The 115,343-nt window shown below is 33.2% G+C and carries 109 protein-coding genes, 4 pseudogenes and 1 riboswitch (2 of these 114 only partly in view); of the genes and pseudogenes, 49 read left to right on the plus strand and 64 right to left on the minus strand.

Going from position 1 to position 115,343, the window contains the following annotated elements; translation table 11 throughout:
- The 4 genes from BW731_RS03545 to BW731_RS03560 form a co-directional block, all read left to right on the plus strand.
- Positions 1-25, plus strand: partial view of an IS30 family transposase gene (locus BW731_RS03545; protein WP_079344899.1) — the 3' end only. 935 nt of this gene lie to the left of the window's left edge; only the last 25 of its 960 coding nucleotides appear in the window; its start codon lies beyond the left edge, outside the window; its stop codon occupies positions 23-25.
- Positions 26-59: 34 nt separating this feature from the next.
- Positions 60-365 (plus strand): hypothetical protein, encoded by a 306-nt coding sequence (locus tag BW731_RS03550; RefSeq protein ID WP_079345777.1) that lies wholly within the window; start codon positions 60-62, stop codon positions 363-365.
- A 135-nt stretch (positions 366-500) separates the two neighbouring features.
- Complete coding sequence (locus BW731_RS03555) at positions 501-824, plus strand: DUF1700 domain-containing protein (protein WP_079345779.1); 324 nt, start codon at positions 501-503, stop codon at positions 822-824.
- On the plus strand, positions 821-1,441 hold the full coding sequence (locus BW731_RS03560; protein WP_079345781.1) for an alpha/beta fold hydrolase: 621 nt from the start codon (positions 821-823) through the stop codon (positions 1,439-1,441). Before BW731_RS03555 ends, BW731_RS03560 begins: the two co-directional genes overlap by 4 nt.
- A 37-nt stretch (positions 1,442-1,478) precedes the next feature.
- On the opposite strand, the gene BW731_RS03565 is transcribed toward BW731_RS03560, so the two are convergent.
- Complete coding sequence (locus BW731_RS03565) at positions 1,479-2,237, minus strand: AIM24 family protein (RefSeq protein ID WP_079345783.1); 759 nt, start codon at positions 2,235-2,237, stop codon at positions 1,479-1,481.
- A gap of 103 nt (positions 2,238-2,340) precedes the next feature.
- Here BW731_RS03565 and BW731_RS03570 point away from each other — a divergent pair, with 103 nt between their 5' ends.
- Positions 2,341-2,685 (plus strand): YrvL family regulatory protein, encoded by a 345-nt coding sequence (locus BW731_RS03570; RefSeq protein WP_158080149.1) that lies wholly within the window; start codon positions 2,341-2,343, stop codon positions 2,683-2,685.
- Here the strand turns inward: BW731_RS03570 and BW731_RS03575 are convergent.
- Together BW731_RS03575 and BW731_RS03580 are read right to left on the minus strand one after the other, a co-directional pair.
- A complete protein-coding gene (locus BW731_RS03575) occupies positions 2,682-3,131 on the minus strand; it encodes an HIT family protein (protein WP_079345786.1) in 450 nt (149 codons plus the stop codon). The genes BW731_RS03570 and BW731_RS03575 overlap by 4 nt on opposite strands.
- Positions 3,106-3,540, minus strand: coding sequence for a GFA family protein (locus BW731_RS03580; RefSeq protein ID WP_143592734.1), 435 nt, complete (start codon positions 3,538-3,540; stop codon positions 3,106-3,108). Before BW731_RS03580 ends, BW731_RS03575 begins: the two co-directional genes overlap by 26 nt.
- Positions 3,541-3,617: 77 nt before the next feature.
- Between BW731_RS03580 and BW731_RS03585 the strand changes: the two genes are divergently transcribed.
- Positions 3,618-4,874: a S41 family peptidase gene (locus BW731_RS03585; protein WP_158080150.1), complete on the plus strand. Its 1,257-nt coding sequence runs from the start codon at positions 3,618-3,620 to the stop codon at positions 4,872-4,874.
- Here BW731_RS03585 and BW731_RS03590 read toward each other — a convergent pair.
- From BW731_RS03590 to BW731_RS03600, 3 genes are all read right to left on the minus strand, one after another.
- Positions 4,858-6,114, minus strand: a complete 1,257-nt coding sequence (locus tag BW731_RS03590; protein WP_158080151.1) for a S41 family peptidase — start codon at positions 6,112-6,114, stop codon at positions 4,858-4,860. The two genes, BW731_RS03585 and BW731_RS03590, sit on opposite strands and share 17 nt — an antisense overlap.
- The gene (locus BW731_RS03595) at positions 6,104-7,201 is read right to left on the minus strand and encodes a S66 family peptidase (RefSeq protein ID WP_079345794.1); all 1,098 of its coding nucleotides are present in this window, start codon (positions 7,199-7,201) and stop codon (positions 6,104-6,106) included. Before BW731_RS03595 ends, BW731_RS03590 begins: the two co-directional genes overlap by 11 nt.
- 82 nt (positions 7,202-7,283) lie before the next feature.
- On the minus strand, positions 7,284-7,790 hold the full coding sequence (locus BW731_RS03600) for a DUF2798 domain-containing protein (protein WP_079345796.1): 507 nt from the start codon (positions 7,788-7,790) through the stop codon (positions 7,284-7,286).
- 265 nt (positions 7,791-8,055) lie between these two features.
- Between BW731_RS03600 and BW731_RS03605 the strand changes: the two genes are divergently transcribed.
- Positions 8,056-8,499 (plus strand): hypothetical protein, encoded by a 444-nt coding sequence (locus tag BW731_RS03605; protein WP_079345798.1) that lies wholly within the window; start codon positions 8,056-8,058, stop codon positions 8,497-8,499.
- A gap of 3 nt (positions 8,500-8,502) precedes the next feature.
- Entirely contained in the window at positions 8,503-9,279 is a 777-nt protein-coding gene (locus BW731_RS03610) for a DUF6681 family protein (RefSeq protein ID WP_079345800.1), read from the plus strand.
- A 23-nt stretch (positions 9,280-9,302) separates the two neighbouring features.
- Here the strand turns inward: BW731_RS03610 and BW731_RS03615 are convergent, their stop codons facing one another.
- Positions 9,303-10,019, minus strand: a complete 717-nt coding sequence (locus BW731_RS03615) for a YebC/PmpR family DNA-binding transcriptional regulator (protein ID WP_079345802.1) — start codon at positions 10,017-10,019, stop codon at positions 9,303-9,305.
- 233 nt (positions 10,020-10,252) lie between these two features.
- On the opposite strand from BW731_RS03615, the gene BW731_RS03620 reads away from it, so the two are divergent.
- Positions 10,253-10,771 (plus strand): GNAT family N-acetyltransferase, encoded by a 519-nt coding sequence (locus BW731_RS03620; RefSeq protein ID WP_079345804.1) that lies wholly within the window; start codon positions 10,253-10,255, stop codon positions 10,769-10,771.
- Positions 10,772-10,816: 45 nt separating this feature from the next.
- Here BW731_RS03620 and BW731_RS03625 read toward each other — a convergent pair whose 3' ends face one another.
- The 5 genes from BW731_RS03625 to BW731_RS03645 form a co-directional block, all read right to left on the minus strand.
- Positions 10,817-11,824 (minus strand): hypothetical protein, encoded by a 1,008-nt coding sequence (locus BW731_RS03625; RefSeq protein ID WP_233120429.1) that lies wholly within the window; start codon positions 11,822-11,824, stop codon positions 10,817-10,819.
- A gap of 144 nt (positions 11,825-11,968) precedes the next feature.
- Positions 11,969-12,922: a DHH family phosphoesterase gene (locus tag BW731_RS03630; RefSeq protein ID WP_079345806.1), complete on the minus strand. Its 954-nt coding sequence runs from the start codon at positions 12,920-12,922 to the stop codon at positions 11,969-11,971.
- 10 nt (positions 12,923-12,932) lie between these two features.
- Entirely contained in the window at positions 12,933-14,255 is a 1,323-nt protein-coding gene (locus tag BW731_RS03635) for a DRTGG domain-containing protein (RefSeq protein WP_408645889.1), read from the minus strand.
- 203 nt (positions 14,256-14,458) lie between these two features.
- Positions 14,459-16,132, minus strand: a complete 1,674-nt coding sequence (locus BW731_RS03640; protein WP_079345808.1) for a ribonuclease J — start codon at positions 16,130-16,132, stop codon at positions 14,459-14,461.
- A gap of 237 nt (positions 16,133-16,369) precedes the next feature.
- The gene (locus tag BW731_RS03645) at positions 16,370-17,809 is read right to left on the minus strand and encodes an aminotransferase-like domain-containing protein (protein ID WP_158080152.1); all 1,440 of its coding nucleotides are present in this window, start codon (positions 17,807-17,809) and stop codon (positions 16,370-16,372) included.
- 121 nt (positions 17,810-17,930) lie between these two features.
- Between BW731_RS03645 and thiD the strand changes: the two genes are divergently transcribed.
- Complete coding sequence (gene thiD / locus BW731_RS03650) at positions 17,931-18,758, plus strand: bifunctional hydroxymethylpyrimidine kinase/phosphomethylpyrimidine kinase (protein WP_079345812.1); 828 nt, start codon at positions 17,931-17,933, stop codon at positions 18,756-18,758.
- A gap of 1 nt (position 18,759) precedes the next feature.
- Entirely contained in the window at positions 18,760-19,308 is a 549-nt protein-coding gene (locus BW731_RS03655; protein WP_079345814.1) for an ECF transporter S component, read from the plus strand.
- 14 nt (positions 19,309-19,322) lie between these two features.
- On the opposite strand, the gene nhaC is transcribed toward BW731_RS03655, so the two are convergent.
- The 5 genes from nhaC to rpmG (BW731_RS03680) form a co-directional block, all read right to left on the minus strand.
- Positions 19,323-20,702: a Na+/H+ antiporter NhaC gene (gene nhaC / locus BW731_RS03660; protein ID WP_079345816.1), complete on the minus strand. Its 1,380-nt coding sequence runs from the start codon at positions 20,700-20,702 to the stop codon at positions 19,323-19,325.
- Between the two features lie 351 nt (positions 20,703-21,053).
- Positions 21,054-21,914 (minus strand): alpha/beta fold hydrolase, encoded by an 861-nt coding sequence (locus BW731_RS03665; RefSeq protein ID WP_079345818.1) that lies wholly within the window; start codon positions 21,912-21,914, stop codon positions 21,054-21,056.
- 57 nt (positions 21,915-21,971) lie between these two features.
- Positions 21,972-22,514: a transcription termination/antitermination protein NusG gene (gene nusG, locus BW731_RS03670; RefSeq protein WP_071457482.1), complete on the minus strand. Its 543-nt coding sequence runs from the start codon at positions 22,512-22,514 to the stop codon at positions 21,972-21,974.
- Positions 22,515-22,618: 104 nt separating this feature from the next.
- Positions 22,619-22,795 (minus strand): preprotein translocase subunit SecE, encoded by a 177-nt coding sequence (gene secE / locus BW731_RS03675; RefSeq protein ID WP_079345820.1) that lies wholly within the window; start codon positions 22,793-22,795, stop codon positions 22,619-22,621.
- Between the two features lie 27 nt (positions 22,796-22,822).
- Positions 22,823-22,975 (minus strand): 50S ribosomal protein L33, encoded by a 153-nt coding sequence (gene rpmG / locus BW731_RS03680; RefSeq protein ID WP_071457484.1) that lies wholly within the window; start codon positions 22,973-22,975, stop codon positions 22,823-22,825.
- 161 nt (positions 22,976-23,136) lie between these two features.
- Here rpmG (BW731_RS03680) and cbpA point away from each other — a divergent pair, with 161 nt between their 5' ends.
- Entirely contained in the window at positions 23,137-23,781 is a 645-nt protein-coding gene (gene cbpA, locus BW731_RS03685) for a cyclic di-AMP binding protein CbpA (protein ID WP_071457485.1), read from the plus strand.
- Between the two features lie 143 nt (positions 23,782-23,924).
- Here the strand turns inward: cbpA and BW731_RS03690 are convergent, their stop codons facing one another.
- Positions 23,925-24,446: a QueT transporter family protein gene (locus BW731_RS03690; protein ID WP_071457487.1), complete on the minus strand. Its 522-nt coding sequence runs from the start codon at positions 24,444-24,446 to the stop codon at positions 23,925-23,927.
- Between the two features lie 152 nt (positions 24,447-24,598).
- Here BW731_RS03690 and BW731_RS03695 point away from each other — a divergent pair, with 152 nt between their 5' ends.
- Both BW731_RS03695 and BW731_RS03700 read left to right on the plus strand, forming a co-directional pair.
- Positions 24,599-25,057 (plus strand): GNAT family N-acetyltransferase, encoded by a 459-nt coding sequence (locus BW731_RS03695; RefSeq protein WP_079345822.1) that lies wholly within the window; start codon positions 24,599-24,601, stop codon positions 25,055-25,057.
- A gap of 51 nt (positions 25,058-25,108) precedes the next feature.
- Entirely contained in the window at positions 25,109-26,062 is a 954-nt protein-coding gene (locus BW731_RS03700) for a diacylglycerol/lipid kinase family protein (RefSeq protein WP_079345824.1), read from the plus strand.
- A 30-nt stretch (positions 26,063-26,092) separates the two neighbouring features.
- Here BW731_RS03700 and recD2 read toward each other — a convergent pair whose 3' ends face one another.
- The 4 genes from recD2 to BW731_RS03720 form a co-directional block, all read right to left on the minus strand.
- Positions 26,093-28,606: an SF1B family DNA helicase RecD2 gene (gene recD2 / locus BW731_RS03705; protein WP_079345826.1), complete on the minus strand. Its 2,514-nt coding sequence runs from the start codon at positions 28,604-28,606 to the stop codon at positions 26,093-26,095.
- 26 nt (positions 28,607-28,632) lie between these two features.
- Complete coding sequence (locus BW731_RS03710; protein WP_158080153.1) at positions 28,633-29,250, minus strand: histidine phosphatase family protein; 618 nt, start codon at positions 29,248-29,250, stop codon at positions 28,633-28,635.
- Positions 29,251-29,261: 11 nt separating this feature from the next.
- Positions 29,262-29,765, minus strand: a complete 504-nt coding sequence (gene trmL, locus BW731_RS03715; RefSeq protein ID WP_079345831.1) for a tRNA (uridine(34)/cytosine(34)/5-carboxymethylaminomethyluridine(34)-2'-O)-methyltransferase TrmL — start codon at positions 29,763-29,765, stop codon at positions 29,262-29,264.
- Between the two features lie 196 nt (positions 29,766-29,961).
- Positions 29,962-30,822, minus strand: a complete 861-nt coding sequence (locus BW731_RS03720; protein ID WP_079345833.1) for a putative RNA methyltransferase — start codon at positions 30,820-30,822, stop codon at positions 29,962-29,964.
- A 114-nt stretch (positions 30,823-30,936) separates the two neighbouring features.
- On the opposite strand from BW731_RS03720, the gene BW731_RS03725 reads away from it, so the two are divergent.
- Positions 30,937-31,578 (plus strand): copper homeostasis protein CutC, encoded by a 642-nt coding sequence (locus BW731_RS03725; RefSeq protein WP_079348542.1) that lies wholly within the window; start codon positions 30,937-30,939, stop codon positions 31,576-31,578.
- A 152-nt stretch (positions 31,579-31,730) separates the two neighbouring features.
- On the opposite strand, the gene BW731_RS12970 is transcribed toward BW731_RS03725, so the two are convergent.
- The 6 genes from BW731_RS12970 to BW731_RS03755 all read right to left on the minus strand — a co-directional run bounded on the left by BW731_RS12970 (position 31,731) and on the right by BW731_RS03755 (position 37,911).
- Positions 31,731-32,183 carry a transposase gene (locus tag BW731_RS12970; protein WP_079345835.1) on the minus strand — a complete coding sequence of 151 codons (453 nt, stop codon included), beginning with the start codon at positions 32,181-32,183 and terminating at the stop codon, positions 31,731-31,733.
- A gap of 76 nt (positions 32,184-32,259) precedes the next feature.
- Positions 32,260-33,135 carry an ISL3 family transposase gene (locus BW731_RS12975; protein ID WP_079345837.1) on the minus strand — a complete coding sequence of 292 codons (876 nt, stop codon included), beginning with the start codon at positions 33,133-33,135 and terminating at the stop codon, positions 32,260-32,262.
- 72 nt (positions 33,136-33,207) lie between these two features.
- Complete coding sequence (locus BW731_RS03740) at positions 33,208-34,842, minus strand: IS1182 family transposase (RefSeq protein ID WP_079345839.1); 1,635 nt, start codon at positions 34,840-34,842, stop codon at positions 33,208-33,210.
- Between the two features lie 144 nt (positions 34,843-34,986).
- Complete coding sequence (locus BW731_RS03745; RefSeq protein ID WP_079345841.1) at positions 34,987-35,997, minus strand: branched-chain amino acid aminotransferase; 1,011 nt, start codon at positions 35,995-35,997, stop codon at positions 34,987-34,989.
- 129 nt (positions 35,998-36,126) lie between these two features.
- The gene (locus BW731_RS03750) at positions 36,127-37,293 is read right to left on the minus strand and encodes a CynX/NimT family MFS transporter (protein ID WP_198931925.1); all 1,167 of its coding nucleotides are present in this window, start codon (positions 37,291-37,293) and stop codon (positions 36,127-36,129) included.
- A 63-nt stretch (positions 37,294-37,356) separates the two neighbouring features.
- Positions 37,357-37,911, minus strand: coding sequence for a helix-turn-helix domain-containing protein (locus tag BW731_RS03755; RefSeq protein ID WP_158080154.1), 555 nt, complete (start codon positions 37,909-37,911; stop codon positions 37,357-37,359).
- 191 nt (positions 37,912-38,102) lie between these two features.
- On the opposite strand from BW731_RS03755, the gene BW731_RS03760 reads away from it, so the two are divergent.
- Positions 38,103-39,521, plus strand: a complete 1,419-nt coding sequence (locus BW731_RS03760) for an MFS transporter (protein WP_079345847.1) — start codon at positions 38,103-38,105, stop codon at positions 39,519-39,521.
- A 45-nt stretch (positions 39,522-39,566) separates the two neighbouring features.
- Here the strand turns inward: BW731_RS03760 and truA are convergent, their stop codons facing one another.
- The 12 genes from truA to BW731_RS03825 form a co-directional block, all read right to left on the minus strand.
- Positions 39,567-40,304, minus strand: a complete 738-nt coding sequence (gene truA / locus BW731_RS03765) for a tRNA pseudouridine(38-40) synthase TruA (protein ID WP_079345849.1) — start codon at positions 40,302-40,304, stop codon at positions 39,567-39,569.
- Positions 40,305-40,737: 433 nt separating this feature from the next.
- Positions 40,738-41,730: a LacI family DNA-binding transcriptional regulator gene (locus BW731_RS03775; RefSeq protein WP_079345853.1), complete on the minus strand. Its 993-nt coding sequence runs from the start codon at positions 41,728-41,730 to the stop codon at positions 40,738-40,740.
- Positions 41,731-41,817: 87 nt separating this feature from the next.
- Entirely contained in the window at positions 41,818-42,690 is an 873-nt protein-coding gene (gene scrK, locus BW731_RS03780; protein ID WP_079345855.1) for a fructokinase ScrK, read from the minus strand.
- Positions 42,691-42,702: 12 nt separating this feature from the next.
- Complete coding sequence (locus BW731_RS03785; protein WP_079345857.1) at positions 42,703-44,133, minus strand: glycoside hydrolase family 32 protein; 1,431 nt, start codon at positions 44,131-44,133, stop codon at positions 42,703-42,705.
- Between the two features lie 42 nt (positions 44,134-44,175).
- Positions 44,176-45,453 (minus strand): MFS transporter, encoded by a 1,278-nt coding sequence (locus BW731_RS03790; RefSeq protein WP_079345859.1) that lies wholly within the window; start codon positions 45,451-45,453, stop codon positions 44,176-44,178.
- A 193-nt stretch (positions 45,454-45,646) separates the two neighbouring features.
- On the minus strand, positions 45,647-46,714 hold the full coding sequence (locus BW731_RS03795) for a response regulator (protein WP_079345861.1): 1,068 nt from the start codon (positions 46,712-46,714) through the stop codon (positions 45,647-45,649).
- Positions 46,715-46,730: 16 nt separating this feature from the next.
- On the minus strand, positions 46,731-49,748 hold the full coding sequence (locus BW731_RS03800) for a histidine kinase (RefSeq protein WP_158080155.1): 3,018 nt from the start codon (positions 49,746-49,748) through the stop codon (positions 46,731-46,733).
- A 134-nt stretch (positions 49,749-49,882) separates the two neighbouring features.
- A complete protein-coding gene (locus BW731_RS03805) occupies positions 49,883-50,572 on the minus strand; it encodes a class C sortase (protein ID WP_079345865.1) in 690 nt (229 codons plus the stop codon).
- Entirely contained in the window at positions 50,569-51,411 is an 843-nt protein-coding gene (locus BW731_RS03810) for a class C sortase (RefSeq protein WP_079345867.1), read from the minus strand. The genes BW731_RS03805 and BW731_RS03810 overlap by 4 nt, the downstream gene beginning before the upstream one ends.
- A 340-nt stretch (positions 51,412-51,751) precedes the next feature.
- Positions 51,752-55,654 (minus strand): SpaA isopeptide-forming pilin-related protein, encoded by a 3,903-nt coding sequence (locus BW731_RS03815; protein ID WP_079345869.1) that lies wholly within the window; start codon positions 55,652-55,654, stop codon positions 51,752-51,754.
- 218 nt (positions 55,655-55,872) lie between these two features.
- Positions 55,873-57,690 carry a SpaH/EbpB family LPXTG-anchored major pilin gene (locus BW731_RS03820; protein WP_079345871.1) on the minus strand — a complete coding sequence of 606 codons (1,818 nt, stop codon included), beginning with the start codon at positions 57,688-57,690 and terminating at the stop codon, positions 55,873-55,875.
- A gap of 70 nt (positions 57,691-57,760) precedes the next feature.
- Complete coding sequence (locus BW731_RS03825) at positions 57,761-62,434, minus strand: SpaA isopeptide-forming pilin-related protein (RefSeq protein WP_079345873.1); 4,674 nt, start codon at positions 62,432-62,434, stop codon at positions 57,761-57,763.
- A 228-nt stretch (positions 62,435-62,662) separates the two neighbouring features.
- Between BW731_RS03825 and asnA the strand changes: the two genes are divergently transcribed.
- Positions 62,663-63,670 carry an aspartate--ammonia ligase gene (gene asnA / locus BW731_RS03830; protein ID WP_079345875.1) on the plus strand — a complete coding sequence of 336 codons (1,008 nt, stop codon included), beginning with the start codon at positions 62,663-62,665 and terminating at the stop codon, positions 63,668-63,670.
- A 26-nt stretch (positions 63,671-63,696) separates the two neighbouring features.
- On the opposite strand, the gene BW731_RS03835 is transcribed toward asnA, so the two are convergent.
- On the minus strand, positions 63,697-64,263 hold the full coding sequence (locus BW731_RS03835; RefSeq protein WP_079345877.1) for an LURP-one-related/scramblase family protein: 567 nt from the start codon (positions 64,261-64,263) through the stop codon (positions 63,697-63,699).
- Positions 64,264-64,296: 33 nt separating this feature from the next.
- A complete protein-coding gene (locus BW731_RS03840) occupies positions 64,297-65,166 on the minus strand; it encodes a Cof-type HAD-IIB family hydrolase (protein WP_079345878.1) in 870 nt (289 codons plus the stop codon).
- 103 nt (positions 65,167-65,269) lie between these two features.
- Between BW731_RS03840 and BW731_RS03845 the strand changes: the two genes are divergently transcribed.
- The 4 genes from BW731_RS03845 (at position 65,270) to BW731_RS03860 (ending at position 68,178) form a co-directional block, all read left to right on the plus strand.
- Positions 65,270-65,944, plus strand: coding sequence for a uracil-DNA glycosylase (locus BW731_RS03845; RefSeq protein WP_079345880.1), 675 nt, complete (start codon positions 65,270-65,272; stop codon positions 65,942-65,944).
- Positions 65,945-66,115: 171 nt separating this feature from the next.
- Positions 66,116-67,099 carry a phosphate acetyltransferase gene (pta, locus tag BW731_RS03850; RefSeq protein ID WP_079345882.1) on the plus strand — a complete coding sequence of 328 codons (984 nt, stop codon included), beginning with the start codon at positions 66,116-66,118 and terminating at the stop codon, positions 67,097-67,099.
- Between the two features lie 103 nt (positions 67,100-67,202).
- Positions 67,203-67,664, plus strand: a complete 462-nt coding sequence (gene tsaE / locus BW731_RS03855) for a tRNA (adenosine(37)-N6)-threonylcarbamoyltransferase complex ATPase subunit type 1 TsaE (RefSeq protein ID WP_079345884.1) — start codon at positions 67,203-67,205, stop codon at positions 67,662-67,664.
- Positions 67,657-68,178: a GNAT family N-acetyltransferase gene (locus BW731_RS03860; protein WP_079345886.1), complete on the plus strand. Its 522-nt coding sequence runs from the start codon at positions 67,657-67,659 to the stop codon at positions 68,176-68,178. The genes tsaE and BW731_RS03860 overlap by 8 nt, the downstream gene beginning before the upstream one ends.
- A gap of 37 nt (positions 68,179-68,215) precedes the next feature.
- On the opposite strand, the gene BW731_RS03865 is transcribed toward BW731_RS03860, so the two are convergent.
- Together BW731_RS03865 and BW731_RS03870 are read right to left on the minus strand one after the other, a co-directional pair.
- Complete coding sequence (locus tag BW731_RS03865; protein ID WP_079345888.1) at positions 68,216-69,028, minus strand: flagellar basal body-associated FliL family protein; 813 nt, start codon at positions 69,026-69,028, stop codon at positions 68,216-68,218.
- Between the two features lie 12 nt (positions 69,029-69,040).
- On the minus strand, positions 69,041-69,799 hold the full coding sequence (locus BW731_RS03870) for an exodeoxyribonuclease III (protein WP_079345890.1): 759 nt from the start codon (positions 69,797-69,799) through the stop codon (positions 69,041-69,043).
- Positions 69,800-69,968: 169 nt separating this feature from the next.
- Between BW731_RS03870 and murB the strand changes: the two genes are divergently transcribed.
- Positions 69,969-70,868, plus strand: coding sequence for a UDP-N-acetylmuramate dehydrogenase (murB, locus tag BW731_RS03875; protein ID WP_079345892.1), 900 nt, complete (start codon positions 69,969-69,971; stop codon positions 70,866-70,868).
- A 29-nt stretch (positions 70,869-70,897) separates the two neighbouring features.
- Here murB and BW731_RS03880 read toward each other — a convergent pair whose 3' ends face one another.
- Positions 70,898-72,100: a chloride channel protein gene (locus BW731_RS03880; RefSeq protein ID WP_079345894.1), complete on the minus strand. Its 1,203-nt coding sequence runs from the start codon at positions 72,098-72,100 to the stop codon at positions 70,898-70,900.
- Between the two features lie 46 nt (positions 72,101-72,146).
- Positions 72,147-72,224: riboswitch (Fluoride riboswitch) on the minus strand.
- A 237-nt stretch (positions 72,225-72,461) separates the two neighbouring features.
- Between BW731_RS03880 and BW731_RS03885 the strand changes: the two genes are divergently transcribed.
- Both BW731_RS03885 and BW731_RS03890 read left to right on the plus strand, forming a co-directional pair.
- Positions 72,462-73,748, plus strand: a complete 1,287-nt coding sequence (locus tag BW731_RS03885) for an anaerobic C4-dicarboxylate transporter family protein (protein WP_079345896.1) — start codon at positions 72,462-72,464, stop codon at positions 73,746-73,748.
- A gap of 27 nt (positions 73,749-73,775) precedes the next feature.
- A complete protein-coding gene (locus tag BW731_RS03890; protein ID WP_079345898.1) occupies positions 73,776-75,218 on the plus strand; it encodes a M20 family metallopeptidase in 1,443 nt (480 codons plus the stop codon).
- A 42-nt stretch (positions 75,219-75,260) separates the two neighbouring features.
- Here BW731_RS03890 and BW731_RS03895 read toward each other — a convergent pair whose 3' ends face one another.
- Positions 75,261-76,259, minus strand: coding sequence for a YhdH/YhfP family quinone oxidoreductase (locus BW731_RS03895; protein ID WP_233120430.1), 999 nt, complete (start codon positions 76,257-76,259; stop codon positions 75,261-75,263).
- Between the two features lie 198 nt (positions 76,260-76,457).
- On the opposite strand from BW731_RS03895, the gene BW731_RS03900 reads away from it, so the two are divergent.
- The 12 genes and pseudogenes from BW731_RS03900 (at position 76,458) to BW731_RS03955 (ending at position 88,742) form a co-directional block, all read left to right on the plus strand.
- Positions 76,458-77,000 carry a helix-turn-helix domain-containing protein gene (locus BW731_RS03900; protein ID WP_079348546.1) on the plus strand — a complete coding sequence of 181 codons (543 nt, stop codon included), beginning with the start codon at positions 76,458-76,460 and terminating at the stop codon, positions 76,998-77,000.
- A 15-nt stretch (positions 77,001-77,015) separates the two neighbouring features.
- A complete protein-coding gene (locus BW731_RS03905; RefSeq protein WP_079345900.1) occupies positions 77,016-78,101 on the plus strand; it encodes an ABC transporter ATP-binding protein in 1,086 nt (361 codons plus the stop codon).
- Between the two features lie 13 nt (positions 78,102-78,114).
- Positions 78,115-78,927: an ABC transporter permease gene (locus tag BW731_RS03910; protein ID WP_079345902.1), complete on the plus strand. Its 813-nt coding sequence runs from the start codon at positions 78,115-78,117 to the stop codon at positions 78,925-78,927.
- Positions 78,924-79,756, plus strand: a pseudogene (locus BW731_RS03915) (ABC transporter permease). Before BW731_RS03910 ends, BW731_RS03915 begins: the two are co-directional and overlap by 4 nt.
- A gap of 1 nt (position 79,757) precedes the next feature.
- Positions 79,758-80,828 carry an ABC transporter substrate-binding protein gene (locus tag BW731_RS03920; protein ID WP_079345904.1) on the plus strand — a complete coding sequence of 357 codons (1,071 nt, stop codon included), beginning with the start codon at positions 79,758-79,760 and terminating at the stop codon, positions 80,826-80,828.
- A 132-nt stretch (positions 80,829-80,960) separates the two neighbouring features.
- Positions 80,961-81,818 (plus strand): 4-(cytidine 5'-diphospho)-2-C-methyl-D-erythritol kinase, encoded by an 858-nt coding sequence (gene ispE / locus BW731_RS03925; RefSeq protein ID WP_079345906.1) that lies wholly within the window; start codon positions 80,961-80,963, stop codon positions 81,816-81,818.
- 132 nt (positions 81,819-81,950) lie between these two features.
- Positions 81,951-82,631, plus strand: a complete 681-nt coding sequence (locus BW731_RS03930; RefSeq protein ID WP_079345908.1) for a metal ABC transporter ATP-binding protein — start codon at positions 81,951-81,953, stop codon at positions 82,629-82,631.
- The gene (locus BW731_RS03935; protein ID WP_079345910.1) at positions 82,604-83,428 is read left to right on the plus strand and encodes a metal ABC transporter permease; all 825 of its coding nucleotides are present in this window, start codon (positions 82,604-82,606) and stop codon (positions 83,426-83,428) included. Before BW731_RS03930 ends, BW731_RS03935 begins: the two co-directional genes overlap by 28 nt.
- A gap of 114 nt (positions 83,429-83,542) precedes the next feature.
- Complete coding sequence (purR, locus tag BW731_RS03940; protein ID WP_079345912.1) at positions 83,543-84,385, plus strand: pur operon repressor; 843 nt, start codon at positions 83,543-83,545, stop codon at positions 84,383-84,385.
- 77 nt (positions 84,386-84,462) lie between these two features.
- Positions 84,463-85,836: a bifunctional UDP-N-acetylglucosamine diphosphorylase/glucosamine-1-phosphate N-acetyltransferase GlmU gene (gene glmU / locus BW731_RS03945; protein WP_079345914.1), complete on the plus strand. Its 1,374-nt coding sequence runs from the start codon at positions 84,463-84,465 to the stop codon at positions 85,834-85,836.
- A gap of 92 nt (positions 85,837-85,928) precedes the next feature.
- Complete coding sequence (locus BW731_RS03950; RefSeq protein ID WP_079345916.1) at positions 85,929-86,930, plus strand: ribose-phosphate diphosphokinase; 1,002 nt, start codon at positions 85,929-85,931, stop codon at positions 86,928-86,930.
- Between the two features lie 108 nt (positions 86,931-87,038).
- Positions 87,039-88,742, plus strand: a pseudogene (locus tag BW731_RS03955) (IS1182 family transposase).
- On the opposite strand, the gene mscL reads toward BW731_RS03955, so the two are convergent.
- A complete protein-coding gene (gene mscL, locus BW731_RS03960; RefSeq protein WP_079345918.1) occupies positions 88,708-89,157 on the minus strand; it encodes a large conductance mechanosensitive channel protein MscL in 450 nt (149 codons plus the stop codon). The pseudogene BW731_RS03955 and the gene mscL overlap by 35 nt on opposite strands.
- A 267-nt stretch (positions 89,158-89,424) precedes the next feature.
- On the opposite strand from mscL, the gene yfmF reads away from it, so the two are divergent.
- From yfmF to BW731_RS03990, 6 genes are all read left to right on the plus strand, one after another.
- A complete protein-coding gene (yfmF, locus tag BW731_RS03965) occupies positions 89,425-90,687 on the plus strand; it encodes an EF-P 5-aminopentanol modification-associated protein YfmF (protein ID WP_071456288.1) in 1,263 nt (420 codons plus the stop codon).
- Between the two features lies 1 nt (position 90,688).
- Positions 90,689-91,984, plus strand: coding sequence for an EF-P 5-aminopentanol modification-associated protein YfmH (gene yfmH, locus BW731_RS03970; RefSeq protein WP_079345920.1), 1,296 nt, complete (start codon positions 90,689-90,691; stop codon positions 91,982-91,984).
- Positions 91,985-91,990: 6 nt separating this feature from the next.
- The gene (ymfI, locus tag BW731_RS03975) at positions 91,991-92,716 is read left to right on the plus strand and encodes an elongation factor P 5-aminopentanone reductase (RefSeq protein ID WP_079345922.1); all 726 of its coding nucleotides are present in this window, start codon (positions 91,991-91,993) and stop codon (positions 92,714-92,716) included.
- Positions 92,717-92,747: 31 nt separating this feature from the next.
- Positions 92,748-93,644, plus strand: coding sequence for a helix-turn-helix domain-containing protein (locus BW731_RS03980; RefSeq protein WP_158080156.1), 897 nt, complete (start codon positions 92,748-92,750; stop codon positions 93,642-93,644).
- A 24-nt stretch (positions 93,645-93,668) separates the two neighbouring features.
- On the plus strand, positions 93,669-94,247 hold the full coding sequence (gene pgsA, locus BW731_RS03985) for a CDP-diacylglycerol--glycerol-3-phosphate 3-phosphatidyltransferase (RefSeq protein WP_079345926.1): 579 nt from the start codon (positions 93,669-93,671) through the stop codon (positions 94,245-94,247).
- Between the two features lie 120 nt (positions 94,248-94,367).
- On the plus strand, positions 94,368-94,904 hold the full coding sequence (locus BW731_RS03990) for an HdeD family acid-resistance protein (RefSeq protein WP_079345928.1): 537 nt from the start codon (positions 94,368-94,370) through the stop codon (positions 94,902-94,904).
- Positions 94,905-95,106: 202 nt separating this feature from the next.
- Here BW731_RS03990 and tnpA read toward each other — a convergent pair whose 3' ends face one another.
- The 8 genes and pseudogenes from tnpA to BW731_RS04030 form a co-directional block, all read right to left on the minus strand.
- Entirely contained in the window at positions 95,107-95,562 is a 456-nt protein-coding gene (tnpA, locus tag BW731_RS03995; protein WP_079345029.1) for an IS200/IS605 family transposase, read from the minus strand.
- Positions 95,563-95,712: 150 nt separating this feature from the next.
- Positions 95,713-97,432: pseudogene (locus BW731_RS04000) on the minus strand (IS1182 family transposase).
- A 199-nt stretch (positions 97,433-97,631) separates the two neighbouring features.
- Positions 97,632-97,961, minus strand: a complete 330-nt coding sequence (locus BW731_RS04005; RefSeq protein WP_198931926.1) for a PTS lactose/cellobiose transporter subunit IIA — start codon at positions 97,959-97,961, stop codon at positions 97,632-97,634.
- A gap of 9 nt (positions 97,962-97,970) precedes the next feature.
- Positions 97,971-98,288, minus strand: a complete 318-nt coding sequence (locus BW731_RS04010) for a PTS sugar transporter subunit IIB (protein ID WP_079345930.1) — start codon at positions 98,286-98,288, stop codon at positions 97,971-97,973.
- A 10-nt stretch (positions 98,289-98,298) separates the two neighbouring features.
- Positions 98,299-99,714 (minus strand): glycoside hydrolase family 1 protein, encoded by a 1,416-nt coding sequence (locus BW731_RS04015; RefSeq protein ID WP_079345932.1) that lies wholly within the window; start codon positions 99,712-99,714, stop codon positions 98,299-98,301.
- Positions 99,715-99,749: 35 nt separating this feature from the next.
- The gene (locus BW731_RS04020) at positions 99,750-100,472 is read right to left on the minus strand and encodes a GntR family transcriptional regulator (protein WP_079345934.1); all 723 of its coding nucleotides are present in this window, start codon (positions 100,470-100,472) and stop codon (positions 99,750-99,752) included.
- A gap of 46 nt (positions 100,473-100,518) precedes the next feature.
- The gene (celB, locus tag BW731_RS04025) at positions 100,519-101,778 is read right to left on the minus strand and encodes a PTS cellobiose transporter subunit IIC (RefSeq protein WP_079345936.1); all 1,260 of its coding nucleotides are present in this window, start codon (positions 101,776-101,778) and stop codon (positions 100,519-100,521) included.
- A 298-nt stretch (positions 101,779-102,076) separates the two neighbouring features.
- The gene (locus BW731_RS04030) at positions 102,077-103,129 is read right to left on the minus strand and encodes an AI-2E family transporter (protein ID WP_079345938.1); all 1,053 of its coding nucleotides are present in this window, start codon (positions 103,127-103,129) and stop codon (positions 102,077-102,079) included.
- Between the two features lie 127 nt (positions 103,130-103,256).
- On the opposite strand from BW731_RS04030, the gene BW731_RS04035 reads away from it, so the two are divergent.
- The 6 genes from BW731_RS04035 to lrgB all read left to right on the plus strand — a co-directional run bounded on the left by BW731_RS04035 (position 103,257) and on the right by lrgB (position 108,550).
- On the plus strand, positions 103,257-104,024 hold the full coding sequence (locus tag BW731_RS04035; protein ID WP_079345940.1) for a MerR family transcriptional regulator: 768 nt from the start codon (positions 103,257-103,259) through the stop codon (positions 104,022-104,024).
- Positions 104,025-104,105: 81 nt separating this feature from the next.
- Positions 104,106-104,663, plus strand: coding sequence for a signal peptidase I (lepB, locus tag BW731_RS04040; RefSeq protein WP_079345942.1), 558 nt, complete (start codon positions 104,106-104,108; stop codon positions 104,661-104,663).
- Between the two features lie 104 nt (positions 104,664-104,767).
- Positions 104,768-106,540: a sensor histidine kinase gene (locus BW731_RS04045; RefSeq protein WP_079345944.1), complete on the plus strand. Its 1,773-nt coding sequence runs from the start codon at positions 104,768-104,770 to the stop codon at positions 106,538-106,540.
- Between the two features lie 14 nt (positions 106,541-106,554).
- Entirely contained in the window at positions 106,555-107,283 is a 729-nt protein-coding gene (locus tag BW731_RS04050; RefSeq protein WP_079345946.1) for a LytR/AlgR family response regulator transcription factor, read from the plus strand.
- 152 nt (positions 107,284-107,435) lie between these two features.
- The gene (lrgA, locus tag BW731_RS04055; protein ID WP_079345948.1) at positions 107,436-107,864 is read left to right on the plus strand and encodes an antiholin-like murein hydrolase modulator LrgA; all 429 of its coding nucleotides are present in this window, start codon (positions 107,436-107,438) and stop codon (positions 107,862-107,864) included.
- Entirely contained in the window at positions 107,864-108,550 is a 687-nt protein-coding gene (lrgB, locus tag BW731_RS04060; protein WP_079345950.1) for an antiholin-like protein LrgB, read from the plus strand. The genes lrgA and lrgB overlap by 1 nt, the downstream gene beginning before the upstream one ends.
- A 60-nt stretch (positions 108,551-108,610) precedes the next feature.
- Here lrgB and BW731_RS04065 read toward each other — a convergent pair whose 3' ends face one another.
- On the minus strand, positions 108,611-109,591 hold the full coding sequence (locus tag BW731_RS04065; protein ID WP_079345952.1) for a polyprenyl synthetase family protein: 981 nt from the start codon (positions 109,589-109,591) through the stop codon (positions 108,611-108,613).
- A 128-nt stretch (positions 109,592-109,719) separates the two neighbouring features.
- Here BW731_RS04065 and BW731_RS04070 point away from each other — a divergent pair, with 128 nt between their 5' ends.
- Positions 109,720-110,622, plus strand: a complete 903-nt coding sequence (locus BW731_RS04070; protein WP_079345954.1) for a prenyltransferase — start codon at positions 109,720-109,722, stop codon at positions 110,620-110,622.
- A gap of 241 nt (positions 110,623-110,863) precedes the next feature.
- On the opposite strand, the gene BW731_RS04075 is transcribed toward BW731_RS04070, so the two are convergent.
- The 8 genes and pseudogenes from BW731_RS04075 to BW731_RS04105 form a co-directional block, all read right to left on the minus strand.
- Positions 110,864-111,526 (minus strand): hypothetical protein, encoded by a 663-nt coding sequence (locus BW731_RS04075; protein WP_079345956.1) that lies wholly within the window; start codon positions 111,524-111,526, stop codon positions 110,864-110,866.
- 75 nt (positions 111,527-111,601) lie between these two features.
- Entirely contained in the window at positions 111,602-111,937 is a 336-nt protein-coding gene (locus tag BW731_RS04080; protein WP_079345958.1) for an antibiotic biosynthesis monooxygenase, read from the minus strand.
- A 113-nt stretch (positions 111,938-112,050) separates the two neighbouring features.
- Positions 112,051-112,167: a putative metal homeostasis protein gene (locus BW731_RS12470; protein ID WP_117972397.1), complete on the minus strand. Its 117-nt coding sequence runs from the start codon at positions 112,165-112,167 to the stop codon at positions 112,051-112,053.
- A 3-nt stretch (positions 112,168-112,170) separates the two neighbouring features.
- Positions 112,171-113,142: a CobW family GTP-binding protein gene (locus BW731_RS04085; protein WP_079345960.1), complete on the minus strand. Its 972-nt coding sequence runs from the start codon at positions 113,140-113,142 to the stop codon at positions 112,171-112,173.
- Between the two features lie 150 nt (positions 113,143-113,292).
- Positions 113,293-113,454 (minus strand): annotated as a pseudogene (gene rpmF / locus BW731_RS12715) (50S ribosomal protein L32).
- A gap of 18 nt (positions 113,455-113,472) precedes the next feature.
- Positions 113,473-113,742 carry a 30S ribosomal protein S14 gene (gene rpsN, locus BW731_RS04095; RefSeq protein ID WP_071456270.1) on the minus strand — a complete coding sequence of 90 codons (270 nt, stop codon included), beginning with the start codon at positions 113,740-113,742 and terminating at the stop codon, positions 113,473-113,475.
- 14 nt (positions 113,743-113,756) lie between these two features.
- A complete protein-coding gene (rpmG, locus tag BW731_RS04100; protein ID WP_079345962.1) occupies positions 113,757-113,909 on the minus strand; it encodes a 50S ribosomal protein L33 in 153 nt (50 codons plus the stop codon).
- Positions 113,910-113,923: 14 nt separating this feature from the next.
- Positions 113,924-115,343, minus strand: partial view of a zinc ABC transporter substrate-binding protein AdcA gene (locus tag BW731_RS04105; RefSeq protein WP_079345964.1) — the 3' portion only. It continues 101 nt past the right edge of the window; only the last 1,420 of its 1,521 coding nucleotides appear in the window; its start codon lies off the right edge, out of view; it ends in the stop codon at positions 113,924-113,926.

Genomic DNA, 115,343 nt, shown 5'->3' on the forward strand with positions numbered 1-115,343 from the left:
TGATATTTTGTCTAGCTTAATTTGACAAATGAAACCATATAAAAAGGAGGTGTACTTGTATGTTTTATATTTTAACAGTTTTATCCATGCTATACGGGATTTTAATGGCATTAGCTACAATAAAAATAATGTCATTTTCAGAACATCCTATAATCTTTATTATTAATCTAGTTGGGGCATTATGCCTTATACTTTATGTTAAAGACTATCGCCTATTATATGTGGGTGTTGCCATTCTTTTTATCGCAGCACTTCTCAATGGCATGATTGTTTTAAACCGATTAACCCCCAGCCATATAGTCGTTCGCTTGATAGTTTCCCTTGTATTAATAGGTGCTAACTATCTAATTCATTATTCAAAATAGTCTATAATTAATTGAAGTTTACACAGTAAAACAAACGTATAAATTAACTATCATTTTTAAGTATTAAAAATACTTCTTAGGCCCCATTTATAAAAACTAGTTAATTTGCTAATCTTTATAAAAGGGGTGTTAAAAATGAAAAAGAATTGGTTTGCTTTAATAAGTTTAATTTTTTTTAATTTAGTTGTAGTAATGGGTTTTGCGATAGCACTATATGCTATTATAGCTAGTTTTTGGATAATTACAGGAGCATTTATTATATCTCCTATCCTTTTAGTGATAGCCAATGTGACACAACTTCAAGATTTCGCTATGTTCCAATCTATTTCAAGTATTTTTCTTTGTGCAATAGGGTTAGGACTTTTTCCTTTCATGAAAAAATTTACTCGATTAATTATCACCTACTCTGTAAACTACATTGAATATAATAAAAAAATGATATATAGTGTGACACTATGACAAAATTAGTTATTTTACATGGATTAGGACAAAACGAGGATGACTGGGAAAAAGTTGTGGAACATATTGCTGTAAGTAGTCAGATTATCCCCCTATTTACAGCAATAAACGAAAATTCGGATGTGACTATTGAAACTATCTATCCCAAAATATCAAAAAAGCTTGACGAAATAACAGAACCTTACTATCTATGTGGGTTATCATTAGGAGGTTTACTGGCACTGATGTATACTTGTAAGTCAACTAATTGTTACTTAAAAGGTATTATTATTGCTAGTGCTATATATAAGCCAATTCCTAAGTCAATCAATTTGTTCCAATCATTACTGTTTACGATTCTTCCAAAAAAAAATTTCGAAACGATTGGATTGTCTAAAAAACAAATGATTCAACTCACTTCATCTATTAATATTGACTTAACGGAGTCTTTAAAAAGAATTAATCTTCCTTCACTGATACTGTGTGGAGAAAAAGACACTGTTAATTTGAAGTATGCTAAACAAATTCACGAACTCATTCCATCATCTGATTTAAGTATTGTCCCAAATGGAAAACATGAACTAAATAAAAACTCTTACTTAGAATTATCAAAAGCCATAAACTATTTTATAAATTAAAAAAGAAAGCATCTATTAAGATACTTTCCTTTTTAGTTTATCCAACTGGTGCTAACAATACTTTCCCACTTCCTCGGTAAACATTGACAAGTCCTTCACCTGATACGGCTGACCCCATCAAACTTTTTCCTGAACGCTCAACAGTAAAATCTAATGAGCCACTCCAAGCAATTGCCATATTACCATCTACTTTTAATACATCATCTTGTAATTCAATTTCAATCAATTCTTCATGAGGTGTTGGCGATTCTAAACAAAGAATCCCATCTCCTTTAATGTTTAAATTAAATAGTCCTTCATTCCCTGCAACAGCAGACGAAATATTCGAACGCATGATTGCTTTATGTTTTAATCTTGAGTCACAGGCCAAGAATAAGCCATCATCAAGTACAATTGAATTATCCCACTGCGATACATCAAGTAATATAATATATTTATACGTTGGTTCAAGCACTAATAATCCTTTACCTGTATATTCAGGCTTAATCGCAGATTCTTTCGTTACAGCACCTCTCACAGTTTTGCTGAAAAAGTCGCCTACACCTTTTACACCTGTCGTTGCACTGACATCTCCAACTGTCCACTGCATAGCACCAGCTTGTAATGTAATATCTGTTTGTTCCACGTCACAAATAACTTGGCGTTTTCTGACATTCATCTTACTTGAAAAATAGGCTGTTTGTGCTTCTTGTGGTGTCAAACTCAAATCTTTAACATATTCTATTACTTTAAAAGGCCCTAACTCATTTTTGACTATAACATCATCATTATCCCAAAAATTTGATACTTTAAACATAACAACACCCCTTTTTTTATTGGTGCTTTAATTGTAATATAAGACTATGAAAAAGAATACACTATTTTTAGCAAAAACATAATTTGAGATGGTAGGTGACTTTATGAAAAAATTGATTCTTGCTGTTATCATTCTGCTTCCTTTAATTCTTATTTCTTTGATAGTTTCAGGTGCATTAAAACTACCTGGTGCCACCTATTCACATCCTGGTAACTTAATCTTATTTTTTGTTATTTTTTTAGTCATTGATTTTTTGATAGATAACATGTTTCATCTGGTGCCTAAAAAAGACTCTATCTTGTTGATGTTTTGTCAAAATGTCATCTCTTTAATGATCACTGATTATTTTGTCGCCTCTGTTTCTCTGTCAGTTCAGACGATTGTTTTATTTTCTATTTTTTTAATTCTTTTTGAAAAATCCTTAGATTATATGGAGAAGAATAGTTAGATTTCTTTATCTAAATAGTTTTTTATTTTTGCACGAATTTCTCCATATTTTTCTTCTTGATAGGCTGTGTCTAGGTTACTCCAATTTGATTTATCATACAACCATACAGGCATTTTACGTCTTTCCTCTTCTTCCCAATCGTATCTAGGAAAAATATGAGCATGCAGGTAGTTATCTGTATTACCTAAAATATCGTAGTTTACTCTAGTAGCTCCACACACACTTAACAAGGCATCTCCTACTATCGACATATCTAATAAAAAAGATTCTCTTTCTTCTAATGACAAATCATTTAATGAATTTACTTCTCTTTTTGGTAATAGCACACAATATCCAGGTAAAAACTGAACATCACCAAACACTAAAAAGCCTCCTGTCATTTCTTTTATCAACATTGGATTTGTACCATTTTGCGCAGATTTAATTCGATTTTCTCTCCATGTCATTGTTGATATCTCCTTTTAAATATTTTTTTGTTTCTTTATTGTAATCATAATAACTCGGTTTATCCTGATAGTACCATTCTGACACTAATTTTACTTTTTCTTCAGATAAGTTGTCTACTACTCCTATCGGAATACAATACCCATTACTTTCAAAATGTCGATAATATAGCAATGTACCACATTGATTACAGAATACTCTTTCTGCAATATTTTGAGCATTATAAGTTGATACAAAATCACTTGAAGAAAAATTAGGTTGACAATAGGTATAAAAATATGAAAATCCTGTTCCACCAGTATTTTTTCTACACATTGAACAATGACAAATACTAAAATCTAAATTATCCAGTATCACATTATAGTTAACTTTTCCACATAAACACTGACAATTATATTTCAACTCTTTCAACCATCCTTTTTATTATATACTTACTTTTAATGAATATTTCGGTATACTTATTATATCCTATAAACGAGGTATCTAATATGACCTACGAAAAAATTGCCAATGATATTATTGAACTAGTGAGTAATGACTACTCAGGTTGCAAAGAATTACCACAAGATGAAGCGAAAAATGACTATTTAGAACAAGTCCCTGCAATCACTTCTGATAAAGATTTTTATTATGCCACAATGGACTTTTTAAAAACCTATCAAGATGCTCATCTGACTTTAATTGAACCAACTATTGATATTCTTAGAGTTAATTTTTTAACACGACGATTTAACGATAAACTTTATGTCTCCGATTTATTTTCAAAAAATTGTCCATTAAGCATTGGACAAGAAATTATCAAAATTGATAATAAACCTATTTCTGAAGTTGTAAAAGAAAATGAAAGGATTCTAAATCCTATACCCGAAAGACAAAGTTTTACTTACTTATTAGAAAAATCAGAAACGATTACACTATCAAATGGTGACATTCTTAAAACGCCTAAAGAATCAAACATACCACCTAAAGAGAGCACGTATTCTTTTGAGTTGATTAACGAGCAAACTGGCTACATGGTTTTAAGTGATTTTTATGCAGAACAACCTATTTCAGCATTAATTCAGGAAAACAGACAATCACTCGAAACAATTGACTCTTTAATTATTGATGTTCGTATTAATAATGGTGGCAGTGATATGAGTTATTTCCCTTTATTAGACTATTTGTTTAAACAGACTATAAGCCTTGAAGAACTAAGTAATCCAAACGAATTAATGTATTATAATGTAACCAAGAGAAACGATGAATTACGTCAAAAAGCTTTTCAACCTTATTTAGATTCTGAAGAGATAGATGATGTATCCAGACAGTTCATACAATCTGAATTAGACTTCTTTAAAAAACACATTGAAGGAAATCAAACTGGATTTATCCCCTTTACTGATAGTCCTATTCTTGATTACACCATTCATGGAACAAATTTACCATCATCTATTATTGTATTAACAGATGTTTATTGTGGTTCTAGTGGTGATAGCTTTGTCAATTTAGTAAAAAAATCTGATAAGGTTACCACTCTTGGAAGAAATACATTAGGTATTCTTGATTATGCCAATTGCTGTTTCCAAGAATACCCATTATTTAGTCTCATGTACCCCACATCTAAAACTTCTCTTGTAGATGATGGTCTTGGAATGCTAGGTAAAGGTGTGAAACCGGATGTCTATGTTCCTTGGACGCCTAAACATTTAACAGAAGACGTTGATTTACAACAAGCTCTTGAACTGCTTAATAATCAATGCTAGTTTGTAACGCATAGTTTAGTAAAGAATCAACACCATTTAATTTATCTGATAACATTTCTTCCATCATGATATCTGGCTTAATACCAATATTATGGTGGATTTTTCCATTGGGAATTTTAACTCCTTTTGCTGTCACCATAAACGTACCACCTGTTTCAAGAGCTATTAAAGCTGGCTGACCTGTCGATCTAGCTGAATACGTTCCAATAATTCTTGTTTTAGGTCTTTTATAAAAATTCATCACAAAATTTTCAGCTGAAGAATACGTCTGTCTATTCTGAATAATTATTACAGCTTTATCTGATAACTCCCCTCGATTTTTGGGTACTGTTTCTTGATCAATTCCTTCTAAATAATATTGATGAGATAGCGTTTGAGTAAACTCATTATCATCACTTATGTCTTGCTTGTAATAAAGCTGCGTCCCAGAGGCATAACGTTGTGCATCTAACACTTGGTAAAAAGATAACTCTGTTTCAAAAGCCTCTTTAAAAAAAGCTGAGCAAATATCATTGACTAATCCTGAATTTCCACCCATATTCCCTCTGACATCAAAAATGATGACCTCTGATTTTTTGTACAACTCCATATATTGGTAAAAAATTGTCACGACATCTTGACTCAAAAAATGCTTAATCGTTATCAAGATTTTATTCTTATCTTTTATGATTGTAATAGTATCTGTTTCAACTACTAGTTCCTTTTCTACTTTTTCTTCCATCCAAACAATTGTCTCCTTATTTTGAGAAGATAACTCTAATCTATCATTAGAAAAAAACTCTACGGATAATTGATTGGGCTGAAAAAAAGACAAATAGTTTTGATAATAGTAAAGTGATACTACCTCATTACTAAGCCAAAACTTAGAAGTTATTTCTTTTAAAAAGTCTGAAACGGACAATCCATTTATTCTCTTAATAGGTAAATACAAATAATTTTGATAATCATTAGTTGTCTTCACTATAACTAATTGGTTCTCTATCATATCCAAAGCTATAGGATATACTAAATCTTCTTTAAGCTCCTTTGGTAAATAAATCATCGTATGCCCATCATCTAATCTGGCAGTAAATTGACATAATAGATGATAGAAATCAGTAAGCGAATCACTAGATAATGTTTGTTTTATCGTGTCCAGATAAGCTTGTTTCCATTCTTCTAATTTTTTATTTGTCCAATAAGGAAATAAATTTAAAGCTGAATGATAAATAGTTGAAACATCTGCTAGTCTAGTTTCCATGATTGTCCTCCTCATAAAATGCTGACTCTAACAATCTGATTTCCTGTTTCTCGCTATCAACTTGTACACGAACCCCATATGGCAAAACACATCTTGGCGTAGCATGGCCAAAATTAACATTGCAAACTACTGGCAACTCTTCATTATCAACCACTTTAACTAAAGATTGTTTGTATTCTTCATAAAATACTTCGTCTTGTGGTTTACCAAAAATTACACCATTCACTACATCAAATATGCCTTTGTCTTTCAATACTCCCAACATTTTTTCAACTGTTTCTGGCGACTCTTTCACTTCTGATGTTTCATTAAATAAAATCTTTCCTTGCCAAGTCGTTAAATCTGGAAATATTCCATATCTTTCAATCACTTTTGGTTCATCACTGTGTGTAAATGGTGTTAACATATCATATAAACTATCGATACACCCACCTAACAGCTCTCCTTCAAATACCGACTTACCTTGTAGCCATTCATAGCCTTTTGTCTCAACATGGCTAATGCGTTGTTGCCCTAATGCTTTTTTAGAAAAGTCTAGTCGTTCATCATACCAAACTTCACTTGGCTTTATCACTTCATACAGTGGGCTCTCTTCAAAATAATAACTAAAATAATTTTCAGTATAAGGCAACATGCTATCACTAATTTCACCTAAATCAGGAATAAAAGCCATCCCATAATAAGTTGTTAAACCAAGATGATAAAACATCAAATGATTAATCGTTGAATCAGAAAATCCGGTAAATAATTTCGGTTTAGTTTTGACTAAATCCTTAAACTTATCATTCTCCATCAGATAAGGAAGCGTTCGATAGGTATCATCTCCTCCAATTGCACAAATAATCCCTTTGATAGAGTTATCTTCAAAAGCTTGAATCAAATCCTCTGCCCTTTTTTCTGGATGTCTGTCAACAAAGTCTATCCCTTTTAAAGCATGGGGCATAAACACAACGTCTAACCCACAATCTTCCAATCTCTTTTTCCCTAAAATGAGATTATGTTCAACAAATTCTTCTCCCAGCAATCCTTTTGATAAGCTGACAATCGCAACTTTATCTCCACGTTTTAATCGTCTTGGTTTAATCATGTTACTCCTCCTATCACTCGTCACTAATTTTACAAATTATACCATAAAAAAATAACTTTGATGTTTCCACCAAAGTTACTGCTTAATCATATTCAACATACTCTTCTACTTGTTTTGAGTGCAAGAGCACCATTACTTTACGAGCGATTGGTTGCGCAATTAATAATTCTAATCCCAGTACCACACCAAAATTTCTTGGCCATGACATAACAAAACGGATAAATGTGGAGCTATTGACTACTAAGCCATGTCCAACAACATCACCTATAAATGTCATCAAGAAAGACATCCCTACTACCGTAAATAAAATGGTAAATAATAATGTGGCATTAAAGCTATCTTTAGGGTCACTAAATTTTTTCACCAAGCTATCTGCAAAGTGGCGGACGACAAAATTTTCTAGTAACATTGCAATCACAAAAAATAGTGGCAAACTTTTAGCAAAAGCTATTAACATATCTTGATTGATTGCACCAAATGCTAAATATAAATTATAAAAGCACATACTACTTGCAGTAATCCCACAAATCACTATGCCATATAGTAATCCTTCTTTTTTATTCATTGGTAATCGTTTTTCTTCATGCATCATTTTTCCTCTTTTCTTAAAAATCAGCGAAAAAAAAGTGCAGGAATCATCTTTTCAGATGGTTCCTACACTTAACGTAATCTTCACTGTATTAAAAGTTTACCACATTTTTCAAAAAAATGCCACGGTTGACTTGTATAGTAGCAAAGGGCTTATTAAATTTAGTTTAAAAATAATGAAACTAGTTGTTTTTTTTATTAGAAAAACAGTAAATCTGTTATGATAATAAGAGATTTACATGATTTATTAGAAGGGAGAGTCTTGTATGGCCAAAGATAAAAAAATCGTTGCTCCCTTTTTAAAGCCTATTGCTATTTTTAGTATTGCTTTAGGGATAAGTGCAACAACTGCTGTTGTGGATGGTAGTAATTATAAAACAAAAAAAACCGAAACGTCTACAACTGAAACGATAACTCATTCAACTCAAGACAATACCAATACTACAACCAATTACTCGGATACAACTTATAGCTCAGTCCAACAAACTGAACATGCTGTATCTGAAACACAAGAGAAAACAAAAGACAGTAAACAAAACAAAACAAATCACTCGTCATCAGAAGAAAATACCCCTTCCTCTGAAAATCAACCATCAAGTAACACCCAAAATATGGAAGAAGAAACTGAAGATACGGTAACTCCTGATGCACAAAATGCTGTGGTGACCCCTAAAACAAATGAGAATAAAACTGCTATGGGGGGGGAATAACTAATGGATGCTTTACTAACTTTAATCTTGAGTAATATAACCAAATTTTTAAACTACTTAAATATCAATCCAAGGCTACAAAACAAAATTCTAACTGTTGTTAGTGTTTTTCCAACACTGTATATCTTGCGTATTGTAAAAGGATACTTTCAAAACGGAAATTATCTCAGAATGACACTCTACCTACTGATTTTTATTGTTCTAGCTTACTTTATTGTCTTAAACTTTATTTATTATTTTAAAAATCAGAAAGTAAAATGGGATGTCACCAATTTAATTGAAAATATCGTACCAGAAGATGCAACATTTGATGAAACCGTGCAAACAAATTCAACCACTCCAAAAATTCAAGGAAAACTATTAACACTGACTTTAAATAATGATAGCGATCAAGTAATTGATACGGTTATCCATGAATTATTGGAAAAAAACTATATCACAGCAAAAAAACTAAATGACTATGCTTACGAACTAGATAGCTATACTCTCATTCCTTTCTATAAAATTTCAAAAGGAAAATTACTAATTGGAAGTAGCTACAAAGATTTAACTGAAGTAGCTAGTATCAAAATAAATGATGATGCGGATTCTTTGGTTCCTCTTGGTGTCTTTGTTAATGGTGGATCTTATGAAAAAGACGGAATTATTTATAAAGAACCTTATACCTTAGAACTACGTGTCAAAGATACGGATGAAGCAAAAAACACTGCAGAATCAGAAAGCGAACCTGTAAAAAAAACACGCACACTCGGCAAACGAAAAAAAAGTCAGAAGAATTAAACTTCTGACTTTTTTATTTACTATTAATCCATGTCTACATTATGGAAAATTTGTTGAACATCTTCTAATTCATCTAAAGCATCAATCATTTTTTCAAATTGAGCTAGGTCGTCTTCAGATAATTCGACTTCATTTTGAGCAAGCATTTGAATTTCAGCTACGGAAAATTCTGTAATACCTTTTTCTTTTAATGCTTCTTGAATCGCGTGGAAATCACTTGATTCACCGTAAACGATGATTTGGTCTTCTTCTTCAAATACATCTTTGACTTCGATATCTTTTTCTAATAGATACTCAAAAATGTCATCCACGTCTTCGCCTTTAAAACCAAAAATCGCTGTGTTGTCAAACATGTATGCTACAGCACCTGATACACCCATGTTCCCACCATTTTTACCAAATGCTGCACGAACATCTGCTGCTGTACGGTTAACATTATTTGTTAGTGTATCAACAATCACCATCGAACCATTTGGCCCAAATCCTTCATAGCGTAATTCAGAATAATTTTCATCTCCTGAACCTTTTGCTTTTTCTATAGCGCGATCAATAATATGTTTTGGTACATTGTATGTTTTTGCGCGATCAATAACGAAACGAAGTTTTTGATTAGAGTGCGGATCTGGATCACCTGATTTTGCTGCTGCATAAATTTCAATTCCAAATTTGGCATAAACTTTACTGTTGTTTGCATCTTTAGCTGTTTTCTTAGCTACGATATTAGCCCATTTACGTCCCATTAGTCTCACTTCTCTTTCTTAATGTATTGTTTCAGTTGTAACGCAAAAACGTTCTGTTTTATTATACTTGCTTATCGTCATTTCGCAAAGTTTTTTTTTCATGATTAATACAATTCATTGATTCTAGTCCGTTTTTCATTTTTTTAGCCTTAACACCTTTTAATTAATCTTGATATAAGCTATTCTAAAGTAGTAATAACTGTTCCTTACAGATAGAAAGAGGTTTATATTTTATGAAACATTTTAATACTGTTGATTTTCCATCAATCCATATTCGATTATTAGATGGAGAAAACGAAGCTGATTTAGCCATCTTCAAAGAGTTTTTATTAAGAACAACAGATTACTTCACAGATTATGTTGCTGCTGAACCTACAAAAGAGCAAGTTAAAGAGTTCTTCACGTCACTTCCACCAAAAACATCACCATCACAAAAATACATGTATGGGATTTTTGATCGTGATAGATTGATGGGATTTATTGATTGGGTCGAAGACTTTCCACAAAAAGAAACTGGGATGCTTGGTTATTTTGTATTAGAAAGCGAGTATCGTGGCACAGAACTAGCGAAAGAATTATATACAGCCTTAGAAAAAACTGTCTCAGATACTGGTACGAAAACAATAAGATTAACTTTTATCGACGATGATCAACGTGCGAGTCGTTTCTGGGAAAAACAAGGATACGAAATCATTGATACTCATAATGGCGACTACGGGAAACAATTAATTGCTAAAAAAACAATTGGATAATACAAAAGCGTAAAAATAAAAACATCTTATTTTTACGCTTATTTTTTATTTTAATAAGTCTTTCATGTCTGTTGCCACACTGTCATAATGACTCTTGATTGTATCATCACTTGGTGATACATCCAGTGATTGATCTTTAACAATTTTCTCAGTCAAGTCATCTGATATTTTTTTAAAATCTATGCCAGTTTCTTTTGCGTACGTAATGGAATCATACTTACTTTGGCGATAAAATGGTTTTTCCTCTTTATTTTTAATCTCATCTTCCGTATCTGCAAAGAACTCATTGTACTTAGCCTCAGTTATTTTACCACTTTCTTTATCTTTTATCACTATGAGACGAGCAAACAACCCATCACCTAAATCTTTTGTGACTGCTTGATAAGATAACTTAGAACCATTTTTTATTTCACCATCTATTTTTTCCGCTAAAGGAATAAACCCACGACGGACACTATTCGATGAGCCTTTTACACTCACAAAGTCACCTGTTAAACTATTTTCTTTCATCATTTGATCTTCTAAAATCGTCATACCATTAACAATCGTCACTAACGTTACATTGGTACGATCGTTTTCCGCTTGAAAGTTGGCATAACCAGATGTTCTTTTCGTTTGTCCTGCCCATGTTTCTGAGTAGTAATCATCTGGTCCACGTTCATCAAACTCCACTAATACAAGCTTATCTCCATCTACCACAACATCTGCTGTACCAATATAGCCATCCTCAAAGTCAATGGTATCTGTATAATAATCGCCCTTTACCGTTCCAACTTCTGGACGACCTGACCAATACATTTTTTCTTGTTTTTCATCACCTTTGTATTCCGTTCCCGAATACTCACCCGTTGTCGCTCCTGAAACAGTATCTACTTCATACTTATGACCATTTCGTTCATACACATATTTTTCTTCATTTTCTTTGTTTTCTTTTTGTGCTTGTTCTGTTTTTTCTTTTGTGTCACTACTTTTAGCAGAATCACCTGTCCCACCACATGCTGCTAATAATAGTGCCGTCGATACTAAACAAATACCAAATAAATTCTTTTTCATAAAATCCTCCTTTTTTCGAATCCCCTTTCATAATAAGTGATTTTTATCACAATTTCAACCGTTTTTATCATTTTGTTATAAAATCGTTATAAAAACCTCTCAATATTAAAGGAAATATTCCCAAAATATTAAGAGGCATTATATCTAATATATTTTATATTCAGCTACGATTGTTTTTATTTCTTGGAATATCTCTTCGACTTCATCCATGTCTTTTGCATTTGCTCCACTAGCTAAGGGATGTCCACCACCATGATGTCGCTTAGCAATTCCATTGATGACTGGTCCTTTACTTCTTAAACGTACTCTGAAGAACCCTTCAGGTTGTTCAACAAAAATGGCCCATGATAAAATGCCACGAATTTTACCAGGTAATGGAATAATCGCTGGTGTTTCTGAGTCCACCACATCAAATTCTTTTAACGCATCTTGTGTTAACACAACCATTGCTGCACCATTTTCATCAGATATCATATTCTCATAGACGTAACCTGATAAACGTGAAATTTTCTCATCGACTTCATCCATGTATCGACTTAATTTCGCTGCGTCAAACGAATAACTCAACAAGTGACTAGCAACAAGTAGTGTATGTGACGTTGTCGCAGGATATAAAAATCGGCCTGTATCACCAATAATTCCCGCATAAAGTAGTCTTGCAGCATTGTCTGTCATCACTAAAGAGTCTTTATTTGCTTCATAAAAATCATAAATCATTTCACTTGTACTACTTGCATGGGTATTTACCCATGATAAATCGCCATATGGTTCATCATCTGGATGGTGATCGATTTTAATTAATTTCTGTCCTAAAGCATATTGTTCGCCACTAATTCTTGGAGCGTTTGCTGTATCTGTGACAATAACTAACGCGTCTTTATATAACTCATCACTGACCTCGTCCATCGTCACAAGGTAATCTAAATCGTTGACAGGTCCACCAACTAAATAAATCTTTTTTTCTGGAAAACTTGCCTTTAACATATCTCCTAATCCACCTTGAGATCCTAATGCATCTGGATCTGGACTTTGATGACGATGAATCATAATCGTGTCATATTTTTTTATCTCTTTTAAAATTTCTTGCCCAATAGCCATTTTTTTCCTCCTAAATTGGATCCATTAACTGACAGACAGCAATCGCTTTTGCTGACACGATGTTGTCTTTATAGACACTTACTTCTACTTTACCAGAACGTCGACCCACTTCTATTACTTGTGTTCTAATTTCAATTTCACTATCCATTTGAATCAACTTAAAATAATACAAACTACTTTGTTCAATGATAGAATGAAAATTATATCGAGAGAGCATCGTTGAACGCACAACGCTAGATATGATTTGATTTAATACGCCAAAAGACAACGTCCCTAAATTATTCACCATTTGAGGTGTGACTTCAAATGTAAAAACAGCATCACCATTTTGAGGCATCTCTTTTTCTACAATTTGATTGGTTATATGATCAGTTAATTTATGTGCTGCTTGCGGCTGTTTTTGTGCCATTTGAACTGTCCGCATGACGTCTTGTCTCGATATAATACCGACTAACGTCAAATCATCTTCAACAACTGGTATAATCTCCAAACCATCCCAGATCATTTGATGTCCAATACTTGCAACACTCATATGAGATTTCGCATGTCTCGGGTCTTTGGTCATTGCTTTTTCAATTGATTGTGTTAAAGACTTATCACCCACATCTTTAGCTGTTACCATTCCAACTAATCGTTTAGACTTATTAACCACTGGAAAACGTGTATAACCTGTTTTTTCCACTAGCTTGAAATAATCTTCAACCGTATCTTTTGTCATCATGTAACTTGTCTCACTCTCAGGTGTTTGGATATCTTCAACCAACACAATATCTTTTTTAATCATCTGATCACTAATTGCACGGTTAATCATCGTACCAACTGTAAAAGTATCATGTGCTGTTCTTAATATCGGCATTTCTACTTTATCAGCCAAGTTCATGATGTCTTGACTCACTTCAAATCCACCAGTAAGTAACACAGCAGCCCCATGAGTTAAAGCTAAACGCTGTACCCCTTCCCTATCCCCAACAATCATTAAGGCTCCTGGTGTGATGTAGCGCAACATACTTTTTTCCGTCATAGCACCAATAATAAACTTATCCAAAGGTTTTTTCAGCCCTTTTTTACCTGCCAAAACATCACCTTCAATAATTTTAACAATTTCTTTAAAGGTTAAATTTTTTATGTTTTCTTTTATTTTTTTCTCAATTCTAATGGTTCCAACACGTTGAATCGTTGATACAAGACCAACATTTTCTGCTTCTTTAATTGCTCTGTAAGCTGTTCCTTCACTTACGCCTAACATTTTAGCAATGCCTCGAACAGAAATTTTATCCCCAACAGGCAATGACTCAATATGTGCTAATATTTGATCATGCTTTGTCATGCTCATAGGTTACACCCTTTTACTTTCTCATTGTTATAGTTTGTCGAAAAATCTGTATTAATACAAATTCTTTTGTAATGTTTATATTCTATCATACAACGTGGTAAAAATACATTTGAATGATATAACAGAAAATAAATAACTTGTTTTTCATAAAATTATTTCTATAACAAAAAACACTTCAAACATTTTTGAAGTGCTAAAACTTTTTATTTTCTTTTTTGACTTGATTCCATAATAACTGGCAAAATCACGGGACGACGTTTTGTTTGCTCATATAAATAGCGACTTAACTGGTCTCTTATCTCTTGCTTCAACACACCCCAGTCAAAATCTTGTTTTTCAAGATTTTCTAGGACGACTGTCTCAACAATATCGCCACTTTCTTTCATCAAATTATTACTTGATTTCATGTAAACAAACCCACGTGACGTGATTCTAGCTGGAGAAATAATTTTTTTCTCGCGACGATTAATCGTAATGGCTGCGATAATAATACCATCTTCAGATAAAATTTTTCTATCTCTTAAGACAATATTTCCAATGTCTCCTACACCGAGCCCATCTATCAAGATATTTTCGACTTCAATAGAACCTGTCATTCTCAATCTACCTGTTTCAAATTCTAAAACATCTCCTTTACCTAAGATAAAGATGTTTTTAAATGGAATACCTACTTGATTTGCCAATTCAGCATGTTTAGCTAACACTCTGTATTCCCCTTGAATAGGGATAAAGAACGTTGGTTTCATTAAGTTTAGCATCAATTTTAAATCATTTTGGTTAGCATGACCTGAAACTTTCACTGTATCTGAAATAGTTTGGACTGTTCCACCTGCGCGATAAACCATGTCTTCTGTTTTGGCTACCATTGTTTCAACAGCAGTTGATGGTGTTGTGGTGATGTAGATTAGGTCGCCTTCTGTTATACGGATAAAACGGTGACGTCCACTCGCCATTTTTTGTAATGTGTTTAACGGCTCACCCATACGACCAGTTTCCAAAATAACCAATTCATGTGGTTCTTTATGTTTCATTTGTTTTTCTGTAATAATTAATTCATCATTTGGTAATGTTAGTTTTCCTAGACGAATCGCTGTACGAACAATTTGCTCAACATCTTTTCCAGTTAGCACAACAAATCGCTCACTTAAATAAGCTGCGTCAAATACTTGTTGGATGCGTTGCAAATTACTTGCCACACTAGCCACAATAATGCGACCTTCCCAATATCTAAATGTATCGACTACCTCATCAGCCACTTCATTTTCAGAAGCAGATAATATATTACTCTCAGCGTTAGTTGAGTCACTTAGTAAAGCTAATACACCTTTTTTACCAATCTCTGCTAATCTAGCAAAATCTGTTTGGTACATTGGACTTGCACTTTGATCAAACTTGAAATCCCCTGTATATACGATTTGCCCTTCTCCAGTTGTCAACACAATTCCCATAGAGTCTGGAACAGTATGTGTTGTTCTAAAGAAGCTCACTTCTGATTTGCTGAATTCAATAATTGTGTTTTCATCAATCACGTGGAAATCATCAAAATCTTTTGTGTTAGGATAATTTTTTACATTAATTTTAGCTAGTTCAATTGTTAATTCAGACCCAAATACTGGTACTGAAACTTTTTCTAATAGATAAGGTAAGGCCCCGATAGCGTCTGCATGTCCGTGACTTAGAAATACTCCGGCAATCTTATCTTGACGTTCAACTAAATAAGAAAAATCAGGGATTACCATATCAATTCCTAATTGTTCATTTTCTGGGTATTTCAACCCACAATCTAGTACAAAAATTTCTTCCTCAATTTCTGCTATATAGATACTTTTCCCGTTTTCTCTAACTCCTCCTAAAGGAATTATTTTTACTTCACTCACTAATTCTCCACCTCAATTATGCTATATAATTCTTTATATATAGCTCTTTCATTATTTTTCTTGTTCACGATCTATATTTATCAATAACCTGTTACAAAATAATTGCTTACCTGTCACTCACACGAATTATTTCAACTTGATAAATTTTACACGTCTTAAGTTGATACCATTTTATCATAAAAAACAAAAAATTTCTGTAAGATATACTTTCTCTCTCATTTATTATGAAAATACTAATTACTCTTCAATCTGTTTATTCCATTGAGTGATGATATCTTTAAATTTTATGATAAATAAATCAATTTGTTTTGTCGTTAGTCGCGAGACATTTACTCGACAGCTTTGCATTTCTTTACTCATCACAAATCCTGGTAATACAGCAATAGAGTCGTTAATTAACAAACGCCAATCCTCTTTTGTCAGCGTGCGTTTGGTATAGGTCAACCATATATAATAGCCACCTTTTGGCATCGTGTAATCAAGACTAGAACTTAATTCTTTTTTGATGGCCTCAATAAAATATCTCATTCTCTTTTCTAGAGTCTGACGTAATACCATCAATTTTTCAGAAAACTCTGAATCTGAAATAGCATATGATGCCATGACTTGAGGAAAAATATTTAACTGGGTTTCATATTCATCTCTTAGCTTTGCAACTTCATCCAGCACATAAACAGGTGCTTCAATCCATCCTAATTGCATTCTACTACCTAGTATTTTCGATAACGACCCAATGTAGATAACTAATTGAGGAGATAATTCTTTAAGTAACGGTATTCTACTAGGTGTTTCATAAGCTAACTGGCCAAATACATCATCTTCAATAATTGGAATGCGATATAGCTCACACAATGCTATTAATTTTTTTCGTCTAGTCAAACTCATCGTGGTACCTGTTGGATTTTGAAAGTTCGGATTAGTTAAGACAAGTTGGATACTCTCTTTTTTTATCGCATCCTCCAACTCATTCACACATAAACCATCTTTATCAATCGGTATTCTAACCACTTTAATCGACATGGCATTTAAAACAGAAATGCCATTAAAAAAAGACGGATCTTCCAATGCCACAGTATCTCCTGGTTTTAGTAAAGATTGGATTAGTAATACTAAGCTTTGTTGTCCACCAGCTGTTAACATGATTTCTTCGATTTTTGGTTCATACGAATACATTTTGCCTACCAATGTCGCAATATTTTTTCGAAGTGGCTTATATCCAAGTCTAGACACTTCTACAGATAAAAATGATTGCCAATTTACATTAGGCAAACTGATATTAGGAATTAAATTATAAGGTAACTCACCACTATAAGCATCTAATACACTTGACGTATCCGTTTTTATCATCTCTTCCACTTTTGTCATATAATCATTTTGTTGATAATTTTGATAATTAAACTGAATTCGTTCTCTCAAATGATTAACCGTCTGTGCTTCTGACTGGCCAATAACATACGTTCCACTACTCGCTCTTTTTTCGACAAACCCTTCAGCATTTAACTCATCATAAGCTCTTACAACTGTACTGCGATTGACACCTAGTTGATTAGCTAACTCTCTTTCTGATGGTAGTCTAAAATTTTCGTACAGACTACCTGCATCAATTTGAGAAATCAATTGATTCATAATTTGTCGATACAATGGCGTATTGGTTTCTCTTTCTAATATAATATTCACCATCTCACCTCTTTGTATCAGTATATCATAAATTGGATGGGTCCAATTTTTTTTAATTGGCTCTAGGCTTTTAAAATCAACATGGTACACTTTACTAAAACATCAACAAGGAGTGTTCACTATGGTAAAAAAAATATTAACCGTTGCTGGCTCTGATGCAGGAGGCGGCGCAGGGATTCAAGCAGATTTAAAAACATTTGAAGAATATGGGACATTTGGGATAAGCAGTATCACCAGTATTTTAACCGTTGATCCCAAAACAAAAAAACCATCCATTTACCCAATCCCGATTGATATCGTGGAAAAAGAACTCGATACTGCCTTTTCTGGTGGTGCTCTTGACGCATTAAAAATCGGGCTATTAGGTAGTTTACCAGTCATTGATTTACTCGAACATTATTTAGTCAAAGTAAATCAAAAAAATATCGTTTTAGATCCTGTGATGGCTGTTAAAACAAATAAAGATGTGTTACAACCTGAATTGGTCAATGGCATGATAAAAAAATTGATGCCTTTAGCAGATATTGTGACACCAAACCTTGTCGAAGCCTGTATATTGTCTGATATACCGGCAATCGAAACAGAAGAAGACATGACAAAAGCTGCTAAAAAAATTTTCGACCTTGGACCAAAATCTGTCATCATCAAAGGTGGTGCTCGTTTTAAAGGAGACGTTGCAACAGATTTATTTTATGATGGTAAACAGCTTTTGTTTATCCACGAAGACAAGTTGGATACTGTTACAAACCACGGAGCTGGATGCTCCTTTGCAGCAGCTATTACTGCAGGACTTGCAAAAGGCTTAACCCTTGAATCAAGTGTTAAGTTAGCGAAAAAATATGTAACAAGTGCAATAAAACATGGCCTATATTTAAATGACTTTACAGGATATGTTTGGCATGGTGCCTTTTTAGAGGCAACAAATAGAATGACTTTAGGAGATGATTAGTATGACTAGTACAAGATGGAGTATAAAAGAAACCACATTAATGGGATTATTCGCGGCTTTAACGGTTGTTGGGACAAGTATTCGTGTCCCACTACCAGCCCTTGTAGGAAATCCATTTTTTCACTTTGGCTTACCGATTTTATCGTTAGCAGTGTTAACGCTAGGCTTTTTTAAAGGATCTTTGGCCGGTGGAATTGGTTTTGCTATTTTTGATATTTTAAATGGATTTGCCGCTGAAGCACCTTATTTCGTGTTAGAAAGTTTTGTCGTTGGTGCTGCTCTTAGTTTGGCTTATTCACGACTTCAAAAATATGACGACAACGTTTGGTTTATTCCAACGATTATGTTTTTTGCAGCTATCGCTAAAATCATCATGACTTTTCTAAAAAATTTAGTCATTCAACTCATGATGGGAAATACGTTTGGCGTGTCTGCTTTTGCCAGTTTTTCAACACTTTATATTACTGTTATTAACGCTATTGCCGCCATTATTATTGTGTCATTACTTTATAAGCCGGTAAAAGCTCTTACAAGTAAAATGTTGTACTAAATAAAAAAGTTGCCCTAATCGGCAACTTTTTTTGTGTATCTTACTCCAATTCCTGTTAGGGCACTTACTATAGAAAATACTGGTGACAATAAACTAAAGAAAACAAACGGCATATAACTCATTGTTGGTACGCCAAATGTATTAGCAACAAAACTTCCGGCAATCCCCCAAGGAACTAAGTAATTGATTACCGTTCCTCCATCTTCGAGCGTTCGACTCAACACAACTGGGTCTAAATCCATTTTTTTATAAACATCTTTAAAAGCATTTCCTGGTAAAATTACTGATAACAATTGTTCCCCGATAAAAATATTTACCCCAATACTAGATAACAAACTCACAATAATTAATTGTTTTGGTGAATGAAGTTTTTTCGCTACAGCTTCAATCACTGTTGTCACTAACCCAATTCGCATCAAAATACCACCAAGTGATAAGGTTAAAATAATCAATAACACTGTAAACGTCATGCTGTTAATCCCACCACGCGTTAGTAACATGTCCACTTGTTCATTCCCTGTTTTAGAAACAAACCCATTTTCAATGACACTGGCTAAATTAGCCAAATCAACTGAACCTTGTTGGAAAATAATCATCACAACTGCCACTACCACATTTAATAAAATCGTCATGATCGCTGGAAGTTTTTTCCACGCACAGATTAGCATGAGTAGAATTGGAACAAGCGACCATAAAGATATATGAAAATGGGTTTCCAATACTTGTGTCACTTCTTTAACATGTGTCAATTCTGCTGTCTCATCAGATTTTCCAATCACTGTGAATAAAATCAACGACACTAAAAAGGCTGGAATTGTTGACCACATCATATTTTTTATATGGTCAAATAAATCTGCTTCAACCACAGCTGAAGCTAAATTAGTTGATTCAGACAGTGGCGACATCTTATCACCAAAAATCGCTCCTGAAGCTATTGCTCCAACAATTAAAGGAGGGTTTAACCCCAGTGTCACACCAATTCCAAAAAAAGCAATACCGATAGTCGACATGACGGTAAAGGCACTCCCAACGGCACTCCCGACAATAGCACAAACAAGAAAAACAGATGGAATAAACCACTTCACACTTAATAATTTAAATCCTATTACCATAATGGTTGGGATGATACCAGCTTGTATCCAGACGGCTATAAGTGCGCCAACAAGTAAAAAGATAAAAATTGGAATAATTCCCGGTTTTAAGCCACTTACAATGCCTTCGTTGACCCACTCTAATGGCATTTTTCTCATTACCATGTAGCCAATTGTCAACGCAACCGCAAATAATATCACCACATTAGGTGACAATTTAAACACAATAACGCCTAATGAAATACAACATAAAATAATTAATAACACAACACTTGCTTCTAACAAGCCAATCTTTTTCTTCATGATTTTTCCTCTTTTCATTTAATAAATTAGTTAGTTTATTAAATAAAACGATATCGTATCATTCCACCACAGCTCATCTTCATTCTCCTTTATGCACTAAAAAAGTCACCCGTATGCTATTACACATAAGGGCGACTTTTTCGCGGTACCACCTTAATTTAAAGATAATATATCTATCTTCATCTCTTAATTTATTATTTAATTATCTATCATTTTAAGTGTAATTCGGAAAAATAAGTTGGTTCGATTTTCAGCTACCATCGACTTTCTAAACACAGTTCTTATTCCCTACTGGCAAAAAATGTAAAACTTTTATTCATACTATCGAGTTATTGAATAAAAGTCAACCCTTTAATTTTTATACCATAAAAAATGACTCACTTTTTCATCGACTTCTTTGTTTTCATGTAAGCCACTATGGTCGGCACCTGTAATGATGACATGCTCCACATTATTTCCATTATTCATTAACATCATGTTAACGGACAAGGCACTACTCAACGGGACTACTTTATCACTCAAATCATTTTCAGATAATTTACCAGCAATTAATAACACGTCCACGTCTTTTGGCATACCATCTAACTCATTTTCATAAAGAATAAAACGCTCACTTCTTTGACTAGGTCCTGTTATTAGTAAATCATCTAAACTTTGACTATCAAACGTATCTAAAAACTCATTAAATGGTGAACCTATAGCAACTAATTTATTTACTTTAGGAAGTGTTGTATTTTTACCATCTTGCAATAAATACCTGAATTCACTGATACCACCCATTGAATGACCAACTAGATTGACTGTTTTCACTTGATAGTTTTCTTGGAGAAACACTAAAACGGCTTTTATCCAAGCAGCTTGTTCCCACTCATTATTGCGATTGTCTTCAAATAATACTTGAACCATTGGATTATCTTTTGAAAAATGTCCACCCTTCAATGCTTTGTTCTCACTTACAACACCATCTTTTGACACAGTTAATACTAATGATTTCTGTGCCACTTCTTGATTAGTAAAACGGGTCAACATGCCACCTAAAGAGTGCTTTCCACCGCCAGCACCATGTAGAAATATAGTAGGGACATCAGAGTATGCAACATCTACTTCCTTTTCTTCCGAAGACAAAGGTTTCACTGAATTATTGAGTCGACAACCTGATAATATCAAGATAAGTATACCCATTAACAAAATAAACTGCTTTGAAATACGCAATAGAAAACCTCCTTAAATGACCTATATTAAAAAGAAAAACCGATAAAAATATCGGTTTTACAGTTTATCTACTTGATCAAAGTCCAATTCTGTACTTGTTTCACGACCAAACATGTCAATATTTACTTTTAGTTTTTGTTTTTCTAGATCGATTTCTGTAATTTCTCCTGTTAATCCAGAGAAAGCACCTTCTGTAATCGTCACTGTTTCGCCTAACTCAACGTCTAAGTCAGTTACACGTTTACTCATACCTAATTTACCAAGTATGTGTGTTACCTCTTCTGGTAACAATGGTGCCGGTTTACTTCCTGCTCCGTGTGAGCCGACAAATCCTGTCACTCCCGGTGTATTACGTACAATATACCAAGATTCATCTGTCATAATCATTTCAACTAACACATAACCAGGGAACGTTTTTTTTGCTGTAATTTTTTCTTGCCCATTTTTTATTTCTCTTTCTTCCTCTTCTGGAACAACCACACGAAAAATAAAATCTTCCATTCCCATACTTTGTGCACGAGATTCGATATTTGTCTTTACTTTGTTTTCATATCCTGAATATGTATGTAATACGTACCACTGTCTTTCAAACGATTCCACAGAATTCAACCATCCTTTTCATGATAAAATAAAAAAACCTCAGAGAGCCGAAGTTTTTCTTTCAATTAATTGTAACACTCAAATATGCTTTTTTCTAGTAATTTCTACAGACCTTTAAGACCTATGTAAGAAATTTTCGCTAATAAAAAGTCAACTGCTGCAAAGAATAACGCAAATAAAATAGTTGATTGGATGACAGTAATCACATCTTTAACTAATTTTTTACGTGTGGGCCATGTTACAAGTTTCATCTCTTCAATAACACTTTTTAAGAATTTCATTTTGTCTCCTCCTAAGATAAGTCTTTTTTATTTCGTTTCTTTATGTACTGTATGCTTTTTACAATACTTACAGAATTTCTTCACTTCTAATCGCTCTGTACGTTGTGAATCACTAACTGCTTTTGAGTAATTACGCGAACCACATACGGTACAAGCAAGTGCTGATTTTTTTTGAGCCAAGGGTAGAATCCTCCCACTGTATTAATAACTTTTAAAGTATAACGTTTATTATAATTTTTGTCAAACTTGTTCGTTTACTGAACAGGTTTATTGTTCTTTTATTTAACCGTTTATTTATGGTATTATTAGGTTGTAATTAAAAATGAAGGGAGCTACATATTATGTTAATTGAATCAGTCTGTATCCCAAAAAGATTACTAACAACAGTTAGTGAAACTTGTACGCTAGAAGATGCGTTGAATATCTTAGAAGAGTCTGGTTTCCGTTGCGTCCCTGTACTTGACGAAACAGGAAAATTCTTTAGAGGAAATATCTATAAAATGCATATATATCGTCACAAATCAAATGGTGGAGATATGAGTTTACCTGTCACACATTTGATTAAAAATGCGACAAAATTTATTCATTTGAATTCATCTTTCTTCAAAATCTTTTTTACAATTAAAGAGTTACCATACATCGCTGTTTTAGATGCAAACGATCAATTTTACGGCATTCTAACACACAGTAGTTTATTAGGTATCTTATCTCAGTCATGGAACGTTAAAGAAGGACGCTTCGCATTAACGATTGCTTCTACTGGTCGCAAAGGTGACTTGGCAAACATGACAAAAGTTATTTCGAAATACTCTGATATTGCAAGTTGTATCACACTTGATGTTGGTCGTGACGAGTACATCCGTCGTACAATTATCACACTACCAGCTGACACTGATAAAGAAACATGTGATTTAATCATCAAAGCACTAGAGAAAAAAGATTTCTTTGTTGCTCAAGTTGAAGATTTACAACAGCCTTTAAGCTAAAAAATAAGAGGCTGATCCAAAAGTCTTAAAAATAGAAAAATCCCATGAAATCAGCTTATTAAAATACTGACTTCATGGGATTTATATTTTGTTAGTTTAGTTATTTTCATTTAAAAAGTTACTTTTGGGTCAGCCTCATTTTTTTATTTAAATTTATCAAAGTGAACGACTTTATTAATCCCATACATGATGGGCGCTGAAATACTCATAATGATTAATTCACTCAAAAATAGTGAGCCATATGTTGCCCAGAAAAAGTTTGAGCCAATTGATTGATTAGAAATAATACAAATCATAATGGCAATTAATATCATACTCACTGAAAAAGCAATCGTATTGATAACCATTCGTGTTTTCTCACTCTTAATCCATCTAGCAGAAAATGCTGTGATACTTAGAGCTAGTAATGTCTGACCTCCACCAAACAAGACATCCATCATGCCTCCTTCAGCAAAGAGTAAATTAAAGGTGACCACCCCTAAAAATATACCCCATAATAATTTTTTATTAAATACTACAAGATGATTCAGACTCTCTGAAACCCTAAATTGAATTGGTCCTTGAGCGATTGGTGCAACAACGAGTGTTAATACAACATAAAGTGCTGCAATTAACCCATTGACAACTAATACGGTTGTCTTTGATCGTGATACTGATTTTTCCATTTTTCTTTTCTCCCTTCCTAGTTTTGATATCGCAGGATGGTATGAACGAACTGCGGTTATAAAACATAACGATATTATCCTACTCTTTGTTGCACAAAATGTCAAAATTTTCTGTTATGATAGTAACATAACTAACTAAAAGGAAGAAAAATATGTCACTAATTATCAAAAGAATAAACGCCATTACACCTATACATTTAGTACTTTTGAAAGAAGCAGATCCTGATGAGCATATGATTAATTCTTATATTTCTCGTGCTTTTTTGTTCGAATGCCTTTATAATAATAAAATTGTAGGAATTCTTGCGTTGGGAAAAATAAATCAAGATTCACTAGAAATTTTAAATATATCTGTTAGCGACACGCATCAAAATAAAGGAATTGGTTCTAGCCTTCTTGATTTTACAGATGTGTTTGCTAAAAAGAATCATTATGTCATACTTGAAGTTTGTACAGGTTCTACTAGTATCTGGCAACTTTATTTTTACCAAAAACATGGCTTTCGTATCATCAGTGTGCAGCCTGACTACTTTATCACTCATTATAAAAAACCAATATATGAGCACGGTATTCAGTTAAAAGACCGCCTCCGTCTGCAAAAGAAACTGTGATTGCATTGCCTTGTTTCACTAGAACCCGTCAAAATTTTAAGGAGTTGCTCTATGGAAAAATTAGTACTGCATTTATTAGTCAACCAGCATGCTGGATCTGGTAGAGGTGCTAGACAATATAAAGAAGTAAAAAAACAACTAACAGAAAAAGAGATTCCTTTTGAGTCCTATCTAACTGAGTACGCAGGACATGAAAAAGAAATTGTTGAGACTTTATTACAAACGACGCTTAAACCTTATGTGTCAGGTAAACCGTTTAATCACTTACTTGTTGTATTAGGTGGAGACGGAACACTTCACGAGGTTGTTAATGCCTTAAAAGAGTATCCAGATATTCCAATAGGGTATTTACCAAGTGGCTCTGGAAATGACTTTGCACGTGGTGTTGGGGTTTCTCGTAAGATTAATCAAGCATTAGAACAGCTGCTATCAGTCACCCAACCAACCTCAATCAGTTTGATGCAAGCAATAGATGTCGAAACAAACGACACTCGTCTGATACTAAATAACGTTGGCGTCGGGATTGATGCAAAAATTGTGGCAACAGCGAATCATTCAAAAGCTAAATCTTTACTGAATCAATTAAAACTTGGATCGTTGTCTTATGTAAGTGCAGCATTATCGTCTATTTTTAAACAACCCTCTTTTCCTTTAATTGTTGAAACAAGCACTGAAAAGAAAGAATTTAAAAAAGCTTTTTTATGCACGACAACAAATCACCCCTATTTTGGTGGTGGTGTTGCGATTGATCCCACTGCATCTGCTTATACGGATGATATTCACTTAATCATTGTGGAAAAAATATTTCCCTTATCACTTGCGTGGTTAATTATTAAACTATTTTTCAAACAACATTTGACTTCACCCTACCTTCACCGATTTGTCGATTCAGAACTTACTTTAACTTGTCCTATCGCTCAAGTTGGTCAAGCTGATGGAGAAGAATTAGGAGAGCAAGAGTTTAAACTACGATTTAAAACGACGCACAGACTATTTTGGATGTAGAAAAATAAGCCATGGAATTCCAACCATCGCTTATTTTTTTGTATTAAAATCATAAGGTGAAACATGTTCCATCCCTATCATTGGATCAATTTTTATAAAATTCTCTAGTGTCAAAACATATTTCTTAAGCAATGATATCTCTTTCTCCTGTTCAAAAAGAGAGACTTCTTGCACAGTTTCCTTTTTCGGAATGTTAGCTGTTTTTTCTTCTACCACATGTTTTAAGTTTTCTTTTACCTCTTCTTCTTTTTCAAGTAGGTAATTTTCTTCTTCAACTTTTTGTTTATCAAGTGAGTCTTCACTTCCCATTAAACGTTCTGCTAACGTTGTTTGACGTTCCAATGTTTGACTTTCAATCGCTCGAACAAACGCATCAGGTTCACCAAGTAAAATTAAAAAATCACGACTTCGTGTTACAGCTGTATAGAGTAGTTTTCTTTGTAACATCCGACCATATTGATTCACTAATGGTAAAATAACCATTTGAAACTCACTACCTTGAGCTTTATGAATCGAGCAAGCATATGCTAACGTTATTTTCTGCCACTCATTTCGTTTGTAGACAACTTCTGTTTCATCAAATAAAATCGTCATCTCATCGACTTTATCATCTGTATCTTTTCCATAAGTAATCCCAACAATTTCACCCATATCACCATTAAACACATTAACTTCTGGACTATTCACTAAATGCAGAACCTTATCACCGATTCGATACACTTTATCAAGCCATTTTACTTCTTTTCTCTCACCAGTATCATTATTATTTAATATTTGTTGCATCATGATGTTTAATTGGTCAATGCCCGCTTTTCCACGATACATCGGAGCTAGAACTTGTACTTCTTGATTAGAAAAACCTTTATTTTTTGCTCTGGAAACCACTTGCTCCACCACTGATTCAATTTGATTGACTTGGCATTGAATAAATGATCGGTCTTTTTTATTTTCAGTTAAATCCTTAGGCACCTCACCATTTTTTATATGATGTGCTAATGAGATAATCGACGACCCATCATCTTGTCGGTAAATATCGACTAATTCTTTTTTAGGAATCTCTTCTACTCTTAATAAATCAGTCAAAACTTGCCCAGGCCCTACTGATGGCAACTGATCTTTATCACCCACAAAAATGACTTGCATGTTATTTGGCACGGATTTGAGTAACGTATTAACTAACCAAGTATCCACCATCGATAACTCATCGACAATCAATAAGCCACCTTCTAACTCTCTGGCTTCACCAATCGCTTCTTTTTCTCGACCGGTCAAGCCTAACAAACGATGAATAGTACTAGCCGGTAAACCTGTCATGTCATTCATTCTTTTAGCCGCTCGTCCAGTTGGCGCCGCTAAAAGAATCGGAAACACTTTTTGTGTATAATCTTCTAAGTTTAACGATAAACCATTTAATTCAGCATACAAAGAAACCAAGCCATTAATAACGGTGGTCTTTCCTGTTCCTGGACCACCAGTTAAAATAAAAAAGTGCGACATAATCGCTTCTTTTAAGGCATCTTTCTGACTTTTACCATATTTGATATCAGTTTGTTTTTCTATCATTTCGATGGTTTCATCAATTTCTTTTTTCTTATATGGCAATTTTTTCTTTTTTTCTAACAATCGTTTGATTGAAGCCGCTGTACCGATCTCAGAAAAATATAATGATTTTTCAAATAATCGTGTTCCCTCTTGAATAATCGCACCTTCTTCTGATAAAGCAAGAACTTCTTCTGCCACCAGTTCTGGATTAATTTCAACAGGGCGACTACTCTCTAAAACTTGCAGTGATGCTTCTAATAATTGTTTTGCTTCCATATAGGTATCACCTGCATTTAAACAACCTTGATACAATTCATGAATCAGTGCTGCTCTAATACGTGAGGGAGACGTAGCTGAAATACCTATTCTCTCAGCTAACATATCCGCCTTTTTAAAGCCAACCCCTTCAATATCTTCAACTAATTGATAAGGATTTTCTTCAATTATTTTTAATGTATCACTTTTATAAAATTGATAAATAGAAAATGCCAACTGATTACCAAATCCATAACGATTAAGCCCCACGACAATTTGTTCCATCCCATAATTTTCTCTAAGTGACGTTACTAAAACATCTTTTTTCTTTTGATTTAATCCAGATACTCTATCAAGTAAATCAGGATTTTCTAAAATATCATCAATCGCAGATTCACCTAACAGTTCAACAATCGTCTCTGCCGTTTTTTTCCCAATTCCTGGAAATTTGCTACTAGAAAGATAATTAATCAAGCCTTCAGTAGACGTTGGTTTATCTTGCTCATATCGTTCTACTTTTAATTGTTCGCCGTATTTTGGATGGTTGACTACCTCACCATAAAAACAATATGGTTCACCTTCTTGTATTTGACCAAATGTCCCAGTGACAACAATTTCATCGCCATCATAAGATGTGTTGGTTTCTTTTACTTTAACTAACATGACCTTATAAAAGTTTGTTGCATTTTCAAAAAAGATGGCTTCAACACTTCCCTTTAAAAAAGACATGTCTTCCAAATTATCCATTGTTATCACCTCAACATTTCTTTATTTTATAGAAAATCTGTGTTATTCCATTCATCTAATGTAAATTTATCACCATTATAAGATAACACTGTTACACTGTTGTTATCAATCATGCCTTCTACTTCACGTATTCTTTCTATCGGCACTCCTAAGAGGGTACGCATACAAGCAATCAACATGGCTCCATGTCCCACAAATAATAATGGTCCTTCTTTTGTTTCCTCTATAGCATCCTTTACAACTTTTGTGCTTCTATCTATCATTGATTGGTAATCTTCACCATTAAAAGGAGTCGGATCATACTTATCTGGATGATTTCTAAGATAAAACATTTCATCAGGAAAACGCGTTTTTGCTTCTAAAAACTTTTCACCCTCTAAATCACCAAAACTTAGCTCAACAAAGTCTTCTCTTTCATACATAGGGATTGCTCTATCGAATTGGGAAACAATGCCCTCAGCAGTCTCTTTGGCACGTTGAATTGGACTAGTATATACCGCTTCAAATGGAATATCTTTTAAAGCTAAGCCACATTTTTTCATATCTTCATAACTTTGCGGTAATAAGGGAGAATCTTTTACACCTTGTAACCGGTCATCTAAATTCCACTCTGTTTTTCCATGACGGACAAAATATAATTTCAAATCTTTCACTCCTAACTTAATTTATCATTCTCATAAATATGAACTGTTTCTAAATTGGGAAATCCTTGTTGTCTTAATGCTTCATAAACGACCAAAGCAACAGTGTTAGAAAGATTTAGTGAACGTACATGTTCATCATTCATCGGAATACGAATGCATTTTTCCTCGTTTTTTCTCATAAAACTTTCAGGTAAACCAGTTGTTTCTTTTCCAAAAATAAAATAATGGTCGACTCCATTATCAAAGGACACATCACTATATGTATTTCTAGCAAATTTTGTCACCAAATGCAGTGGAGACTCTCCTATTGATGCTAAAAAGGCTTCTAAATTTTTATGGTACGTAATATTTACATCATGCCAATAATCAAGACCTGCACGTTTCAAGTGTTTGTCATCAGTTGAAAAACCCAAAGGCTCAATCAAATGCAACGGTGAATTGGTTGCAGCACATGTTCTAGCTATATTTCCAGTATTTGCTGGTATTTGTGGTTCAAATAATACGATATGATTCATTTTTGGGTCTCTTCTTTCCTATTTTTTTGCATAAAAAAAACGTATCGTCTCGGTGTCAATCCACTGCGAGTCGCTACGTTGGCGGTTTGCCATCTCACCAACTTTTATCAGAACAGGAATCTGATAAAAACCGCTGAAAATGACTTGATGTTATTGTAGCACTAACAACTAGAAAAAACAACCTTACTTTTGTAAATCATTGTTTTTTCCCAACCAATATTTTCACATCCACTGTTAATTTCTGAAAATAATTATCATGAGCGCGTTGTTTTGCTGTCTCACTTGCTCCCCAATGAATTGGTGACATTTTCAAAACATCTTGAAAATCCTCTTCTTCCACTAAAAAATCATACGTCAAATGTTTTTCCTCAACTAACGTCATGTCTTTTATGAATTTTTGGTAGACTTTTTCATTACTATATTCTTTTTTATCCTCATCATCATAATAGAAAGCCTCACGTAATTGTTTTAGATAATACGATTCAGGAATCACTTTTATGACTAATCCATCTTTTTTTAAGACTCGACTCATTTCTTCATAATGACTTGGTGAAAAAATATTTAACAACACATCGATACTTTCCGATTTAAAAGGCATATTTGTCACGTCCCCAATAAACCAAAATGCTTCTTCTGAAAAATCACTAGATAGTAATACACCATCTTTAGATAAATCAAACCCCATTTTATGGCCTTCCACATGATGACTCGTTGCTAGTCGCTCTAAGATACTTCCTTCACCGGCCCCCATATCAATGATCAGCTCATCTTGGCTTACGCTAAATAACAGTTTAGCAATTTCTGTTTCTAATGGCTCATATAAGCCTTTTTGAATCATTTTACGTCGATGCAATAACATCTCTTTATCATAATCACTATCCATATGATGAAGTGGAAAATGAACGGTTCCTTTTTTTGACACATCAAACTGATGATTATTTTGACAAACTAATCCACTTTGAGATAATTCAAAACTAGTGTGACATTTCGGACACTCCATGGCATTAATTGATTGGCCTAAATGGTCAAACGCATACTCTTTTTTCTTTTTAATCATATATAAACTCCTAAACAAATGTTATGACTATCATACCATAATTTCAGTCCGTAAATGATTGTTTATGCTATACTAAGATTAAACTATTGAATTAAATCGGAGGATTTCTTTGTGATGATAAAAGAATTTTGTGCTGAAAACTTTACAAATATTCCAAACGCGATTGCTTCAGGTGCAACTCGTATTGAATTATGTGATAACCTAGCTGTTGGTGGAACGACAGTAAGTAAAGGAGTTATGGCTGAAACGATGGCCTACTGTAGTGAAAAAGGTGTGCCTGTCATGGCAATTATCAGACCTCGTGGAGGAAATTTTGTTTACACAGACATTGAATTAAAAATCATGGAAGCTGACATTTTAGAAGCAAGACAACTTGGAGTGGATGGTGTTGTTTTTGGTTGCTTAAATGAACAAAATAAAATCGATGTTGAAGCCATATCTATTCTTCTAGAAGCTGCAGAAGGCATGCAAGTGACATTTCATATGGCCTTTGACGAAATGAGCCGCGATGACCAATTTTCTGCCATCGACTGGTTAAGCGAGCACGGAGTAACACGCATACTAACTCATGGTGGCTCAAGTCTTGTTCCGATTGAACAACATCTTGAATACATCAATGATTTGATTTCGTATGCTAATAACCGTATCACTATTTTGCCTGGTGGCGGTATTTCTTATAAAAATATCGATACCGTTACCTCTTTTCTAAAAGTAAAAGAAGTTCACGGAACACAAATTGTGGATTTTCATTTTTAAAAAGAGTTTGACCCAAAAGTCTCTTTACAGAAAACAAGCATTCTGAAATGAAACCTCTCATTTCAGAATGCTTGTTTTTTTCGGCTCTTTGTCAACTACTGTTGGTAAGGATTAATACGTTAGAATTTAAGATCTAGAAAGCATTTAGTTTTCTAGATCTTTTTTGGTGCTGTAAAGGCAGATTCTTTTAAACAAATTGATAGTCGTAGCTTAAAATTATAAAAACTTCTCATGCCATAGGCATTACGCTTAACGACTTTAATGTGGTTATTCATACATTCTAATGGACCGTTTGAATAAGATGTTTCAAAGGTGTTTTTTATTTCTTCTCGATATTTTTTAAATGTTTTGAAAACAGGAATAAACTCTTTAAATCCTGTTTGTTGATTAATTAATTCCAAAAATAAAGAATAATCCTTTGTTTGAATCGCTCTTAAAATTTGTTGATAGGTGTTGTAAGCCTCTGTCAATTTAGAATCATAGGTAAGTAAGCGTTCAAGTAATTCTTTTTCAGAAAGATACGCTTTAAAGGATGGACGCCAATGCTGTTGGATATAATCTAATTTGTCATAGCTTTTTTGAAGTAATTTCCAATACTTTTTAATTCGTCTATAGAGGCTGACCCAAAAGTAACTTTTTAAATGAAAATCACTAAACTAACAAAACAGAAATCCCATGAAATCAGTGTTTTAACAAACTGATTTCATGGGGTTTTTCTATTTTAAAGACTTTTGGGTCAGCCTCTTTACATTTTAATTGAGTCATTATTTTAATCCGTATCCTTTGAAATGCTCTGCCGAGATATTGAACGAGATGAAATTTATCTAAAACGACTTTAGCGTTAGGGAAAACTCGTTTAGTTAAAGTAATGTAAGGTTGATAGATATCTGAAACGACATATTTTACTTGTTTTCTATTAGCTAGAGAGAAGCCATTAAAATAATTCTCAATTTTTGGTAATCTTCGATCAGGTAGAATATCAATTAATTCATTTGTTTCACCGTTCATCATAATAAAACTCATTGAACCAGCTACTTTTTTAACAGATTTAAATTCATCAAAACATAGTACAGACGGAAGTTCATAACTATACTTCTTAATCGGTTCATACCACTCTTTTAATACGCGAGAGACAGTTGAAGTTGAAACGCTCGTTTGTTTTGCGATATCACTCATGGCGTGTTTAGAGGTTAACTGTTTCGCAATAAGACGTTTTAAATTATTAGAAATACAGTTGTTTCTAGAAACAAAAGGGGTATCTAAAACAAAAGTCGTATCACATTTTTTACAAAAGAAACGACGTTTCTTTAATCTAATATAAGTGACATATTCAGAAACACTAGGCATTTTAATTAGGCTAGATGTATATCCCCATTTAATAATATTAGAGTGATTACTTTGACAATGCGGACAGCATGTAGGAGATTCTTCTAAAAAACCATGGAATATCCGAGAGAAAACGCCTTTTATTTTTTCAGTAGATAAACAATTTTCATTAAAAATAATATTTAGGTCTAGTATATTTAAGATATCTTTGATAGCCTGTGAATATGACATGTGGTATCCTCCTTAGTTTGTTTTTTCGCAATTTCATTCTAACGGATATCACATGTTTTTGTGTACAAAAAACTATCGGTAACTTGTGTTACCAACAGTAGAAATTATAGAGCCATTTTTTCGTGATCTCTCACTAATATCCTTCCTATTTTTTCTCAGTTTTCTTAAATTTAGTGCCATTAACACAAATCCCAGCTCCTGTGAAATCTTATCTTTTCCTCTTACAGAGAATCGATTGAATGCCAAATTAGCCTTCAGATTTCCAAAGGCTGGTTCAACATCTATTTTTCTTTGACGGTATATTTCTCCTGTGACATCCTCTTTCAAAAGCTCTATTACGTGAGCCTTAAAATATTCCCAATTCCCATTTTTTTGAATCACTCGATTTTTACTACTCTTTGCACGAGTACATAATGCTCTAACTGGGCAATTTAAACAAGACTCACATTCATACATTTTAAGTTGTCTTTTGAATCCAGATTTATCCGTTCGAGTAGAGTAATTTCTAAATTTGACTTCTCGATTATTCGAGCAAATATAAGTATCTGACAATTCATTATAAATCCAGTTATCTGGAATAAATGGATTTTGTTTGTATTTTTTAATGTGTTCTTTCTGATACATTGTATAGGTAATTAATGGAGTTCTTTCAAAATCATCTAAAATTGCTTGATAGTTTTCTTTACTACCATAACCTGCGTCAGCCACAATGTATTTAGGTAAGTCAAAATAAGATTTCTTGATAGTATCTAAGAAAGGAATCATTGTTTTAAAATCCGTTGGATTTGAAAATGTTTCATATGCTAAAACGTATTGATGATTGGTTGCAATTTGAACGTTATATCCAGGTTTTAACTGACCATTCATCATGTGGTCGTCTTTCATTCTCATAAAAGTGGCATCATGATCTGTTTTAGAGTAGCTATTTCTACCGTTATAAATATCATGTTGTTCTTTATATTTTTGCTTTCTATAGATAAAGTCAGAAAAAGCTTTCAATGCTTTTTTAGGCTCTTTACGCTCAGAACGAAGTTCTTTTCTCTCTTGAACATCTGAAGTATTTTCAATTTTAGTACTTAAATCACTTACTTTCATTTCCAACTCATCAATGATTTGTTTTAAATTTCCTGTGTTTAACTCATCATCTTCTGAACAAATAGATGGGATAATTTGCTCTTCTACAAGTTGTTGATAATAGGACTTTGACTTTTCTCTCAAAGATTCTTCATAACGTTGTGTACTCTTTTTCCAAACGAAGGTATATTTATTTGCGTTGGCTTCTAACTTTGTTCCATCAATAAAAATAGCTTCTTCATCAATTAATTGTTGAGAAACAAGCTGATTTCTAAATTGAATAAAACATTCTTGAAGTATCGGTTGAACCAGTGGGTTCACTCTGAATCGATTAATTGTTCTGAAGTTAGGTGTCTGTGATTGCGTTAACCACATGGCACGAACGCTATCTTTAGACATAGCTTCTATCTTTCTGCCTGAAAAAATAGATTGAGTGTAGCCACACAGAATAAGCTTCAACATCATTTTTGGATGATAAGACGAAGTTCCCATTCGATGCTCAAAAACTGAGAACACATCCACAGGGATACTTTCTACTAATTCATCAATCGCAAAAGCGATATCATTTTCTTCTAAATAAATATCTAAATTCAGTGATAAAGTAACCTGTTTCGTGTTATAATTCTTATACATAAATAGCACTCCTTTTTAGTTGGTTTCGTCACTTTAATTATATAGGATAGTGCTATTTTTTACGTCAAAAAAGGAAGAAAATCGAAAAAAGATTTTCTTCCTTTTAGTTTATTATAGAGACTTTTGGGTCAGCCTCTTTTTTATTTAGATTCTCGTAATCCAACCTTCTGGTGCGTCAATGTCTCCAAATTGGATGCCAACTAATTCATCGTATAATTTTTTAGTTACTGGGCCAACTTCTGTTTCAGAATAAAACACATGGAAGTCATCTCCAACTTGTATACCACCTATTGGTGAAATAACTGCTGCTGTTCCACAAGCTCCTGCTTCTTTAAAGTTATCTAAATCTTTTAGATATACATCTCCCTCACTTGTCTTTAAACCCAATCTTTCTTTTGCAAGATACAATAAAGAATACTTTGTAATACTTGGTAAGATAGATGGAGAGTATGGTGTGACAAACTCATCATCTTTTGTAATACCAAAAAAGTTAGCTGATCCTACTTCTTCGATTTTTGTATGCGTTGCTGGATCAAGATAAATACAATCTGAAAAGTTTCTCTCTTTTGCGATTTTTCCTGGATATAAACTCGCTGCGTAATTACCCCCAACTTTTACTGCCCCTGTCCCTTGAGGTGCTGCTCTATCATAATCAGAGATGATAAAGTTTGTCGGTTTTAGTCCTCCCTTAAAGTAAGGTCCTACTGGCATACAAAATACCGTGAACAAATACTCAGGTGCAGGGCCCACGCCAATATAATCACCTGTCCCAATTAATAATGGTCGCAAATATAGTGTCGCTCCACTATCATATGGTGGACAAAACTCTTCATTAGCCTTCACGACTTTTTTTACAGCATCGATAAACATCTCTTCTGGCACTTCAGGCATCATCAAACGTCTTGCACTAACCTGCATTCGTTTAGCATTCTCATCTACTCTGAATAAATTAATTGAGTTGTCTTTACAACGATAAGCTTTTAATCCTTCAAAACACTGTTGTCCATAATGAAGTGCGGTTGAGCCTTCACTAATATGTAACATATTATCCTCAGTTAACTCTCCCTTAGACCATTCGCCGTCTTTCCAATATGAAATATATCTAAATGGTGTTTTGATATAGTCAAACCCTAATTTATTCCAATCTAATGCCATACAACGCACTCCCCTTCTCATTTTTTTCTAATTTTACCACATCTTACTGACTATCACTATCCTTTTTAAATTTTTTTATATATAAACAATTTTGAAAACCGATTATCAAACATATCAATATAAAACGTATTATTTAATCACTCTATTTTTTGCTGAATTTAGCCCAACAAACAACAACACGACTGTCATGGCTAACAAAATAATGAGAGACGTTTTCCATGTGTTCGTAACATCATGTAAAAAACCAAATAAAAAGGGGCCAGTTGCAGCTAGTAAATAACCGACAGATTGAGCCATGCCTGATAATTCAGCAGCTTGTTTGGCACTCGTTGTTCGTAAATTAAAAAACATCATAGATAAACTAAATGCTATCCCTCCAGCTACACCGATTTCCATAATTGAAAACGTCGTAATTGTCATATTATTTCCCATAAGTCCTACAATACCTGAAGCAAATAATAAAAAGGCTACCCACACAAAACTTTTTTGATTCGGCCTTTTTTCGGCAATAATTGGCACAATAAAGGTGACTGGTAATAGTGTCATTTGTAATAATGACAACATTCCACCAGCTTGTGCAGTTGATAATCCTTTATCTACTAACATTTCTGGCATCCAAGCGACTAATACGTAAAAAATAAATGATTGAATTCCCATAAACAATGTTACTGACCAAGCTAATGATGATGCCCAGATAGATGAATTTTCTTCTAGTTTGATTTCTGTGACGCCTTTATCGTGACGCTTTAATTGGGGAAGCCAAAAAATAAATGCTATAAGTGCTAATACTGACCACAAACCTAAAGCAACGTTCCAATCAAACCCCACTTTTTTTACTAATGGAATACTAATACCAGATGCAATCGCGCCTGTTAAATTCATACTAACTGAATAAATTCCTGTTACTAAGCCACTTTTATCAGGAAACTCTTTTTTAACGAGTCCTGGAATCAATACATTACAAATCGCAATAGCAGCACCAAGTAAAGTTGTTCCTAAAAACAAAAAAAACAATTGAGGAATTGCACGTAGAAACATCCCTACAATCAATACCATCAACGCTCCAAAAATAGTTCGCTCTATCGTCCATTTATTGGCTAATTTTGGTGCTATCGGTGAAATAATAGCAAAAGCCATTAGTGGTATCGTTGTAATCAATCCAGCTTGTCCACCTGATAAGGATAAATTTTCTGAAATAATTCCGACTAAGGGACCGACTGACGTAATAGGTGATCGTAAATTCATCGCCACAACTATTATCCCCAACAACAACACACTATTTATCTTTTTCTCCATCATGATTCTCCTTAAACTTAAAAAGTATATTATAATATATAAAAATATATTATAATATACTTTTTAGTATTTCACAACAATGTTCAGTAATACATCGTCATCTGTGTCATTAATGTATTCATGAATCATACCTGAGCGAAAATTAATCGTATCAAACGCTTCTAAATGATATATTTTCCCTTCAACTTTTATCGAAACTTTTCCTTTCATAACCGTTAACACTTCGATTGAATCTTGTGGTTGATGTTGTGCTGTATTGACTGAATGAGCTTTTAAACATACTCTAAATACTTCGATATTATCTTCTTGAAATAATGGTTGAACTAACCATCCTTTCGTTAAATCACTTATAAAGTATGTGTTGCTATCTTTTGAAACAGAATTCGTTAATGTAGAGTAACCTATCAACTGAGATAGCGTGATATTTAATGCTCGAGATAATTTCCATAAAATAGTAATGGTTGGATTTGTACGTCCGTTTTCAATATTTCCAATTGATAGCACACTGACGCCGGATTTTTTTGATAATTGTTCCATCGTTAAGCCTGACTCTTTTCTCACTTTTCGGATATATCCACCTAATTGATGAACCACTTCTTTTTCATTACCCTCTACCAATAACAATTCCTCCTACTTATATGATCTTACTTTCAGTTTATCATAAACTAAAAAGTTCTGTTTAAATAAAATATTCCCCCAAAAGTAAAAGTTTGTAGTAAAATAGTGAAATGGATAATGAGTGTGTTTATTGTTGTCACAAATTAGTTTAAAAAGAAACGACTATTTTATATTTAACGGAGGAATTATTTATGGATACAACAAATCAAACACTAAATAAAAACAGATGGCTTGTACTAGTTGCTATTGGTTTATTTACCTTTATGTCAACACTAGACGGAAGTATTGTCAATATTGCATTACCTGTCATGTCAAAAGACATGCAAATTCCTATGAATCAAACAGAATGGATTGTCTCGATTTATTTAATGACCGTCTGTGCGTGCCTTCCTTTATTTGGAAAAATCGGAGATAGTATTGGAAAGATTAAAATATTTCGTATTGGAACACTAACTTTTGTTATTGGGTCACTAATGTGTGGTATTACACATACATTTGAAATCTTATTATTTTCTCGTATACTCCAAGCAATCGGAGCAAGTATGACGATGTCAACAAACACTGGTATTATTACAGAAGTATTTCCTATCAACGAACGCGGTCGTGCATTAGGTATGATTGGAGCTTTTGTTTCACTTGGGTCTATTATGGGACCAGGATTAGGTGGGGTCATTTTAGCTAAATTCACCTGGGAATATATTTTTCTAATTAATGTTCCTGTTGGATTTCTTACGATTATTCTTGGACAAAAAGTGCTACCAAAAGACTCAACTAAATCAGGGGCTCCTATCGATTTTATTGGATTCTTACTATTTGCCACAATCATTCTCACCTTATTTGGCGGAATTTTTATTGGGCAAGAACTTGGTTACGTCCATACTCTGCCAATCATTTTAATCATCATCGCACTCATGTCAATGATTCTTTTCTACCGTGTCGAAATAAACAGAGACAACCCTTTAATCCAGTTTTCATTATTCAAAAATAAAGTATTCACTCTGAGTTTACTGACAGCATCGATGATATTTGTCACAAACTTTTTCACTAATGTTGTGATTCCATTTTATTTACAAAATACACGAGGTTATTCTGCAAGTTTCTCAGGGCTACTTATGATGGTTATTCCTTTTACCATGATAGTTGGTTCACCTGTAAGTGGATATATCACGGATAAAGTTGGTGCCAAGTTATTAACCTTTGTTGGACTTATCTTAATCACTATATCGCAAGTCCTTTATTTAGTATTAGGACAACAGACATCGCTTATCTTTTTTGTTTTTGCATCTATCTTTGTCGGATTAGGTAATGCTTTATTCCAAGCACCTAACAATACACTCGTCATGAGTAACGTCGAGAAAAAAGATTTAGGGGTAGCTGGTAGTTTAAACTCACTGGCTAGAAACCTAGGTATGGTTATTGGGATATCTCTTTCCACCACTGTCTTATATGCAGCCATGAGTCATAATTACGGACAAAAAGTCACTACCTATATTTCTGGTCGTCCAGATGTCTTTATTTATGGTATGCATGCTGTTTACATGACCTCTTTTGTAATTTGTTTAATCGCAACCATTTTAACTGGTATTCGCTTTTTCAAAAAAATTAACTAAAAAGACGTATCTATGCTAGTCATAGTTACGCCTTTTTTCATTTATTTAATAAAACACTTCATCTAAGAATAGTCCTTGTGCTGGCACCGTGTCCCCAGCGTTACTTCTGATTTTCGTATCAAATACTTGGTCAATATCCTCTAATGACATTTTTCCTGTTCCCACATCCAGTAACGTGCCCATCATAATACGAACCATCTTATGTAAAAAGCCATCTCCAACAAAGGTAAAATGAAGAATAGCGCCTTCTTGTTTAACAGATAATTCAGTAATCGTGCGTGTCGTTGATTTTTTCGTTTTCTTTAATGCTGAAAAGCCACGGAAATCATGTGTGCCTTTTAATTTCTCACAAGCTAATTCAACTTTTTTCATGTCTAACTTTTCAGGAACATGCATACTATAGTTTTTATAGAAAGCTGACGGAATACGCTGATTCCAAACATAGTAACTATATTGTTTTCCTTTCGCATTATATCTTGAATGAAATCTGTCAGGCATCTCTTCAAGTTGTGTTACAACAATATCTTGAGGCAAATATTGGTGAAAGAAATTTAACATATCATCTAATGATAAATCAGATTCTGTTTTAAAGTTTGCTACCTGCCCTTTTGCGTGTGTCCCAGCATCTGTTCTACCAGACCCGACAATTTCAAGTTTTTCACCGGTCATTTGATGAATAATATTTTCTATTTTCCCTTGAATTGTTTTGTCTGAATCACCTAATCGTTGCCAACCTTGGTATCTTTTTCCATCATACTCTATTGTCATCTTTATATTTCTCATGATTATTTATTAATCTCCTTTATAACTGTCATACCTTGTCTATCATGACACAATTTCACTCATTATAAAAGAGCATTTAATTTAGTTTTATAAGTTTCTATGTCTTCATTTGTTAATTTAAGAGGAAAATCGGATTGTCTTTCCCTCAATAATTTTATAAACCAATCTGTCACTTGTTGAAAATCATAAAGAGACATTTTACATTTCAGTTCATTTAATAGAGTGGTCCAAAAATTTTTTATTACGCTCTGAAGCATGGCTATATATCGTTTTAGGCTCAATTTTTTATCTTGTTTCAACCACAATTGACATTGCCACTTCTCTTATCACACCACCAGTTATTGTGGTCCTTATATTACCTCTAGTCATTATTTCTACTGCATTTTTTACAGCTTTACGCTTTTTAAATGCAAAATAAAAAGACATCCCTCTATTAATGAATGTCTTTTTTTGACGTCTTACCTTCCCATAGCGTAACTGGTAAAATGTATTCATGTTCTGTTTCTTTTTTGTGGATTCGTTTCATTAATATACTTATAGCCATCTCTGCCATCTCATCAATTGGTTGCACAATTGTTGTTAAATCTGGCAAAATACTACGAGTCATAATCGTTCCATCATAACCAACTAATAATAAATCTTCTGGTACACGAATCCCTTTTTCTTTTGCTATTTGTAAAATCAATGCCGCATCCATATCATTTGAAGCAAATATTCCATCAACATCAGGATATGTTTCAAATAATTGATAAAAAATATCTTTTTTCTCTTGATATGGTATATTAAAATCAACTGTTACTGTTTGCGGTGACAATCCATGTGCTGTCATTGTATCCTCATAAGCCTCTCGACGTCTCTTAGCTGGCGTTTCTAACTCAACAGGACCATTAGTATGAATGATATGTTTCGCTCCTTGTTCTATTAAAACTGTGGTTGCTAATTTTCCACCCTGATAATTATCTGACTCAATCACAGGAATATCTTCATTCATCACTCGATCTATCGCAACAATCGGTAAGTTTTGGTATTTGTATTCTTGAATGCCTTGATTATGCGTTCCAACAATCAAGCCATCTACTTGCTCTGATAATAATTGATTCAAATAATCAGATTCTTTTTTGGTATTATTCATTGAATTACCAATCAAGACTTTGTATCCATCTTCATACAACTTTTTCTCAAGTGCTTCGACTAATTCACCAAAGAAGGGGTTAGCGACAGTTGGAAAAACTAGTCCAATAATATTTGTTTTTTTATTATATAGTTGTCTTGCCACCACATTTGGCTGATAATTTAATTCCTCCATAGCCTCGTGCACTCTATCAATGGTTTTCTGACTTAAATACCCTCTATTATTTAACACCCTTGATACAGTAGTTTTTGATACATTTGCTCTTTTGGCTACATCTTCTAACTTTGGTCTCATAAAACTACCCCTCATCATTATTCTCTGTCTAGAATAGCATAAAAAAGGCCTTTATAACAATTCATTATAAAAGCCTTTTTACTAGTATTATTCTTGTAATTGGTTTAATCCTAAAGCAAAGTTACCCAATGTTGCTGAGCCATTATTTTTAATTAATGGTCGAGTGATGTATTTGTCTAGAGGTGGTAATTCAACATAATCATTTAAGAGTTCAGCCACATTTTGACGAACTTTTTCAAGTAATGTTTCATTTGCCACACTTCCGCCAAATACGATTTTATCTGGGCGAATAATCAAGGTTGTTTGAATCACTGCTTGTGCTAGATAGTAAGCCATAATATCCCACACTGGATCAGTCAATGGTACTGTTTCACCTTTTTGACCAAGACGGGCTTCAAATGTCGGGCCAGAAACTAATCCTTCTAAACAGTCACCATGATATGGGCAGATACCTTTAAACTCTAAATCATCCGGATGACGTTTTACAAATGTATGCCCCATCTCTGGATGTCCTGCTTCACCTAGAAGTTCACCATTAATCACTGCACCACCACCAACACCCGTTCCGACAGTGTAATAAACCAACGAATTAATTTTTTCATTTGATAAAGTCGACATAATATATTCACCATATGCTGAACCATTGACATCTGTTGTCCAAGACATTGGCACATCTAATTCTTTCTGTAAATAACCTAGAACATCAACATTTTTCCAACCTGGTTTTGGTGTGGTTGTAATATAACCAGATTTAGGTGAATGTTTTCTGATTTCAATTGGTCCAAAAGATGCTACTCCAAGAGCCTCAATATCAAACTGTTTAAAATACTCCACCGCCTGTTTTAATGTTTCTTCTGGTGTCGTTGTCGGGAACGTTATCTGATCTTTTACTCGGTAATCTTCATCACCTACTGCACAGACAAATTTTGTTCCACCTGCTTCAATACTACCAATTAACACAATAAAACCTCCTTAGTTATAAGAAACTGCATTGTTATCTAGTTGATAAACTGTATAAGAGATAGTTTCTTCTTCACTAACCGTCACATAAACATCTGTTTTTTCTTCTGTATAGAAACGTTCAGTAAACACAAGCTCCCCTTCATTAATGAAGATTTCAATCGAACTTGTATCAATAAACACTCGTAATGACAGCTTATCACATGGTTGAATTGTACCATATCTTAAGTCATCTTTGTCACTACGTTTTAAAATAAACTCATTCGTTGCTTTAGAATAGGTTAATAAAACTAATTCTTCATTAGATGTTTTTAATGAAAAGCTTACTTCTTCTTGATTAGTTCCTGTAAGAGGAATATCTACTAGCACTTCACTAGATGATGCATCTTCTGCTACTAATAATTCTTTAGAAACAACTGCAGAATCATTTGAAACTTCTTTTATTCTTAAGCCTTCTAATTCTTTTACAGGTGTCATATAAAGATGATCATTTTTTAATCTCAATTCACGTGGAATCGTTAAAACTCCTGCCCAGCCATCTTCTTGCTCAGGCATTGGGCTTTCCCACATATCCATCCAAGCGATCACAATTCTTCTACCATCTGGTGCTAATGTTGTTTGTGTCGCATAAAAATCATGTCCTTTATCCAATTCATGGAACTCTCCGCGTGTAAATGTTGCTGTTTTATAGTCATAATCACCAATAAAATAACCTGTTTGGAATAGATTTAAGTAATCTTTCCCTTGAGCATCTATCCCTTGTGGTGATAATAATAAGATGTCTTTTCCATCAAGATTGAAAAAGTCTGGGCATTCCCACATAAAGCCTTCTGTTTTTAATCCATTTGCTTTAGAAATAGGTCCTTCATATTCCCAATCTAATAAATCTTTAGATGAATAAACAATGGCTCTACCTAATCCATCTTCACCTTGACTACCTAAAATCATGTAATAAACGCCATCTTTTTCCCAAACTTTAGGATCTCTAAAGTGATGTGTATTATCTCCAGGTTCTTTAGCAATGATAGGATTGTTTTCATATTTTGTAAAGTGAATACCATCTGTACTGTAAGCCATATTTTGATTTTGCCAAAAATGTTCTTTATCTCCATCACCATAATAATGATGTCCAGTATAGAATAAGTATAATACGCCATCTTTTTCGATTGCACTACCTGAGAAACAGCCATCCTCATCTTCTTTATCACCAGGTGTTAAAGCAATTGGTAGACTTTCCCAATGGACTAAATTTTTACTTCTTGCATGTCCCCAATGCATCGGACCCCATTCAGTACTATATGGGTAATGTTGGTAAAACACATGATAGTATCCATCAAAGTAGCAAAAGCCATTTGGATCATTAATCCAACCAGATGGTGCAGCAACATGATATCCTAAGCGGTAACGTGAGTTAGTTAATTCGATTGGTTTTTGTTTTGTCATAATAAATCTCCTACTTTCTTTTATTTTATAATTATTTTTATATTAAGCTCTAACAAATGGATCTCCTTGCACATCTTGATCATCCTTTTTAATAATGAAGAAAGCATACACACCTGCGATAAGAACAATAAATGAAATAATTCTAAATGTTGATTGATAACCAACTGCATCTCTTAAAATACCAAGTGGTGTAGATAGGATAACTTGTCCAACTTGTGCGGCAATTTGGAAGCCAATCATATAAAGTGTGGCAGATAACTTAGTATCAAAATGTAAGGTGAAGTAGCGGAACATTGGTAAAATAAACATTGGTACTTCTAAAGCATGTAACATTTTAATACAAGAAACAGCAATTGGAGATGTTGTAAAACCACATAATCCAATACGAATACACATAATTGTCACACCACATAATAATGTATTTCTGACACCAATTTTTCTCATGATGATTGGGACAACTCCCAACATAATAGCTTCACAGAATACTTGAACAGCATTTAATGTTCCATACATTTTTTCCCCAGCAGCTGAAGTTGAAAATAAACTAGTATAAAACCCTGGAAACATTTGTTGATCAAATACATTATAAAAAGTCCAAGAAAAAACGATAAAAATAATAATGGCCCATAATTGTGGTAATTTTAATAAACCAAACATTTCTTTTAATGAAGGAACACTACTTGATTCAGCTTGTTTGTCTTCAAATTCTTTATTTGCTACTCTTTCAGCTTTTGGTTTCCAAAGTAATAAATTTAGTAATAATAATACTCCAAAGAATGAACCAGCCCAGAAGTTTAAGTTTGGATTTTGTACAAAAAGGAATCCGGCAAGTAATGCCACAATAGCATATCCAAATGAACCCCATGCTCTGGCTTGACCATATTCAAAATCAAACAAACGGCTAAAACGTTCTGTTACTGCTTCAAAAATACCAACCGATGATAAGAATCCGGCTGATAATACCACTGCTCCAACAATAATACCTAAATTGAAATTATTTTCTAATAATGGTGCGTACACCCAGATAAAGAATGGTCCAACGAGTGAGGCAATAACTGCTGAAAAAATTAGCAATGTTCGTTTGATATATAATTTATCTTGCAATGTTCCATAGATAAACATAAATATCAATGTGACGAGTGAATTGGCTGAAAATATCGTTCCGACAGCGCTACCACTTAATCCCAAACCATTAGATTCAGAAGTCAGCCAGAGCTGGAAGAATGACCACCATACACCCCATGATGCAAAAAATAGTAATAAGGTCAGTGAACTTTGTAAATAAGATGGATTTTTAAATGATTCTTTGAATTTTAACATATTGGTTTCCCCCAATTATAGTATATTCTCCCGGCCCATGACAACCGGTTAACATTTTTATTTTGAAAAGCGCTTTCTATGTTTCAAAGTATAAATGAAATCCGCTTTCATGTCAACCGGATAACATAAATTGTTTTATGAATTTTTTGTAAAACAAAAAAGAAGCCTACAACAGCTTCTTTTTAAACACTTATTAAGATGTTAATCGGTCAATAAAATGGGAATATGGAATATCCAACTCATTTCTCCAATACTCATCTGTTTCCTTTAGAAATTCCATTGCTCGAATATGTTGGTTGTTCTGTTGATAATAATAATAAACAATCTCTACGTAATCCTCTTCTAATAACAAATCTTCTTTAAATTTATAAAGGATTCTTGTCATGATAGATTGGTCGACACAATTCTGCTTAATAGCTTTCATTAAATATTCCAATACTATTTGATGAAAATGTTGACTATACTCTTCTGCCCATAAATAATCACTCATTGCAAAATAGCGTTCCTTATAGATATCAAGAACTTTCATAATATTGTGCAGCGTTATAGGTTCTTTGAGAAGTCCTTTTAATTTATTTAATGGTGTTTCAACAGGATAAGTTAAAATGTATCTACCTTGTTTATATATAATTGGGTTTTGTAACTTATTCTTTTTAAACACTTGGCGAATTTGATAAATCGTTGTGTGCAGCATCATCGTACTTGACTCTTTTACTTGGTCTGGCCATAAGTACTCTACTAATTGTTCTTTATTTAAGCCTCCATCTGAGAAGTGCCATAATATAAAGAGCAGTTCTAATGCTTTTTTAGTTCTAAGTTCTAGTAGTGTATGTTGATTTTTAAATATCTGGCCTTCTGAAAAGATATCAAAAATAAGCGGTCGTTGTTGTTCTACTTTTTCTTCTTTTCTAGATCCGACTTTTTTAATCATTTTTGCAAAGCGATTTTTAGTCACTGGTTTTAGTAAGTAGTCTATGGCATTTACCTCAAATGCCGTCACAGCATATTCTGAATAAGCTGTGACAAAAACAATGTTGACTGTGGGATTAATTCGATTAATTTCTTCGGCTAATTCAATTCCTAACACGTTTCCTATATTGATATCCAGTAATAATAATTCTATGTCCAATTCTTTAACTTTTTCAACAACTTCTTCCCCAATAGTTGTTGTGTAAATCAAGGTTAATCCTTCTTGGGCATTTACATGTTTCTCAAGTAGTTTTAGTGCAGGTATTTCATCATCGACAATCATTGTACGCATACAAATATCCCCTCTACTAATAATCTAAATAAAATGATACATTGGTTCCTTTTCCAACTGTTGACTCAAAAATCAATTCTTCTCCCATGATTTTCTTAAATCGGTAATACGTATTAGTTAAACCAATACCAACTGGCAATTTTTGATACCTCATATGTAGAAAGTCCGACATGGTTTTATCCGTACCATTCCCATCATCTTTAATGACTACTTTTACTTGCGAATCAGTTACTCGCGAAATACAAATAGTCAACGTTCCATTTCCTCTTTGTGGTAAAATACCATGTTTAATAGCATTTTCAACAATCGGTTGGATTGATAATGGAATAATTTCAACTTTCTTCAAGTCAAGTGTGCCATCTACTTGCCAATTTATTTTTAGTTTATCTCCATACCGAGTTTCTTCGATTAATAAATACGATTTAACGAGTCGTATTTCCTCCTCCAAAGTAATCATGCCTTCATTATCATAGTGATATTTACTATGTAATAGAGTCATAAATGCATCAAAGACTTCTTCCATTTTGTCTTCATCTTCACTTGATAAACTAATGATTGTGTTCAACGTATTAAATAAAAAATGCGGCTCTATTTGTGCTTGGAGCCATGATGCTTCAAAATGAATCGCTTGTTCTATATTTTGCTTCATCCCAATTAATATTTTGACTCTCGCAGATAACTCGACAGCATCAATTGGTTTTTCTATATAATCATTTGCTCCTGAACGATAAACTTCATTTAATTCAACTTTATATTTATTCGTAGATACTACCAAAAGGATTGGTAATTGAATGATCGTATGGCTTTTTCGAATGTCCCCAACAAACGAAAATCCCGTTTCATTTTCTAAAATAGTATCTGCTATGACGAGGTCAATATTATATTTTTTTATATAGCCTAATGCGTCTGTCGTATAGTTTGTTACAATAACTAGTGTCTCTCTATTTTCTAACATTGTGCGTATTGCAAGTAGCTGTTTAACATCACTACTCACTACTAATATGGTTCTTTTCTTATCTTGAACTAAGTTTTCATCTAATGTTATAACTTCAAAGCGTTCCTCAGCATAGACATCTAGTTCTGGTGCTTTATCAAAGGTAAACTTCATGTTAATACCATTAGTTATTTGTTCAACTGCTAAACTACCACCTTGAAGTCTTGTCATCGAATGCAACAAGCTCATCTCAACACCATACATACTTTCGAATAGCGTGTCATCTTCCATTAATTCATGTAGTGACATATTCATAATATGAATTTGATTTTTTGAAACAAAACATTCTGTGAATTTAACGTTTAAAACGATTTGTTCCTTTTCATTCATTTCAGTGTAAAAAGTTAACGTCCCTAACGGAATAATTCGTTTGGCAATAAACAATACTTGGAAAATTAATTGCACGAAATGTCTCACATTCCCATAAACTACATCTGTTGAATAATCAATATCCATCACAACTGTTACATCTTGATAGAACTCATTTTTTGTCACGATACTCGTACAGTAATTAATTTTCTTTGTTATCGATAATGGTTCAACAAAATCATTTTTTAAAGAGAACTCACTATTTGATAACTCAACCATATTATTCACCAATACCAAAATGTCTTGATTCGCTTCTTCTAACATAGCCAGGTCTTCTCTAAATACAGCGTCTGTTGTATTTTGAGTTTGTAACATAATCGTACTGATTAAGTTATCTATTTCTTTAATTGGCTTTCTTAGTTTAATGGCAACTCGTGATAGAAAACTATTTTTAGATTCCATCGCATAGATTAAATTAGTATTCATATCTTCCATTTGAATATAAACACCTTGATAATGTTTCAGCCAAGTAATCATCAAACAAAAGACTGATATTAACAAATCAAAAGGATAATAAATATAAACCGCTCCTGTAATAAAAGAACAGAGCCATGAAGAAAGATGCATCATCAAACTACCTAATGATATTAGGAAAAACACTTGAGACGGCACACTTTTCTCTAGCTTTCTATTAGCTGCGATAAACGTTATACTTAATGATAAAATCAAAAATAATATAAAAAGAATGGATGTACTTTGGATGATTTCTATCGGTAAAAAAATACATCCTATTAAACACATCACTTCAATTTTAATTATATATTTTAAAAACTTCTTATATCTTGTTGAGAAGTTTTCTATAACTAGCTTTATAAATAGCAAAGATATTATAATAATAGTTACATTAACTAGCCTCGTATTAATTTGGTATGGGATATCTATCCAATGATGTAATAATTTTTCCCCTAAACCTATCATGAATAATAGTGAAAAATTAACTAAAATTATAACAACATTTAATACTTCAGGTTTTCTATGAACAAATGCATACAGACCTAATAATAAAATCACAGTTAACATTAGAATTGACAAAGTTATTAGCTCTAAACTATTAGAAATGTTCATTTGATTAATTAACACGTTTGAATCACCAAATAAAATTTCCCTAACAATACCGCCGGAACGAGTATCCGTAAAATTAGATACTTGTATAATGATATCAACAACTTCTTTTCCTTCTAATTTGTTAAATAAAAGTGTTTTCGGTGTATTCTTTGGTTCGCTTAGTTTACCAGATGTCCCTACTACACCGGCTTCATACAGTAATTTATTATCAACATAAATTTTACTAGCGCTATGTATACTGACCAAATGTATGGCAAAACGTCTCTCATGCTTTGGAAGATATAATTTCAAATGATATGTACCATAGCCAATTTTACTTTTTTTCTTAAATTGTGTTTTCCAATCACCTGGCACAGATATAATCTGGCTATGATAATCATCAATATTATTTAATGTTAATAATTCATTAGGGTAAAAAGACCATTCACCATTTAGTGAATAAATTTTATCGTCTAATTCATTATTATCAAATGCAACAACTCCTTTATCGCCTTTTATTGGTATACTTCCGAACTGGTTTTCCCAAAAACTACGGCCAAATAATGAAAGAGATACAAAAATTGCTAAAATAAAGTACACCCAAACACGATATGACTTTTTACCCATAATAATCATCTCATTTACCCTTTTTATGTTTCCCTTTCAATTTTATCATTATTTACTGAAAAAAAACTGAACTATTGTATGTAAAATGTTGGTTTATTGTTAAAAAAATTGACGATTTTATAGAAATAGGCCATTTATTTCACTCTTTCTCCTCGAATTAACAGACGTTGTAAATCGGTCGGAAAAGGATGACACGTAATCAATGTTGCTAAGTCTTTTCCTTTTTCTATTTCTAAGATATCAGTATCGTATGGGTAAATAATTGTTTGGGCAAAAATTTCATAGGTTAATGTTTCTTCTAATGTATGGATATAAAAAACATCCCCACTTTTCAATTTATCTGCATGGCGTAACATCTCTTGTGTCCATAATCCACGATGTCCAGCCAATACAGAATGTGTACTTTCACCTCCAACTGGTAGTGAAGATCCTTCAACTAATCCAACCCCATTATTCAAAGCTTCATTACTTGAATTTAGAAAAATAGGAACAATTAAACCTAACTTAGGTATTTCTAACATTGAGAAAATATCATTTTTTTCCATATCAAGACAAGATGCCATTTTATCGACACTTTCTTTATTTGAATTGAATGGATCGGTAATTCCTTCGCCATCTTTTATATTTTCATCATAACAGTGCCTAATTTTTTCTGTTTTTTCCTTTGCCTCATCAGTTTTCATATGCGCCACTTGATTTTTATATGTCTCGTAACTTCGTTTATTTTTTAAATCATAATAAACTCTGACAGTTTTAGGAAAAGTGAGTAGTCCTACTCCAATAAAAAGAAAAAGCAAAATCAAAATCCAACGTTTTTTTTTCATTTTTTACCTCGTTTTCTTTTGTTCGAGTTCTTTTTATAACGATAAATCAAGTACATTATTAATAATAAGAATAAGCTCAATCCTATTCCTGTATAGATATATAATTTTTTCAATCCGTTTGACGCTTCTTTATGTAGCACTTTTGCTGTTTCATCGTAAGGAATACGTTTTCCAGTTACTAACAAACGATGCGTGTTAATCATATAAGGTTCACACGTTAATAAAGTCACTAATTCTTGATCTTCATCTTGTGTTAACCATTCTGTTTCATTTGGTAAAACAATCTTATCTTTAAACACCTCATAAGCATGTGTTTCTCCTAGCACTTCAACAAAAAATACATCGCCATTTTCTAACTTGTCTAAATGCCTAAATAATTTTGCCGTGGGTAGCCCTCTATGTGCTGTCAATACTGAATGCGTTCCTATTCCTCCAATTGGTAAAGCAGAGTTTTCTAAATGTCCAACACCTTTACTCAGAACTTTTTCGTTTGAACCATGATAGATTGGCAACTCTAAATCAAGTTTAGGAATTTTTAATACCGCAATAACTTCACCTAGGTTTAGAGCATCATAATAACTTTTACTCCCAGCTGATTCCGTTCCATTTTCAAACGGGTCAACAAATATCTGCTCTTCTTTTTTGATTTCCTCGTTATGAATTCTGGCACGTTCTTCAGCTGCTTCTTTTTGCTTGTTATCTAATTTTTCCATCATTTCTTCATACCCTTTTACCTTTTGGACATGTCCTGTAGTAGATACCATATTAGCTACGAAAGGATAAGAAAAAATTGCCATTCCGATTAATAAGAAAAAAGTAATAATTGTATTTCTTTTCATTTTTTCTCCTTATACATTAAAAGAATCCTAACCCCTAAAAGATTAGAATTTTTATGTCACTGTTTTTTTATCATAAAAATATACACATAATACCAAATTTGTACTAACTATTTTTATTGTAACAATTAATCAATGAACTTCTAATGAACATATATTGACATAATTTTGTGTATAGGCCCTATTGAATAAGGTAATACTAAATTTTTAATTGTTGCTTCTAAACCATAATGATAACTCCAATAAGAATTAAAAAATTTTAGGTCAGTATTATCATTGAAGCGACCCCTCACTGTTAGACAAAAAAATATAACAGTGAGGGGTCGCTTCAAACTTATTTCTATTATTTAATTTTTCTAACTCTTATAAACGACAAGCCTACTGATATAAACATCAAGCCGATTACACTTGAAAGTAATATACCACTTCCACCTGTTTCTGGTAACTCCCAACCAGTTTTTGTATTTTTTACAGTTAGTATTATATCTGAATTTTTTGATGTAATCTCAAATTCTATTGGTTTTTGTAGAATATTATATCCTTCTGGAGCTTTTACTTCAGTGATTGTATACTTATCATCTAATAAGTCAGAAATATCTGCTAACCCTTTATCATCAGTAGTTAAAGTTGTGATAATCTCATCTTTACTATTTTTCACTTCAAATACTGCACCTGACAATGCTTTACCTGTTACAGAGTCAACCTTTTTAATCGTTAATTTACCTTTTATTTTTTGATTTTCTATTGTAAATTCGTGTTGATATTTATCATTAGTTACCTCAAATTCAAAAGTATCACTTGATAAATTATATCCATCTGGAGCTTTTGTTTCTTTGATTGTATATTTTCCTAAAGGGATATCTTCTAATTTAGCTATTCCTTTATCATCAGATACAATTGTTTTAACGAATGAACCATCTTCATTACTAATTTTAAATTCTGCACCTGATAATGTTTTTTTAGTTTCACTATCAATTTTATTGATAGTTAAGTTTCCAATGTCCTCATTCATATACACACCTACTTGATGTGGTTCTACTGGTTGACCTTGATCTGTTGCTACTGCAAATGAATTCCAAGCTGCTCGCTCAATAGGGTTCGTTGTTTTGTCTAGAATTTTTTTGTTTGTTATCTGATCAACAGAGGGCATTTTCATTTGATAGATAATATCCATATCGACTCCAGGTATCCAATTTGTACCAGGAACTAATTCTATTTTTATAGAAGAAATTTTTGACCAATCTGAGACTGCTGATTCTCCCAACCATTTAGCAGGTTTGAATTCTGGTAAGTTACCCACCATTGGTAATTTATCTTTATCAGTCGTATATCTATACAGTTCATCTCTGGTTGGCTGTGATTCTTCACTATAATAAACAGATACTTTATTCTTCCATTCTGTTGGCAAAGTAACTGGTCCGACTAATGTAGGTCTAAATTGACTACCTCTTGATATATTATCTGTCAATCCAAGATCTCCATTAAAAGGTAGTACATCAATTAATGTCATACTTGAAATGTCTTTTCCTGTTGAATTGGTTAGATATAATCTATAATCAATCACTTCTGACGGTTTTGCTTCTATAAATTTAGACCAACCTGAAGTATTATTTTTTATATACTTTTCTGTTTGTAAATCATACATATTAATCATATGATACACATTACTTGACTTAATTCGAGGACTATCTTTTTTCCCATCTTTGTTTAAATCATCTATATCTGTTTGTAAAATAGTATCTGTCACCGAACTATTATTAACTTTTGGAACATCTAGTTTTTTATTGCCTGAAAAGCCGTACACATCAAAATATAATGAATTTGGAGCTTTAGAACTAATATCTATATCTACTTCTGCTGAGAGTTGTTGAGAAGGTCTAATATATTTTTCGTTCCATTCAAATTTAACTAACTGTCGATTCGTATTATTATAATTTTTATCAATTATCTTGAACATTCCTGGAATAGATTCACCTGAGTTATCAAAATACTTATCATTTTGTTTTTCTGAAATCCTTACTCCTGGCGGGAGTAAAACAACTGATTCTAATTTTTCTGAAATCGAGCTAGTAGATGCAGATGGGCTTGAGTATATAATTTTCATTCTATTTGTTCCAACATCTACTATTCCATTCTCTTGTTTGTCTAATTCTATCGATATATTAGCAATTGGTGATTCTCCACTTTTATTTTTTACTATCTGGGCCGTCCTATCTGCAGCAGGTGCTTTAGCTCCTTCCGGAGCATCAAATTTGTGATTGAATTTAATATTATTACTTGTACTATACGAAGGAGGCTGAGTTTTATGATTGTATGACGATTCTCCAATCATATTAAATTCATTTTTCACTTCTCCAACATAACCTGGTTCTACAGTAAAAAGGTATCGACTCATTTGTTTATTTGCAAACCCCATTGGGACGGGACTATCAAATACATATTTTACTTCTGCTACTCTGTCTCCTTTTTTTAATCCTAAATCTTCCAAACTAAGTTCCACATTTGTTTTAAGATTTTTTAAAGTAATAGTATCCATTTTTCCATTTCTTACGTATGACAATACTACCTTATATGTAGGGTTTTTAGCTAAAGGTAATTCTAATAGTCCATCTTCCTTTGTTCGTCCTAAAAACCATGTATTGTCACTAGGTAATATTAATTTATCTAAATATAAATGTTTATCTATAGTGTAAATAATATCTAATTTGTTTAAATCTTGTCTTGCCCCATAAACAGTCGCTCGAACTCCATGTCGAAATCCTAAATAGGCACTATCATCTACTGTTATATTCGGATTTAGTTCATTATTTGTAGCATATCCACCTTTACTATTCAAAGGTCCATAGTGAGCTGGAACTATTATAGCTCCTTCAGTATTAGCTGTATCACCCATTGATTTATATACAGTAATTGACGATGATGTTTCTGGTTTTGGATCTAAAGGTTTTTCATCAATAAATAGAGTATCTAAACTTGCTTTATTTTCCAGCTCTTTTCCGACTAATTTGTCATTTTTTTCTATCTTAGTATAGACAAGAATTTCTGTTTGAAACAAACTATCTTTACTTGATTTTTGTTCTTCGAAACTTGGTACATCAAAATTCCAAGTTAGTTTGTTTTTTGATATATTAGTCTTTAGCTCTTTACCACCAATTAAAGCTTTGTTAAACTCTAATCCACTTGGCAAAATATCTTGAACAACTATTTTGTCTCCTTCTTTTAAAAACATCTGCCCCGTTTTTTTATAAGGTATACTTACTTTGATTTTCCATGTGATATCAACACCCGGCATAGCAATAGAAGGTTTTCCATTCAATTTTTGTTCAACCACTTCTTTGGTAATAGTTGTGGCATTTGATGCTTTCACAATAATACTACCTTCTTTTGATAAATCAAGAATATCATTATCTAAAAAAGTAAGATTTGCTTGAAGATTTATTTGATCATTATTTTTCATATAACCATTAGTAGTACCTACCTTCACGACTATTTCATAAGTTTGTCCTGATTTTAACTCATCAAAATCATACACTAGTTGATTATTTTCCTCATCATATAGTGGAACAATATTAGCTATGGCTAATTCATCAAGATTTTGTTGAAATCTTGTCCATTTGTTATTAGGTAATTTAATCACCATTCGAACATTTGTATAATTAACCTGCGATCCTGTTGTCTTCAAAATAATTTTATACAAAGCATCATTTCCTGATTCGACTGTGTCAAATACTGGTATAACTGATAAAAATCTCTGTAAGTCAGGAGCGCTTGTTACATTATTACTATTATCATATATTGACTGATCGTCTTGCTCTCTTTCTAGCATTCTTTCATTTAACTGCTTAACATTAACTTGTTGTTTAAATTCATACTTTGCACCACCCACTAATACATTATCTTTGTACACATTAAATGATAATAAACTTTCATTATCTTTAATATTTATTAATTGAATAGGTATAATACTATTAGTGATATCTTTTTTTTCAATAATCAAAGTAGTATGATTTTCTATTTGATATTTCATTCCAAATAAATCATAATTTCCTTCTTTGGGTATTTCTACCTTAACTTCATCATAATCTACCCTGTTTTCCAAAACTAAATTGAATAGCCCATTGCCTACATCTACTTCTTGTATAGAAAAATCATTATTTTTATCTACAGCATAAATTGTTTGAACTGGATATACAAACTGTGTTAATAAAATAATTACTGTCATAAATACTCTTAAATTTTTACTCACAAAAAAATCTCCTTTTATTTAATATTTAATTACAATCAATTTTTATATAAAAATTTAATAAATTCATTTTTAATAAAAAACGATTTCATAAATACAAAAATGCATAGAAAACTAGATATTCTCTTTTTCCGATTACCTCATTATTCATTTTATGTTCATTTATAATTTAAAATGAAGAGCTCTAACCTACTGATCAGAGCTCTTCTTATTAATTTTATTTAAGCAGCTTTTTTATCGCGTTTGAAAATTAATACAAATGCCATAAACATAAAGCTTAAACCACCTAATGTGAATAGTAATGTACCCATTCCACCAGTTGTTGGTAAGTCCCAACCTGATTTTGAGTTTTCTACTGTTACTTCTTTATCATTAACTGTATCTTGAACTACTACCTCTAATGGTTTTGTTAATAGACGATATGGTTTTTCTACACCTTCTTCTGCTTGATAAGTTGGTGCTTTTGTTTCATGTAGGTAATATGTTCCAGGTGTTAATCCTGTGATGCTGATTTGTCCTTCTTTATCAGTTGCAATGTCTTCAAGTTTACCTGTAAACTCTTCACCATTAACTCGAATTGATGTTTCTGTTGCATCAACAACATTTTTTCCTTCTTTATCAGTTGTTAATTTAAATTCTGCTCCTTCTAAGAATAAAGCATGATTATTTTTATCAACTTTTAACACTTTAAGTCCACCGTCTTTTGGACGAACTGTTACGGGTGGTGTTACGGGTGGTTCTTCTGGTGTTGTTGGTGGTAAGTTTGGATCATTTGGATTTTTTGGTTTAGTGTATGATCCTTTATTGTTATCAAAATCAAGTTTAGCCTTATTCGGAATACCTGTTGCCATTTCTTCTGGTTTTAATACAGCATCTTTTTTGATTTTTGATGTAAAAGTTACTTTAACATCTTGACCTGGTGTTAATTTAGATAAGTCTTTTACTTCCCAAACTAATGTTTGACCTTCTTGTGTAAATTCGATGTTATCTTTTGTTGTCCCAGTAACTTCCCAGTTACCTGTATATTCTAAACGATCATCTAATGTATCTGTTACACCTAATAAAGCATATTTATCAATATCATTTGGTGTTTTAATCGTTAAGTTATATTTGTATTCAGCTTCACGGTCTACATCATGATGCTCTTTATCTTCAACATCTTTTTTAATTTCTGGTTTTTTGTAGTTAATTAGTTCTGCTTTATTATCTTTTGCAGATAAGTATTTGTCATCTTCTGTCCATTCAACAACAACTTTTTGTCCTTCAGCATCTTTTTTAACTTCAAATTCTAATTTACTTAAATTAATTGCTAAACCTGGTAATGTTGAAACTTCTCGGAAGAAATATTTACCCGCAGCTAATCCACTTACTGCAACTTTTCCATCAGTTTTTGTTGTTAAATCCGGAAATTCTTTACCTTCTGAATCTTTTGCTTTTGTACCATCAGCATTAAATAAGTTAAACACAACACCTGTTAATAATGTTCCTGTGTCGTCTTTTTTAATTAATTCAACATCTCCACGAACTGTTTCATTCTTTGGATACACATGAACATCATAGTTTAAATCTTTTCCATCTTTAGATGTCATTGGTACATCAACTGTAAATGCTTCTTTATTCAAGATAACATGATCTGGTCCAGCTGTTTCACGAACTTCGTAACGACCTAACTCTAATCCATTATCTTTATTGAATACAGCTAAACCTTCTTCATTTGTTACTGCCGTAATTTCAACTGCATCATCTCCAGATACTTCTGTCCATGTATCTGTCGTTGGATCAAAATGATGTGTCTTTTTAAGTGTAAAAGTTACATCTTTTACTGGTGTTCCCTCAGCATTTTGTCCTGGTAATCCAGTCCCTTCTTCACCAGGTTTTGTCCCTGGTTCTTGTTCTTTTTTTAGAATCGTTAAAGAAGGATTCTCTGGTGAACCTTTAACTGTTGCTGCATTAACAGCCACTACACCTGATAAAAGTGTAGGTAATACTAAAAATAACATTAAAAATAATGTTACTAACTTACTTTTAACTAAATTCATAGTTACTCTCCTTTTTTTATTTTTTATAAAGGAGAAAGGGACAAGGCCCTTTCTCTTTTTTATAACAAATTTATTTAGATTCGCGACGTTTAGATGTTAATAGCATCCATCCGCCACCTAACATAATACTGCCACCTATCGCATAGAAAATTAGTGTTCCTATACCTCCAGTTGATGGTAATGGTGGAGCTTTTTCGAAGTTTTTAATCGTTAATTCTACTAAAGTATTCTTATCATTCACTTCAAAGAATAATGATTTTTGTAATAACGCATAACCATCAGGTGCCGTTATTTCTTTTACTGCATATTTTCCAAATGGTAAATTCTTTAACTCAGCGATTCCATCCTTATTTGATTTTATCGTATGTTTTGTTTTACCATCTTCACTCACTATCTCAAATTCAGCATTAGGTAAAACTTTACCTGTTTTGCCATCTAGTTTTTTGATGATTAAATCACCATCATGTTTTTTACTATTTTTAATCGTTTTCTCTATAGAAAGTTGCGTTGCACTTATCTCAAAACTAATTGGAGTATCCAACAACTGATAACCATAAGGAGCTTTTATTTCTTTAATGGTGTATGTGCCAAAATCAAGATTATCAACTTTTACAACGCCAGTATTATCAGTTTTAACTGTATTAATAATTTTTCCAGTTGAATCAATTATTTGAAACTCAGCATTTTCTAACGTTTTATTAGTATCAGAATCAACTTTTTTGATTACCAAATTCCCTTTTTGACGATCATTTTTAACTGTTTTTTCAATAACTAAATTATTTCCAGTTATTTCAAATGGTATAGCTTCTTTAGATAATTCATAACCAGTAGGAGAAGTAACTTCTTTAATGGTATATTTACCTAAATCTAAGTTTCCTAATTTAGCTATCCCTTGATTATTAGTTGTAATGGTATCAACTAATGTGCCATTCTCTTTTTTTATTTCAAATTTCGCACCCGGTAATATTTTGTTATCCTTTGAATCAACTTTTTTAATCGTTATACTACCCTTTTGTTTACTATTTTTTATAGTTTTCGTTATTTTATAGTTACTATTTGTAATCATCACATCCACAGATTTATCTAGTAACTCATATCCAGATGGTGCTTTTACTTCTTTTAATTCATATTTACCTAAAGGTATTTTATCTAAAGTGGCAACTCCCTTATCATTTGTTGTTAGCGAGTAAGTAAGTGTTCCATCCGATTTCTTTAATTCAAATTTGGCTCCTGATAAAACTTTATTGTTGTCTGCATCAACCTTATTGATGGTTAAACTTCCTATATGTTCATCCATATACACACCAACACGCTCTGGTTCCACAGGTTGCCCCTTATCTGTGGCAACTGCGAATGAATTCCAAGCTGCTCTTTCTTCCTTATTTACTTTAGGATCAAAAATTGCTTTGTTTGATGCCTGTGCTACTGTTGGAGTTGTCATGTTAAAAGTTATATCAATCTTTTGGCCTTTAATCCAAGTGTTACCTGGTAATAGTTCTATTTTAAATGAGTGAATATCAGACCAATTTTTAACATTTGCTTGTGTTTGCCAATTTGGATTTTCTGCTCCTGATGGATTCCCTAATTTAGTAGTTCCTGGAGCGTAATCTGTATGTCTAATTAAATCATCTCGTTTAGGTTTTTTTGAAGTACTATAAAATACATTCACTTTCCCTTTCCAAGCTTCAGGTAGTTTTATAGGTCCTGTTAGTCTAGGAGTAAATTGACTACCTCTAGAAATGTTATCTGTTATCCCTAAATCTCCACCAGATGGTAAAACATCAATCAGTGTCATACTTGATAAATCTTTCCCTGAAACATTATCAAGGTGTAACTTATAGTCAACTTTTCCACCAGGGGTTGTTTTAGTTAATTTCTTCCATGCTGTATCACTAGGTCCTTTTACAAATTTTTCTGTTTTTAAGTCATATTCACCTATTAACGTATATCTATTTCCAGATTTAATACGCGGCCGTGACTTATTACCATCTTTATTTAAATCATCAGTATCATCTTGTTTAATTGTTTTTCTTATGTTATTTGCTTCGCCCGTTGGCACTTTCAGATTATTATTACCTGAAAAGCCATAAACATCAAAATACAAATCTGTGGGTGCTGATTTTCCAATTGTCACATTCAATTCAGCTTCTAATTGTTCTGACGGTCGAATATAATTTTCATTCCAAACTACTTTGATAAGTTGTCTTCCACTATTGTTATAATTGTTATTTAAAACAGTGTAACTGCCTTTAGCATCAGTAGAAACACCCGATTGTTTTGTATATGAAGCGTTTGGATTAGCTCCCAACTTAACATTTGGTGGCAATAGAATAACCGATTCTAATTTACTATTTAAAGTAGTATCAGAACTATTCATATTAATTAATTTTATTAAAACTCTATTCCCACCTTTTTGTACAACTCCACTATTATGATTTTTTAATTCTATAGAAATCCTCGTTGTTGGTGTCCCGTTATTATTTGAAGCGATTATACGTGCGGTCCTATCACCTGACAAATCTGTTTTTCCTTCATATAGTTCTTTAAATTGCTTACGATAATTAAATGGATACTGTACTCCGTTACTATAATTACCTTGTAAACTTGGATTATAAGTTGATTTACCAACCATATTGAAAGTATTTTTTACATTTCCTGTATAGTTTGGCTTAATAGTAAAATCATATAAAAATAATGCATTCGTCATTATTCCCTTAGGTATTACTTTATTAAAGATATACCTAACTTCCTTCACCCGATCAGTAGACTGTAATCCTAAATCAGTTAAACTATATGTTTCTCCTTCTTTCGGTGCCTTGATTGTCCTAGTTAGTTTAGTACCGTTTCTAAAAAACGTTAACTGGATATCATACTTTACAGGTACAGGTAAAGGAATATCTTTTTGTGACTCTGCCACAGTTCTTCCCATTTTCCATTGGTCACTCTCTGGAAGCTTTAGACTTTCTAAAAACAAATTATTATCAATATTATAGATGACTTCCAACTCATCTAAATTATGATTTTTGTTATAATATCCAGGTGCAACTTGGTGCGCAAAACGCAGTTTGCCAGTGTTTTTCACTATTGGATTAGGGTTTTTATTGTCAACATTCCCTATATTCGCACTTCCATTAAGTGGTCCAATATGGATAGGAACAATCACATTCCCAGAAATTTCCCCACTATTTGCATTGTTCGCGAATACTTTTAAACTAGATTTTGCAGTTGAACTAGGTTCTTTAAAATCCATACCTACAAATGCATTTCCTGTTCTAACATTATTAGTAAGTGTTTTTCCAACTAAATTATTATTGTTATTAATTCTGGTCCAGAAAACTAATGTTTGTTCGTATAAATTATTCTTCGCATTTTTTTGTTCGGCTATAGTTGGTGCTTTAAACGTCCAAGTCAAAGTTTGTCCGTTTTGAGCCGCTTTTGGTGTTCCAGTAACTAACTTATTGCCCAAGTATGTCAGTCCACTAGGTAAAATATCTTTTACTACTATGTTACTACCAGGTTTTAAATATAATTGACCTGTATTTTTTTTAGGAACAACTACTTTTACACGCCATTGTACAAATCCATTTGGTGTAGCAATTGCAAGTCGTTCATTTGCATCAGTTATTCTAGTAGATTCTTTTTCAACAGTTATTTCCCCACTTGCTTTAATGGTTACTATCCCTGAATTTTCTTGATCATGTTTGCTATACTCTTTAGGAAATACCATAGAAGCTTTTACTGTAATGTCTCTATTATTTGGAATTTCGCCATTTGTTGTTCCAACTTTAATTACATTTTCATACGTTTGACCAGACTTTAATGTGGCAAATGTATATTCTAATCTCTTTTGGTTTTTATTATATGTTGGTGTTACCCCGGCAATTTTCAACTCTGATAATGCTTGTGTAAAATTTGTTTTATCATAAGTTGGTAACTGTATGTTTAACTTCACATTCTTATATTCGACTTGTGAACCAGTCACTTTTAAAATCATTTTAAAAAGAGCATCATTACCTGCATCTACAGTTTTCGATATTGGTACTATTTTAATATCTCTTTGCAAATTTGGGGCTGTCGGTGCGGCACGATTTGAAATAGCAGCTCTTGGTGCTATTTTATTAGTTTCTAAACTTGGTACTAGACTAAAGGAATCTATACTCTCAGATGTATCGACTTCATTCATATTTTCTTCTATAGTAATTTCTTCAGGAATCATTGCTGATGACTCTTCTATAAAACTTGGTGATGAAGACTCACTTAATATCATCGAGCTAGTATCAATGGACGTATCTGATACAGTGCTACTTTTAATTTCTTTATCTAATTCAAAATCATGCGTATATTTATCAATTTTCTTATTACCCTTATATGAAGTAAAAGTTAATTTATTTTTTTTTTGTTCCAAATTAGATAGTTCTAAAGAAAATTGAGACACTTTTGTTTTTTTAAAAGTCAATTTATTTTCTTTTATATCAAATGATATATCATCTGTTTCAAATTCTTTAAAAAGCTCTTCTTGGTTATAATTTGAATCTTTTGGGATGTTTATATCAAAAGAATCATACTCAACTTGTTTATCGATTTTTATTTTAAAACTTGCTTTATCTTTATTTATTTCTTCAGTATTAACTGTAAAAAAACTTGAATTCTCTTCAGATGCCATTGAGATAATTCCTTGTACAGGAGAAACAAACTGAGTTAGTATAAATAACAATAAAATCGTTATAGTTACTTTCTTTTCCATATCTCTACTCCTTATTTTTCTATATAATGCATTATATCAATCAGCCAATGAACTTCGACTGAACAATTCGTTCGATTACTTTTTATATTGATATTGATATAAATAAAACATGTTAGATTCTTCATAAAATTTTATCCTTTATGTTTAAATAGAAAATAAATTTATTTTTCCATTTATTAAAAAAATATGATAAAATAGTGAGAAATAATTTATTAGGAAGTGACTTGTATGGAAGAAAAAACGATTGTACCAAAAGAGTACCAGTCTTCACTGTCTGTTTATGACACACAAAAAGCGATTGGATTAACCAAACATTGGTTTGAAGAAGCTTTAACAGGAAGTTTAAAACTAAAAAGAGTATCTGCTCCATTATTTGTAGATGCATCATCTGGGTTAAATGATAATTTAAATGGAGTTGAACGTCCTGTTCAGTTTGATGTTCCTGCTCTAGAAACACCTGCTGAAGTTGTTCATTCATTAGCCAAATGGAAGCGTACAGCGTTAAAACAATATGATTTTCATATAGGAAATGGTATTTATACTGATATGAATGCCATCCGCCGTGATGAAGAATTAGATAACCTACATTCTATCTATGTGGATCAATGGGATTGGGAACGGGTTATTTCAAGAGAACAACGTAATCTAGATTACTTAAAACAAACCGTTCAACAAATTGTCAATGCAATCATCGAGACTTCTAGTCGCTTGCATACTAAATACCCTTCTCTATCTATCGAACTTGATAGCAATGTCTCATTTATCACGACACAAGAGTTAGAGAACTTATATCCTGATTTCAATGATAAAGAACGTGAACAAGCTTATGTAAAAGAGCACCCAACAACATTCATTATGCAAATTGGAGATAAATTATTAAGTGGAAAACCTCATGATGGCAGATCACCTGACTATGATGACTGGCAATTAAATGGGGACTTGTTATTTTGGCATGAGCCACTACAAACAGCTGTGGAAATATCTAGTATGGGGATTCGTGTGGATGAAACATCGTTAAAAGAACAGCTAGAAAAAGCCAACGCCACTGACCGATTGAAATATCCCTATCATCAACAAGTTTTAGCAAATGAGTTACCTTTAACAATCGGTGGTGGGATTGGTCAAAGTCGTTTATGTATGTTACTACTTGAAAAAGTACATATCGGTGAAGTACAAGTCTCTTTATGGGATGAAGAAACACTTGATGCATGTCGTGGAAAAATAAACTTACTATAATAGTAGAAAAGAGCACTTCAAGAAAATTATCTTGAAGTACTCTTTATTTTTTCTCTCATTAATTCTATTGACTGATAGGAAGCTTTGGGACTTAAAAAAGAATTCACCTTTTGCCAATTCTTTTCATTATTCTTTGCCCAATAGTCCATCACTGCTCCTATACAGATACAGACTGGTGCTAATGTTTCATTTTTAATTGATAACTTATAGTAATCACCTTGATAAACGGTATGCTTTTCCATGAGCATCAATCGCTCTTTAAGAGAGTAGATACGATACGACTGTTTATTTACGTTAGCCAAAACGAGCCAGTTTAATTGTTTCACTAAATAAATATCACGATTAAACGAGATCAACCGTCCTAATGATCCAATTTTTTCATGTCTATCATACAAATCAAAGTGTGAAGGAAAAGCATAAGTCATTTGTTTCACTGTTGCTAATACTTCCCCGTTCATATTATATACAGATAACACATCACCTTTTACACCCCAACGACCTACTAAAATATACATTGGTTTATCTTGAGCATTTTTTATCACTGTCCGAACATTGGCTGACAGCACATGTTCATTGATGTAATATGTTTCCATCGTTATCAACTTCCTTTAATTAAAATCTTTTATTTAAAGATTTTCTTCAATCGCACGTAGAATAGCTTTTCCTACACCATCGTCAACATTTGTATCTGTTTGATATTTAGCCACTTCTTTTACTTTATCTTCAGCATTCCCCATGGCGAAACTCACGCCAGCAACTTCTAACATTGGTAAATCATTAAAGTTATCACCAATTGTAAAGACCTCATCCAGTGAAATACCACGTTTTTCAGCAATAAATTTCACGGCATGACCTTTTGTTGCATTAGCATGGTTAATCTCTAAATTATTGGCACCTGAAGACGTTACATGGATATCTTTTAATTGATGTAATTTTTCTAAGCTTGACTCAAAGGCCTTAGTTCCTTCTTCATGAAACGCAATGACCTTTAAAATTTCAACTGCTGGATCATCAACTAAAATGTGGTAATCTTTAGTGTATTTAACTGGTAACATTTTTAATTGTGTTGATGCCATAGCAACAGCCATCTTAAAAGTTAGATGAGGAATATTTTCAGATAATAAAATGGCGAATTTTTCAATTCGTTGTGCCTCATTATTTGAATAAACACCTTCTGTGGTCATTAATTCATAATACAAATTATCTTCTTCTAAAATATCCATTGATTGTTTGACAATCTCTTTATCTATGCTAACTGTGTGCAGAACATTATCAAATTCATCAAATATCTGCGCCCCGTTTCCTGTAATCATGCCACAGTGAATACCGGCTTCATTTAATACTGGACGTGCCTCAGAATAGCCTCGTCCTGTTGCTACCATAAACTCGACACCGTTTTCGGCTGCCGTTTTAATCGCTTGTTTATTTAACTCAGAAATATCTAGATGGGATGATAAAAGCGTGCCATCCATATCAGATGCTATCAATTTAATCATAATGTTCCTCCTAGTTCTTTTATTATTATTAGTGTACCATTTTTTTTTGAAAGATACATTTATAATAAAAAAATTATGATAAACTAAAAAAGAGGTGACGATAATGTTAAAAAATTTCATTACAACAGATTGGAAAGATATTTTACAAGAGGAATTTAATCAAGATTATGTAAAAAATTTAGAAAGCTTTTTAGAAGATGAATACAACAATAAAACAATTTTCCCCAAAAAAGAAGAAATATTCAGTGCGTTAAACCACACATCTTTTAACGACACAAAAGTCGTTATTTTAGGACAAGACCCTTATCATGGCGACAATCAAGCTCACGGACTAAGCTTTTCTGTTTTACCTGGCACCAAACTTCCACCGTCATTAGTTAACATTTTTAAAGAGCTTGCTGATGATTGTCAAATAAACATGCCAAATACAGGTGATTTAACTCCTTGGGCAAAACAAGGGGTTTTACTACTAAATACTGTCCTAACTGTCGAAAAATCAAACGCTCATTCACATAAAAACAAAGGATGGGAAAACTTCACAAACGATATAATTAAATCACTAAACAATAAAAAAAATCCTATCATTTTTGTTTTATGGGGAAAACCAGCTCAACAAAAAAGGAAGCTTATTGATCAAGAGAAACATATTATTATTGAAGCACCTCATCCCAGTCCTCTATCAGCTTATCGTGGTTTTTTTGGTTCGAAACCATTTTCTAATATAAATTTATCACTTGAAAAAACAGGACAAACACCAATTGATTGGTCGTTATCTTAATCTGTATTAATTAAACATAAAAACTGTTTTGTTTATATACAAAAAAACGTAAGATAATTATGTAAAGTCTAACTTTTTTATAAAAAACAGAACAAAATACTGTTCTTTTTGTTCAAAAACATGATATGATGAATAGGTGAAAAAAGTATAAGAAAATTGGAGGATGTTTTCGTGGAATTATTTGACCAACTTAAACATAAAATTATTAACAAAAATATACGCATGGTATTCCCTGAACCGACAGATGAACGCGTTTTAGGTGCGGCTGTCCGTTTAAAATCAGACAACTTAATTGAACCAGTTTTAATTGGAAACCCAGATGCTATTAAAGAGTTAGCTGCTTCACGTGGACTAAGCGTTGATAACTTAGAAATTATTGATCCAGAAACCTACGAGAAATTTGACGAAATGGTTGCCGCTTTCATTGAACGTCGTAAAGGAAAAGCAACTGATGACCAAGCTCGTACTATTTTAAAAGATGAAAACTACTTTGGTACTATGTTAGTTTATATGGATTTAGCTGATGGACTTGTAAGTGGCGCTATCCACTCAACAGGTGATACAATTCGTCCTGCATTACAGATTGTTAAAACAAAACCTGGTGTAAGTCGTACAAGTGGGGCATTCTTAATGTTAGGTAACCGTGATTCAGAAAAATATATTTTCTCTGATTGTGCTATTAATATTAATCCTGATGCTCAAGCATTAGCAGAAATCGCTGTTGAAAGTGCTAAAACTGCTCAATTATTTGATATTGATCCTAAAGTTGCTTTATTAAGCTTCTCAACAAAAGGATCTGCTAAATCGGAAGAAGTAACAAAAGTTGCCGAAGCGACACGTATCGCAAAAGAACTAGCTCCAGAAATGGCGATTGATGGTGAGTTACAGTTCGATGCATCATACGTTCCTTCTGTTGCAAAACAAAAAGCACCTGAGTCAGATGTTGCTGGTCAAGCAAACGTCTTTATCTTCCCTGAAATCCAATCAGGAAACATTGGCTACAAAATTGCTCAACGTTTAGGTGGGTTCCAAGCCATTGGACCTATCTTACAAGGTTTAAATAAACCTATCTCTGACTTGTCTCGTGGATGTAATGAAGAAGATGTTTACAAATTATCTATCATTACTGCTGGACAAGCAATCATGAGTAAATAAATGCTATCCACTAAAGGTACGTAAATCTTTTATGATTTGCGTGCTTTTTTATTTTTTTCTAAATGATATACTATGACTAAACAACTGTTAAAGGAGTACGTTTATGACCGTTTATTTAAACAACGATGACCAAACACAGCGATTTGGTGAGCAACTTGCCTCTCTAGCTAAACCAGGAGATATATTCATCTTAACTGGTGAATTAGGAGCTGGTAAAACAACTTTTTCTAAAGGATTTGCTAAAGGACTTGGCATTAAACAAATGATTAAAAGCCCAACCTATACTTTAATTCGTGAGTATGATACAGGGCGTCTTCCTCTCTATCACATGGATGTTTATCGGATGGAAGGGGATGCTGATGATCTTGGTCTAGAAGAATATTTTGATGGGGATGGCGTTTGCTTAATCGAGTGGGGAGACATTATTAAAGATTCTCTGGATAATGACTTTATTGAAATTTTTCTACATAAAACACCTGAAGACACACGATTTATTACCGTGGAACATCGTGGTGCTAAAGAGAGATTCAATCAAATAACTGACATGATGGCTGCCTATGACTGAGATAGATATTACATTAAGACAAGCTATCCCAAGTGATGCCGCCAATTTAATACAAGCGATTCGTTTTCTTAATACGGAGACCCCGTATTTGGTTGTGAGCCCACATGCATTAAATATGTCAGTTGATGCAATGGAACATGAGATAGATTATATTTTTAATCAGCCAAATCAATTTATTTTACTCGCTTTTAATCATAAAGACATTATTGGTATAGCAACGATTGTCAGCGAAGAAGAAAAGTGTTTTAAACACGTAGGAGAACTTGGTATTACCATCAAAAAAGAATTTTGGGGTCTAGGTTTAGGAACTGCGATGATTCAAGAAATGATCGAATTATGTCTTGAGAATCAAATAATAAAACGAATTGAAATAAACGTTCAAACTAGAAATACTCGAGCCATGAGTGTCTATGAACAAGTTGGATTTGTTTTAGAAGGAATCAAACGCCAGGCTTTTTTATCTGAAAATAATGAATTAATTGATGTTGCGATGATGAGTTACTTATTACCATAAAAAAATCAACGACTTAAACACACAGTCGTTGATTTTTTTATTTTTTAGATGATTTCTTTTTCTTACGTTTTGTTTGATCTTTTTGTTTCTTACTTCCTGATTTTGCAGAAGTCTTTCCTTTAGAACGTTCTTTTGAACTACTTCCACTTGATTTTCTTTTTCCGTTTGTTTTTCCTTTAGACTTCGCTGTATTATCTTTTTGTTTACCTTTGCCTTTTTTAGCTTTTTGTTTATTTGTCCAGAAATAATATCCAGCTCCACTAGCAGCGATAACTGCTACGACAGAAACAATCCATACCCAAATTGGTGTTGATTTTTTCGTTTCAGTCGCTTTTGCTTTCGATGAATCTGTTTTATTAACATCATCACTTGAGGTATTTTCTTCACCATCATTTGACGTGTCTTCACTTTGAGCACTTGATTGTTCATTAACTTTATTTTCTTCACTAGAATTTTTTTGACTATTATCTGTTTTTTCTTTTGAATCGTTTGTGGCATCTTTTTCCGACGCTTTCGTTTCTTCTGTTTCAATGACTTTACCATCTTCAAAATTATAACGAACATCTGTTGACTTATCACCTTCTGCATCTAACATACCTACCATAGCTTCTTTTGTTCCTTTAGGTATTGGTACCTCAAACTCACCTTTATCGTTGGCAACAATTGAGCCTGCCAAATTTGTTAAAAAGATATTAGCATTTGGTGTGGTCTTTCCAGTTAAAACATTCCTATCCTTATCGTAAGTCAAATCGTATAGTAATTTATCATCCGCTGCATGGACTACACCAGAAAAGCTAGCTAATCCAACCATGACAAAGCCTAAAACGATAATTTTTTTCCATTTACCCAACATATTCCCCCCTTATCTTACATCTATCAATAATTCTACTGGACAATGATCACTTCCGTAGACGTCTGATAGAATAGTGGCATCTTTCAATTTTTCAGCTAGTGCTTTAGCAACACAGAAGTAATCAATACGCCATCCAGCATTATTTTTTCTTGCATTAAAACGATAGCTCCACCAACTATATGCCCCTTCTTTATCTGGATAAAAGTAACGATACGTATCAATAAACCCACTATCTAATAATCGAGAGAATGCTTCTCTTTCTTGGTCAGAAAAACCTGGATTATTACGGTTACTCTTCCAATTTTTCAAATCAATATTCTGATGTGCTACGTTTAAATCTCCACATAAAATAACTGGTTTATCTTCATTTAGGTTAGCCAGATACTCTCTAAATTGCTTTTCCCATGCTAATCTAAAGTCGATTCGCTTTAACTCAGCTTGAGCATTTGGCGTATAACAGTTAACCAAATAAAATGTATCATACTCTAGCGTGAGTAATCGTCCTTCCGTATCAAACTCTTCAACATCCATTCCTTTTTTAACAGAAAGTGGTTCAATTTTTGTAAAAACTGCAACACCAGAATATCCTTTTTTTTCAGCGTAATTCCAATACTGATAATAATCTGGTAAATCCATCTCTATTTGGCCTTCTTGTAATTTGGTTTCTTGCAGTGAGATGATGTCTGCATCTATTTTTTTTATATCATCGTAAAAATTTTTTTTCACAACAGCTCGTAATCCATTCACATTCCACGAAATCAACTTCATGTCGTTCCTCCTATTTTTCTCTCTCTATATATTTTATCATAAAATCTCGTGATATTGTGCCTTTAATCTGATTAATCATACATGCACTTTATAGACTCACCAACTATTTAACCAAATTTATGTTAAAATAGTAACACGATGATTATTTGAATTAAGAGAGGGTATTATTGTGACAACTAAAACTATTGTTCAACATTTTCCAAACATAACTATACTAACAAACGAACCACTTTCAAATTATACCTATACAAAAACAGGTGGCCCGGCTGATTTTTTAGCTTTCCCAAAAACAAAACATGACGTCAAACAATTGATTGACTATTGTAAACAAGAAAATATCGAATGGATTTGTCTTGGAAATGCGAGTAACTTAATCGTTCGTGATGGTGGCATTAAAGATGTCGTCATTATGTTAACCGAAATGAATCATGTTTCTGTCGATGACACATCGATTACTGCTGAGTCTGGTGCGAAATTAATCGATGTCTCTTATGATGCATTGAAACACAGTTTGACAGGTCTTGAATTTGCTTGTGGTATACCTGGAAGTATTGGTGGCGCAGCTTACATGAATGCAGGGGCTTATGGTGGCGAGTTATCTGACGTCTTTTATTCGGCTGATATTATTTTTGAGGATGGTTCGATTAAAACATTCTACAAAGATGACATGGATTTTTCTTATCGACATAGTGTTTTACAATCCTTAAAAGGAATTGTTTTATCCGTTACCTTCCATCTAGAAAAAGGTGATGAAGTGTCTATAAAAGAAAAAATGGACGAATTAACACATCTTCGTGAATCAAAACAACCACTTGAATATCCGTCTTGTGGTAGTGTGTTTAAACGTCCTGAAGGGCATTTTACTGGTAAATTAATCCAAGATGCTGGCTTACAAGGTCATATGATTGGTGGGGCTCAAATTTCTGAGAAACATGCTGGTTTTATCGTTAATATCGATCATGCAACAGCAACTGACTATGTTACCCTAATCAAATATATTCAAGATGTTATTTTAGAAAAATTTGGTGTGTCTCTTGAACCTGAAGTGCGAATTATTGGAAGAAAATAAAAAAGTATGACGTTGCTTTTTAGCAAACGTCATACTTTTTGTTTTGAATAAATTGAATCATTACCATTTACCAAATAAGCCAGTACAATAGCAAAAAATGCGTATGGAATTAACTCAAACCCAAATATTTCACCTGCAATAAAAAGTGGCCCAATAATAGTATTGGTTGCACTTGAAAATACCGATACAAATCCAAGTGATGCGACAAATTCAATTGGCAAGCCAAAGAGATTCGCTAGTAACACACCACAAGTTGCTCCTATAGAAAATAGTGGTGTCACTTCCCCACCTTGAAATCCTATTGCTAATGTAAAAATCGTAAAAATAAGTTTTAGTATAAAATCATACGAATAAACTGTTCCTTGATTAAATGCTGCTTCCACTAAATTACTTCCAAGACCTGAATATCGTCCCTTTCCAGCTATAATCAAACCTAACATTAAAACAATTGATAATAAAAATACTTTTTTATACTGTGATAAAGAAATCGCTTGAACCCATTGTTTCACTTTTTTTAGTCCAATAGAAAACATACGTCCTACTAAACCAAATACAATACCAAATAAACATAATAGTCCAACCAATCCGACTGTTAGTTTAGGCACGACTGAAATAGTAGATGAAAATGCTGTTAACCCTAATAACTGTGACACGTAACTGGATGTCACTGCTGCAATACTTGCTGATAAAAGAGACTCTATTGATAAAGTTCCGACTACTAATATTTCCATTGCAAAAAATGTTGCTGCAATAGGTGTATGAAATAATCCGGCAAACCCAGCTGCCATACCTGTTACTAATACTATCTGCTGTTTTTTTCCATAGTTGGGTAAAAATCTATTCCAAATTTTTTCAGTAAACCAATTAGTAAACGTTCCCCCAATTTGGATAGCAACACCTTCTCGTCCAGCACTTCCACCAAATAAATGCGTGAGCCATGTACTTAACGTCACGATTGGTATCAACCTTAAAGGAATCACTTCTCGCGTGTCTTGCCCTACCTCAAAAAGAAGGGTCATCCCTTTTTTACTTTCCTTGCCATATGTTTGATAAAGCCATTCAATAAATATCCCAACAAATGGTAAGAAAAAAATAAGCCACATAAAGTAAGTTTGTCTTACTCCTGTCACAAAGAGTAATACTTTACCAAAAATAACTTCTAACACACCCACACAAATCCCAATTATCAATCCAAACACAATCCATTGTGCTTGTTCTTTTATTTTTCCCATCTTATTCACCCTTCTTTTTCACACAAAAAATCTACATACTTAAATAAAGCATGTAGACGTCATTAGCTATTTAGCAGTTTTAGTTAAAATTTAACTATGGGAGAACATCATTCCCGTTTAAGTTATTTTCATTTTACTCATTTTTTTGAAAAATATCAACAGACTATTATCTATCTTACCGTTTAAAGTATAACACTAATTTAATTTTAATGTTTAAAAAATCATATAAAATTCATATAAAATAAATAAAAAACACACATACAACTGATAACATTCACATGTATCCTAATTAAGTATTTTTTTAGGAGGTTTGAAGAATTATTCATTTTTACCACATTATTCTATTGTTAGGAGGAATTGAATGTCATTATTACTAATTGAAATTATTATCATGGTTGGAACGATTATTTACGGGCTTATGAAAGGAGGCGCACTAGGTTCTGGGGTATCAGCCATTGTCGCCTTGTTTATCATGCTATTCATTTTTAAATTGCCGCCATCATCACCACCTGTTACGGCTGTTTTAATCATTATGTCTATCGGTATAGCAAGTGGTGCTCTACAAGCTTCAGGTGGGATGGATTATATGATACGCGTTGCAACAAAAATTATTCAAAAGTTTCCGAAAGCGATTACAATTGTCGCGCCACTTGTTTGTTTTCTATTCGTTTTTGGTATGGGGACAGCAATGATTGCCTTATCATTAGAGCCAATCATCTCTGAAACTGCTCTTAAATCAAAAGTTAATCCAAAAGGTGCTTTAATTTCTTCTGTATTAGCTTCTAATATGGCTCTACTGTGTAGCCCGGCGTCATCTTCAACAGCATATGTTGTAACCTTATTAGCAGCGTATGGTATTTCTTTAGCAACTTATCTAACAATTGCCTTGCCTGCAACGTTATTATCTATTATCATTTTAAGTATATTATTAAGCTTGGCTAATAAAAAATTACCTTTTGATGAGTCAATCTTAGAAGATATGATTATAGAAGAAGAAGAAACTGACTTAGCTCCTGCCGCTAAAAAATCAACTATAGTCTTCTTACTTTGTGTGTTATCCATTATTGTTTTAGGTTTGTTTCCGAGCCTATTACCAGAGTATAATGTGGATGGTGATCCTGTTAGAATTGCAACTGCTGACTTAGTTCAGATGTTTATGTATTTGTCTGCCGCAATTAATATCATGCTCTTTAGAGTGAAGTCTAAAGATATCTTACATGCCCCAGCTACTGCTAATGCCCTAGGAGCATCCTTAATTGTTTTAGGTCTTGGATGGGTTGGTTCAACTATTTTTAGTGCCCCAAAAAATCAAGCTGTTTTAGTATCGAGTGTTGGGCAGATACTAGCTGACTATCCTTGGGTTATCATCTTTATCTGTTCGTTTGTTGCCATGATTATCGGGGCTCAAACGGCCGTCGCTGCAATTATTTTCCCGTTGGCACTAACACTAGGTATATCACCAATGTTACTTATTATTATTGTTCAGTGTCTAAATGTTAACTTTGTTATTCCAGCACAACCGACGTTGTTACTTGCAGTTGAATTAGATAGAACTGGGCGGACTAAGGTCTTTAGTTTCATCATACCAGGAATAATTATAACAGCACTTTCTATTGCTCTATCTTATGGTATCACACTATTTATGTAATCATTGAATATTAGGAGGATATAACATATGTATAAACAAATCGAAAAATTAATTAATCAAAAACAACATACCTATTTCCAAACAAGTGATAAAATTTGGGATATTGCCGAAACAAAATTCCATGAAAAAGAATCAGCAGACGTGTTGATTAATGTATTAAAAGAAGAAGGATTTAGTGTAGAAACAAATATTGGAGAGATTGACACAGCATTTGTTGCAAGTTTTGGAAATGAAGGTCCTGTTATTGGATTTTTAGGGGAATATGATGCACTACCTAGCATGTCTCAAAAAGCAGGCTCGACACAAAAAGAAGCAAATCCCGATACAGAAAACACAAATGGACATGGCTGTGGACATAATTTACTTGGTACAGCTTCACTTGCTGCAGCGATTGCGACCAAAGATTATATTACAGAGCACAATATCCCTGCACAAATTAAATATTTTGGTTGTCCAGCTGAAGAAGGTGGATCTGGAAAAACATTTATGGCAAGAGCTGGTGCTTTTAATGGATTAGATATGGCGATTTGTTGGCATCCAGGAACAGATAATGCCATTTGGGGTGTAAAAACACTAGCTAATATCCAAGCAGCTTTTGAGTTTAAAGGAAAATCAGCTCATGCTGCAAATGCTCCAGACATGGGACGTAGTGCACTTGATGCTTGTGAGTTAATGAATGTCGGTGGAAATTATCTTCGTGAACATGTGACACCAGAAGCAAGATATCACTATGCGTATATGGATGCTGGTGGTGTAGCTCCTAGTGTTGTCCAAGATCATGCGAAACTTTTATATTTAATTCGCGCACCTAAAGGAAGCCAGGCGAAAGAAATTTATGATCGTTTATGTAAAATTGCAGAAGGTGCGGCTCTTATGACTGAAACAGAAGTAACCGTACATTTTGACAAAGCTTGTTCAAACTATATTCCAAACGTTGTGTATTCTCGCATTATGGGAGATGTGATGATGCATTATGGTGGACCGGAATTTGATGAGGAAGATCAAGTATTTGCTAAAGCAATTCATGACACATTAACTGAAGAAGAAAAACAATTTAGAATGGTTCCACCTGCTACACCTGTTGAACAAAAAGTCTTAAAAGAAAATGTGGGTAAAGTATTAGCTGACTATGTTTACCCATTCAATGAAGTCTTAACTAACGTTACCCTTCCTGGTTCATCTGATGTGGGAGATGTCAGTTGGATTGTCCCAACTGTTCAATGTATCGTTGCAACAGAAGTTCAAAATACCGCCATGCATACATGGCAATGGGTTACAAATGGAAAAAGTGGTATTGCCAAAAAAGGAATGATTCAAGCAGCCAAAATCATGGCAGCAACAGCTGTTAAAGTGCTTGAAGAACCTGAATATATTGAGCAAGCGAAGGCTGAGCTAAAAAATATAACAGATGTAACGCCTTATGTGAATCCAATTCCAGCAGACGTAAAACCAAATAGTTTAGCTTTCTAACAAAATAAAGGTGAAGCAGTTAATTTTGCTCCACCTTTTTTATTATTTAATTTTGACAATCGTTCTTCCAGAATGTGTTCCTTCTAATAATTGTTTCGTCACTGGAACAATATCCTCTAACGAGATTTCATTAGCTATAGTCGCGTCAATCATCTCTTTTGTGATAGTTTCTTTAATTGTATCCCATAACACAGATTTTTCTTCTGTTGATAATTGAACTGAATCAATTCCAAACATGGTTACACCGCGTAAGATAAACGGTAAAACTGTCGTGCTAAATTTAATACCACTTGCATTTCCACATAGAGAAATCCCACCACCGTATGAAATTTTAGGTAGTATTGCTTCTAGTGTTGCCCCACCAATCGTATCAATGACATAATCAAATGATTGTTTTTGTAATGGGCGAGTATTTTCAAGCATTTCTTCGGTACTAATAATATGTTGTACGCCTAAAGAATCCAAATAATCCGTCGATTTTTTGCGTGTTAACGCGGTGATGTTGTTGAAGCCTTTAGCTTTTAATAAATTAATCGCCATACTTCCAACTCCACCTGTTGCTCCGGTTATTAAAATACTGGCTTCTTTGTTTTCACCTAAACCAACAGATTCTAGACGATGAATCGCTTGAGCGGCTGTTATTCCAGCTGTCCCAACAAACGCAGCTACTTTTAAATCTAAATCTTGTGGCACAACTTGAATCCATTCACCTGGAATACGTGCTATTTCACTAAAACCTCCTGTGTGACTTACACCTGTCCCTTGACCAGTTACAACTACTCTATCGCCAACAAATAATCCTTCGTGAGTTGTTTCTATAATAGTTCCTGAAAAATCGATACCAGGAATCATAGGATATGAACGAATAACTCCCCCATTTTTTATCGTTGCTAAGGCATCTTTATAATTTATCGCTGAATACTCAACTTCAACAAGTGTGTCCCCTTCTGATAATCTGTCAACTGACCAATCTTCTATACTTGAGATAATGCTATCATCTTTTTCACTAACAATAAGTGCTTTGAATGTTTTATCCATCATTTACATCGTCTCCTCATCTCTTTGATACACTTAGTTTATCATAAAAAAACAACAAAATGTGATATCAAAAAAATGAATTGATTTGTTGAAAATCATCTTGTATACTACCATCAGAAAGTAAACTAAAAGTTTAATATTAATAAACATCTGTCATTTGAAGTTTAGTATATATAAACTATTAGACTGGAGGTGTTGACCATACTTATCGGGAAAAAAATCAAAAACTTACGAATACAAAAAAATTTAACACAAGAAGAATTAGGAGAACGAACAGATCTCACTAAAGGATACATTTCTCAATTAGAACGGGATTTAAGCTCCCCTTCCCTAGAGACATTTTTCTCCATTTTAGAAGTATTAGGTGTGTCTCCAAAACAATTTTTTGATGAAAAAAATCAAAAACAACAAGTCGTCTATCCTAAAGAAGATCAAACCATACATCTTGATGAAGATAAAGGGTATGAAATAAATTGGTTAGTTTCTGACTCTAATGAAAATGAAATGGAACCTATATTATTAACTCTAGAAAAAAAAGGTGAATACAAAGAATTTGAACCATCACAATCCGAAACATTTGGTTATGTGTTACAAGGAAAAATCTATGTTACCATAGGTGAAGATACCTATATTGCTTCAAAAGGTGAAAGTATTTATTACCAAGCACTCAACCAGCACCAAATATCTAATGCTCACGATGGAGTTAGCAAACTCCTCATTGTTGCAACAAATTCTTATTTATAGTAAAGGTGGGAGAAAATGAGTCACACAATTATTGAATTTAAAGATGTCGTGAAAGAATACGACGACACCACTGTATTAAAAAAAGTGAGTTTTGAAATCGAACAAGGAAAATTTTATACCTTATTAGGTCCATCAGGATGTGGTAAAACAACGATTTTACGTTTGATTGCTGGTTTTAGCGAACCAACATCTGGAGAAATTTTATTTGATGGAAAAGTGATTAATAAAGTTCCCGCAAATAAACGTAAAGTAAATACTGTATTCCAAGATTATGCTCTTTTTCCTCATATGGATGTTTATGAAAATGTGGCATTTGGGTTAAAAATCAAAAAATTACCTAAAGAACAAATTGATGTAAAAGTACGTGAAGCTCTACGTTTAGTTCAGTTATCTGGTTTAGAAGAAAGACAAATCAGTGAGATGTCAGGTGGACAAAGACAACGTGTCGCAATTGCTCGTGCCCTTGTAAATGAACCTGAGATTCTATTATTAGATGAGCCGTTATCCGCTCTTGATTTAAAACTTCGAACTGCCATGCAATCAGAGTTACGTGAATTACAAAAACGTTTAGGGATTACGTTTATTTTTGTTACTCATGATCAAGAAGAAGCATTAGCTATGAGTGATGAAATTTTTGTTATGCATGATGGAAAAATCGAGCAAAGCGGCTCTCCTTCTGATATTTATGATGAACCAATCAACCGATTTGTCGCTGACTTTATTGGTGAAAGTAATATTGTAAAAGGTATTATGATTGAAGACAATTTAGTTGAAATCGTAGGCAAACAATTTGAATGTGTCGATGGCGGGATGAGAGAAAATGAGCCAGTTGATATTGTCATGCGTCCAGAAGATATTTCACTTGTTCCAGTTGAAAAAGGAAAATTAAAAGCTACAGTGGACACTCTTTTATTTAGAGGAGTTCATTATGAAATTTTCTGTATTGATTCTGAAGGAAATGAATGGGTGGTGCATTCAACTAAGAAGCCACTTGAAGGACAAGCAGTTGGTTTATTCTTTGAACCAGAAGACATTCATGTCATGCGTTTTAATGAATCAGAAGAAGATTTTGATGCCAGATTAGAAAGTTATGACGACTAAGGAGGGTTGATAAGTGACACAATCAAAACGTTTTTACACGATTCCATATTTTTTATGGATAGCTCTATTTGTTATCGCACCTGTTATTTTAATTATCTACCAATCATTTTTTGATATTAATGGACAGTTTACATTGAGTAATTATCAACAATATTTAACAAGTGGAACTTACTTGAGTATGACCTTTAACTCATTATTCTACGCTCTACTTATTACCCTATTTACACTAGTGATTAGTTATCCAACAGCTTATTTTTTAACAAAATTAAAACACAAACAACTGTGGCTCATGTTAATTATCTTGCCTACTTGGATTAACTTGTTGTTAAAAGCTTATGCGTTTATTGGGATTTTTAGTATCCATGGTGGAATTAATAACTTTTTAGATACTGTTGGTATTGGGACTCAACAACTTCTTTTTACAAATTTTAGTTTTTTAACCGTTGCGACCTATATTGAAATTCCATTTATGATTTTACCTATTTTTAATGCCTTAGAAGAAATTAACCCATCTCTTATATTTGCCAGTCGTGATTTGGGAGCAAGTAATTTTGAAACATTTAGACGTGTCATCTTCCCACTATCTTTAAATGGCGTAAAAAGTGGCGTACAAGCCGTATTCATCCCATCACTTAGTCTATTTATGCTGACTCGCTTAATTGGGGGAAATCGTGTGATAACACTTGGAACGGCCATCGAACAACATTTCCTTGTCACACAAAACTGGGGTATGGGCTCAACTATTGGTGTCGTTCTAATCATTGCGATGTTTATCATTATGATGTTAACTGGTGAGAAGAAAAAGAAAGGAGCGAAGAAAAAATGAGCAACCGTAAATTTAATTGGAGCCATCTCTATTTGATTTTAGTTTTCATTATTCTGTACGCACCTATATTTTATCTAATTTATTATTCATTCAACGCCGGTGGAACGATGACCTCATTTACCGGATTTACGTTGGAACATTACCAAGCTGTCTTTGAAGACACCAGGTTAATTGGTATTGTGGTAGACACGTTCTTACTGGCTTTTCTATCTGCTTTAATTGCTACTATTATCGGAACGTTTGGTGCAATGGGGATTCACTACACCAAACAACGTGGCGTGCGAAATACGTTACTAAGTTTAAACAATATTTTAATGGTGTCTCCTGATGTTATTATTGGAGCAAGCTTTTTAATTCTATTTACTTTTCTTGGGACTTGGTTTGGGTTTCATTAGGTTTTATGTCTGTACTACTCTCTCATATTGCTTTTAGTATCCCAATTGTCGTTTTAATGGTCTTGCCAAAAATGCAAGAAATGAATCCATCACTCATTGATGCTGCACGAGATTTAGGAGCAAACAACTGGCAGGTACTAAGACAAATTATCTTACCTTATTTAACACCAGGAATTATTGCCGGATATTTTATGGCATTTACCTATTCATTAGATGATTTTGCTGTGACATTTTTCGTAACAGGGAATGGTTTTAGTACTTTATCTGTTGAAATTTATTCTCGTGCTAGACAAGGGATTAGTTTAGAAATCAATGCCTTAAGTGCCCTTCTATTTCTGTTTTCTATTTTATTAGTGACTGGGTATTACTTTATTAGTAAAGACAATAAACCAAAATACAAAAAGAAAAAAACACAAAAAATAGGAGGGAAATAAGATGAAAAAACTCAATGCTCTTTTTTCAGGTATTATTCTTATTATCATCCTATTAGCCTTCACTTCTTTTAACTTAGAAAAAACAAGTGGTGCTTCTGGTGGTCGTGTGTTAACCATCTATAATTGGGGGGACTACATTGACCCTTCGCTAATCAAACGATTTGAAAAAGAATACAATTATAAAGTCATTTACGAAACCTTTGACTCAAACGAAAGCATGATGACTAAAATCAAACAAGGTGGAACAGCTTATGATTTAACCATTCCAAGTGAATACATGATTCAAAAAATGGTAAAACAAGATATGCTCATTCCACTTGATCATTCTAAAATCAAAGGACTAGAAAACATAGATAGTCGTTTTCTAAATATTCCATTTGACCCAAACAATAAATTCTCCATTCCTTATTTTTGGGGAACCTTGGGTATTATCTACAATGATGAATTTATTAAGGAAGGCCAAATCAAACATTGGGATGATTTGTGGGATCCTTCTTTAAAGAATAATTTGATGTTAATTGACGGAGCCAGAGAAGTTATTGGCTTGGCACTAAATAGTGACGGGCATTCATTAAATAGTAAAAATGATAAACAATTAGAGAATGCTTCAAAAAAATTAGATGGACTAAGTTCCAACGTCAAAGCGATTGTAGCTGATGAAATCAAAATGTACATGATAAATGGTGAAAGTGCTGCTGCGGTCACATTTTCTGGTGAAGCTGCTAGTATGCTAGAAGAAAATGAGCACTTGCATTATGTGATTCCAGAAGAAGGATCTAATCTTTGGTTTGATAATTTTGTAATTCCAAAAACAGCAAAAAATATTGATGGCGCGTATGATTTTATTAACTTCATGTTAAAACCTGATGTCGCTGCTCAAAATGCTGAATACATTGGCTACTCTACGCCAAATAAAAAAGCGTTAGAAATATTACCTAAAGAAATTACGAATGACCCACAGTTTTACCCAAGTGACAAAATTATCGAGCATTTAGAAGTGTATGATGATTTAGGTCAAACGTATTTAGAGCTATATAATGATTTATTCTTAAAATTTAAAATGTATCGTTAAAGATAGGATTTTTTTCTATCTTTTTATTTATTCAATAAAATCTCTAAAGTCAGTACTTAAATTGTTTTATATTCGCTCTTTTTTCATGTATAATCAAACAAATAGAATATTTTGAAGAATTGGAGGTAGTCAATGGAAATCATCGAAAAAGCCCCGGCGAAAATAAATTTGGGACTTGATGTCCTTTTTAAACGAGATGATGGTTATCATGAGCTTGAAATGATTATGGCAAGTGTCGATTTATCCGACCGCTTGATTTTAAAAGCTATTCCAACTGATGACATCATTATCAAAACTGACAATGGCTTCCTACCAGTAGACCGTAAAAATAATATTTATCAAGCAATTGATATCATGAAAAAAACATATGGGTTTACTCAAGGTGTTGAAGTAAATTTAAAGAAAAACTTACCCGTTGCGGCTGGTTTAGGTGGTGGCAGTAGTGACGCTGCTGCAGCATTTAGAGGGGTCAATCGCTTGTTTAACCTTGGTGCGACATTGGAAGAAATGGCTGAATTATCCGTTCCAATCGGTACAGATATCCCGTATTGTTTATATGGGCAAACAGCTCTTGTTACTGGTGTTGGTGACCAGGTTAAACCACTATCTCACCCAATGCCACAGTGTTGGATTGTTCTAGTCAAACCCAAAATCAGCGTATCCACTCCTCGCGTGTTTTCAAAAATACAAGTTGACTCACTTTCGCATCCAAATATAAAAGCTATATATCATGCAATTGAAAACCAAGATTACCAAGAAATGATTCAACATTTGGGGAATTCTCTAGAATCGTATACGATGGAAGTTTTTCCTATTGTTAAATATGTTAAAGATAAAATGTTAGAATTCGGAGCAGATGCAGCCGTCATGAGTGGCAGCGGTCCTACTGTTCTTGCGCTTTGTAAAAAACGTTCACGAGCTGTTCATGTGGCAAATGCTTTAAAAGGATTTTGTGATGAAGTGTATTTAGTTAGGACATTAAACAGATAAGAAGTAGAAACTAATCTGCTTTTTATCTGTTTTGTTATTGACAACCGATCAACTATTCTTGCTTTATTTTGACACAAATGTTATGATTCTTTTGATTTTAAAACGTAACGTTTACGATTAAAGGAGGTTACTATGAATTATATTGACGTCAAACACCTCACTTTTTATTATGATGATGAACCTGTGTTGGAAGACGTTTCTTATACAGTCAGTCCAGGTGAATTTGTCATACTAACTGGTGAAAATGGTGCGGCAAAATCAACATTAATAAGAAATACACTAGGGTTACTAAAACCTGATGAAGGAGAAGTTTATATTTCCCCTACCAATATAGATGGACAAAAATTAACAATTGGTTATATTCCACAACAAATCGCCTCATTTAATGCGGGATTTCCAAGTACTGTATTAGAGTTCGTTCAATCGGGCAGATTTCAACGTGGAAAATGGTTTAAACGTTTAGATGATGTTGATCATCGACATGTCGAAAAAGCTCTTAACTCTGTTGGCATGTGGGATATGAGAAAGAAACGCATTGGGGATTTATCAGGCGGACAAAAGCAACGCGTCTGTTTAGCACGCGTATTTGCGACTGATCCGGATTTATTTGTACTTGATGAACCCACAACAGGGATGGATGAATCCTCTCGTAATGACTTTTATAAATTACTACAACACAGTGTCAAAGAACACAATAAAGCAATTTTAATGGTGACACACGATCATGAAGAAATAAAAGAGTATATGGATCGACATATCCACCTTGTTAGAAAGGAGGAGACCGAATGGAGATGTTTTCATATGAGTTCATGAGACGAGCACTAATTGCGGCTTCCATGATGGCTGTAATCGCCCCATCTCTTGGTGTGTTTTTAGTATTACGTAGACAATCACTTTTAGCAGATACCTTATCACATGTTTCTCTTGCAGGGATTGCACTTGGTTTTTTCATTAATGTTAACCCAACGATCACCACATTAATTGTCGTGATTGCTTCTGCCTTTGTTTTAGAATACATTAAAAATCTTTACAAGTCTTATTCAGAAGTATCTACTGCGATTTTAATGTCAGGTGGATTAGCTGTTGCTTTAGTTTTAATGAATTTAACTAAAGGGAAAAATTCAATGAATATTCAACAGTATTTATTTGGCTCTATCGTAACAATCAATTGGCAACAAGTTAAAATACTAGCTGTCTTACTAGTTATTATAGTTAGTTTATTTTTAGTATTGAGAAAACCAATGTATGTATTAACTTTTGACGAGGACACAGCACATGTTGACGGACTGCCAATTCATGTACTATCTATGCTATTTAATGTTATTACTGGAGTCGCTATCACTGTGATGATTCCTATTGCTGGAGCATTACTTGTGTCAGCGATTATGATTTTACCAGCCACTATCTCGATGAAGATTGGGAAAACTTTTTCGACTGTGATTTTAAGTAGTATCGTAGTTGGATTTATTGGCATGACTTCTGGTCTTGTTACATCGTATCAATTAGATACACCACCAGGCGCAACCATCACGTTAATCTTCATTGTGATGTTTATTCTAATCAATTTACTAACTAATGTTCGTAAAAAAAACAGACAGGTTTCCAAATAATCTGTTCGTTTTCACGAACATTTTTTATTTATTTTCAAAAATACTTTGCTTTTTTAAATTTACATACTATAATAGTCTATATTACTTAAATTTAACTTTAAAAGGAGTATCTTAATGAAAATAAAACGAAGTGAACGATTAATTGATATGACTGCTTATATCTTAAATCACCCCCATACATTAACTCCTCTGACTTATTTTGTAAAAAAATATGAATCAGCAAAATCTTCAATCAGTGAAGATTTAACAATTATCAAAAAAACATTTAAAGAGCGCGGTTTTGGTGTTCTTGAAACAGTGGCTGGAGCTGCTGGTGGTGTTATTTTTACACCATCTATTCCATTTAGTGAATCAAAAGAAATGATTGATTCATTATGTGAACGCTTATCTGAACAAGATCGATTACTTCCTGGTGGGTACGTTTATCTATCTGATTTACTTGGAGAACCGCAACTACTTAAACAAATTGGACAAATCATTGCAACGCAGTATGCTAATAAAAATATCGATGCTGTTATGACGGTCGCAACAAAAGGTGTACCAATCGCTCAAGCGGTATCATATTACCTAAATGTTCCATTTGTTATCGTGCGTCGTGATTCTAAAATCACTGAAGGCTCTACTGTAAGTGTCAATTATGTATCAGGTTCGTCTGAGCGAATTGAAAAAATGGAGTTATCAAAACGTAGCTTAAAACGTGGGTCTAGAGTGTTAGTCGTAGATGATTTCATGAAAGGTGGCGGAACGGTTAATGGAATGAAAGCCTTAATCGAGGAATTCGAAGCCGAGCTTGTTGGTATCACTGTATTTGCCGAATCAACGTTCAGTGGTCGTCGTATGGTTGAGGACTACACGTCACTTATTTGCGTTAAAGAAGTCGATACAAAAACTAAAAATATAACGGTTGTTCCTGGTAACTATTTTTCTGTTATGGGTGCAGACGCCATAGATGAATAAATTTAAGGACTTGAATATCAAGTCCTTTTTTTGTTAAAATGAAGTGTTTAAAAATACACTTAAGGAGTGTCAATATCGTGAAAAATAGATTTGCTATCATTTTAGCAGCTGGAAAAGGCTCTCGTATGAAGTCTTCTCTATATAAAGTACTGCATCCAGTCGCTGGAAAGCCTATGGTTGAACATGTTCTAGAACAAATTGAACCTTTAAACACAACTGAAATTGTAACGGTTGTTGGGTATGGTGCTGAAAAAGTACAAGAACAATTAGGTGGGCGCTCAAAATATGCTCTACAAACAGAACAATTAGGGACTGGGCATGCTGTTTTAGCAACGTCTGATTTATTAAAAGACAAAGATGGTACAACATTGGTTATCTGTGGAGATACTCCCCTACTAACTAAAGAAACACTAACTAAATTAGTCAACCATCATGAACAATTAAATGCCAAAGCAACTATTCTATCAGCTGTTGCTGAAGATGCTACAGGGTACGGTCGTATCATTCGAAATGATGAAAACTTAGTCGAAAAGATCGTTGAACAAAAAGATGCTTCAGAAGCAGAACTTGCCGTAACAGAATTTAATACTGGAACATATTGTTTTGATAATCAATTTTTATTTGAAGCATTAGAAAAAGTTGGAAATGATAACGCACAAGGTGAATATTACTTGCCAGATGTGATCAGTATTTTAAAACAACAAGGTGAAGTTGTCACAGCGTATATCATGGACTCTGAAGAAGAATCAATGGGAGTTAATGACCGTGTTGCATTGGCTAAAGCAAATCAATTAATGAAGCAACGTATCAATGAAAAACATATGCGTCAAGGTGTATCATTTATCGACCCAGACAACACATATATTGAATCAGATGTCGTTATTGGGGCTGATACTGTGATTGAACCTGGTGTGATGATTAAAGGCAACACAACGATTGGTAATAATTGTATCATCCGTTCAAATTCTACTATTACTGATAGTAAAATTGGCGATGGTGTTGAAATTAAATCCTCTACGTTACAACAAGCAGTCGTTGGAAATCATTCTGATGTTGGACCTTATGCTCACCTACGACCTAATACTGTGATTAACGAAAACGTCCATATAGGCAATTTTGTCGAGATTAAAAATGCTTCCATTGATGATGGATCAAAGGTTGGTCACTTAACTTATGTTGGAGACGCAACTCTTGGTAAAGACATTAATATCGGATGCGGTACAGTATTCGCTAATTATGATGGCAAAAACAAACACCATATAACTGTTGGCGATCATGTATTTATCGGTAGCGGAACTATTTTAGTTGCCCCATTAACTGTTGAAAACAACAGTATGACTGCAGCTGGTTCTACTATCACTAAAAATATCAGTGAAAATGACTTAGGTATTGCTCGTGCTCGTCAGGAAAATCTAGAAGATTATGCTAAAAATTTACCCTATAATAAATAATTTCACTGCAAACACTTGATTTATTAGTAGAATATGTCTAATATTTGTATGTAAGTGTATACTCAGTTAAAAAGAAGAAAGTGGAGGTTCTCATGTCTAATCATTACTTTGATCCAAAGTTAAAAATCTTTTCGTTAAATTCAAACAAGCCTTTAGCACAAAAAATTGCTGATGCAGTTGGTGTGGAACTTGGTAAGTCTGAAGTAAGAAAGTTTAGTGATGGTGAAATTCAAATCAATATCGAGCAAAGTATTCGTGGTAGTCACGTATACTTAATCCAATCTACAAGTAACCCTGTAAACGACCATTTAATGGAATTACTGATTATGATTGATGCTCTAAAACGTGCAAGTGCACAAACTATTAACATTGTGATGCCATATTATGGCTATGCAAGACAAGATAGAAAAGCTCGTTCTCGTGAGCCGATTACATCAAAACTTGTTGCTGATATGTTAGAAACTGCTGGAGCAACTCGTTTATTAACACTAGACTTACACGCTGCACAAATTCAAGGATTTTTTGATATTCCAGTGGATCATTTAATGGCTGCTCCTTTACTAGCAAACTACTTTATCGATCATGGTTATGAAGGCGATGATGTAGTGGTGGTTTCACCTGATCATGGTGGCGTAACACGTGCTCGTAAATTAGCTGAAAATCTAAAATCTCCAATCGCGATTATCGACAAACGTCGTCCAAAAGCTAATGTTGCCGAAGTAATGAATATTATCGGTGAAGTAAAAGGTAAAAAATGTGTCATTATCGATGACATGATTGATACAGCTGGAACAATTACTCTTGCTGCTGAAGCCTTGAAAGAAAAAGGCGCAACAGAAGTCGTTGCATGTTGTACTCACCCTGTTTTATCAGGACCTGCAATTGATCGAATCAACAACTCATCAATTGAAAAATTAATCATCACAGACTCTATCCTTTTACCAGAAGAGAAAAAATCTGATAAAATCGAAACAGTTAGTGTTGGAGAATTAATGGGAGATGCAATCAAACGTATCCATGAGAACAAGCCAGTTAGTCCATTATTTGAAAAAAACGTAAATAAAAAGAGGCTGACCCAAAAGTCTCTAGAATAAACTAAAAGGAAGAAAATCTTTTTTCGATTTTCTTCCTTTTTTGACGTAAAAAATAGCACTATCCTATATAATTAAAGTGACGAAACCAACTAAAAAGGAGTGCTATTTATGTATAAGAATTATAACACGAAACAGGTTACTTTATCACTGAATTTAGATATTTATTTAGAAGAAAATGATATCGCTTTTGCGATTGATGAGTTAGTAGAAAGCATCCCTGTGGATGTGTTCTCAGTTTTTGAGCATCGAATGGGAACTTCGTCTTATCATCCAAAAATGATGTTGAAGCTTATTCTGTGTGGCTACACTCAATCTATTTTTTCAGGCAGAAAGATAGAAGCTATGTCTAAAGATAGCATTCGTGCCATGTGGTTAACGCAATCACAGACACCTAACTTCAGAACAATTAATCGATTCAGAGTGAACCCACTGGTTCAACCGATACTTCAAGAATGTTTTATTCAATTTAGAAATCAGCTTGTTTCTCAACAATTAATTGATGAAGAAGCTATTTTTATTGATGGAACAAAGTTAGAAGCCAACGCAAATAAATATACCTTCGTTTGGAAAAAGAGTACACAACGTTATGAAGAATCTTTGAGAGAAAAGTCAAAGTCCTATTATCAACAACTTGTAGAAGAGCAAATTATTCCATCTATTTGTTCAGAAGATGATGAGTTAAACACAGGAAATTTAAAACAAATCATTGATGAGTTGGAAATGAAAGTAAGTGATTTAAGTACTAAAATTGAAAATACTTCAGATGTTCAAGAGAGAAAAGAACTTCGTTCTGAGCGTAAAGAGCCTAAAAAAGCATTGAAAGCTTTTTCTGACTTTATCTATAGAAAGCAAAAATATAAAGAACAACATGATATTTATAACGGTAGAAATAGCTACTCTAAAACAGATCATGATGCCACTTTTATGAGAATGAAAGATGACCACATGATGAATGGTCAGTTAAAACCTGGATATAACGTTCAAATTGCAACCAATCATCAATACGTTTTAGCATATGAAACATTTTCAAATCCAACGGATTTTAAAACAATGATTCCCTTCTTAGATACTATCAAGAAATCTTATTTTGACTTACCTAAATACATTGTGGCTGACGCAGGTTATGGTAGTGAAGAAAACTATCAAGCAATTTTAGATGATTTTGAAAGAACTCCATTAATTACTTATACAATGTATCAGAAAGAACACACTAAAAAATATAAACAAAATCCATTCATTCCAGATAACTGGATTTATAATGAATTGGCAGATACTTATATTTGCCCGAATAATTGAGAAGTCAAATTTAGAAATTACTCTACTCGAACGGATAAATCTGGATTCAAAAGACAACTTAAAATATATGAATGTGAGTCTTGTTTAAATTGCCCAGTTAGAGCATTATGTACTCGTGCGAAGAGTAGTAAAAATCGAGTGATTCAAAGAAATGGGAATTGGGAATATTTTAAAGCTCACGTAAGAGAGCTTTTGAAAGAGGATGTCACAGGAGAAATATATCGTCAAAGAAAAATAGATGTTGAACCAGCCTTTGGAAATCTGAAGGCTAATTTGGCATTCAATCGATTCTCTGTAAGAGGAAAAGATAAGATTTCACAGGAGCTGGGATTTGCGTTAATGGCACTAAATTTAAGAAAACTGAGAAAAAATAGGAAGGATATTAGTAAGAGATCACGAAAAAACAAGCATTCTGAAATGAGAGGTTTCATTTTGGAATGCTTGTTTTCTGTAAAGAGACTTTTGGGTCAGCCTCTTATTTTTAATTTTTGTTTTCTGTTTCGTCTTCTTGTTTAATAGTTGATTGTTCTGCTAATAATTGACGAATGTCTTTTAGAACATCTTCAGTTGTTTCAGCTGTTTCTTCCTCTTCTTCTTCAGCCTTATCTTTAGTCATTAAGTTTTCTGCTTTATTAACAGATTTTACAATAATGAATAAAACAAATGCTGTAATTAAGAATGTGATAATTGCTGAAATCAATTTACCATAATCAAACGTGACACCATTTACTGCAAAAGTCATGCCTTTTGTTGCATCTTCCACTGTTTCTGCTCCAGGAAATAATAAACTGATAATTACTCCTATAATTGGTGTAATCAAACCATCTACCATAGCATTCACAACGCTCGTAAATGCACCACCTATAATAATACCAACAGCCATATCTATTACACTACCACGTGCAATAAACTCCTTAAATTCCTTTATCATTTTCATATCCCCCAATCATTTCCATATTATAGCAAACTTTTTTATAAAAATCATTTATAATAAATTGACATGTAACACTGTTGTAATATATGATAATATACTGTAATGATGTATATTTATTGTGAGCATTACAATTTTGTTAAGTTTTAATCAAAAAAATAAAATCCAATGTGTTTTCCTATCTTACCACCCTTTTTTTTGGTAACCTAGAGAGTGTATCGTCACACTTAAAGAACCACTTGATGACGATAATAAAGGAGTTTTTTTATGACAATTAAATTAAATAACCAAGTGAATTTACATATTATTCCAACAACAAAATATAAAACTGTTCGCATTGTCGTTCGATTTGCAACACCTCTTGATGCAACTTTTAGTAGTAAACGTTCGTTACTTGCAAGTTTAATGGAAACAAATAGTTTAAACTTTCCTGACCAAGTAGCATTAAGTAAAAAGCTAGCTGATTTATACGGGGCAGGGTTTTATGTGAGTGTTAATCGGACTGGTAATGAGCATTATCTAAGTATTGGCTTAAATGTCATTAACGATAACATCGCGCCCAATGGTGTTTCTATTTTAGAAGATTCTGTCGAATTTTTAAAAGAAATTATTTTTAATCCTAATATTAAAGATGGAAAATTTGATGAGGAAACATTTAATCGTGAAAAAGAAAATCTAATCATTGATATTGAATCAATTTTTGATGATAAACAAACTTACGCTTCTATGTCTTTACAAAATCTTTTCTTTTCAGATAGTAAAAATCAAAAAACACCAAGTTTTGGTGATATTGAGCAAATCAAATCTGAAACACCAAAATCTATTGCTGACTACTACAATTATATGATTCAACACGATAAAATAGATATCCTAGTTAGTGGTGATGTTGAAGAAGGATATGTGGAAAAATGTTTTAAAAATTTCGGTTTTTCTGATAGAGAAAAATTGGATACTGAACTATTTTACAAACAACCTTTCAAAAATATTATTCAACAAAAAAGTGAAGTTCTACCTGTTATGCAATCTAAATTAAATATTGGTTATCACTGTGATGTTTATTACCATGATGACATGTATTTTCCATTAATGGTCTTTAATGGACTGTTTGGTGGATTTCCACATTCGAAATTATTTTTAAACGTTCGTGAAAAACATAGTTTAGCTTATTATGCAAGTAGCTCAATTGATCCGTTTAGAGGATTTTTAACTGTACAAACTGGTATTGATAGCTCAAATCGTGAACGTGTCTTACGATTAGTTAATGAGCAATTAAAAGACATGACAACGGGTGAATTTCCTGATGATCTATTAGAACAAACAAAAAAAATGTTAATCAATCAATATTTGTTGTCATCTGATAATCAACGTGCGGTTGTTGAACAACAGTACCTCTTCTCTAACGTTCCTTATGCTGATTTATCTCAAGATGAGTGGATCAAAAAAATGAATGCTGTCACTCGAGAAGACGTTCAAGATGTGGCAACAACTATTAATTTACAAGCAGTTTATTTCATGGAAGGAGGAAAATAACATGAAAAAAAACTATTATCCTTCTATTAATGAAACCCTTTATACAGAAGTGTTGCCTAATGGATTAGAAGTGATGTTACTGCCTAAAGAAGATTTCCATAAAACATATGGTCTTTTTACTACAAATTACGGCTCAATTGATAGTGAATTTGTGCCGATTGGAAAAAAAGATTTTATCACGGTTCCTGATGGTATTGCTCACTTTTTAGAACATAAATTATTTGAAAAAGAAGATGAGGATGTCTTCCAAAAATTTGGTCGTCAAGGTGCCGCATCAAATGCTTTTACGAGTTTTACTCGTACAAGTTATTTATTTTCAAGCACTGATAACGTCATGCAAAATGTCGAAACATTGATTGATTTTGTTCAAAGTCCTTATTTTACAGAAGAATCTGTCCAAAAAGAAAAAGGGATTATTGGCCAAGAAATCCAAATGTATCAAGATGAACCAAACTGGCGTTTATTTTTTGGTATTTTAAATAATATGTACCCAAAACACCCATTACATATTGATATTGCTGGAACAATCGATAGTATTGAACCCATTACAGCAGATGATTTATATACTTGTTACAATACATTTTATCATCCAAGTAATATGAACTTATTTATCGTTGGAAAAATGAATCCTGAGGAAATGATGGCCTTTATTAAAGACAATCAAGCGGCCAAAGAATTTCCAAAAGCAACTGAAATCAAACGTCATTTCCCGAAAGAGACAGCAGATGATATTGTCAAAGAAGATAGTATCACCCTATCTGTTAATCGACCAAAGGCAGTTGTTGGCTTAAAAGGACTTGATACACCACCTGAAGATGGATTCGAACGCCTTAAATATCAAACAACCATTCAATTATTATTACAATTATTATTTGGGATGAGCTCAAATAATTATCTTACTATGTATAATAGTGGCTTAATTGATGATAGCTTCTCATTTGAATTTTCATTTGATCGTAGCTTCCATTTTGCCGATTTCAGTTCAGATACTGATGAGCCTGAGCGTTTTGCCAACCAAATAATTAATTACTTATTAAAATCAGATAATAGTCCTGAATTAACTAAACAAAACTTAGATTTGGCGAAGAAAAAAATGATTGGAAAACATTTGAAATCATTGGATTCACTAGAGTATATTGCCAACCAATTTAGCGGAATGAAATTTGGTGACACAACTTTATTTGATTTAGTCACTGTCATTAATAGCATTGAATTAAGTGACATCAAAGCCGTACAAGAATCATTTATCAGACCTGAAGCATTAAGTCGTTTCTTTATCTACCCAGAAGAAAGGTAATTTGACATGAGATATGTGTTAGTTACAGGAGCTAGTGGAGATATTGGCTCTGCTTGTGTTTTAAAATTAGCTAAGAAAGGATACTCCGTTTATTGCCATTATTATCAACAAGAGAATAAAATCACCTCGTTGATTAATGACTTACAACAACTGTATCCAAAACAGGATTTCTTTGCTATCCAAGCTGACTTAAGTCAAGAAATTGATGTCAATCGACTAGTTGACTCCTTATTTCAACTTCATGCCATTGTATTTGCTCATGGTGGAACAGTTTATAAACTACTAACTGATACGACTGAAGAAGAGATGCGATTTTTATGGGATACTCATGTAAAACAACCCATTCGCTTGTGTCAACTATGTCAATCTTCGCTAACAAAACAATCTTCTAGTCAGATTGTCTTTATCAGTTCGGTCTATGGTCTGATTGGCAGCTCTATGGAAGTTATGTATAGTACAGTTAAGGGTGCACAAATCTCTTTTGTTAAAGCTTACGCAAAAGAAGTCGCCTCCATGAACTTAACAGTAAACAGTATTGCGCCAGGAGCTGTAGAAACACAAATGAATGCTCTATGGACTGAAAATGAAAAATATGAACTTATTTCAGAGATACCACTTAATCGTCTAGCACATCCTGAAGAAATTGCCTCACTTGTTACCTACTTATTAAGTGAAGATGCAACTTATATGACAGGTTCTGTCATTCCCATAACTGGTGGTTGGACGCTTTAATTAAAAATTAGAAAGAAAGGTGCACGCTCCCGTGGATACAATCGGTGAACAATTAAAAAAAGCCCGACTAAAAAAAGGGTTGACCATAGAAGACTTACAAAAAATTACAAAAATTCAACGTCGTTATCTATCTGCCATCGAAGCAAATGACTTCGATGCTATGCCTAGTGATTACTATACTAGAACCTTTATTAGACAATATGCTGAAGCTGTCGGACTGAATTCACGACCATTAATTCGCCGATTTGAAGGAAAGCCTGATGAAAGCTATGAACAATTGCCATCTGCTACACCAGTCAAAGGGTCTCGTAAAGAAAAACACCAAAAAGAAGCAAAAAAACAGACCTCTTTTAAATCTTATTTGCCAGTTGTTTTACTTTCTTTAGTTGTTATTGCTATAATAGGGACAATTATTTATGCTATGCGATTAGATATTGCCAGTGGTCCACTTGTGCCAAAACCTGAAAAAACGGTTGTCATTGGTAGTAGTAGTGCGCAAAGTGAAGAAAGCCAATCACAATCTAGTACTACTGAATCATCTAAAGAAACCAAAGAGTCTTCGTCTAAAAAAGCTGATAATGAAAACAAGTTTAGTATCACATCTGATGCTACAGAGTTAGTCACTTATGCTGGTAAAAATGTGTCTACTCCAATAAAACTTGATTTTACTGCTTTAGAAGGACCAGTTTGGATTGGTTTACAACAAAGTGGAACAAATGCTATCTACTATCAATATACGTTACAACCAGGTGAAACGATTAGTTCTGTTGTACCTGAAGAAGCCACAGGAATTGATATTATTGTCGGGGCATCAAATAATTTATCAGTAAAAGTCAATAATAAAGAACTCGCTTTTAATAAAGCTAATCCAACTACTGGTAAAAAAATTATTACTATAAATTTTGATACTACTAAGGAAAATGAATAGTAAAAAAAGGAAGGTCGTTTATAAATGAATTTACCAAACAAGCTGACGGTCATTAGAATTTGTATGATTCCACTATTTATGATTGTTGCTTTAGCTCCACTTAACTGGGGGGAAATTGATGTTTCTGGTACCCCCTTATTAATCACTCAACTCGTTGCAGCGATTATTTTTGCGGTAGCAAGTATCACAGACTGGTTAGATGGAAAAATTGCTAGAAAACATAACTTAGTCACAAATTTTGGAAAGTTTGCTGATCCATTAGCAGATAAAATGTTAGTTATGACTGCTTTTATTGTATTAGTTGGACAAGGTAGTGCCCCATCTTGGGTTGTGGCTATTATTGTGTGTCGTGAACTAGCCGTAACAGGCTTACGTCTATTACTTGTTGAAGACGGTGAAGTCATGGCAGCTGCATGGCCTGGTAAAGTCAAAACAGCCACTCAAATGGTTGCAATTATCTTACTTTTACTTGGAAACGTGCCATTTAACGCGATTAATTTACCATTAGATCAAATCTTTTTATACATTTGTTTAGCAGCCACAATCTATTCAGGTATAGATTATTTCGTAAAAAACAAACACGTTTTCAAAGGTTCTATGTAATAATTGGCTCTGCTTCTGTTAAAATAATGACACGAAGTAGAGTTTTTTATCTTTTTATTGGTTATTTTTTCGTAAGACACGTATAATAACCATGAAAGTATTATATTAAGGAGTGATTACATGTCTTCTCTATTTCGTTCCATCCAACGCCACGCTTTTGCTCGAGGAATCATCTATTTATTAGTCGGTATCTTGATTTTTCTTAGACCAAATCAGTTATTCAATATGGCTGTCTATTTGATTGCAGGATACAATGCTATCCTTGGTTTAATTAATCTTGTCAGTTATTTAAGAAATCAACAAAATAGTCAAGTTTCTGTGAGTATTTTTTATTTTATTGCCGCCCTTGTGATTTGGCTCTTTGCTAGACCAATTGCTAGTATCTTACCTATCTTTTTAGGTATTATGATTATTATTGGTGGAGCCACAAAAATATCACGTGCACTTAATCTAAAACAATATGTCAATATTAGTTACGTTCCAATGTTACTTTATGGTATTGCTCTACTGCTTGCTGGGATTTTTATTTTATTTAGACCTTTCAGTAGTCTAATTGTTTTATTTCAATTCTTTGGCGTGGTTCTAGCTCTATCAGGGATTTCTGAACTGGTTACAGCGATTAAAATTCGCAACTATAAAAATCCAGATGTGTTTTAATCGAAAAAACGTTGTCCTCTTACCTAAAAGGGCTCTATGTCAAATCGTGTTGATGGACAATAATATTGATGAAAAAGTCTCAAAAGTAAATATCCACCCGTGAAAACGGGTGGCTTTTTAATAGCCCTAGAAGGGCTCATTACCTACATACTCTCTAAAGAGAGCCTTTTAAAAGACCGCCAACCGCAATTCGAGAAACTTTCTATTTTTTAAATGGATCCATGTATTCACGTTTACTTATACTATCTCTTACTCTATCATCAGACTCTTGTTCTCGAATATATTTTTGGATTGTCTTCTGATTCAATCCCACAGTACTCACATAATATCCTTTAGACCAAAAACTTTTATTTCCATATTTATATTTCAAATTTCCGTGTTGCTCATGAATTAAGACAGCACTTCTTCCTTTAAGAAATCCCATAAAACCTGACACCGATTGTTTTGGAGGTATTTTTACTAGCATATGAATATGATCTGGCATTGCGTGTGCCTCTATTATTTCTACATCTTTCATCTCGCATAACTTTCTCAATATTTTTCCTATATCTTTCCTTAACTCCCCATAAATTACTTTCCTTCTATATTTGGGGGTAAATACTAAATGATACTTACAATTCCACCTTGTGTGTGCTAAACTTTTATCGTCATTAGACATAAAGAAACTCCTTTCGATACTCTTATTGCGGTTGATAGCCACTTTTTAGTATATCGAAAGGAGTTTCTTAACGCTAAAGCTATTTCTTCCACGCGCAATACGCGTGGTTTTTCTGTTTCGCACGATTTCGTGCTCAACTGACTAAAGTCATTAATAAAATAGAATTAATTGAAGTGAGGGAAGAAATTCTGGCTGTACACTAAATCGAGGCTGACCCAAAAGTCTCTTTACAGAAAACAAGCATTCAAAAATGAAACCTCTCATTTCAGAATGCTTGTTTTTTCGTGTTCTCTCACTAATATCCTTCCTATTTTTTCTCAGTTTTCTTAAATTTAGTGCCATTAACGCAAATCCCAGCTCCTGTGAAATCTTATCTTTTCCTCTTACAGAGAATCGATTGAATGCCAAATTAGCCTTCAGATTTCCAAAGGCTGGTTCAACATCTATTTTTCTTTGACGGTGTATTTCTCCTGTGACATCCTCTTTCAAAAGCTCTCTTACGTGAGCCTTAAAATATTCCCAATTCCCATTTTTTTTGAATCACTCGATTTTCACTACTCTTCGCACGAGTACATAATGCTCTAACTGGGCAATTTAAACAAGACTCACATTCATACATTTTAAGTTGTCTTTTGAATCCAGATTTATCCGCTCGAGTAGAGTAATTTCTAAATTTGACTTCTCGATTATTCGGGTAAATATAAGTATCTGCCAATTCATTATAAATCCAGTTATCTGGAATAAATGGATTTTGTTTGTATTTTTTAGTGTGTTCTTTCTGATACATTGTATAAGTAATTAATGGAGTTCTTTCAAAATCATCTAAAATTGCTTGATAGTTTTCTTCACTACCATAACCTGCGTCAGCCACAATGTATTTAGGTAAGTCAAAATAAGATTTCTTGATAGTATCTAAGAAAGGAATCATTGTTTTAAAATCCGTTGGATTTGAAAATGTTTCATATGCTAAAACGTATTGATGATTGGTTGCAATTTGAACGTTATATCCAGGTTTTAACTGACCATTCATCATGTGGTCATCTTTCGTTCTCATAAAAGTGGCATCATGATCTGTTTTAGAGTAGCTATTTCTACCGTTATAAATATCATGTTGTTCTTTATATTTTTGCTTTCTATAGATAAAGTCAGAAAAAGCTTTCAATGCTTTTTTAGGCTCTTTACGCTCAGAACGAAGTTCTTTTCTCTCTTGAACATCTGAAGTATTTTCAATTTTAGTACTTAAATCACTTACTTTCATTTCCAACTCATCAATGATTTGTTTTAAATTTTCTGTGTTTAACTCATCATCTTCTGAACAAATAGATGGGATAATTTGCTCTTCTACAAGTTGTTGATAATAGGACTTTGACTTCTCTCTCAAAGATTCTTCATAACGTTGTGTGCTCTTTTTCCAAACGAAGGTATATTTATTTGCGTTGGCTTCTAACTTTGTTCCATCAATAAAAATAGCTTCTTCATCAATTAATTGTTGAGAAACAAGCTGATTTCTAAATTGAATAAAACATTCTTGAAGTATCAGTTGAACCAGTGGGTTCACTCTGAATCGATTAATTGTTCTGAAGTTAGGTGTCTGTGATTGCGTTAACCACATGGCACGAATGCTATCTTTAGACATAGCTTCTATCTTTCTTCCTGAAAAAATAGATTGAGTGTAGCCACACAGAATAAGCTTCAACATCATTTTTGGATGATAAGACGAAGTTCCCATTCGATGCTCAAAAACTGAGAACACATCCACAGGGATACTTTCTACTAATTCATCAATCGCAAAAGCGATATCATTTTCTTCTAAATAAATATCTAAATTCAGTGATAAAGTAACCTGTTTCGTGTTATAATTCTTATACATAAATAGCACTCCTTTTTAGTTGGTTTAGTCACCTTAATTATAAAGGATAGTGCTATTTTTTTCGTCAAAAAAAGGAACAAAATCAAAAATAATTTTGTTCCTTTTAATTTTCGTTAAGAGACTTTTGGGGCAGCCTCGATTTAGTGTACAGCCTATTTCTCAATAACAATTTATACAGTGAATAAAATGATATTATGAATTAATCTCTAACTGATATTTTATACACATCAATAATTTCTTTAGCAAGATCCACAAACGTAATACTTGTCATCAAATGATCTTGACTATGGACGGTTAGCAATGTGATAGTCATCGCTTCACCCGATGCCTCTTGTGCTAACAACCCTGTCTGTGCATGATGAGCTTCATTCAAAGATTTTTCTGCTTGAGCAATCTTTTCTTCAGCTAACTCAAAATTTCCTTGCTTTGCCTCTTGGATAGCTTCCATGGCGTCACTTTTAGCATTACCCGCATGGATAATTAAACCCATAATGCTTTCTAATTGTTCTTGATTCATTTGTTCTGACATAATATCCCCCTACCCAATTAGTTCAAGAGCTGTTTTTAGTACACCCTCACCATTCATCATTCCATAGTCTTTCATTTCAATGACTTCTACAGGGATGCCTGTGCCTGACAATTTATCTTCAAACTGTTTTTTCATAAAACGAACTTGTGGACCCAGTAAAACAACATCTATCGGTTTACTAGTATCCTCAAATCGGGAATTAGCTTCTGAAGCGGATACTGCAAAAATATCTGCTTCAATCCCTTGGTCTTTTGCCGCTGCTTCCATTTTCGTTACTAATAAACTCGTACTCATTCCTGCTGAACAAATTAACATGATTCTCTTCATTTTTTTCACCCTATTCATAGTATTTTAAATTATCTTCAATACATTTTAATTCAGTAACTTCCTTAAACCAATAACCTGATTTTTTTATAGTTTTTATTTGGGTATGGATATTATTTGAAATAAGTCCATACCTATTTTTATAAGCATTTACCCATGACCAACAATCAATTGGTGTCCACAAATGATATCCAAAACAATTTGATCCTTCTTCAATTCCTTTGTGTAAATAAATTAAATGTTCGTTAATAAAATCAATTCTGTAGTCGTCTTGAACAACCCCATCTTCAGACATAAAATTTTCTTCATTTGAGATTCCCATACCATTTTCTGAGACAAACCAAGGAATATTATTATAATTTTCTTTAATATTCATAGCAATATCATATAAAGCTTTAGGATATATTTCCCATCCTCTATCAATATTCATTCTTCTTCCCGGTAATAAGTATTCATCATAATATCTATCTGGTAACCATGCACCCACACTGTTTGGCGAAACATCTGGGGCTTTAACTCTATTAGGATGATAATAGTTTACACCTAAAACATCTATTGTATTTTCTTTAATAATTTTAAGTTCAGAATCCGTACTCTCCCATAAAACATTATCTTTTCTGAGTATTTCAACTAGTTTTGCAGGGAATTCTCCATGAGCCGCAGTATCTAAAAATAATCTATTATTAAAAAGTTCTGCAAATTCTGCTGCTTCTAAATCTTTTGATTCGTTTGATGAAGGATACGTAGGAGTTAAATTTAAAATTATACCAATGCGTCCACCATCTTTATCTAAACCTAATGACCTAAACTCTTTTATTGCTTTAGCTGAAGATAAATTCAAATTATAAGCCACCTGAACAGCTTTTTTTCCATCTACTAATTTAGGATAATGAAACTCATGAAGATATTCCCCTTCAACAACCACAATTGGCTCATTATGTGTAAACCAATCTTTCACTCTATCTCCAAATAATTTAAAACATTGTTTGGCAAATAAAACATACATATCCACAACTTTTTTTGATTCCCACCCACCATATTTATGGTAGAGCTCTACTGGTAAATCAAAATGATGTAAATTAATGATTGGCTTAATATCATTCTTTATAAACTCATCAATCACATCATTATAAAAATCAACAGCATCTTGATTTAATGTTCCTAGTTCTAAATCATCGATAAGCCGACTCCATTGAATTGATGTACGTACACTGTTAAGACCAATACTTTTCATAAGTGCGATATCATCTTTATAACTATTATAGAAATTCGAAGTTACATCTGGACCTACATTATCAAAAAAAGCATCCGGTTCCACTTCGTACCAATAATCAAACATATTAGCATGCTTTTTATTAAAACGTCCCTCGCTTTGAGGTCCTGAAGTCGCTGCTCCCCACCAGAAATCTTTATCAAAATATCTTTTCATTTTTTAATACTTCCTTCACTTAATTTTTTAGTATTCTAACTATAGTCAACATCCAAAATTGAATAACTACGTGTATCATATCTATTTCTGCTCTTTGAAAATTCAATAGGTGTTCCATCTTTTAAATAAATTACTTGTTGTACTTCTAAAATTGGATCACTATCATCACACTCTAAGTATTTTTTATCATGTTCCTCTGCTCTATCTGCTTGAAAGGTACGATATGCTCCACCAAATTGTAGTCCTAATCCTTTCTTTAAGTAAGTATAGACTGACTTCTCTAAAATATCTGTTGTTAAATTAGGTACTAAATCACATGGCATTATAGTATGTTCTATTACAAAAGGTTTCCCTTCCAATATTCTCAAACGAATTATTTGATATATAGGTTGTTCTGCTTTTAGTAAAAGTTTTTTTTGTATTTCTTTATTAGGAAATCCTACATCAAATTTAATAACTGAACTTTCAAGTTTTTTATTTTGTTTTTCCATTTGATAGCTCAAACCATCATATTCCTTTATAGGAGAAACATCTTTATCCCAAAAAGAATGATCCAAAATTTTCGTTCCCATACCTCTTTGAGAGTAAACAAGTCCTTCCATCATCAAAATCTCAATTGCTTTTTTTATTGTCATTCGACTTACTCCAAACTCAAGAACTAAATCTGTTTGATTTGGAAGTAAACTATCAACAGGGTAAGTCCCATTCTTTATTCTTTCCCGTATTGTAGATGCTATTTTTTCATATTTTGTTTGCATTTTTATCCTCTTTATTAAAACATTATGTATAACATCTATTTTAGCATTAAATGTTTTCTCTATCTAGAACTCTTAAAAATGGATACCAAATAAACCCAACGATTACTAAATCAATAAGCTGAAGTATTCCACCTAAAACGGAATTCGTTGCTAACATACCACTAAAGAATATTGGTACAGTCCACGGTACCGATACACCTGTTGGAGCGGGGAAAATTCCTGCTGCCATTAATAAATAATTAAACGTAGTAACTATTAATGGAGCCAATATCCAAGGTATCATTATGGTAGCGTTTAATACTACTGGTAATCCAAATATCACGGGTTCGTTAACATTAAACAATCCCGGTGCTAAACTCAATCTACCAATATCTTTATATTGTTTCTTTTTCATCAGAAATGCCATAATTAGTACTGCTGCTAATGTCATCCCTGACCCTCCTAACCCGACGGTGAACGTTTCCATAAAAGGTTTTGTTACAATATGCGGTAATTTATCACCAGCTTGGTAAGCCGCTAAATTATCTAACATTAAAGTATTCCAAATCGGATCCATAACTGAATTAATAATAATTTGACCATGTAATCCAAAGAACCATAGAAATTGCACTAAGAATATTGCCAATAACGTCGCTGGCAGACTGCTTCCTAATCCTACGAGTGGTTTTTGAATAATTTCATAAACTACATCATGTAAATTTGTAGAAAATACTCCAGTAACAATCGCATTAATAAATAAAAAGACAGATAAAGTAATAATTGCTGGAATCAATGCTGCGAATGATTTTGTTACTGCTGGAGGAACACTGCTAGGCATTTTAATTTGCCAGCCTTTTTTTGTTACTCTACAATATATTTCTCCAGATAAAAAAGCAGCTATCATTGCAATAAACATACCCTTTGCGCCTAAGCGATCTAATGAAAGAACTCCGGATAATTCCTCTCCATTAGTCAACTGCATAACAAAAGGTGTCAAAATTAAAAAACTAGATAAAGCTACAGCCCCACCAAATACAGCTTCTACATCATATGATTTGGATAAGTAGTAACCAATTCCAAAAGTGACAAATACAGCCATTATACTCATTGTCGCATTCTGTCCATTTCCAAATAGAGATGACAACATCTCTTTTGTGCTATCACTAAAAAAAGGTAGATTGTTTATTACAACAACTATAGAACCAAACATTGTTAAAGGAAATGATAACATAAACGCATCTCTCAGTACTGATAAATATCTATTTTTTCCTAATTTATCAGCTATTGGCATTATCTTTTCTCCGATTGAATCCATAAACTTATTCATATTTTTCGCTCCCATCATTTTATGTAATCGATTACAAAAATAATTGTACTATCTTTTTTTTAAAATGTCTAGTCTTTTTTTAAATTTAAAAATATCGTATTAATTCTATTAGGATACAAAATATTAGATTTTATTACATACAGAAAATCAACTACTGGAAATTATAGATAGATTAACCATCCAAATAAGACCAACAAAAAAGAGATAGAAAACTAAATGCTTTCTAGCTCTTAAAATCAACAGTAGCTGACAAAGATATTTAAAAAGCCACCTGTTTTCACAGATGGATACTTACTTTTTATTTTGATGAGTTAATTTGCGGGATAACTGGTGGTTTTTTGTGATCCACTTTAACATCAAGTAAATCAAGAAAAAAGACGAAAGCTGGTATCCCTATAACCAGTCCCCAAACGCCGAAGAATTTTTCTGAGAACATCAAGATAACAAAGACATAAAAGATAGGTAAATCTGTTTTACTACTCATTAACTTAGGATTTAATAAGTATGATTCAATTGCATGGATAATAGCGATCATAATTAACACATAAATAACATCTTGAATACCACCCACTGTATAAGCAATTAATGACAATGGAATACATGATATAATTACCCCCGCCACAGGAATTAAACTTAAAATAAATATCATTAAAGCTAAACTTAATAATTGATCTTGTGGAAATTTCATAAAAATCAAGCCCATGATAGTTAAGATTGTATTCACAATTGCTATGATAAATTGGGCTTCTATCACAACCCCAAAAGTATTAACAAATTTTTTACCTAAATAAGCAACATCTTGACTAAAGAGTCCTATCTTACTTTTTAAAAAGGCTTGACCAAATTCTGTTACCCAATCTTTTTCTATAATAAAGAAGAAACTTAAAATCAATGACATCACAAAGGTAATTCCCATAGAACCAATGCTTGTAATCGTTGTGAACACTACTTTAGCTCCTGTTGTTAGTTGTTGTTTGATTTCATTAAACCCAACATTTTGAGCAATCCATTCATATAATTTATTATTGGTATCTGCTTTTTGATAAAAATTAAAGACTTCTTCTATCATCTGTATCGTTTGATTAAACAGTTTTGGAACATAGACTGTAATCGAAAAATATAAAAATACAATGATAAGTAGATACATTACTATCGCTATTAATTTTTTGGGGAGTTTGGTTAAATGGTGAACCCCTTCTACTACTCGAATGATTAAATACGTTAAAATAAATGTTAATAGAATTAAACTGATAATATTTCGAATTAAATACAGACATAAAAATATAATAAATAAAACTATCGTTCGCCGAACACTGCTATTTGCTTTCATACGTTCCCACAAACCAACCATCTTTTCACCTCACTGAATATTATATAGTTTATTTTACGATAAAAAGACTTGAAAAGATAGTATTTCACTTGTTGACCTTAACGTTACGTCAAGGTGTATACTCACATTATTGAAAGGAGGAGTTTTTATGTATTCTATAACTGAATTAGCTAAACTATCAGGTGTCACTACGCGAACGTTACGCTACTATGATAGCATAGATTTATTAAAACCAGCATACATCGAAGACAATGGGTATCGTTATTACAGCGAAAAAGAACTTGATCGACTACAACAGATACTTTTTTATAAACAGTTTAATTTACCCTTAGATGAAATAAAGTCTGTGTTATCAAATGATAGTGATTGCATCATTGAGTCTTTATCTAATCACTTTGATAAATTATTGGAACAGAAAAAACAGTTAGACACACTCATCCTTTCATTAGATAAAACAATTAAGTACCACAAAGGAGAAATTAACATGACTAATGACGAAAAATTTGAAGCGTTCAAACAACAACAAATAAAAACAAATCAAGAAAAATACGGGGAGGAACTACTCCAAAAATACGATACAAAAGAGATAGAGACATATGAATCTAATTGGATGAATCTATCACAGCATGATTTCAGCGACTCACAAGAGGCTGAAAAACGTTTGTTTGACTCATTAAATAAATTAGAACAAGAAGAAATCACTGATACCTCCCATCCTTTAGCCGAAGAAGCCTTTCTTGCTCATAAAAAATGGTTGTCGATTGTGAGTCCATTTTATTCATCAGTTTATCATCAACAGATGTTAGATATGTATTTAGCTGATGGGCGTTTTACGTCTTATTATACTAAACATATTTCAAAAAACAGTTTAGTATTCTTCAAAGAAATTGTCTATTACTATACATTAAATAAATGACATTCGTTTTAATATATCGTATAATAAACTCTATAAGTTATCATTTCAGTGAAATGGTAATTAGATTATAGGAGGTTTATTATGACAAAACCAACATGGATTAAAGACTTAATTTGGTATGTCGTCTTAATCATTGCATTAGTATTATTAAGAGTATTTGTATTTACGCCAGTCACAGTAAGTGGGGAATCAATGATGCCAACACTTGTTGATGGTGAAAGAAATATCGCATTAAAAATGGGGGACACAGAACGGTTTGATATTGTCTCACTTATTGCACCAGATGACCCATCTAAAAATTATGTCAAACGTGTAATCGGTATGCCTGGTGACACGGTAGAATACAAAGATGACGTGCTTTATATTAACGGTAAAAAAATGGATGAGCCTTATTTAGATGAAAAAAAAGCGGAACTGAAAAAAACAAACCCTGATGATTTACTAACCCCTGACTTCACTTTAGAGTCTTTAACTGGAGAGAAAACTGTTCCGGAAAATAGTTATTTTGTTATGGGAGACAATCGTCAAAACTCAAAAGATAGTCGATTCCCAGAAGTTGGGTTTATTCCTAAAGAAAATATTATCGGAAAATCCAAAATTGCTTTTTGGCCACCAAGTAAATGGGGTATGGTTAAATAAAGACTCGACGTGTTGATAGTTTTTACTATTGACACGTTTTTTTGTTGCATGATTACATATTTTTTATGCTACACTATGACTAAATATCAAAGGAGTTTTCTCACATGGTCGAATTATTTATCCTCATGATGGAGCGTGTTGGATTAATTATCCTCTTAGCTTTTTTATTAGTCAATGTCCCCTACTTTAAAAAATTATTACTTAGCCGGGATTCCTACCAATCAAAGTTACAACTTGCGATTATTTTTAGTTTATTTGCTATTATCTCAAACTTCACTGGAATCGAAATTAAAGATAATCAAATCGTTCCAAGTAGTATCTTAACCAACCTACACGACAATGTATCCATTGCAAATACTAGAACTTTAGCTATTGGTGTTTCTGGTATTGTCGCTGGTCCCTTTGTTGGTGGGATGGTCGGGATAATTGCCGGGACACACCGTTTTATTCAAGGAAATAGTTATAGTTGGTTCTACATCCCTTCTTCTATCTTGGTAGGGGTATTATCTGGCTGGTTAGGTAAAAAATTGACAAAAAAGGGGAAGTTCCCTTCTCCTACCCAAGCTGCTTTGATCGGAGCATTGATGGAAAGTGTTCAGATGCTTTTTATCATGTTATTTAGTGGTGGTGGTAGTATTCAACAAGGCCTTAACTTAGTTAGTTTCATCGCGCTACCTATGATTATTCTAAATAGTACGGGAACTTTTATATTCTTATCTATCTTAACCACTACTTTGCAACAAGAGGAACAAGCCAAAGCTGTTCAAACACATGATGTGCTAGAACTAGCTGCTGCCACTCTTCCCTATTTTAGAGAAGGTTTAAACGAGCATTCAGCTCAAGAAGTGGCAACCATTATTCAGCATTATACAAAAGTGAGTGCCATTAGTTTGACAGATAGTCACCGAATACTCGCTCATTATGGTGCGGGAAGTGATCATCATATCCCCGAATTAGAAGTTATTACTGAGTTATCTCGTGATGTTTTAAAAAATGGAAAACTCTCCATCGTGCATCATAAAGAACATATTGGTTGCTCGAATCCAAACTGCCCTTTAGAAGCAGCTATCGTGATTCCTTTGTTTGTTCATAAAAAAATTGTCGGCACACTTAAAATGTATTTCACTGATGCCAATCAACTCACACATGTTGAAGAACAATTAGCACAAGGTTTAGGAACTATTTTTTCTTCGCAAATTGAACTAGGTGAAGCAGAAGTTCAATCTAAGTTACTAAAAGAAGCTGAAATCAAATCATTACAAGCACAAGTTAACCCACACTTCTTCTTTAATGCCATTAATACCATTTCAGCTCTAATGAGAAAAGACAGTGCCAAAGCTAGAACATTATTATTACAACTTAGCACTTATTTTAGAGGGAACTTACAAGGTGCTAGACAAACCTTGATTCCTTTAAAACAAGAATTAGCTCAAGTTGATGCTTATCTTTCTTTGGAACAAGCGCGATTTCCCAATAGATATTCTGTCATGTTTGACATTGAAGACGACATCACGCATTTTGTCGTGCCACCATACGCTGTACAAATACTAATAGAAAATACCATCAAACATGCTTTTGGTGCTAGAAAAGAAAATAATCATGCCTATGTTTCAATTTATAAAGAACAAGAACAATTAATTATTTCTGTGGCAGATAACGGACTAGGCATTCCTGAAGACAGGGTGCTACAATTAGGAAAAGAACCTGTTTCATCTAAAAAAGGAACTGGTACGGCTCTAGAAAACTTATCAAAACGAATGACTAACTTGTTTGGTGGTCAAGCTAGTTTCGATGTTAAAAACAATTCAGGAGAGGGTGCAACCTTTACCTTAACCATGCCACTGATTGAAGCAAATGATGTAAACACTTTAATATAAAGGAATGATTCACTATGACACATGTTTTACTTGTTGACGATGAACCTTTAGCTCGTGACGAACTAACCTATTTAGTGACACAACACCCTGGTATCACGTCAACTGCTGAAGCTGATTCTGTCGAAGACGCCATGGAACAAATCATGGATAAAAAGCCCGACATTATTTTTTTAGATATTCATTTAACTGATGAAAGTGGATTTGATTTAGCGAATAAACTAAAAAAATTAAAAAAGCCACCTTATCTTATTTTTGCCACAGCCTATGATGATTATGCACTAAAAGCCTTTAAGGTAAATGCCATGGACTATATTTTAAAACCCTTTGATGAAGTGGTTGTCCACGAAGCATTAGATAAAGCAATCTCAATCATAAAACCCGCAGAAGCACCTGTAAAAAAAATGACTGATTCCATAGATGCGATTCCCATTCAAGGAGAAGACCGGATTTTTCTCGTTCACCCTAAAGACATCTATTTAGTCTCTGTCGAAGATAAAGAATTAAGTGTTCACACTGAAAAAGAAACGTACCAGACAAGTGGGAGCCTGAGTAAAATCGAAAGACGTTTGCCGATGGATTCCTTTGTCAAAACGCATCGAAGTTTCATCTTAAATACTACAAAAATCCAAGAAATACAACCTTGGTTTAACAATACACTACAAGTCACCCTAGACAATGGATTAAAGGTGCCCGTCAGCAGATCCTACGTTAAACCATTCAAAGAAATGATTGGTTTATCTTAAGCAAATCACTGCCATTTTGCTTCATGCATTTTGGGAGTGATTTTTTGTATTATACGCTTACATTTTTGCGTTTCACGTTAAAAGCCACACAAAATAGCTTCTTTCTCCTATACTAGTTTTATCAAATGAATCAGTGAAAAGGAGTTTTACAAATGGAAAAAAAAGTTTATTCATTCTTACACCAAGCATTTATTTTTGCAGCCATTATGCTCATTTCTAAAGGGATTGCCTATATATTACCTATCCCTATGCCAGCTTCAGTTATTGGGTTGATTCTTTTGTTTGTAGCCTTAAGCACAAACATCGTGAAATTAGAGCAAGTTGAAGGTTTAGGAACAAGTTTAACTGGTATTATCTCTTTCCTATTTGTTCCTTCTGGTATCTCTTTATACAACTCATTAGACATTTTAAAAGTTTATGGCGTGCCAATTTTAGCAGTCATTTTTATCGCAACTTTCGTTATCCTAGCAGTTACTGGATGGAGCGCATCTTACCTATTAGGGGTTAAAGAAAAATCTGGTGCTAAAGAAAGAAAACTAGCCTTTCTTAAAAAACAACAATTAAAGGAGGTACAAAGATAATGACCCCATATATTGGTATTGTTATTTCATTCGTCGCATTTGGTGTTGGTACATTTTTATTCAAAAAAACAAATGGCTTTTTCTTATTCACACCACTATTTGTTGCTATGATTTTAGGTGTCATCATCTTAAAAGCTACTGGTATCAACTACGAACAATATAATCAAGGTGGAACAGTCATCAGTTTCTTCTTAGAACCTGCAACCATTGCCTTTGCTATTCCTCTATACAAAAAAAGAGATTTATTGCAAAAATATTGGTTAGAAATAGTTGCTGCGATTACAATAGGATCAGCAGTATCTGTCACAAGTATTGTCGCTGTTGGAAAACTAATTCGTATGCATCCTCAAATGATGGTTTCTTTATTACCACAAGCGGCAACAACAGCGATTGCCGTTCCTATCTCTGAATCAATGAATGGAATTGTTTCTTTAACTGCCTTTGCTGTCATCTTCAATGCTGTTATCATTTACGCAACTGGAAAAATGGCGTTAAAATTCTTCCACATCAATAACCCTATTGCTAAAGGTTTAGCACTTGGTTCTGCTGGTCATGCTTTAGGTGTATCTGTTGGGATTGAACTAGGTGAAACAGAAGCAGCCATGGCAAGTATTTCTATGATTCTAGTGGGAGTCATTACTGTCATCGTCGTTCCTCTTTCAGCAAGTTTATTACAATTAACTTAATACTAGACAAAAAGACATCATCTAACTTCCCCCTTTCCATAAAAGTTAGATGATGTTTTTTTAATTATTTCTATCTAAAAGTACTTCTGTTACATGATATAAAATATCTTTTTCTACAATATCCGGTAATTTTTTTATGTTTGTTAAGGCTTTATTAGTGAAACGCTCTGCAATCATCTCAGCTTTTTCTATGCCTTTATATGTTTCGATTAGTTGTTGCACTTCTTTCATCTCTTGATTAGACAACTCTGTCTTCTTCTCTAGATAAGGTAAAAAAGCCTCACGATTTTCATTCATCGCTAAAATAAGCGGTAACGTGTAGTACCCATTCTTCATATCTTCAAAGACTGGTTTTTGCATGTCTTCTTGTGTGGATTTATAATCAAGGATATCATCCATAATCTGAAACGCCATCCCAATATTATAGCCAATTCGTTTGGCTTGAAGTTGCACTGTCTTTGGTGCATGCGAATAATGTGCTCCCTCATAACAAGAAAATTCAAATAACTGAGCCGTTTTTCCCTTTATATGTTGGAAATATTGTTTGACCGTAATATTCGTATTGTACCGCAAATTCATTTGGTCGAGTTCTCCCACTAAAATTCGCTTCATGCTTTGAGCATTTAATGAGATTGTTTTTAAATCACTTGTCGCATTTGACAATAAATGAAAATACACTGTAAATAAAAAATCTCCCGTATAAACTGCGATATCTTGACCATATAAAGCTTGCACTGACGGCATTGAGCGACGTACAGGTGAATCATCGATAATATCATCATGAACAAGCGTTGCAACGTGCAAAATTTCAAGCGAGGCTGCCATACGGTAACGTTTCTTATCTGATTCTATCGTACCGAATTTTGAAAATAATAAAAAATATGCTGGACGTAATAATTTTCCACCAGCATCAAAAAATAATTGCAGTGTTTCCGTGATTTCTTTATTTCTAATTTTAACTGACTTTTCCATGACACGCTTGGTTTCAATCAATTCTTTTTGGACAGCAGGATACATTTCCCACAGTGGATGAACAGTCATAGCGGCCTCCTATAAAATCATATAATGTACAATAATTAAGCAATGAACAATTTTCAATCATTCATTTTTGAAAAATACCTACTCTAACAGTATAATAAACAGTGGATAAAATGTGAAGGAGTTTGCGAATGAATTTTAAAGTATTTGCCGAATTAATCGAGCTTAAAGCAAAAGCTGCGAGTGTTTTCCCATTTATTATGGGATTTTTATATTCATGGTATCATTATCAACAAATCAAACCATTGTATATGCTCTTATTTTTCATCTCAATGTTACTATTTAATATGGCAGTCGATATATTAGATAACTACATGGACTATCATAATGCGACTGATGTTCACGACTATAAAAAAGAAACCAATATTATCGGGCGAGAAAATTTATCACTCACTCTTGTAAGAAATATGATGATTGGGTTGATTGTCTCTTCTGCTATTATTGGCGTATATCTTGCGTCTCAAACAAGCTGGGTCATTTTATGGTTAGGAATGTTTAGTTATTTCATTGGGATTACCTATTCAGCTGGACCAAAACCACTTTCTAGCCTTCCGGTTGGTGAAGTGACTTCTGGTGTGACAATGGGGATTGTGATTCCTTTAATCTGTGTTTACTTGAACGTATTTGATATTTTACCATTTGATGGTCAGTTTATCATTCAAGTAGCGATTTTATCACTACCAACTGCTCTAGCCATTTCAAATCTTATGTTAGCTAATAATACATGCGATGTGAAAGAAGACGTTTTAAACAACAGACACACACTTGTATACTATATCGGAAAAAAACGAGCTGTGTCACTATTTAAATTACTCGTGATTTTATCATTTGTGTTTGCCACGCTTGGTGCAGTGTTAACTATCGTCCCCATCACGTTACTTGGTATTTGGTTCATTTTTCCGAAAATTTGGAAAAATACTATGATGTATTCGAAAGAACAAATCAAAACAAAAACATTTCCACTAGCCATTAAAAATTTAGGTATGATAGCCGTCGCACAAGTAGTTTTATTCTTTTTCGGTTTATGGTTCTAAAACTTCTTAGTTAACCAAACAAAAAACACCTACAGAAAAGGGAGTAACTGTAGGTGTTTATATAGTCTATACTTCAATTAGGAGGAAGATAGATTGATTGATAAGCACACAATTAATAGCGGCAACTTTAATTGTGTGGTTCTTATCTATGAACCTAGTATAATACGCTGATAAAAAAATAAAAATACCACAAATCGGCTATAAATTTGCGACATTTTTAATAACTATCGTTATATGAACGTTAAGGTAATCTCTTTATTTTAAAATGATTAAACCATTCTGTGTTGTTGTGGCTTTTCTTCAAAGCAAACAAGCTAAGTACAAGTGAGCCAAGTGTATTAGTTAATAAGTCTCCCATTGTGTCCATCAAAGCTGCTCTGCCTACTAATTCTACTCCACCAGCAGCCGTGTATCTCTGAAGATTCATATGGAAAAATTGATCGCAAAAGAATTCCCAAAATTCCCAAAAAACACCACACACTCCGGCAAACGAAAATCCCATCAATAAAAATAGCCAAGGACTAACATCAGTAATATTTACATTCTTCAATAAGGCGACGATAATACCATACCCAATAATAGTTAAAATCATCGGACTAATAAAATGCAATATCTTATCCCAAAAGGAAATCATCGACATAAAGTGTAAACATGTTCCCAAGAAAACAGACATAAACAAGAAGAACCAGTAAAATAATATAATTCCATCTGAAAAGACTAATTTAAATAATTTTTTGGCTAAATTAGGTAAATAAATCAATACAATACCTGCAATAGCTTCAATAATCAATGTCACACTTTGACTGACTGAAAATTTTGATATGATTAATTCATAAATATTATAAAAAAGAACCCCTACTCCTATAATAGTTAACCAGAATTGAATTTTTTTCATACATTTCATAAAAATACCCCCTTTTTTTAACATTATACCATGAACGATTAGTATAAATAAAAGACCTCTTCACTTGAAAAGAGGTTAGTTTAATACATCAAATTCTGCAATACTATTTCTGATAAATCCTTGACGTTTTGGCTTTCCTTTTGTCGATTCAGTAGAGTCATCTTTTTTATGAACATCTTTAAATGCTTGGCTTTTCACCCAATTTTTTTGATGTTCTTTAGATTTCCATAAACTAAGTACAACCAGTTCCGTCACATTTTCCTCATCTGGTAGCTCTCGGCTCATGAGCTGAAAATTGATAAACCCTTCAACATGTGCCATGGCGTCTTTTGTATGAGAAGATGTAAATGCTTTAATCATATTTTCTGAATATGGTGTTTCGACATGAATGGTATTTGTTACACTAAACATAATATACTTCCTCCTATTTATTGATTTTTTATATTCTACCATAAATAATAACAATTGAGAATCATTATCAATAAAAACAGTCAAAACGCCTTGAATCAATCAAGACGTTCTGACTATTTTCCACGTTTATTTCTTTTGGCTTCTTTAATAATTTTTAGTGCTCGTTTTTTGGTTTTAATATTAGGACTACTTAAACGTCTATATGCACTAGACACATCTGTTTTTTCCATTGACTAGTCTCCTTCTGTTGATTTTTCTATCACTAATTGAAATGCTTGAGTAATGTCATCTTTATCAATATTTTTACCAATGACAACTAATTTATTGTCATTATTTTCGGTTAAACGATTAGTCAAATTAAAATTTAATAACTGGTTCACACCTTGAATTTCTGTTTGAAAGTCTTGATCAGACACATTGACAAAACCTTTCATTCTATAAATAGATTCCTGATAGTTCATCATTAACCAAGAAAGCCAATTGTGTAATAAGCCCTCTTTAACATAACCTGATTCAGAAATAATCATTGATTCAAATTCATGATGATGATGGTGATGGTGTTCTTCTTCATCATCGATTGATTGATTAAATAAATGATTTCCTAGTACCAAGTCAGCTAGCTCGGAAGATGGTTGGATTAATGAAAACTCATATATATCTGCTAGCGGATTAATTTCTTTTAGTTGCTCTTTTATTTGATTGATACTGTCTTTATTTGTAACACTTTTTTGTGAAATCAATAGTCGGTCTGACATGACCAGTTGCTTTGCCGCTTCATGATGTTGGAGATTTTGTGTAATATTTTCAGCATCCACTACTCCAATAACACTATCCAAATAAAAATACGGCTGTAACTTAGGGGTGCCCACAATCGTTTGAATAATTGGTTGTGGATCAGACACGCCACTTGTCTCAATAATAATTTGTTTAATTGGATAACCTTGTGTTACAAACACATCTAACACTGCTGTTAACGCATTTAACAAATCACCGCGTAAACTACAGCAAATACACCCACCATTCATCTGTACAATATTTTCTTTTGAATGAATTAATAACTCATGGTCAATTCCTGCTTCACCAAATTCATTTTCTATAATGACAACCTCTTCAGGTGATAGACCACTCCCTTTAATGACTTGATTAATTAATGTTGTCTTTCCTGAACCTAAAAATCCTGAGATAACTGTAATTGGTATTCCCATATCCCTCTACCTTTCTGCTAAATATTCCGTCATTTGTAGCCTATCATCGTAATTTGATCTCCCATCTCAATATTATTTTCATCAAAATGATAAGATAAACTATCTTCAACAAGTGGTGGATAAATAATATTCATCTAGATTAACCTCCTACTAAATGACTTTTCTACCTTTATAGTAACCATCACTTGATACATAGTGACTGCGTTTATATACTCCTAATACACTATCATAAGACACTGTTGATTATAGTTTTTTATGTGTTTGTCGCGCATGTTTCTTAGCTTTTGATGTTTTTCTTTTTGGGACTGCCAAATTGTTTCCGCCTCTTTTTTACCAACTTGCTTTTTTAACGCCGGGCAATTGTCCCTTATGTGCAAGTTCTCTAAATGTAATACGAGACACGCCAAACTTACGCATATAAGCTCTTGGTCTGCCATCTGTTTCATCTCTTAGTTTTAATCTATTAGGATTTGACTCCTTAGGTAGTTTACGTAACCCCTCATAGTCCTTATTTTCTTTTAATTCTTTCCTTATTTCTGCATATTCTGCCACTAATTTTTTTTGTTTTTCATATTTGGCTATCTTAGATTTTTTTGCCACTTTATTCAGCTCCTTTATTTTTTGGTCTCTTTAAATATCACACGCTGTCTAAGCTTTGGAGAATATTTTCTTAACTCCAGTCGTTCAGGTGTGTTTCGTTTATTCTTACTTGTTACATACAATCGTTCTTTTGTTTCAGAACATTCTAATATAATGGGTGTTCTCATACATCTCTTCCTTTCTAATGAGCCATCATTTCTTGTGCGACTTCTTTTCCAGATAATTCTTTAGGATAGTAAGTTGGCCAGTTTTCAAGTTCTTTATACAGTGCCTCTTGACTATCATTGCCAAAGTACAAATGGAAATGAGCTGATTTAGTATCCGTGATTTCATGATCGCTAAACTGAACATACTTAAAAGCACCTTGACTAGGATCTGTTGCCTCAAAGCAATATCTCACACCACGGTTTCCTTTTTCATAAGTTAAAACTTTTTGACCAATATACTTATATTTTGAGCTAATTTTTTTACCACTATCATCAATAAAAGTCATCGTTGAATCTGTAATATCAATTTCTTTAATTGATGTTTTATACCCTGACTCATAATACTTTTTATATTCTTCAGCAGATTTGTCTTTTTTCAATTTAGCTTTGTAATCAAACACTTGATCTAATGTGCCATCTTTTAAAAGTCGATAAACTGACTGCCAATTTCCTTTCCAATTTGATAATGGTCTATCCTGTATTTGGCTATCTTCAAAGTATCCTGCTTGTACTGTTTTTTCAGGTGTTTTACTTACAATAGATTTTGTCGTTTCTTCGCCAGTAGTTTTACTTAAAGCCGCTAGATTTTTTTCCATAACTGAAACATAGTTTTCACCTTTATCAATCTCTTTTTGACTTAGCCCCTCTAACGGATTTAATACTAATAATTCCACACCAGTTTCTTTTGCCAATGTTTTAGCAATAGCATCTGTTGCATTAGATTCAAAATAAATATATTTAATATCATTCTTTTTTACATACTTATTTAGTTCAGCTAATCTAGCTGGTGATGGTTCTTCGTCTGGAGAAAGACCAGAAATTGGTACTTGCGTTAACCCATATTCCAACGCTAAATAACCAAATGCTGCATGCTGTGTCACAAAGCTTTTTTGTTTTGCATTCTTTAATGTATCTTGATAGGACTTATCTAGAGTAGCTAATTTTTTTAAGTAATTATCAGCATTTGTAGTAAATAATTTTTCTTTATCTGGATATTTTTTTATCAGTTGATTGCGAATTTCTTCGACTTCTTTAATTGCTAAACTAGGTGCTAACCACACATGTGGATCTAGTTCATGTGAGTGCCCCTCCTCACCGTGTTCATGATGGTCATGTTCTTCTTCGCTTCCAGGTAGTAATACCATATTTTCAGTTGCTTTTATCTTTGTTACATTCCCCTCTTTTAATACTGATTCAACGGAAGGTACCCACGTTTCCATATTTTCATTATTATAGACAAAGACATCACTATCTTGTATTTTCTTTAAATCCTTAGCTGACGGTTCAAAATCATGTGCTTCAACTCCGGCTGGAACAATCATGTCTACTTCTCCAGCATCACCTACAACTTCTTTCGTAAATTCATACATCGGATAAAATGTGGTAGCTACTTTA

The sequence above is a fragment of the Vagococcus martis genome (assembly GCF_002026305.1).
In the GTDB taxonomy this organism is placed as follows: domain Bacteria; phylum Bacillota; class Bacilli; order Lactobacillales; family Vagococcaceae; genus Vagococcus; species Vagococcus martis.

Excerpts from the sequence above, each read along its gene's own strand:
- BW731_RS03550 (WP_079345777.1), top strand. The coding sequence starts at position 60 with ATGTTTTATATTTTAACAGTTTTATCCATGCTATACGGGATTTTAATG.
- BW731_RS03555 (WP_079345779.1), top strand. The coding sequence starts at position 501 with ATGAAAAAGAATTGGTTTGCTTTAATAAGTTTAATTTTTTTTAATTTA.
- BW731_RS03560 (WP_079345781.1), top strand. The coding sequence starts at position 821 with ATGACAAAATTAGTTATTTTACATGGATTAGGACAAAACGAGGATGAC.
- BW731_RS03565 (WP_079345783.1), bottom strand. The coding sequence starts at position 2,237 with ATGTTTAAAGTATCAAATTTTTGGGATAATGATGATGTTATAGTCAAA.
- BW731_RS03570 (WP_158080149.1), top strand. The coding sequence starts at position 2,341 with ATGAAAAAATTGATTCTTGCTGTTATCATTCTGCTTCCTTTAATTCTT.
- BW731_RS03575 (WP_079345786.1), bottom strand. The coding sequence starts at position 3,131 with ATGACATGGAGAGAAAATCGAATTAAATCTGCGCAAAATGGTACAAAT.
- BW731_RS03585 (WP_158080150.1), top strand. The coding sequence starts at position 3,618 with ATGACCTACGAAAAAATTGCCAATGATATTATTGAACTAGTGAGTAAT.
- BW731_RS03590 (WP_158080151.1), bottom strand. The coding sequence starts at position 6,114 with ATGGAAACTAGACTAGCAGATGTTTCAACTATTTATCATTCAGCTTTA.
- BW731_RS03595 (WP_079345794.1), bottom strand. The coding sequence starts at position 7,201 with ATGATTAAACCAAGACGATTAAAACGTGGAGATAAAGTTGCGATTGTC.
- BW731_RS03600 (WP_079345796.1), bottom strand. The coding sequence starts at position 7,790 with ATGCATGAAGAAAAACGATTACCAATGAATAAAAAAGAAGGATTACTA.
- BW731_RS03605 (WP_079345798.1), top strand. The coding sequence starts at position 8,056 with ATGGCCAAAGATAAAAAAATCGTTGCTCCCTTTTTAAAGCCTATTGCT.
- BW731_RS03610 (WP_079345800.1), top strand. The coding sequence starts at position 8,503 with ATGGATGCTTTACTAACTTTAATCTTGAGTAATATAACCAAATTTTTA.
- BW731_RS03615 (WP_079345802.1), bottom strand. The coding sequence starts at position 10,019 with ATGGGACGTAAATGGGCTAATATCGTAGCTAAGAAAACAGCTAAAGAT.
- BW731_RS03620 (WP_079345804.1), top strand. The coding sequence starts at position 10,253 with ATGAAACATTTTAATACTGTTGATTTTCCATCAATCCATATTCGATTA.
- BW731_RS03625 (WP_233120429.1), bottom strand. The coding sequence starts at position 11,824 with ATGAAAAAGAATTTATTTGGTATTTGTTTAGTATCGACGGCACTATTA.
- BW731_RS03630 (WP_079345806.1), bottom strand. The coding sequence starts at position 12,922 with ATGGCTATTGGGCAAGAAATTTTAAAAGAGATAAAAAAATATGACACG.
- BW731_RS03635 (WP_408645889.1), bottom strand. The coding sequence starts at position 14,255 with ATGAGCATGACAAAGCATGATCAAATATTAGCACATATTGAGTCATTG.
- thiD (WP_079345812.1), top strand. The coding sequence starts at position 17,931 with ATGGTAAAAAAAATATTAACCGTTGCTGGCTCTGATGCAGGAGGCGGC.
- BW731_RS03655 (WP_079345814.1), top strand. The coding sequence starts at position 18,760 with ATGACTAGTACAAGATGGAGTATAAAAGAAACCACATTAATGGGATTA.
- nhaC (WP_079345816.1), bottom strand. The coding sequence starts at position 20,702 with ATGAAGAAAAAGATTGGCTTGTTAGAAGCAAGTGTTGTGTTATTAATT.
- secE (WP_079345820.1), bottom strand. The coding sequence starts at position 22,795 with ATGAAATTCTTAAAAAGTGTTATTGAAGAGATGAAACTTGTAACATGG.
- cbpA (WP_071457485.1), top strand. The coding sequence starts at position 23,137 with ATGTTAATTGAATCAGTCTGTATCCCAAAAAGATTACTAACAACAGTT.
- BW731_RS03690 (WP_071457487.1), bottom strand. The coding sequence starts at position 24,446 with ATGGAAAAATCAGTATCACGATCAAAGACAACCGTATTAGTTGTCAAT.
- BW731_RS03695 (WP_079345822.1), top strand. The coding sequence starts at position 24,599 with ATGTCACTAATTATCAAAAGAATAAACGCCATTACACCTATACATTTA.
- BW731_RS03700 (WP_079345824.1), top strand. The coding sequence starts at position 25,109 with ATGGAAAAATTAGTACTGCATTTATTAGTCAACCAGCATGCTGGATCT.
- recD2 (WP_079345826.1), bottom strand. The coding sequence starts at position 28,606 with ATGGATAATTTGGAAGACATGTCTTTTTTAAAGGGAAGTGTTGAAGCC.
- trmL (WP_079345831.1), bottom strand. The coding sequence starts at position 29,765 with ATGAATCATATCGTATTATTTGAACCACAAATACCAGCAAATACTGGA.
- BW731_RS03720 (WP_079345833.1), bottom strand. The coding sequence starts at position 30,822 with ATGATTAAAAAGAAAAAAGAGTATGCGTTTGACCATTTAGGCCAATCA.
- BW731_RS03725 (WP_079348542.1), top strand. The coding sequence starts at position 30,937 with ATGATAAAAGAATTTTGTGCTGAAAACTTTACAAATATTCCAAACGCG.
- BW731_RS12975 (WP_079345837.1), bottom strand. The coding sequence starts at position 33,135 with ATGTCATATTCACAGGCTATCAAAGATATCTTAAATATACTAGACCTA.
- BW731_RS03740 (WP_079345839.1), bottom strand. The coding sequence starts at position 34,842 with ATGTATAAGAATTATAACACGAAACAGGTTACTTTATCACTGAATTTA.
- BW731_RS03745 (WP_079345841.1), bottom strand. The coding sequence starts at position 35,997 with ATGGCATTAGATTGGAATAAATTAGGGTTTGACTATATCAAAACACCA.
- BW731_RS03750 (WP_198931925.1), bottom strand. The coding sequence starts at position 37,293 with ATGGAGAAAAAGATAAATAGTGTGTTGTTGTTGGGGATAATAGTTGTG.
- BW731_RS03760 (WP_079345847.1), top strand. The coding sequence starts at position 38,103 with ATGGATACAACAAATCAAACACTAAATAAAAACAGATGGCTTGTACTA.
- truA (WP_079345849.1), bottom strand. The coding sequence starts at position 40,304 with ATGAGAAATATAAAGATGACAATAGAGTATGATGGAAAAAGATACCAA.
- BW731_RS03775 (WP_079345853.1), bottom strand. The coding sequence starts at position 41,730 with ATGAGACCAAAGTTAGAAGATGTAGCCAAAAGAGCAAATGTATCAAAA.
- BW731_RS03785 (WP_079345857.1), bottom strand. The coding sequence starts at position 44,133 with ATGACAAAACAAAAACCAATCGAATTAACTAACTCACGTTACCGCTTA.
- BW731_RS03790 (WP_079345859.1), bottom strand. The coding sequence starts at position 45,453 with ATGTTAAAATTCAAAGAATCATTTAAAAATCCATCTTATTTACAAAGT.
- BW731_RS03795 (WP_079345861.1), bottom strand. The coding sequence starts at position 46,714 with ATGCGTACAATGATTGTCGATGATGAAATACCTGCACTAAAACTACTT.
- BW731_RS03800 (WP_158080155.1), bottom strand. The coding sequence starts at position 49,748 with ATGGGTAAAAAGTCATATCGTGTTTGGGTGTACTTTATTTTAGCAATT.
- BW731_RS03805 (WP_079345865.1), bottom strand. The coding sequence starts at position 50,572 with ATGAAAAAAAAACGTTGGATTTTGATTTTGCTTTTTCTTTTTATTGGA.
- BW731_RS03810 (WP_079345867.1), bottom strand. The coding sequence starts at position 51,411 with ATGAAAAGAAATACAATTATTACTTTTTTCTTATTAATCGGAATGGCA.
- BW731_RS03820 (WP_079345871.1), bottom strand. The coding sequence starts at position 57,690 with ATGAATTTAGTTAAAAGTAAGTTAGTAACATTATTTTTAATGTTATTT.
- BW731_RS03825 (WP_079345873.1), bottom strand. The coding sequence starts at position 62,434 with ATGGAAAAGAAAGTAACTATAACGATTTTATTGTTATTTATACTAACT.
- asnA (WP_079345875.1), top strand. The coding sequence starts at position 62,663 with ATGGAAGAAAAAACGATTGTACCAAAAGAGTACCAGTCTTCACTGTCT.
- BW731_RS03835 (WP_079345877.1), bottom strand. The coding sequence starts at position 64,263 with ATGGAAACATATTACATCAATGAACATGTGCTGTCAGCCAATGTTCGG.
- BW731_RS03840 (WP_079345878.1), bottom strand. The coding sequence starts at position 65,166 with ATGATTAAATTGATAGCATCTGATATGGATGGCACGCTTTTATCATCC.
- BW731_RS03845 (WP_079345880.1), top strand. The coding sequence starts at position 65,270 with ATGTTAAAAAATTTCATTACAACAGATTGGAAAGATATTTTACAAGAG.
- tsaE (WP_079345884.1), top strand. The coding sequence starts at position 67,203 with ATGACCGTTTATTTAAACAACGATGACCAAACACAGCGATTTGGTGAG.
- BW731_RS03860 (WP_079345886.1), top strand. The coding sequence starts at position 67,657 with ATGACTGAGATAGATATTACATTAAGACAAGCTATCCCAAGTGATGCC.
- BW731_RS03870 (WP_079345890.1), bottom strand. The coding sequence starts at position 69,799 with ATGAAGTTGATTTCGTGGAATGTGAATGGATTACGAGCTGTTGTGAAA.
- BW731_RS03880 (WP_079345894.1), bottom strand. The coding sequence starts at position 72,100 with ATGGGAAAAATAAAAGAACAAGCACAATGGATTGTGTTTGGATTGATA.
- BW731_RS03885 (WP_079345896.1), top strand. The coding sequence starts at position 72,462 with ATGTCATTATTACTAATTGAAATTATTATCATGGTTGGAACGATTATT.
- BW731_RS03890 (WP_079345898.1), top strand. The coding sequence starts at position 73,776 with ATGTATAAACAAATCGAAAAATTAATTAATCAAAAACAACATACCTAT.
- BW731_RS03895 (WP_233120430.1), bottom strand. The coding sequence starts at position 76,259 with ATGATGGATAAAACATTCAAAGCACTTATTGTTAGTGAAAAAGATGAT.
- BW731_RS03905 (WP_079345900.1), top strand. The coding sequence starts at position 77,016 with ATGAGTCACACAATTATTGAATTTAAAGATGTCGTGAAAGAATACGAC.
- BW731_RS03920 (WP_079345904.1), top strand. The coding sequence starts at position 79,758 with ATGAAAAAACTCAATGCTCTTTTTTCAGGTATTATTCTTATTATCATC.
- ispE (WP_079345906.1), top strand. The coding sequence starts at position 80,961 with ATGGAAATCATCGAAAAAGCCCCGGCGAAAATAAATTTGGGACTTGAT.
- BW731_RS03930 (WP_079345908.1), top strand. The coding sequence starts at position 81,951 with ATGAATTATATTGACGTCAAACACCTCACTTTTTATTATGATGATGAA.
- BW731_RS03935 (WP_079345910.1), top strand. The coding sequence starts at position 82,604 with ATGGAGATGTTTTCATATGAGTTCATGAGACGAGCACTAATTGCGGCT.
- purR (WP_079345912.1), top strand. The coding sequence starts at position 83,543 with ATGAAAATAAAACGAAGTGAACGATTAATTGATATGACTGCTTATATC.
- BW731_RS03950 (WP_079345916.1), top strand. The coding sequence starts at position 85,929 with ATGTCTAATCATTACTTTGATCCAAAGTTAAAAATCTTTTCGTTAAAT.
- mscL (WP_079345918.1), bottom strand. The coding sequence starts at position 89,157 with ATGATAAAGGAATTTAAGGAGTTTATTGCACGTGGTAGTGTAATAGAT.
- yfmF (WP_071456288.1), top strand. The coding sequence starts at position 89,425 with ATGACAATTAAATTAAATAACCAAGTGAATTTACATATTATTCCAACA.
- yfmH (WP_079345920.1), top strand. The coding sequence starts at position 90,689 with ATGAAAAAAAACTATTATCCTTCTATTAATGAAACCCTTTATACAGAA.
- ymfI (WP_079345922.1), top strand. The coding sequence starts at position 91,991 with ATGAGATATGTGTTAGTTACAGGAGCTAGTGGAGATATTGGCTCTGCT.
- pgsA (WP_079345926.1), top strand. The coding sequence starts at position 93,669 with ATGAATTTACCAAACAAGCTGACGGTCATTAGAATTTGTATGATTCCA.
- BW731_RS03990 (WP_079345928.1), top strand. The coding sequence starts at position 94,368 with ATGTCTTCTCTATTTCGTTCCATCCAACGCCACGCTTTTGCTCGAGGA.
- tnpA (WP_079345029.1), bottom strand. The coding sequence starts at position 95,562 with ATGTCTAATGACGATAAAAGTTTAGCACACACAAGGTGGAATTGTAAG.
- BW731_RS04005 (WP_198931926.1), bottom strand. The coding sequence starts at position 97,961 with ATGTCAGAACAAATGAATCAAGAACAATTAGAAAGCATTATGGGTTTA.
- BW731_RS04010 (WP_079345930.1), bottom strand. The coding sequence starts at position 98,288 with ATGAAGAGAATCATGTTAATTTGTTCAGCAGGAATGAGTACGAGTTTA.
- BW731_RS04015 (WP_079345932.1), bottom strand. The coding sequence starts at position 99,714 with ATGAAAAGATATTTTGATAAAGATTTCTGGTGGGGAGCAGCGACTTCA.
- BW731_RS04020 (WP_079345934.1), bottom strand. The coding sequence starts at position 100,472 with ATGCAAACAAAATATGAAAAAATAGCATCTACAATACGGGAAAGAATA.
- celB (WP_079345936.1), bottom strand. The coding sequence starts at position 101,778 with ATGAATAAGTTTATGGATTCAATCGGAGAAAAGATAATGCCAATAGCT.
- BW731_RS04030 (WP_079345938.1), bottom strand. The coding sequence starts at position 103,129 with ATGGTTGGTTTGTGGGAACGTATGAAAGCAAATAGCAGTGTTCGGCGA.
- BW731_RS04035 (WP_079345940.1), top strand. The coding sequence starts at position 103,257 with ATGTATTCTATAACTGAATTAGCTAAACTATCAGGTGTCACTACGCGA.
- lepB (WP_079345942.1), top strand. The coding sequence starts at position 104,106 with ATGACAAAACCAACATGGATTAAAGACTTAATTTGGTATGTCGTCTTA.
- BW731_RS04045 (WP_079345944.1), top strand. The coding sequence starts at position 104,768 with ATGGTCGAATTATTTATCCTCATGATGGAGCGTGTTGGATTAATTATC.
- BW731_RS04050 (WP_079345946.1), top strand. The coding sequence starts at position 106,555 with ATGACACATGTTTTACTTGTTGACGATGAACCTTTAGCTCGTGACGAA.
- lrgA (WP_079345948.1), top strand. The coding sequence starts at position 107,436 with ATGGAAAAAAAAGTTTATTCATTCTTACACCAAGCATTTATTTTTGCA.
- lrgB (WP_079345950.1), top strand. The coding sequence starts at position 107,864 with ATGACCCCATATATTGGTATTGTTATTTCATTCGTCGCATTTGGTGTT.
- BW731_RS04065 (WP_079345952.1), bottom strand. The coding sequence starts at position 109,591 with ATGACTGTTCATCCACTGTGGGAAATGTATCCTGCTGTCCAAAAAGAA.
- BW731_RS04070 (WP_079345954.1), top strand. The coding sequence starts at position 109,720 with ATGAATTTTAAAGTATTTGCCGAATTAATCGAGCTTAAAGCAAAAGCT.
- BW731_RS04075 (WP_079345956.1), bottom strand. The coding sequence starts at position 111,526 with ATGAAATGTATGAAAAAAATTCAATTCTGGTTAACTATTATAGGAGTA.
- BW731_RS04080 (WP_079345958.1), bottom strand. The coding sequence starts at position 111,937 with ATGTTTAGTGTAACAAATACCATTCATGTCGAAACACCATATTCAGAA.
- BW731_RS12470 (WP_117972397.1), bottom strand. The coding sequence starts at position 112,167 with ATGGAAAAAACAGATGTGTCTAGTGCATATAGACGTTTAAGTAGTCCT.
- BW731_RS04085 (WP_079345960.1), bottom strand. The coding sequence starts at position 113,142 with ATGGGAATACCAATTACAGTTATCTCAGGATTTTTAGGTTCAGGAAAG.
- rpmG (WP_079345962.1), bottom strand. The coding sequence starts at position 113,909 with ATGAGAACACCCATTATATTAGAATGTTCTGAAACAAAAGAACGATTG.